At 59.7% G+C, this 115,343-nt stretch carries 100 protein-coding genes and 3 pseudogenes (2 of these 103 only partly in view); 52 read left to right on the top strand and 51 right to left on the bottom strand.

Annotation, left to right across the window (positions count from 1 at the left end; genetic code table 11):
* Nucleotides 1-721, bottom strand: partial view of a transcriptional regulator GcvA gene (gene gcvA / locus ACSQ36_RS34325; RefSeq protein ID WP_436185501.1) — the 5' portion only. It extends 233 nt beyond the left edge of the window; the window shows 721 of its 954 coding nt (coding positions 1-721); the start codon lies at nt 719-721; its stop codon lies off the left edge, out of view.
* A 250-nt stretch (nt 722-971) separates the two neighbouring features.
* Between gcvA and ACSQ36_RS34330 the strand changes: the two genes are divergently transcribed.
* Both ACSQ36_RS34330 and ACSQ36_RS34335 read left to right on the top strand, forming a co-directional pair.
* Nucleotides 972-2,084: an MFS transporter gene (locus ACSQ36_RS34330; RefSeq protein WP_436186448.1), complete on the top strand. Its 1,113-nt coding sequence runs from the start codon at nt 972-974 to the stop codon at nt 2,082-2,084.
* 69 nt (nt 2,085-2,153) lie between these two features.
* Complete coding sequence (locus tag ACSQ36_RS34335) at nt 2,154-2,900, top strand: SDR family oxidoreductase (RefSeq protein ID WP_436185502.1); 747 nt, start codon at nt 2,154-2,156, stop codon at nt 2,898-2,900.
* A gap of 210 nt (nt 2,901-3,110) precedes the next feature.
* Here ACSQ36_RS34335 and dppD read toward each other — a convergent pair.
* Nucleotides 3,111-3,393 (bottom strand): annotated as a pseudogene (gene dppD / locus ACSQ36_RS34340) (dipeptide ABC transporter ATP-binding protein DppD); the annotation flags it as partial.
* A gap of 209 nt (nt 3,394-3,602) precedes the next feature.
* Between dppD and ACSQ36_RS34345 the strand changes: the two are divergent.
* The 8 genes from ACSQ36_RS34345 (at nt 3,603) to ACSQ36_RS34380 (ending at nt 10,091) form a co-directional block, all read left to right on the top strand.
* Nucleotides 3,603-3,908, top strand: a complete 306-nt coding sequence (locus ACSQ36_RS34345; RefSeq protein ID WP_436185503.1) for a hypothetical protein — start codon at nt 3,603-3,605, stop codon at nt 3,906-3,908.
* Between the two features lie 360 nt (nt 3,909-4,268).
* Entirely contained in the window at nt 4,269-5,144 is an 876-nt protein-coding gene (locus ACSQ36_RS34350) for a helix-turn-helix domain-containing protein (protein ID WP_436185504.1), read from the top strand.
* Nucleotides 5,145-5,231: 87 nt separating this feature from the next.
* Nucleotides 5,232-6,131, top strand: coding sequence for a PhzF family phenazine biosynthesis protein (locus ACSQ36_RS34355; protein WP_436185505.1), 900 nt, complete (start codon nt 5,232-5,234; stop codon nt 6,129-6,131).
* Nucleotides 6,128-6,646 carry a RidA family protein gene (locus ACSQ36_RS34360; RefSeq protein WP_436185506.1) on the top strand — a complete coding sequence of 173 codons (519 nt, stop codon included), beginning with the start codon at nt 6,128-6,130 and terminating at the stop codon, nt 6,644-6,646. The genes ACSQ36_RS34355 and ACSQ36_RS34360 overlap by 4 nt, the downstream gene beginning before the upstream one ends.
* 82 nt (nt 6,647-6,728) lie before the next feature.
* Nucleotides 6,729-7,481, top strand: a complete 753-nt coding sequence (locus ACSQ36_RS34365; protein ID WP_213765230.1) for a transporter substrate-binding domain-containing protein — start codon at nt 6,729-6,731, stop codon at nt 7,479-7,481.
* The gene (gene glnP, locus ACSQ36_RS34370) at nt 7,478-8,134 is read left to right on the top strand and encodes a glutamine ABC transporter permease GlnP (protein ID WP_436185507.1); all 657 of its coding nucleotides are present in this window, start codon (nt 7,478-7,480) and stop codon (nt 8,132-8,134) included. The genes ACSQ36_RS34365 and glnP overlap by 4 nt, the downstream gene beginning before the upstream one ends.
* A complete protein-coding gene (gene glnQ / locus ACSQ36_RS34375; protein ID WP_436185508.1) occupies nt 8,131-8,859 on the top strand; it encodes a glutamine ABC transporter ATP-binding protein GlnQ in 729 nt (242 codons plus the stop codon). Before glnP ends, glnQ begins: the two co-directional genes overlap by 4 nt.
* A 47-nt stretch (nt 8,860-8,906) precedes the next feature.
* The gene (locus ACSQ36_RS34380; RefSeq protein WP_436185509.1) at nt 8,907-10,091 is read left to right on the top strand and encodes a serine hydrolase domain-containing protein; all 1,185 of its coding nucleotides are present in this window, start codon (nt 8,907-8,909) and stop codon (nt 10,089-10,091) included.
* Between the two features lie 110 nt (nt 10,092-10,201).
* On the opposite strand, the gene ACSQ36_RS34385 is transcribed toward ACSQ36_RS34380, so the two are convergent.
* On the bottom strand, nt 10,202-11,080 hold the full coding sequence (locus ACSQ36_RS34385; RefSeq protein ID WP_436185510.1) for a LysR family transcriptional regulator: 879 nt from the start codon (nt 11,078-11,080) through the stop codon (nt 10,202-10,204).
* Nucleotides 11,081-11,331: 251 nt separating this feature from the next.
* On the opposite strand from ACSQ36_RS34385, the gene ACSQ36_RS34390 reads away from it, so the two are divergent.
* From ACSQ36_RS34390 to ACSQ36_RS34405, 4 genes are all read left to right on the top strand, one after another.
* Nucleotides 11,332-12,273, top strand: a complete 942-nt coding sequence (locus ACSQ36_RS34390; RefSeq protein WP_436185511.1) for an NmrA family NAD(P)-binding protein — start codon at nt 11,332-11,334, stop codon at nt 12,271-12,273.
* A gap of 115 nt (nt 12,274-12,388) precedes the next feature.
* Nucleotides 12,389-13,258: a type 1 glutamine amidotransferase domain-containing protein gene (locus ACSQ36_RS34395; RefSeq protein ID WP_436185512.1), complete on the top strand. Its 870-nt coding sequence runs from the start codon at nt 12,389-12,391 to the stop codon at nt 13,256-13,258.
* Between the two features lie 37 nt (nt 13,259-13,295).
* Nucleotides 13,296-13,574 (top strand): hypothetical protein, encoded by a 279-nt coding sequence (locus ACSQ36_RS34400; protein WP_436185513.1) that lies wholly within the window; start codon nt 13,296-13,298, stop codon nt 13,572-13,574.
* Nucleotides 13,575-13,587: 13 nt separating this feature from the next.
* The gene (locus ACSQ36_RS34405; protein WP_436185514.1) at nt 13,588-14,223 is read left to right on the top strand and encodes an SRPBCC domain-containing protein; all 636 of its coding nucleotides are present in this window, start codon (nt 13,588-13,590) and stop codon (nt 14,221-14,223) included.
* Nucleotides 14,224-14,337: 114 nt separating this feature from the next.
* Here the strand turns inward: ACSQ36_RS34405 and ACSQ36_RS34410 are convergent, their stop codons facing one another.
* Nucleotides 14,338-15,060, bottom strand: coding sequence for a TetR/AcrR family transcriptional regulator (locus tag ACSQ36_RS34410; protein WP_436185515.1), 723 nt, complete (start codon nt 15,058-15,060; stop codon nt 14,338-14,340).
* 104 nt (nt 15,061-15,164) lie between these two features.
* Between ACSQ36_RS34410 and ACSQ36_RS34415 the strand changes: the two genes are divergently transcribed.
* From ACSQ36_RS34415 to ACSQ36_RS34425, 3 genes are all read left to right on the top strand, one after another.
* Entirely contained in the window at nt 15,165-16,571 is a 1,407-nt protein-coding gene (locus ACSQ36_RS34415; RefSeq protein ID WP_436185516.1) for a carotenoid oxygenase family protein, read from the top strand.
* A gap of 21 nt (nt 16,572-16,592) precedes the next feature.
* Nucleotides 16,593-17,138 carry a hypothetical protein gene (locus ACSQ36_RS34420; RefSeq protein WP_436185517.1) on the top strand — a complete coding sequence of 182 codons (546 nt, stop codon included), beginning with the start codon at nt 16,593-16,595 and terminating at the stop codon, nt 17,136-17,138.
* A gap of 458 nt (nt 17,139-17,596) precedes the next feature.
* Nucleotides 17,597-20,374: an ATP-binding protein gene (locus tag ACSQ36_RS34425; protein WP_436185518.1), complete on the top strand. Its 2,778-nt coding sequence runs from the start codon at nt 17,597-17,599 to the stop codon at nt 20,372-20,374.
* 76 nt (nt 20,375-20,450) lie between these two features.
* Here the strand turns inward: ACSQ36_RS34425 and ACSQ36_RS34430 are convergent, their stop codons facing one another.
* The 4 genes from ACSQ36_RS34430 to ACSQ36_RS34445 form a co-directional block, all read right to left on the bottom strand.
* On the bottom strand, nt 20,451-20,738 hold the full coding sequence (locus tag ACSQ36_RS34430; RefSeq protein WP_213765241.1) for a muconolactone Delta-isomerase family protein: 288 nt from the start codon (nt 20,736-20,738) through the stop codon (nt 20,451-20,453).
* A gap of 50 nt (nt 20,739-20,788) precedes the next feature.
* Nucleotides 20,789-21,475, bottom strand: coding sequence for a type 1 glutamine amidotransferase domain-containing protein (locus ACSQ36_RS34435; protein ID WP_436185519.1), 687 nt, complete (start codon nt 21,473-21,475; stop codon nt 20,789-20,791).
* A 131-nt stretch (nt 21,476-21,606) separates the two neighbouring features.
* Complete coding sequence (locus ACSQ36_RS34440) at nt 21,607-21,921, bottom strand: EthD family reductase (protein WP_436185520.1); 315 nt, start codon at nt 21,919-21,921, stop codon at nt 21,607-21,609.
* Nucleotides 21,922-22,115: 194 nt separating this feature from the next.
* Nucleotides 22,116-22,571, bottom strand: a complete 456-nt coding sequence (locus ACSQ36_RS34445; protein ID WP_436185521.1) for a MarR family winged helix-turn-helix transcriptional regulator — start codon at nt 22,569-22,571, stop codon at nt 22,116-22,118.
* Nucleotides 22,572-22,786: 215 nt separating this feature from the next.
* Between ACSQ36_RS34445 and ACSQ36_RS34450 the strand changes: the two genes are divergently transcribed.
* The 4 genes from ACSQ36_RS34450 to ACSQ36_RS34465 all read left to right on the top strand — a co-directional run bounded on the left by ACSQ36_RS34450 (nt 22,787) and on the right by ACSQ36_RS34465 (nt 26,226).
* A complete protein-coding gene (locus ACSQ36_RS34450) occupies nt 22,787-24,418 on the top strand; it encodes an FAD-dependent oxidoreductase (protein ID WP_436185522.1) in 1,632 nt (543 codons plus the stop codon).
* A 130-nt stretch (nt 24,419-24,548) separates the two neighbouring features.
* Complete coding sequence (locus tag ACSQ36_RS34455) at nt 24,549-24,977, top strand: nuclear transport factor 2 family protein (RefSeq protein ID WP_436185523.1); 429 nt, start codon at nt 24,549-24,551, stop codon at nt 24,975-24,977.
* Nucleotides 24,974-25,426 (top strand): GlcG/HbpS family heme-binding protein, encoded by a 453-nt coding sequence (locus ACSQ36_RS34460; protein WP_436185524.1) that lies wholly within the window; start codon nt 24,974-24,976, stop codon nt 25,424-25,426. Before ACSQ36_RS34455 ends, ACSQ36_RS34460 begins: the two co-directional genes overlap by 4 nt.
* Entirely contained in the window at nt 25,420-26,226 is an 807-nt protein-coding gene (locus tag ACSQ36_RS34465; protein WP_436185525.1) for an SDR family oxidoreductase, read from the top strand. Before ACSQ36_RS34460 ends, ACSQ36_RS34465 begins: the two co-directional genes overlap by 7 nt.
* 93 nt (nt 26,227-26,319) lie before the next feature.
* Here ACSQ36_RS34465 and ACSQ36_RS34470 read toward each other — a convergent pair whose 3' ends face one another.
* Nucleotides 26,320-27,021 carry a YrzE family protein gene (locus tag ACSQ36_RS34470; RefSeq protein ID WP_213765248.1) on the bottom strand — a complete coding sequence of 234 codons (702 nt, stop codon included), beginning with the start codon at nt 27,019-27,021 and terminating at the stop codon, nt 26,320-26,322.
* Nucleotides 27,022-27,234: 213 nt separating this feature from the next.
* On the opposite strand from ACSQ36_RS34470, the gene ACSQ36_RS34475 reads away from it, so the two are divergent.
* Nucleotides 27,235-27,585: a response regulator gene (locus ACSQ36_RS34475; protein ID WP_213765249.1), complete on the top strand. Its 351-nt coding sequence runs from the start codon at nt 27,235-27,237 to the stop codon at nt 27,583-27,585.
* A 1-nt stretch (nt 27,586) separates the two neighbouring features.
* Here ACSQ36_RS34475 and ACSQ36_RS34480 read toward each other — a convergent pair whose 3' ends face one another.
* Entirely contained in the window at nt 27,587-28,465 is an 879-nt protein-coding gene (locus ACSQ36_RS34480) for a phytanoyl-CoA dioxygenase family protein (RefSeq protein WP_436185526.1), read from the bottom strand.
* A 299-nt stretch (nt 28,466-28,764) separates the two neighbouring features.
* On the opposite strand from ACSQ36_RS34480, the gene ACSQ36_RS34485 reads away from it, so the two are divergent.
* The 4 genes from ACSQ36_RS34485 to ACSQ36_RS34500 are packed head-to-tail and all read left to right on the top strand — an operon-like array spanning nt 28,765 to nt 32,331.
* Complete coding sequence (locus ACSQ36_RS34485; RefSeq protein ID WP_436185527.1) at nt 28,765-29,838, top strand: fatty acid desaturase family protein; 1,074 nt, start codon at nt 28,765-28,767, stop codon at nt 29,836-29,838.
* A 26-nt stretch (nt 29,839-29,864) separates the two neighbouring features.
* On the top strand, nt 29,865-30,215 hold the full coding sequence (locus ACSQ36_RS34490; protein ID WP_436185528.1) for a non-heme iron oxygenase ferredoxin subunit: 351 nt from the start codon (nt 29,865-29,867) through the stop codon (nt 30,213-30,215).
* Nucleotides 30,212-31,465, top strand: a complete 1,254-nt coding sequence (locus tag ACSQ36_RS34495) for an NAD(P)/FAD-dependent oxidoreductase (protein ID WP_436185529.1) — start codon at nt 30,212-30,214, stop codon at nt 31,463-31,465. Before ACSQ36_RS34490 ends, ACSQ36_RS34495 begins: the two co-directional genes overlap by 4 nt.
* Complete coding sequence (locus tag ACSQ36_RS34500) at nt 31,462-32,331, top strand: sugar phosphate isomerase/epimerase family protein (RefSeq protein WP_436185530.1); 870 nt, start codon at nt 31,462-31,464, stop codon at nt 32,329-32,331. The genes ACSQ36_RS34495 and ACSQ36_RS34500 overlap by 4 nt, the downstream gene beginning before the upstream one ends.
* Here the strand turns inward: ACSQ36_RS34500 and ACSQ36_RS34505 are convergent.
* Both ACSQ36_RS34505 and ACSQ36_RS34510 read right to left on the bottom strand, forming a co-directional pair.
* Nucleotides 32,321-33,328 (bottom strand): LacI family DNA-binding transcriptional regulator, encoded by a 1,008-nt coding sequence (locus tag ACSQ36_RS34505; protein ID WP_436185531.1) that lies wholly within the window; start codon nt 33,326-33,328, stop codon nt 32,321-32,323. The genes ACSQ36_RS34500 and ACSQ36_RS34505 overlap by 11 nt on opposite strands.
* Before the next feature lie 1,173 nt (nt 33,329-34,501).
* Nucleotides 34,502-36,187 (bottom strand): fibronectin type III domain-containing protein, encoded by a 1,686-nt coding sequence (locus ACSQ36_RS34510; RefSeq protein WP_436185532.1) that lies wholly within the window; start codon nt 36,185-36,187, stop codon nt 34,502-34,504.
* Nucleotides 36,188-36,502: 315 nt separating this feature from the next.
* On the opposite strand from ACSQ36_RS34510, the gene ACSQ36_RS34515 reads away from it, so the two are divergent.
* Both ACSQ36_RS34515 and ACSQ36_RS34520 read left to right on the top strand, forming a co-directional pair.
* The gene (locus ACSQ36_RS34515; protein WP_436185533.1) at nt 36,503-39,979 is read left to right on the top strand and encodes a response regulator; all 3,477 of its coding nucleotides are present in this window, start codon (nt 36,503-36,505) and stop codon (nt 39,977-39,979) included.
* Nucleotides 39,980-40,259: 280 nt separating this feature from the next.
* Nucleotides 40,260-40,469, top strand: coding sequence for a hypothetical protein (locus ACSQ36_RS34520; RefSeq protein ID WP_158937921.1), 210 nt, complete (start codon nt 40,260-40,262; stop codon nt 40,467-40,469).
* A 300-nt stretch (nt 40,470-40,769) separates the two neighbouring features.
* Here the strand turns inward: ACSQ36_RS34520 and ACSQ36_RS34525 are convergent, their stop codons facing one another.
* From ACSQ36_RS34525 to ACSQ36_RS34550, 6 genes are all read right to left on the bottom strand, one after another.
* Nucleotides 40,770-42,368 (bottom strand): methyl-accepting chemotaxis protein, encoded by a 1,599-nt coding sequence (locus tag ACSQ36_RS34525; protein ID WP_436185534.1) that lies wholly within the window; start codon nt 42,366-42,368, stop codon nt 40,770-40,772.
* A gap of 213 nt (nt 42,369-42,581) precedes the next feature.
* A complete protein-coding gene (locus tag ACSQ36_RS34530) occupies nt 42,582-43,433 on the bottom strand; it encodes a carbohydrate ABC transporter permease (protein ID WP_213765258.1) in 852 nt (283 codons plus the stop codon).
* Between the two features lie 14 nt (nt 43,434-43,447).
* Nucleotides 43,448-44,356, bottom strand: coding sequence for a carbohydrate ABC transporter permease (locus tag ACSQ36_RS34535; RefSeq protein ID WP_436185535.1), 909 nt, complete (start codon nt 44,354-44,356; stop codon nt 43,448-43,450).
* A gap of 57 nt (nt 44,357-44,413) precedes the next feature.
* The gene (locus tag ACSQ36_RS34540) at nt 44,414-45,658 is read right to left on the bottom strand and encodes an ABC transporter substrate-binding protein (RefSeq protein ID WP_213765260.1); all 1,245 of its coding nucleotides are present in this window, start codon (nt 45,656-45,658) and stop codon (nt 44,414-44,416) included.
* Nucleotides 45,659-45,693: 35 nt separating this feature from the next.
* Entirely contained in the window at nt 45,694-47,646 is a 1,953-nt protein-coding gene (locus ACSQ36_RS34545) for a beta-galactosidase (protein WP_436185536.1), read from the bottom strand.
* An 11-nt stretch (nt 47,647-47,657) separates the two neighbouring features.
* On the bottom strand, nt 47,658-48,800 hold the full coding sequence (locus ACSQ36_RS34550; RefSeq protein ID WP_436185537.1) for an ABC transporter ATP-binding protein: 1,143 nt from the start codon (nt 48,798-48,800) through the stop codon (nt 47,658-47,660).
* Between the two features lie 291 nt (nt 48,801-49,091).
* On the opposite strand from ACSQ36_RS34550, the gene ACSQ36_RS34555 reads away from it, so the two are divergent.
* On the top strand, nt 49,092-50,108 hold the full coding sequence (locus ACSQ36_RS34555; RefSeq protein ID WP_436185538.1) for a LacI family DNA-binding transcriptional regulator: 1,017 nt from the start codon (nt 49,092-49,094) through the stop codon (nt 50,106-50,108).
* A 29-nt stretch (nt 50,109-50,137) separates the two neighbouring features.
* Here ACSQ36_RS34555 and ACSQ36_RS34560 read toward each other — a convergent pair whose 3' ends face one another.
* Entirely contained in the window at nt 50,138-51,523 is a 1,386-nt protein-coding gene (locus ACSQ36_RS34560; RefSeq protein WP_436185539.1) for a dihydrolipoyl dehydrogenase family protein, read from the bottom strand.
* Between the two features lie 327 nt (nt 51,524-51,850).
* Here ACSQ36_RS34560 and ACSQ36_RS34565 point away from each other — a divergent pair, with 327 nt between their 5' ends.
* The gene (locus tag ACSQ36_RS34565) at nt 51,851-52,768 is read left to right on the top strand and encodes an AraC family transcriptional regulator (RefSeq protein WP_436185540.1); all 918 of its coding nucleotides are present in this window, start codon (nt 51,851-51,853) and stop codon (nt 52,766-52,768) included.
* A 26-nt stretch (nt 52,769-52,794) separates the two neighbouring features.
* Here ACSQ36_RS34565 and ACSQ36_RS34570 read toward each other — a convergent pair whose 3' ends face one another.
* The 13 genes and pseudogenes from ACSQ36_RS34570 to ACSQ36_RS34630 form a co-directional block, all read right to left on the bottom strand.
* Nucleotides 52,795-53,148, bottom strand: a complete 354-nt coding sequence (locus ACSQ36_RS34570; protein WP_436185541.1) for a DOPA 4,5-dioxygenase family protein — start codon at nt 53,146-53,148, stop codon at nt 52,795-52,797.
* An 817-nt stretch (nt 53,149-53,965) separates the two neighbouring features.
* Nucleotides 53,966-54,217, bottom strand: coding sequence for a PAAR domain-containing protein (locus tag ACSQ36_RS34575; RefSeq protein ID WP_436185542.1), 252 nt, complete (start codon nt 54,215-54,217; stop codon nt 53,966-53,968).
* Nucleotides 54,218-54,384: 167 nt separating this feature from the next.
* Nucleotides 54,385-55,335: a hypothetical protein gene (locus ACSQ36_RS34580; protein ID WP_436185543.1), complete on the bottom strand. Its 951-nt coding sequence runs from the start codon at nt 55,333-55,335 to the stop codon at nt 54,385-54,387.
* A 574-nt stretch (nt 55,336-55,909) separates the two neighbouring features.
* Entirely contained in the window at nt 55,910-56,503 is a 594-nt protein-coding gene (locus ACSQ36_RS34585) for a hypothetical protein (RefSeq protein WP_436185544.1), read from the bottom strand.
* A complete protein-coding gene (locus tag ACSQ36_RS34590; RefSeq protein ID WP_436185545.1) occupies nt 56,478-57,476 on the bottom strand; it encodes a hypothetical protein in 999 nt (332 codons plus the stop codon). The genes ACSQ36_RS34585 and ACSQ36_RS34590 overlap by 26 nt, the downstream gene beginning before the upstream one ends.
* Nucleotides 57,469-60,156 (bottom strand): type VI secretion system Vgr family protein, encoded by a 2,688-nt coding sequence (locus tag ACSQ36_RS34595; RefSeq protein WP_436185546.1) that lies wholly within the window; start codon nt 60,154-60,156, stop codon nt 57,469-57,471. The genes ACSQ36_RS34590 and ACSQ36_RS34595 overlap by 8 nt, the downstream gene beginning before the upstream one ends.
* A 552-nt stretch (nt 60,157-60,708) precedes the next feature.
* Nucleotides 60,709-60,912 (bottom strand): annotated as a pseudogene (locus tag ACSQ36_RS34600) (hypothetical protein); the annotation flags it as partial.
* A 243-nt stretch (nt 60,913-61,155) separates the two neighbouring features.
* Entirely contained in the window at nt 61,156-62,274 is a 1,119-nt protein-coding gene (locus ACSQ36_RS34605) for an ImpA family type VI secretion system protein (RefSeq protein WP_436185547.1), read from the bottom strand.
* 15 nt (nt 62,275-62,289) lie between these two features.
* Nucleotides 62,290-63,333: a type VI secretion system baseplate subunit TssG gene (gene tssG / locus ACSQ36_RS34610; protein ID WP_436185548.1), complete on the bottom strand. Its 1,044-nt coding sequence runs from the start codon at nt 63,331-63,333 to the stop codon at nt 62,290-62,292.
* Nucleotides 63,333-65,213, bottom strand: a pseudogene (gene tssF / locus ACSQ36_RS34615) (type VI secretion system baseplate subunit TssF). The gene tssG and the pseudogene tssF overlap by 1 nt, the downstream one beginning before the upstream one ends.
* 39 nt (nt 65,214-65,252) lie before the next feature.
* Nucleotides 65,253-65,810 carry a type VI secretion system baseplate subunit TssE gene (gene tssE, locus ACSQ36_RS34620; protein ID WP_436185549.1) on the bottom strand — a complete coding sequence of 186 codons (558 nt, stop codon included), beginning with the start codon at nt 65,808-65,810 and terminating at the stop codon, nt 65,253-65,255.
* Nucleotides 65,797-66,642, bottom strand: coding sequence for a type VI secretion system accessory protein TagJ (locus tag ACSQ36_RS34625; RefSeq protein ID WP_436185550.1), 846 nt, complete (start codon nt 66,640-66,642; stop codon nt 65,797-65,799). Before ACSQ36_RS34625 ends, tssE begins: the two co-directional genes overlap by 14 nt.
* The gene (locus ACSQ36_RS34630) at nt 66,639-67,262 is read right to left on the bottom strand and encodes a TagK domain-containing protein (RefSeq protein WP_436185551.1); all 624 of its coding nucleotides are present in this window, start codon (nt 67,260-67,262) and stop codon (nt 66,639-66,641) included. Before ACSQ36_RS34630 ends, ACSQ36_RS34625 begins: the two co-directional genes overlap by 4 nt.
* A gap of 318 nt (nt 67,263-67,580) precedes the next feature.
* Between ACSQ36_RS34630 and tssH the strand changes: the two genes are divergently transcribed.
* From tssH to tssM, 10 genes are all read left to right on the top strand, one after another.
* Complete coding sequence (tssH, locus tag ACSQ36_RS34635) at nt 67,581-70,274, top strand: type VI secretion system ATPase TssH (protein WP_436185552.1); 2,694 nt, start codon at nt 67,581-67,583, stop codon at nt 70,272-70,274.
* 60 nt (nt 70,275-70,334) lie between these two features.
* Nucleotides 70,335-70,871 (top strand): type VI secretion system contractile sheath small subunit, encoded by a 537-nt coding sequence (tssB, locus tag ACSQ36_RS34640; protein WP_436185553.1) that lies wholly within the window; start codon nt 70,335-70,337, stop codon nt 70,869-70,871.
* Nucleotides 70,872-70,908: 37 nt separating this feature from the next.
* The gene (gene tssC, locus ACSQ36_RS34645) at nt 70,909-72,402 is read left to right on the top strand and encodes a type VI secretion system contractile sheath large subunit (protein ID WP_436185554.1); all 1,494 of its coding nucleotides are present in this window, start codon (nt 70,909-70,911) and stop codon (nt 72,400-72,402) included.
* Between the two features lie 81 nt (nt 72,403-72,483).
* Nucleotides 72,484-72,879: a hypothetical protein gene (locus tag ACSQ36_RS34650; RefSeq protein WP_436185555.1), complete on the top strand. Its 396-nt coding sequence runs from the start codon at nt 72,484-72,486 to the stop codon at nt 72,877-72,879.
* Entirely contained in the window at nt 72,879-73,370 is a 492-nt protein-coding gene (locus ACSQ36_RS34655; protein ID WP_436185556.1) for a DUF3828 domain-containing protein, read from the top strand. The genes ACSQ36_RS34650 and ACSQ36_RS34655 overlap by 1 nt, the downstream gene beginning before the upstream one ends.
* A 381-nt stretch (nt 73,371-73,751) precedes the next feature.
* On the top strand, nt 73,752-74,234 hold the full coding sequence (locus ACSQ36_RS34660) for an Hcp family type VI secretion system effector (protein ID WP_436185557.1): 483 nt from the start codon (nt 73,752-73,754) through the stop codon (nt 74,232-74,234).
* Between the two features lie 80 nt (nt 74,235-74,314).
* The gene (gene tssJ / locus ACSQ36_RS34665; protein WP_436185558.1) at nt 74,315-74,830 is read left to right on the top strand and encodes a type VI secretion system lipoprotein TssJ; all 516 of its coding nucleotides are present in this window, start codon (nt 74,315-74,317) and stop codon (nt 74,828-74,830) included.
* A 13-nt stretch (nt 74,831-74,843) separates the two neighbouring features.
* Complete coding sequence (gene tssK, locus ACSQ36_RS34670) at nt 74,844-76,190, top strand: type VI secretion system baseplate subunit TssK (protein WP_436185559.1); 1,347 nt, start codon at nt 74,844-74,846, stop codon at nt 76,188-76,190.
* 366 nt (nt 76,191-76,556) lie between these two features.
* On the top strand, nt 76,557-77,858 hold the full coding sequence (tssL, locus tag ACSQ36_RS34675; RefSeq protein ID WP_436186449.1) for a type VI secretion system protein TssL, long form: 1,302 nt from the start codon (nt 76,557-76,559) through the stop codon (nt 77,856-77,858).
* 37 nt (nt 77,859-77,895) lie between these two features.
* Nucleotides 77,896-82,101, top strand: coding sequence for a type VI secretion system membrane subunit TssM (gene tssM, locus ACSQ36_RS34680; protein ID WP_436185560.1), 4,206 nt, complete (start codon nt 77,896-77,898; stop codon nt 82,099-82,101).
* Between the two features lie 136 nt (nt 82,102-82,237).
* On the opposite strand, the gene ACSQ36_RS34685 is transcribed toward tssM, so the two are convergent.
* Nucleotides 82,238-83,749, bottom strand: a complete 1,512-nt coding sequence (locus tag ACSQ36_RS34685) for a CoA-acylating methylmalonate-semialdehyde dehydrogenase (RefSeq protein WP_436185561.1) — start codon at nt 83,747-83,749, stop codon at nt 82,238-82,240.
* Between the two features lie 108 nt (nt 83,750-83,857).
* Here ACSQ36_RS34685 and ACSQ36_RS34690 point away from each other — a divergent pair, with 108 nt between their 5' ends.
* Nucleotides 83,858-84,799 (top strand): LysR family transcriptional regulator, encoded by a 942-nt coding sequence (locus tag ACSQ36_RS34690; RefSeq protein ID WP_436185562.1) that lies wholly within the window; start codon nt 83,858-83,860, stop codon nt 84,797-84,799.
* Between the two features lie 45 nt (nt 84,800-84,844).
* Here ACSQ36_RS34690 and ACSQ36_RS34695 read toward each other — a convergent pair whose 3' ends face one another.
* Nucleotides 84,845-85,354 (bottom strand): RrF2 family transcriptional regulator, encoded by a 510-nt coding sequence (locus ACSQ36_RS34695; protein ID WP_436185563.1) that lies wholly within the window; start codon nt 85,352-85,354, stop codon nt 84,845-84,847.
* A gap of 304 nt (nt 85,355-85,658) precedes the next feature.
* Here ACSQ36_RS34695 and ACSQ36_RS34700 point away from each other — a divergent pair, with 304 nt between their 5' ends.
* Nucleotides 85,659-86,879 carry an NAD(P)/FAD-dependent oxidoreductase gene (locus tag ACSQ36_RS34700; protein WP_436185564.1) on the top strand — a complete coding sequence of 407 codons (1,221 nt, stop codon included), beginning with the start codon at nt 85,659-85,661 and terminating at the stop codon, nt 86,877-86,879.
* On the opposite strand, the gene ACSQ36_RS34705 is transcribed toward ACSQ36_RS34700, so the two are convergent.
* Nucleotides 86,876-88,084, bottom strand: coding sequence for a diaminopropionate ammonia-lyase (locus ACSQ36_RS34705; RefSeq protein WP_436185565.1), 1,209 nt, complete (start codon nt 88,082-88,084; stop codon nt 86,876-86,878). The two genes, ACSQ36_RS34700 and ACSQ36_RS34705, sit on opposite strands and share 4 nt — an antisense overlap.
* Nucleotides 88,084-89,292 carry a M20 aminoacylase family protein gene (locus ACSQ36_RS34710; protein ID WP_436185566.1) on the bottom strand — a complete coding sequence of 403 codons (1,209 nt, stop codon included), beginning with the start codon at nt 89,290-89,292 and terminating at the stop codon, nt 88,084-88,086. Before ACSQ36_RS34710 ends, ACSQ36_RS34705 begins: the two co-directional genes overlap by 1 nt.
* A gap of 154 nt (nt 89,293-89,446) precedes the next feature.
* On the opposite strand from ACSQ36_RS34710, the gene ACSQ36_RS34715 reads away from it, so the two are divergent.
* A complete protein-coding gene (locus ACSQ36_RS34715) occupies nt 89,447-89,938 on the top strand; it encodes an Lrp/AsnC family transcriptional regulator (RefSeq protein WP_436185567.1) in 492 nt (163 codons plus the stop codon).
* A 65-nt stretch (nt 89,939-90,003) separates the two neighbouring features.
* Here the strand turns inward: ACSQ36_RS34715 and ACSQ36_RS34720 are convergent, their stop codons facing one another.
* Both ACSQ36_RS34720 and ACSQ36_RS34725 read right to left on the bottom strand, forming a co-directional pair.
* Nucleotides 90,004-91,182 carry a pyridoxal phosphate-dependent aminotransferase gene (locus ACSQ36_RS34720; protein ID WP_436185568.1) on the bottom strand — a complete coding sequence of 393 codons (1,179 nt, stop codon included), beginning with the start codon at nt 91,180-91,182 and terminating at the stop codon, nt 90,004-90,006.
* 90 nt (nt 91,183-91,272) lie between these two features.
* Complete coding sequence (locus ACSQ36_RS34725) at nt 91,273-92,229, bottom strand: LysR family transcriptional regulator (RefSeq protein WP_436185569.1); 957 nt, start codon at nt 92,227-92,229, stop codon at nt 91,273-91,275.
* Nucleotides 92,230-92,306: 77 nt separating this feature from the next.
* Between ACSQ36_RS34725 and ACSQ36_RS34730 the strand changes: the two genes are divergently transcribed.
* The 3 genes from ACSQ36_RS34730 (at nt 92,307) to tnpC (ending at nt 95,808) form a co-directional block, all read left to right on the top strand.
* Nucleotides 92,307-92,978, top strand: coding sequence for an HAD-IA family hydrolase (locus tag ACSQ36_RS34730; protein ID WP_436185570.1), 672 nt, complete (start codon nt 92,307-92,309; stop codon nt 92,976-92,978).
* Nucleotides 92,975-94,117: an alanine racemase gene (locus tag ACSQ36_RS34735; protein WP_436185571.1), complete on the top strand. Its 1,143-nt coding sequence runs from the start codon at nt 92,975-92,977 to the stop codon at nt 94,115-94,117. Before ACSQ36_RS34730 ends, ACSQ36_RS34735 begins: the two co-directional genes overlap by 4 nt.
* A gap of 278 nt (nt 94,118-94,395) precedes the next feature.
* Nucleotides 94,396-95,808 carry an IS66 family transposase gene (tnpC, locus tag ACSQ36_RS34740; protein ID WP_436183543.1) on the top strand — a complete coding sequence of 471 codons (1,413 nt, stop codon included), beginning with the start codon at nt 94,396-94,398 and terminating at the stop codon, nt 95,806-95,808.
* An 858-nt stretch (nt 95,809-96,666) separates the two neighbouring features.
* Here the strand turns inward: tnpC and ACSQ36_RS34745 are convergent.
* The 4 genes from ACSQ36_RS34745 to ACSQ36_RS34760 all read right to left on the bottom strand — a co-directional run bounded on the left by ACSQ36_RS34745 (nt 96,667) and on the right by ACSQ36_RS34760 (nt 100,119).
* Entirely contained in the window at nt 96,667-97,314 is a 648-nt protein-coding gene (locus tag ACSQ36_RS34745) for a YceI family protein (protein WP_213769094.1), read from the bottom strand.
* A gap of 55 nt (nt 97,315-97,369) precedes the next feature.
* Nucleotides 97,370-97,873 (bottom strand): DUF3455 domain-containing protein, encoded by a 504-nt coding sequence (locus ACSQ36_RS34750; protein WP_255631852.1) that lies wholly within the window; start codon nt 97,871-97,873, stop codon nt 97,370-97,372.
* A 95-nt stretch (nt 97,874-97,968) separates the two neighbouring features.
* Nucleotides 97,969-98,574, bottom strand: coding sequence for a superoxide dismutase (locus ACSQ36_RS34755; RefSeq protein ID WP_255631858.1), 606 nt, complete (start codon nt 98,572-98,574; stop codon nt 97,969-97,971).
* Nucleotides 98,575-99,102: 528 nt separating this feature from the next.
* Nucleotides 99,103-100,119 carry a 1-aminocyclopropane-1-carboxylate deaminase gene (locus ACSQ36_RS34760; protein WP_436185572.1) on the bottom strand — a complete coding sequence of 339 codons (1,017 nt, stop codon included), beginning with the start codon at nt 100,117-100,119 and terminating at the stop codon, nt 99,103-99,105.
* 160 nt (nt 100,120-100,279) lie between these two features.
* Between ACSQ36_RS34760 and ACSQ36_RS34765 the strand changes: the two genes are divergently transcribed.
* Nucleotides 100,280-100,789: an Lrp/AsnC family transcriptional regulator gene (locus tag ACSQ36_RS34765; protein WP_436185573.1), complete on the top strand. Its 510-nt coding sequence runs from the start codon at nt 100,280-100,282 to the stop codon at nt 100,787-100,789.
* A gap of 214 nt (nt 100,790-101,003) precedes the next feature.
* On the top strand, nt 101,004-101,324 hold the full coding sequence (locus tag ACSQ36_RS34770; RefSeq protein WP_031359973.1) for a pyrimidine/purine nucleoside phosphorylase: 321 nt from the start codon (nt 101,004-101,006) through the stop codon (nt 101,322-101,324).
* A gap of 127 nt (nt 101,325-101,451) precedes the next feature.
* Here ACSQ36_RS34770 and ACSQ36_RS34775 read toward each other — a convergent pair whose 3' ends face one another.
* The 3 genes from ACSQ36_RS34775 to ACSQ36_RS34785 form a co-directional block, all read right to left on the bottom strand.
* A complete protein-coding gene (locus ACSQ36_RS34775; RefSeq protein ID WP_436185574.1) occupies nt 101,452-101,808 on the bottom strand; it encodes a hypothetical protein in 357 nt (118 codons plus the stop codon).
* A gap of 250 nt (nt 101,809-102,058) precedes the next feature.
* Nucleotides 102,059-102,949, bottom strand: coding sequence for an alpha/beta hydrolase (locus ACSQ36_RS34780; protein ID WP_436185575.1), 891 nt, complete (start codon nt 102,947-102,949; stop codon nt 102,059-102,061).
* Nucleotide 102,950: 1 nt separating this feature from the next.
* Nucleotides 102,951-103,682: a DUF4118 domain-containing protein gene (locus tag ACSQ36_RS34785; RefSeq protein WP_213769088.1), complete on the bottom strand. Its 732-nt coding sequence runs from the start codon at nt 103,680-103,682 to the stop codon at nt 102,951-102,953.
* A 300-nt stretch (nt 103,683-103,982) separates the two neighbouring features.
* Between ACSQ36_RS34785 and ACSQ36_RS34790 the strand changes: the two genes are divergently transcribed.
* The gene (locus ACSQ36_RS34790) at nt 103,983-104,645 is read left to right on the top strand and encodes a response regulator (RefSeq protein ID WP_436185576.1); all 663 of its coding nucleotides are present in this window, start codon (nt 103,983-103,985) and stop codon (nt 104,643-104,645) included.
* On the top strand, nt 104,642-105,985 hold the full coding sequence (locus ACSQ36_RS34795) for an ATP-binding protein (protein ID WP_436185577.1): 1,344 nt from the start codon (nt 104,642-104,644) through the stop codon (nt 105,983-105,985). Before ACSQ36_RS34790 ends, ACSQ36_RS34795 begins: the two co-directional genes overlap by 4 nt.
* 4 nt (nt 105,986-105,989) lie before the next feature.
* On the opposite strand, the gene ACSQ36_RS34800 is transcribed toward ACSQ36_RS34795, so the two are convergent.
* The 6 genes from ACSQ36_RS34800 to ACSQ36_RS34825 are packed head-to-tail and all read right to left on the bottom strand — an operon-like array spanning nt 105,990 to nt 111,746.
* Nucleotides 105,990-106,823, bottom strand: coding sequence for a phosphodiesterase (locus tag ACSQ36_RS34800; protein ID WP_436185578.1), 834 nt, complete (start codon nt 106,821-106,823; stop codon nt 105,990-105,992).
* Nucleotides 106,824-106,855: 32 nt separating this feature from the next.
* The gene (locus ACSQ36_RS34805; RefSeq protein ID WP_213769084.1) at nt 106,856-107,926 is read right to left on the bottom strand and encodes an ABC transporter ATP-binding protein; all 1,071 of its coding nucleotides are present in this window, start codon (nt 107,924-107,926) and stop codon (nt 106,856-106,858) included.
* Entirely contained in the window at nt 107,923-108,837 is a 915-nt protein-coding gene (locus ACSQ36_RS34810) for an ABC transporter permease (RefSeq protein WP_436185579.1), read from the bottom strand. The genes ACSQ36_RS34805 and ACSQ36_RS34810 overlap by 4 nt, the downstream gene beginning before the upstream one ends.
* Nucleotides 108,834-109,658 (bottom strand): ABC transporter permease, encoded by an 825-nt coding sequence (locus ACSQ36_RS34815; RefSeq protein ID WP_436185580.1) that lies wholly within the window; start codon nt 109,656-109,658, stop codon nt 108,834-108,836. Before ACSQ36_RS34815 ends, ACSQ36_RS34810 begins: the two co-directional genes overlap by 4 nt.
* Before the next feature lie 10 nt (nt 109,659-109,668).
* The gene (locus tag ACSQ36_RS34820; RefSeq protein WP_436185581.1) at nt 109,669-110,694 is read right to left on the bottom strand and encodes an ABC transporter substrate-binding protein; all 1,026 of its coding nucleotides are present in this window, start codon (nt 110,692-110,694) and stop codon (nt 109,669-109,671) included.
* On the bottom strand, nt 110,691-111,746 hold the full coding sequence (locus tag ACSQ36_RS34825; RefSeq protein WP_436185582.1) for a substrate-binding domain-containing protein: 1,056 nt from the start codon (nt 111,744-111,746) through the stop codon (nt 110,691-110,693). The genes ACSQ36_RS34820 and ACSQ36_RS34825 overlap by 4 nt, the downstream gene beginning before the upstream one ends.
* Nucleotides 111,747-112,134: 388 nt before the next feature.
* Here ACSQ36_RS34825 and ACSQ36_RS34830 point away from each other — a divergent pair, with 388 nt between their 5' ends.
* Together ACSQ36_RS34830 and ACSQ36_RS34835 are read left to right on the top strand one after the other, a co-directional pair.
* Nucleotides 112,135-113,817 (top strand): phospholipase C, encoded by a 1,683-nt coding sequence (locus ACSQ36_RS34830; protein ID WP_213769079.1) that lies wholly within the window; start codon nt 112,135-112,137, stop codon nt 113,815-113,817.
* A 117-nt stretch (nt 113,818-113,934) separates the two neighbouring features.
* On the top strand, nt 113,935-115,343 hold the 5' portion of the coding sequence (locus ACSQ36_RS34835) for a cytochrome-c peroxidase (protein ID WP_436185583.1). It continues 22 nt past the right edge of the window; only the first 1,409 of its 1,431 coding nucleotides appear in the window; the start codon lies at nt 113,935-113,937; its stop codon lies off the right edge, out of view.

Genomic DNA, 115,343 nt, shown 5'->3' on the forward strand with positions numbered 1-115,343 from the left:
CAAGCTGGAGGTTCACGTGGTCGAACTCGGCATGACGGGCAGCCCGCAGGTCGGGCGCGCCGGCTTCCTGAAGCCAGTGCGCCCAGGCTGTGCGCGTACTGGCGGAATGCAGCAGGGTGTGATGGCGAAGATCTGTCACTTCCTGTATCGGATGCTGGCGCAGCAGTGCAGGGCTGCAGGCGGGCAGACGCAAGTCGGCCATCAGCGTGCGCGACACGACGCCAGCACCTTGTTCGGGTCCGGAGCGAACCCCGATGTCGAAGGCGTCGCCGACATAGCGCAACTTGCGCGATGTGGTCGACACCCGCACGTCGATGTCGGGGTAACGCGCCTGAAAGTCGGCCAGACGCGGCAGTAGCCAGCACAGCGCGAAACTCGCCGGCACGTTCACACGCACGATGCCCGATACCCGGCGCGTAAATTCATCGTGGCGCAGCCGCGCCGCCGCGGCGCCCAGGCGCTCGAACGCGTTGCTCACGTCGTTCAGCAGCGCAGCGCCTTCATCGGTAAGCACAACGCCGCGCGGGCGGCGCTCGAACAACGGCAAGCCGAACCAGTCTTCCAGCAACCTGATCTGCTTTCCGACGGCCCAGTGGGTGACATGCAAATCGGTTGCGGCGCCGGCGAAGCTGCCGTGACGGGCTACCGCTTCGAAATTGCGCAACGCGTTAAGTGGCGGCAGCTTGTCGCGATCCTTTTCAGTGCCTTTGTCTCTATTCATGGCGTGACTTTTTTTCTCCGTTGACGCGATATTAGCTCAATTGAACTGCATCGTTGTCCGGTCATAAAATTGCCACATGGAGCCTGAACGCGCCACGGCGACTTGCCTTTCCGGGTTGCCTCGTGAGAAGAGAATTTATATGCCCTTGCCACTTCTTTCCCTATTGCCCGCACAGCAGGTCGATTCCGCCGGCCTGCCGGTCGCCCCGTCACGCGCTCGCGTGCTGTGGCTTTCATGCGTCGCGCACGCGATGCACGATGGCTACACAGACATGATCTACGCGTTGTTACCCGTTTGGCAGGCCGACTTCGGTCTTGATTTTGCCGCCCTGGCTATCCTGCGCGGTATCTACGCCGGCACGATGGCCACGCTCCAACTGCCTGCCGGGCGCCTCGCGCAATGGCTGGGGAGCCGGGCCACGCTGGCCCTCGGTACTTTGCTGGCTGCGCTCGGCTATGCGGTCGCGGGGATGTCAGGGGGCCTGCTCGGCCTGTGCGTGGCCTTGGCTATTTCGGGCAGCGGTTCGAGCACGCAACACCCGATCGCATCGGGCGCCGTCTCTCGTATCTACGGGCGCAATTCAAGAGGACCTCTAAGCATCTACAATTTTTCCGGAGACCTCGGTAAATCCGCACTGCCGGCTGCCATTTCGCTGCTGGTGACCATGATGCCGTGGCGTCATGCGTTGTGGATTGTGTCTGCATTGGGCTGCGTAATTGCCGCGGTCATCGCGTTATTTTTCCCATCAATACCGCGCGACGCACCGATGGACGTAAATGCGCCCGGCCACGGTCGCAGCACCGTGGAAACAGGTTTTTCCCTTCTGTTCGCGATTGGTGTGCTCGACACAGCCGTGCGTATGGGGCTGCTCACCTTCTTGCCGTTCTTGCTCAAGGCAAAAGGCGTCTCGCTGCCGATGGTGGGGACCGCGCTGGCGCTGGTCTTTATCGGTGGCGCGGCCGGCAAGTTCGCTTGCGGCTGGCTTGGCGCACGCATGGGAGTGATAGGCACGGTGCTGGTCACCGAGGGCGGCACAGCGGCCTGCATCGTCGCCGTGATGTTTCTACCACTGGCGCTCACCATGGTGCTGCTGCCGCTCCTGGGCATGATGCTCAACGGCACCTCCTCCGTGCTTTATGGAACAGTTCCGGAAATGGCGGCCCCCGAGCGTACTGAGCGCGCATTCGCGTTGTTTTACACGGGGACGATAGCGTCGGGTGCGATCTCACCGGTCATCTATGGCTTTCTTGGCGACCGGATCGGCGTACACGGCGCTACTTTTGCCACGGCTCTGACCGCGTTGGCGATCTTTCCGCTGGCGATCGCACTGCGCTCGCATCTGGCACCCGAGGAAAGACCGTGAGCACAGGCCGCGATAATTATCAGGTACATCCTCAGCATGACAACCATTCAACAAGGAAATACTCCACCCATGGCAAATACATTGGTTATCACCGGAGCGAGCCGCGGGATCGGCGCAGCGACCGCGAAGCTTGCAGCCAAGCACGGCTTTGCGGTGTGCGTCGGTTATCGAGCCGACGTGGAGGCTGCTGAGCGCGTGGTAGCCGACATCACGGCTGCGGGGGGCAGCGCGATCGCCGTCCACGTGGATGTCTCAAATGAGGAGGACGTGATCGCACTCTTCGAAACAGCGGAGCGCAACTTGGGCCCCATCGTTGGGCTGGTCAACAATGCGGCCATGAACGAGCGCCACAGCCGGGTAGAGGATTACTCATACGCCCGGTTGCAACGCATATTCGCGGTGAACGCAATAGGTCCATTCCTGTGTTCGCGAGAGGCGGTTCGCCGGATGGCAACGAGCCACGGAGGGGCGGGCGGCACCATCGTCAATGTATCTTCCTCCTCAGCCCAGATGGGCTCCCCCAACGAATACGTCGATTACGCCGCGACCAAGGGCGCACTGGAAACAATGACGATCGGCTTGTCAAAGGAGGTCGCGCGCGACGGCATTCGTGTGAATGGCGTGCGTCCCGGCCATATCTACACCGACATACATGCCAGCGGCGGCGAGCCGGGGCGGGTCGATCGCCTGAAGAGCACCATCCCGATGGGCCGCGGCGGCCAGCCGGAGGAAGTGGCCGAAGCCATCGTCTGGTTGTTAAGTGACAAAGCGTCGTTCGTGACAGGCGGCTTTGTTAATGTTAATGGAGGAAAATGAACAAGGCATCATTGCTGCAGAAGCATCGCCATGTGCTGATGCCGTGGCCGGTCCAGGCGAACCACGGCTCGAACTTGATCTGGGGACCAGCAAGCATCCGTTTCGAAACAGAACGCTACTCATCGTCTGGCTCCCGACTGAAGCTGATGTTTGAATTCATTCGATATCCTCGGCGCGATGACACGAGAGCTCGCGGCCATCCACCACCCGCAGCTTTGGTTCTTCGGCTCGGCAGCGGCCGATGGCATACGGACAGCGCTGATGAAACGCGCAGCCTGACGGCCGCGCCTGCGTTGTGCTCGGGAATTTCCGCTAGCAACGCTTCGGTGTACGGATGATATGGCGCAGCGAAGATATCGGGCACGCGATTGGTTTCAATGACCTCGCCCGCATACATCACCGCGACACGTCGAGCGACTTCCGACACGATGGCCAAATCGTGCGAAATCAGTACAAGCGCCATGCCCCGCTCCGTCTGCAAACTGACGAGCAGTGCATTGCCTGCAAGAGATAAATCCTCGCTGAAACAGCGGTCAAGACGTCCATCCGGGCCACCGTCGAAATGGCTATTCGAGCGCGGCTCCAATCCCAATCACCTCGGAACGACGAGCTTTGCCGGCAGAAGGCGCTGGTGTCAGCCTCGAAACGCTCGAAGATGACGCTCCCGCTATACACTGACACCCTTTCAATGCCGCCAACACCATGTCTGCAGAACAACCAACTGACGAGCAGCACAAGAACGCGACCCCATTTAAACGCGAGCCGGTGCCTGATTTACCTCGAAAACTGCCGACCGGGTCTAACGGCATCGAACCGGCGGTCGCCACCGGCTTTTGCGGGTTGATGCTTGATGCCGGTGCCTGGGCTTTCACGCGTGACAAAAGCGGAGACTTCTTCCCCGCGCTCACGCCCATTTGCATGGTTGCGGGCGCTATCCTTACCGCGATCAGTGTCGCATTGTTCGGTCTTGTCTGGCTCAAGCGCCAACGCGCTTTGCGCTCAAAATGATCGTACTTGGCTGGTGTGGCGGGCTCACCTTGTCTGGAATAAATCGATCGTGCCGGTTCATGACACGTCCAGCGCGGTGCCGCGACATCGATATTCGGTAGTTGTGCAGGTTTGTCCCCAGCGGCTTGCCGCAAGCGCGCTTCGTCACGAAGCTGCCAAGCGAGGTTCGCGGTGCCGGCCGCCGTGTTCGAATCCGGAAGATGACAAACGGCAATACCCCGCAGTATTTTGCGCTGCTATCCTTCGCCGCATCCTCTTCATGCCGGGCCGGCGCGTTCCCGACCGCGTTCCACGACGCGCATCAATCTCAAAGCCGGCGAGAGGTATGACACCCGTTTCATATCTCGTGGGAGTACCGCCATGCTGCGATCGTTCGACCAACTCTGTCAGCCGGCCGACAAGGACCTGCTGGTCGCGGCCGACGACGGGCACGCGACGCTCACCGGCGGCGGCACCTACTCGATGCCGTGGCACTGGCACGATTGTCTGATGTTCATCCTGCCGAGTCACGGCGCCGTCGAGCTTCGGCATGAAGACCAGCGCGCGGGCACCTGGCTGTCGCAGGATCGCTTCGCAGTCGTGCCCCCGGGGCGGGCGCATCAGACCCGGGCGGGATGCGCGACACACACGCACGTCGCTGTCTACGTGACCGAGGACGCGCTGCGTAAGCTCGATGCCGGGGTCGGCTCACTCGGTGAATTCCGCCGTCGCACGCGTATCCCTCTCCTCATGCGCCGAACCTCCTCGATCCGTGCGCTACAGGAACTATCGCTGCGCAACGACATGGGGACCTATGGCGGCCCAACCATGCGCCAGGCACTGTCGTCGGCCTTGCTGATGCAGTGCATCGGCGAGGTCATTGCCGGCAAGACGGTGCCGGGGGCTTCGCCGGGAGAGCACGGCATGGCGCTGGTTGCCGACCTCGAAGCCTTCGTGACCCGCCATGCCGATCAGGACATTCCGCTCGACGCCCTGGAAGAACGCTTCGGCATCTCCCGCCGTCACATTACGCGTCTGTTCCGCGAAGGCACCGGCCTCTCGATCGGCGAGTTCCAGCAGCGCATGCGTTACGAGAATGCCTGCCGGCTGCTCGCCGAAACGGACCTGCCGGTCGGCGAGGTGGCGTTCCGAGTCGGCTTCGAAAGCGGCGCGGCCCTTGCGCGCGCAATGCGCCGCATCGGCGGCCATTCGCCCTCTGACGTGCGCACGAGGATGGCCCGTTCGGTCAAAAGCTAGGGCCCGCTCGAGCGCGCGGCGCGCCGCCAATCCCCGTAATCTGACCGGATGGAAACACACTCCCCGGTCGGCGGGGTTCATACCGTCATGCCCCAGCGCCACACAGTCGAACTCGTCAGCGTGTTCGCCACCGGTCCCGGAGGCGGAAACCCGGCGCCCATCGTGGTCGATGCCGCCGGCATGTCCGACGCGCAAATGCAGGAGGTGGCCCGGCACTACGGCCACGAAAGCGGCTTCGTCTTCCCGGCGCCGCCCGGCTCCGAGTGCGATTTCGAGTTTCGTTTCTGGGTTCCTAACCACGAGATGTCGATGTGCGGACACGCCACGGTCGGCGCGGTCTGGCTGCTCCATCAAAGTGGGCGATTGCAGCGCGACCGGCTGACCATCCAGACCCTCAGCGGCCAGGTCGGGATCCGCATCACCGGACACACGGCCGAGGGCGCCGCGGTCGAGATTTCCCAGCCCGTGGGCCGTATCGAGCCATTGGAGGAGGCGCAACTCAGCCGGGACGAGATCCTCGACGTGCTCGGCCTCAACGGCGCGCAGCTGGCGCCCCTGCCGATCCAGAACGCCTGCACAAGCCGGGTCAAGACGCTGATTCCGCTCGCCAGCACCACCGATCTCGACGCCCTTCAGCCGCGCTTCGAGAAAATCGAGGCACTGTGCGAGCGGATCGGCTCTACTGGGCTCTACCCCTATGCCACCTTCGACGCGGGCCGGCAAATCTTCGACGCTCGGCAGTTTCCGCGCGCCTCGGGTTATCCGGAAGACGCGGCCACCGGGATCGCGGCCTCCGCGCTGTCTTTCGGTCTCCTCGCCAACGGCATGGTGGAAGCGTCCGCACGGACCATCACGATCCGCCAGGGACGCGCGATGAAACGCCCGTCGCAGATCTCGATACGCTTCAGTCTCGACCACGGCCGCCCGGATGGCTGCTGGCTGGGCGGTCCGGTTCGCTTCGAAGCGCACGGCGGAGCCCCGTCATGACGATCGATATCGCCAGCCGGCTGGCGCAACTGGGCATGACGCTGCCGCCTGCGCCGTCGCCGCGAGGCGCCTACGTCGGTGCGGTGATCCACGACAGCATCGCTTACATCAGCGGCCAGGTCAGCCGCGTCGGCGAGGAGGTCATCGCCGGACCGGTCGATCGCGATACGCCGCCCGAGCTCATCCGGCGCGCGGCACGGGTCTGCGTGCTGCGCGCCCTGAGCGTGCTCGTCGCGACGCTGCCTGCCACGGCGGCGGCCGACCGCATCCTGTTCCTGCGCGGCTTCGTCAATGCCGTGCCCGGCTTCGTGAACCACAGCCAGGTCATGGATGAAGCCTCGACCCTGCTCCACGAAATCTTCGGCGAAAACGGCCGGCATGCGAGATCGGCACTCGGCGTTGCCAGCCTGCCGGGCAACGGCCTGCTCGAAATCGAACTCACTGTCGCGTTGACGCCTGTGTCTGGTCCAGGTGACGCGGGAACGCTCCGGCATCCGCATCAACGCCGGTCATAACGAAACGCCAGGCCATAACAAACACCGGACCGCCGTGGAAACGCCAGGCCCGGCACGATTCCCTTACCGTGGAGGAAGAACCATGAATCGCCGTCAACTGCTGCAACTCAGCCTGGCAGCCGCGCCTGCCATCCTGCTGTCCCGTTCCGTCCGGGCTGCCGACGCCGAACTGGTCGTCGGCTCCAACGTAGGCGCGCCGCCGTTCGCGTTCAAGCAGGGCGACACCTATACCGGCTTCGACGTCGAAGTCTGGAACGAGATCGCGAAGGGGCTGAACCGCCGATGGCGCCTGCAACCGATGGAGTTCGGCGCGCTGATCCCGGCGCTTCAGACTCGCAACATCGACGTAATCGTGTCTCAGCTATTCATCAAGCCGGAGCGCCAGCAAGTTATCGATTTTTCCGATCCGTACTATAAAAGCGGCCTGATCGCGCTGACCCGCATCGACAATGACACCATCCACACGCCGGCCGATCTTGCCGGCAAACACATCGGCACCGAAACGGGCACGCTCGCGGTCGGCTACGTCAAGGAGCACATCAAGGACGCGACGCTCGAGCAGTTGCCCAGCATCAACAACGCGCTGCTTGCGCTGGAGGCCGGCCGCACCGATGCAGTCATCTACGACAAACCCCTGTTGCTCTACTACGCCAACAACGCCGGCAAGAACAAGGTAAGGGTCGTGCTGCCGGCTCTGGAGGGCCTCGACGTCGGCATCGGCTTCCAGAAAGGCAGCCCGCTAGTCGCCGCGGCCAACCTTCAGCTCGCCGCCATGAAGGCCGACGGACGGCTCCAGGCGCTCAACCGGAAATGGTTCGGCGAGGCGTCGTCATGAGCTTTGACTGGGCGGCGGTCATTGCCGCGCTGCCGGACCTGCTGCAAGGCCTTCGGCTCACCCTCCTGATCGCGCTGGCCGGGCTGGCCGGGGGCGTCGTGCTCGGCATGCTCGCGGGCGTGGCGCTGACCTACGGCGGCCGGCTAGCCGTCGTCCCGGCCCAGATCTACGTTGCCTTGATTCGCGGCACGCCGATCGTGGTCCAGGTGATGTTCGTCTACTTCGCACTGCCGATCATGATGGATATCCGTATCAGTGCAACCAGCGCCGCCATCATCACCCTGATCGTCAACGCGGGCGCGTACAACGCGGAGATCATCCGCGGCGCGCTCGACGGCGTGCCGGCCGGACTGCGCGAGGCCGGTCTCGCGATGGGGCTTCCGTTTCACAGCGTGCTGGCTCACGTCATCACCCCCATCGCCTTTCGGCGCGCGCTGCCGGCGATGGGCAACCAGTTCGTCAACCTGGTCAAGGACACGTCGATCTTTCTCGTCATCGGTGTCGGCGAACTGACCCGGCGAGGGCAGGAAATCATGGCCGAGAATTTTCGGGCGGTCGAGATCTGGACCGCGGTGGCGGTCATCTACCTGCTCGTGATCAGCATGCTCGCGCTGGGTCTGCGAGTGCTCGAACGGAGAGTACGCCTGCCATGAGCATGATCGAATTTAAGCAAGCCTCGAAGCGCTTCGGCTCCCACGTCGTTCTGCATCCGCTCGACCTCGCGATTGAACGGGGAGAAGTCGCGGTTATCGTCGGGCCGTCCGGGTCTGGCAAGTCGACGATGCTCCGGTGCATCAACGGACTCGAAAAAATCAGCGACGGCGACCTGCGCGTCGACGACATCAGCGTGCTGGGTTCCGCGCGCGACGTCAGGCGCATCAGGCTCGAAGCGGGTATGGTGTTCCAGCAGTTCAATCTCTTTCCGAACCTGACGGCAATGCAGAACGTCATGTTCGGACCGATCCGGGCGCGCGGCCAAACGCGGATGGAAGCGCGCGAGATCGCCACCGCGCTTCTGCAGAAAGTCGGTCTGTCCGAGCGGATGCATCACTATCCGTCGCAGCTTTCCGGCGGTCAGCAGCAACGCGTCGCAATTGCGCGGGCACTCGCCGTCCAGCCCAAGCTGATGCTGTTCGACGAGCCGACTTCGGCGCTCGATCCGGAATTGCGCCAGGAAGTCCTCAAGGTCATGCAGACGCTCGCCAGCGAGGGCATGACGATGGTCGTCGTCACTCACGAAATGGGCTTTGCGCAACGCGTCGGTTCCCGCCTGCTGTTCATGGAAGCCGGCCGCGTGGTGCACGACGGCAATCCGGTCGAGATGCTGTCGGCGCCGCCGGGAGAACGCTTCCGCGAGTTCCTGCAGCACGTTCATTGATCCCCTCGTTTTTTCATGATCGCCTGCCATAGGAGTCTGCAGCCAAGATGATCTCTTCACATTTCGAAAGCGACTACGGCTTTCGCAGGGACAGCGTCCGGCACGGCAACTGGCGCGAGGCGCCCTGGAATGTGTGGGCCTTTCGCCATGTCCACGAGTTGATCCCGACGGCGCGAATCCCGGCCACGCCCGGTCTTCCCGAAGAACCCAAGGTCGATGCCGGCGCGCTGACCGAACATGAATTCGTGCTCGACGGCGAACGCCGCACGGTAGCGGCGATTCTGCGGCAGACCTCGACCGATGCCATCACGGTAACGCGAGCCGGGCGTTTCGTCGCTGATTTTCACGCGCCGCACTTTACCCTGCAGAGCCGCCACATTCTGTTTTCGGCCAGCAAGTCAGTCGCGGGCCTGCTCGCCGGTGTGCTCGTCGGCGACGGTCTTCTGGACCCTGAAGCCCCGGTCGCGCATTACGTGCCGGAGCTCGCGCATTCAGCGTTTGGCGACGCCCGCGTCAGGCACGTGCTGGATATGCGCACGAGCCTCGCGTTCAACGAAGACTATCTCGATCCAACCGGCGTTTATGCCCGCTACCGCCGGGCAGGCCTGCTGGATCCACGGCGAGACGGTGAGCAACCGGAGACCGTGATCGGCTTCCTCGCTTCGCTGCCCAAAGGTGCGGGGGAGCACGGCGGTCCTTTCCATTATTGCTCCCCCAACTCGGACGTGCTCGGCCTTGTGATCGAGCGTGCCTCGGGCGAACGCTACGCGGACTTCGCGTCCAAGCGTCTGTGGCAGCCACTGGGGTTACGGCAGGACGGCTGCGTGACGGTGGACCTCGCCGGCACCGCGCGCTCGGGCGGCGGCCTGTGCATGACGGTGCGCGATCTGGCGAGAATCGGCGAGTTGGTACGCCTCGGCGGTACCGTCGGCAAGCGCAGGCTGATACCCGCGGACTGGATGAAAGATACGCTCTCGGGCGGGAGCACCGAGGCATGGCGACAAGGGACCTTCTCAGCCTGGCTGCCGAACGGCAAGTACTGCAACAAGTGGTATCAGGTTGGCAACGCCAGCGGAGCCTGCTTCGCGATCGGCATCCATGGCCAGTGGCTATACGTCGACCCGTCACGGGAGACGGTGATCGCCAAGTTCTCGTCACAACCGGAACCGGCCAATAACGATGTCAAGCTGCTGAACCTCGCGTTGTTCGAAGCGATCGCGGCGATGAAGTGAGGCCGCGGCACAGGCTGTCGTATCGGCGCGCGAGCAAGTAAGCAAAGGCATCGACGCGATGATCGACGTCTTACCGACCCAGCGCCTCGGCTCGCCCAACCCGGGTCCACTCAAGCAAGGTGTTCCACGACAAAGTCGACGAAGCTTCGCAGCTTGGGTGTCATGTAACGATCCGGAAGATAAACCAGTTGCAGTGGCGCTCGCGAAAAGTCCTCTTCCGGGAACAGCTGGACTAGTCGGCCTGACGCTATGTCGTTCGCCACCAGGAAGTCCGGCAGCATGACAATGCCAATGCCGCCCAGCGCGGCCATCAGGAGCGCCGGACCGTTATTTACCGTCAGTTGCCCCGACACCGAGATAGTGCAGCTCTTGGGCTTGTCGAAGCGCCATTCACGCTCTGGCTGAATGTAGTGGAAGCAGAGACAATTGTGCGAGGCTAATTCCTCGGGACTGCGTGGCGTGCCCTGTTCCGCGAGATAGGCTGGGGACGCGCAAACGATCCGGCCGAGGCCCCGCAGTGGTCGCGCAACCAATCCTACATCGCCAAGTTTGCCGAAGCGAAACACGGCATCGAATCCTTCATCCGCCAGATCGACAAGCCTGTCGTTCAGCATCAGTTCGACTTCCACCCGTGGATACGCCTTGAAGTAGTCCGCGAGCAAAGGCAAAAGCAGATGAGATCCCAGGGACACAGGTGCGCTTACACGCAAGCGACCTCGCGGCTCTGAGCGCATTTCACGAGCTTCCGTTTCCGCACCATCGATTCTAGTAAGGATATCTATGCATTGGTCATAAAACGCCTTGCCTATCTCGGTCAAGCTGTGACGCCGTGTCGTACGATTCAGCAGCCGTGCGCCGAGCCGTCGCTCCAGTTCCTGGATGTGGTTGCTGACCATCGTCGTTGACATGCCACTTGCTTCGGCCGCTGCGGTAAATCCCCCCTTATCAACGACCCGCACAAAGACTTCCATACCCGTCAGACGATCCATTAACAACCTCTGCTTGATAAGCCTTAATCCATAGTGCCATTTTACCCAGTCTGGAAGTTAAATTAAGCGTCAATAGTCGCCGTGTTCGTTCCTGTACTAGATTGCGCACCCGGCCCTCTCGCATTCAACGGCTGCTCCCGGCCAGACACGGTGGTGACACTCTGGAACGGCCAACCTTAAGCGATTATCAAGCGAGGGCGGATAGTCCTTGAACCAGAGCCCTCTTTATCTCAAGCCGTCAAAGTCATTAAATGCAATCCATCAAGCGCCGCCACATCGGCGGCGGCTGGTTAACGACAAAGGATGGATTCATGGCCGTTTACACAATCATGGGAATTACCGGGAATGTCGGCGCAACGGCAGCGACCAAGCTGCTCGCCGATGGAAGCGAAGTTCGAGCCATCGTTCGCCGCGAGGAAAAAGCGGCAGCGTGGCGCGCGCGAGAAGCGCGGGTCGTCGTAGGAAACCCCTACGACGGCGATGCGTTGAAAACCGCTTTTGACGGCGTGGACGGCATCTTCATCATGACGCCGACCTGGTTCGAGTCCGAAGACATGTTCGCAGAAAACACCGTTGCACTGAAGGCATTGAACGAAGCCCTGCGGGCGGTACCGCCCACGAAGGTCGTGCTGCTTTCGTCGATTGGGGCTCAGCATTCCCACGGTACCGGCGCAATTTTAAAGCTGCATCACATGGAGCGCGCCTTCGCCGACTTGCCGGCTGTCACCTCGATCCGGGCGGGATGGTTCATGGAGAACTACGCTGGATTGATCACCTCTGTGCAGGAGACCGGCGTGCTGCCGAGCATGCTCAACCCGCTCGACCGCGAGGTGCCGATGATTGCCACCGCCGATATCGGTACAACTGTCGCCGCTGTTCTGCAGGCCGACTGGCGCGGGCAACGCATCGTCGAACTCGAGGGCCCGCGACGATATTCTCCTCACGATATCGCTGCCGCTTTGGCGACGGTCCTTGGAAAACCGGTAACAGCCCAGGTACAGCCCGAGACGCAATGGCTTTCGACCTATCGCTCGTGGGGACTCACTTCCCGATCGGCCGACGCGATGGCCGAGATGCTAAATGGTTTCAACACCGGCTGGATTGCCTTTGAACGCCCTGCTACCGAAACCACGCGCGGGGGCACCTCGCTCGAAACTGCGCTCACCGGAATGATCAGTAAGTCCAGCGCATGAACACGATACGCAACGTCGGCCGTATGCCTGTACGCCACGCCTGCTGCGCCATGCGGATTCCGTCCCGGTTCCTTTCGCGCGGGTGTCGCGACATCGATTTACACAAGGATTTCAGATGACAATCGGCAAACGCTTGATTAGTGCTGCCCTTGCAGCCCTGATAGCTTCATTCGTGTCCTCTCCGCTGCTCGCCCAGCAGTCGAAGGGGAAGATTCTTATCGTACTTTCAAGCGAGCATGTACTGCCGCTGAAAGATGGCAAGACGTTCGAGACCGGGTATTACCTCAACGAACTTACCGTACCGGCTCAAAAGTTCGCTGAGGCCGGATATGAACTTGTTTTCGCCAATCCCAAAGGTAACGTCCCCGCAGTGGACCAGTCGTCCGTCACCACAGATTACTTTGGTGGAAGCAAGGACGCGCTCGAATCGGCCCAGCGATTCCAGGGCACGCTGACCGGGCTCGCCCATCCGCTCACCTTGAACGAGGTCGCTCATCAGGACCTGAGCCAGTACAAGGCGATCTTCGTCCCGGGCGGTCCCGCCCCGATGATCGATCTCATGGCAAACAACGATCTAGGTTCCATTCTCCGGTATTTTCATGCGCATCACCGCACGACGGTGCTCCTTTGCCACGGTCCGGTCGCGCTACTGTCCGCGACCCGCGACCCCGCTTCGAACCAGGCAGCGTTGCAGGCTGGCAATGTCGACCAAGCTCGCAGCCTGGCCGCAAAATGGCCGTATCGAGGTTACAGGATGACGGTTTTCAGCGACGAAGAAGAATCCATCGCGGCGAAGAACGTCTTTCATGCAGATCCTCTATTCACGCCGCAGCAAGGACTGGAAACCGCGGGAGGCAAGGTGTCGGCCGTGGCGGGATGGAAATCGAATGTCGTGCAAGACCGGGAACTGATCACCGGACAGAATCCGGCATCCGATGCTGCCTTGGCGGATCTCACTCTGCAAACCCTGTCGGCTTGGAAGTAGCGGTCGACACAGGCGCGTCTGCCCCCCTCGATACAAGTTGTTCGACCTCGAACGCGGCCGGGTAACGACGAGATCACAGCTATTTCTCATGCTGCGGATCGTGGCGGCAAAGCATCTGCGCAGGACTTCCCGGCGTGAGAACCAAGCAGCTCCTCAGTCGCTTCTGACTGCCGGGCACTGCGCCCCCGGCCCAGCGTTTGGTTCGAATGAAATGCCCATTCGCCTGACGATCAAGCCAAGCTTTAAACACTTGCCAGCCTATGGTCAATTATCTACGGGCCGGTTTGATACCTTCCTGGTGGATATGGAGTATTAAAATTCAATCCTTAATGAATTTTTCAGCATGTCGCGAAGGCGGTTCCGCGAACAATTACAACGGCTGGCGCCACCCTCGCATACTTGCGGTTATCCTGGCAGCTTTTCTGTGCCTGGACGTCATGGCACTGGCAACATCCCAGTCCGCGTTCGCCGACCAGGTCGATACTGATCTGGCCAGCCGCTCGAATAAAATCCACTGGCCCACTTCGTTGGGCCCCGAACAAGCTGACCTTTTCTCGCACAACGAGATCATGATCGACGCGCCGTGTCAGACGGTATGGAATCACATCGTCCATGCCCGACGTTGGCCGCAGTGGTATCCGAATTCTCATGACGTACGAATCTCCGGTGGCGGGTCAGTCCTGCGAGCCGGCGCGCAATTCGGCTGGAAAACATTCGGGGTACATATCGATAGTACGGTTGCCGAATATTCTCCTGAAACACGCCTCGGATGGTTCGGTAAAGGCCCGGACGTCACCGCATACCACACGTGGCTGCTCACCCCCTCGCACGGGTCTTGCCACGTCGTAACGGAAGAGGCAACCAAAGGACCCGCAGCGGCGGCCGGACGCAAGTCGGACCCTGCCGTGCTCCACCGGGGCCATGAGTTGTGGATCACGCAGCTGAAAAAACTATCGGAAGGCTGAGGGGTATTGTCGTGACGCCTGCGCATCGACGAACTCGGTCAGCGCAGGGCCCACCTATGCTCTGGCGACCGGCTGACTCGAGCGCGCATCGATGGTCGCAAGTCAGCCGTAGTCTTATGTGTTGCGAGCCGGGTCGGCACTATCAGGGACAATCTGCAAGCGCTCGATCGCGGCATCGACGAGTTGTTCGGCGTCACTGATTCCTTCGGCCGCCTTGGCGAGGCCCGAGAGGCGTCCGTCAATCAGCAACAACGCAAGTCCATGGACATAAGCCCATGCGGCGGTCATTGCGACAGCCTGCGCCGCGTCCGGCCGCACCGTCACCTTTGCTTCGCCCTGCGTTTGCTCCGGATCGTCGCCGAAGACGCCGGCAAGGCCACGCATCGAAACCTGCCGCCCCTCGATCAGCGACGGCCGCGCCTGATCGAGCAGTTCGTTGCGCGACATGAGCCGGAACAGATCAGGGTCATTCACCGCGAAGCTCACGTAGCCGCGCGCGATCGCCTTGCGTCGCGCCTTGCCGCGTTCAATACCCTTTGCGTGCTGGGCCATCGTCGCGGCCAGCCGCCGGTGACCGGTCGCAGCCAGTTCGCTCAGCACGCCCGCTATGTCGCCGAAGTGGTGTTGCGGCGCAGTGTGTGACACCCCGGCCTCGCGCGCGATCGCCCTCAGTGTCAGACCGCGCAGCCCGTCTCGCCGCAACACCGACTCCGCGGCCTGCAACAGCGCTTCGGGCAGCGCGCCGTGGTGATAGGGCTTGTCGCGCCCCGGGCTGATCGGCGGTGTTTCCGCCGGCGTTGGCGCCGACGTCTTGCGGTGTGCTGACGCTTCACTCATAACGATGAATCTGCTCCGATAGATTTTTACAATGAAAAGATATCTTGACCTTGCGGGACGATGAAGTCAAAATCTTTCCACTGGAAACATACGGAGCCGACGACATGAACCAGCTTGCCCAACCGCTTTCATACCGCTCGAATCATCCGCCGATCGACTTCGAAGCGGACTGTGGACCATTGTTCATACGCGGCGCTTTACCGGCCGGGCTGGAAGGCGCGCTGGTGCGCAATGGCCCGAATCCGCACCATCCGGATGCCGCGCAACACTGGTTTGCGGGGCACGGGATGGTGCACCGTTTCGAATTCTCGAATGGCGATGTTACGTACCGGAACCGCTGGGTTCGCACGCAGAGATGGTGCGCGGAGCGGGCAGGCGCCGCCGCGGACGTCCGCGGTCTGGGCGCCGCGGCCCCGCAAGGCCTGGCATTCGACGACGGTGTCGCCAACACGAATGTGCTGATGCATGGCGGCCGGTTGCTCGCGCTGGAAGAAGCACATCCTCCGGTTGAACTCGACGTGGCGACGCTGGGTACGCGCGGTCAGGTCGATTTCGGCGGCGTATTGCGGGGGGCGTTCACCGCGCATCCAAAGCGCGATCCGCGTACCGGCGAATTGCTGTTTTTCAGCTATGGCGGACCTGACGGACTGGGCGCGGAAATGACCGCAGGCAGCATCGATGCGAATGGCCGCGTGACGCGCGTGTGCCGGTTCGATGCACCTTACGCGAGCATGGTCCACGATTTCGCGTTCACGTCGCGTCATCTGCTGTTTCCGGTGACGCCGCTGACCGCGAGCGCGGAGCGCGTGAAGGCCGGCGGTCCCGCCTACGCGTGGGAACCGGAATTCGGCACGTTCGTCGGTCTGATGCGTCGCGACGGAAGCGGCGAGATTGACTGGTGGCAGGGTCCTGTGTGCTTCGTCTTTCACGTAATGAACGCATGGGAGCGTGACGATTGCATTCACATGGACGTGATGCAATTCGATGCGCCGCCGAATTTCCCCTGGCCGGATGGCCGCGCAATCGGAGATGTCGGCCATGCACGTCTGTGCCGCTGGACGTTCGATCTGCGTCGCCCTGAGCGCATTGCAACCAGTGAGGTTATCGCCGATGCGACGGGAGAGTTTCCCCGCGTCGACGAGCGCTTTGCCGGCGCGCAGTATCGTCACGGCTGGCTTGCGGGGCACGCAGAACAAGGCGGCGGTCTCTTTACGCGGATCGTGCATATCGACCACGACCACGGATCGCGAAAGGACGTCTACGCGCTGGACGATGACGACGCGACATCGGAGCCGGTGTTCGTGCCGCGGGAGGCAGGGTCGGAAGAAGGCGACGGCTGGATTCTCGCGGTGGTGTTTCGTGGTGCGCAGATGCGCAGCGATCTGCTGGTGTTCGATGCGCGGCATGTTTCGGCAGGGCCGCTCGCAACGGTCGAGATTCCTCACCGTGTGCCGAACGGTTTTCATGGTAACTGGATCGCGGCGCGCGACCTTGCGCTCGCGCGTGGATAACTGAACACTCTGGAGTTCGAGATGAATCTTCTTTTAGCGTTTGCCCCTTTTATCGCCTTCGCAGTGATTGAGCGCCTGGCCGGTGTGCCGGCGGGACTCGCGGCCGGCACGATCATCGCCGCCGTCCTGCTGGTGCGCGATCTCGCGACGGGCCGCCGCGTCAAGCTGCTGGAGGTCGGTACGGTCTTGCTGTTCGGCGCGCTTACGGCTTATGCGCTCACGAATAATGTGCAATGGTCGATCGCCGCGGTTCGGCTGCGTGTCGATGCGGGGTTGATGTTGATCGTGCTGGCGTCGATCGCTTTGCGGCAGCCGTTCACGCTGCAGTACGCACGCGAGACCGTTGGTCGCGAGCACTGGGACAGCCCGGATTTCGCGCGCATCAACTACGTGATCAGCGCGGCGTGGGCCGTTGCATTCGGCGTGCTCGCGATGGCTGATATCGTGATGGCTTACGTGCCGGCGCTGCCACATTCGACGGGCGTCATCGCGACGGTAGTGGCACTTGTCGCGGCGATGAAGTTTACGTCATGGTATCCCGAACAGCAGGCGGCGAAGCAAGCGTGAACTGAGGAGCTGCGCCGGCGCGTTGGGCGTCGCCAGCCTCTGTAGGCAATTGACCGCGGCAACCAATTAACTCCAATATCTTTAAGCGCAAAGCAGCGCGAACTCACCGCTGGCGCGCCAGCACGGTAGCGATCACCGCTACCCCTTCAGACTGAAACGCGCAAAATATTGATTTCACGGCTTTCGGTGAACTATTATGGGTATGTACCCGTATTTCCCGAACGCCACGAAAGCCGTTCGTAATTTGTATATCGGCGCGTCCGATCGTCCGCGATGCAGCACGATTGCCTGTCCGCTGTTAGGCCCACTCACGGGAAATAACGGCAGATCGAAAACTGCTTTCGACATACGAATACACATGCTCCGATTACCGCCGCGCTGCTGACAGTCTTCGTGCAACAAACGCGCGTCGCCGCGCTCGCTGCACTGTGCATCGAACAATGACATCGAGAGCTTGCGTGGATAAAACCGCTTACACGTTTGGCCCATTCCGACTGAGTCCCGCAGAAGGCTCGCTTGTCCGCGATGGGCAGCGGGTCTCCCTTGGGCAGCGTGCGTTCGAAGTGCTGGTGTTACTGGTTGAGCGCGCCGGTGAGGTCGTCAGCAATGCGGAGATCGTGACGCGCGTCTGGCCGACGACGATCGTCGATGAGAACAATCTCCGCGTCCACATCACGTCGCTGCGCAAGGCTCTCGACGAGAGCCAGAATCGGGGACGATACATCCTCAATGTGCCAGGCCGAGGATACCGCTTTGCAACGCAGGTCGAACGCCACAAGCCGGTACCCGATCAGCGCACCCTTCCTGCTGAATTACCTCTGCCACTGACGCGGCTGGTCGGGCGCGATCCCTTCGTCAACGAGATCAAGAAACTGGTCAGCGGGAATCGGTTCGTGACCATTGTGGGCGCGGGCGGTATCGGCAAGACCAGTGTGGCGCTCGCAGTCGCCAATGCACTCAAGGGCTGCTACAGGGACGGCTGTTTCTTCATCGACCTTGCCATGCTGAGTGATCCCGAACTGGTGTCGACCGTGGTCGCCGAAGCGTTGCGCGTACCGGTTGCGTCGGAGACCTCGCTCGCGGCGATCGTCAATCACCTTCAACACCGCCACGTCGCGCTGGTCTTCGACAACTGCGAGCACGTCATCGACCGGGCGGCGGAAGTGGTCGAGGCCGTGCTGCGAACCGCGCCCGACGTCCATGTTCTGGCCACCAGCCGGGAACCGCTGCGTGCGGAAGGCGAATCCGTCCGTCAGCTTTCGGCGCTCGAGGTGCCGCCCGAACTTGACACGCCGATGACCGCCGAAGCCCTGATCCGGTTTTCCGCCGCCGAACTCTTCGTGGAGCGGGCGGCGGCGGTCGTAAGCGATTTCACCCTCACCGATGCGCAGGCCCCGCTGCTCGCGGACCTGTGCCGCAAGCTCGAAGGTATTCCGCTCGCGATCGAGCTTGCAGCCGCGCGCATCGACACGTTCGGACTCGCCGGTCTCGTCGAGGAACTTAGCGACAGTTTGGCGCTCCTGACCAAGGGCCGCCGAACCGCGCAGCCGCGACACCGCACGTTACGCGCGACGCTCGACTGGAGTTTCGGATTGCTAAACGATGCCGAGAAAGCCGTATTCGGCCGGCTTGGCGTTTTCAAGGCGACATTCACGCGCGAATCGGTCGTAGCGGTCCTTCCAGATGACATATTCGATGCAGAAAGGGTCAAGGAATCGCTGAACAATCTCGTCGCAAAGTCGCTGGTCGTGCTGCAGTTTTCGAATGGCAGGGTATGTTTTCGCCTGCTCGACATGACGCGTGCGTACGCGCTGGAGAAACTGCATGACGACCCTGAGGCCAACCTCCTTCGTCAACGGCACGCGAGGCACTTTTATGAACGGGTGAGCGAGCCGGCATTCGAGCAAAGCATGAACGACGTGAACTGGCTGACCAGTTTCCGGCAGGTCGCCGCTGAGATCCGCATCGCGCTCGAATGGTGTTTTAGCGAAAGTGGCGACAGGAACCTGGGACTACTGCTGACCGCAGCGTCGTGGTTCGTTTGGGACAATCTGTCGCTGGTCGACGAATACATGTCGTATGGCCGACGAGCGCTCACCTTCATCGGTGCCCCGTCGAAACAGACGCTACGGGCCGAAGCCAAGATTCTCATTGCGATCGGCAAGGCGCTTTATAACACCCAGGGCAGCGCGCCGGAATTGCCCATACTCTATGCTCGCGTGGACGAAATCGCAGAACAGCTGGGTGACGTGGAAACGCGAACCATGGCCGCTCTTGGCACCTGGCGGTATCACCAGGGTCTCGGGCAACACGACGCGGCGCTGGTCGAAGCCGAGACGTACGCCAATCTGCATCCGGACACGCTGGGGCAAAGCATCTATATGACGATGCGAGGCATTACCCACGTTTATCAAGGCGATCTGCCGGCGTCGAGGGAATGGCTTTCGTCTGCATTGTCGGCTTCGGCCTCGGTGCCGGACAGCCAGCGAACACAGTTTCTGTATGTACCGCAGGTGATCCATCACGCAATGCTCGCACGGGTGTTCTGGCTGGAGGGCAATTCGACACGGGCGGTTGAATTGGCAGACGAAAGTGTATCGGTGGCGATAGCCAGCAAGCACACGCTGTCCATTTGCTTTGCCACGGCGATGGGGGCGTGTCCCGTTGCGCTATGGGCAGGTGAACTGGCAATGGCCAGCCGCAACCTTGTGCTTCTGGAGGAGCATTCCGCCGCGTTGGCCGTGTCGTTCTGGCATCGGTTTGCTGAGGCCTATCGACGCTTTCTGACCACCACGTTTGCCGCGCTCGCCATGCCCATCTCGCGCCGGCGCTGCGATGACACGCAATGGGGCTATCGGCATTTCGAGGAATACAGCGTGCTCGCGGAAGGATTCGCATCGCCGCAGTTGATTGAGCGCGCCTGGTCCACGAACCCGATCTGGTGTTCGGCGGAAATCCTGCGCCTCGAAGCCTGCAAGCTACTTCGCGAGCGCGACACGACCGCTGTCAGCAGCGTGATCGAGATGCTGGCCCGCTCACTTGCAATCGCGCGCAAACAAGGCGCACTCGCCTGGGAGTTGCGCAGCGCGACGACGCTTGGCGGGATACTGCGCGATCAACTCAGGTTCGACGAGGCGCGAGCTTCGCTTGAGTCTGTGCTCGAACGGTTTCCCGACAAGTCTGCAACGCCGGACTATCAGGCTGCGTTGCAGCTGCTCGACAACTGCGCGCCGTAGTTCGCGGGCCCGTGAGTCGACGCCATCCGAAGAGTGGCAGCGCAGGCGTCCAGACATGCGACGCCAGCCATCACGCTCAGTTCACCACAAGCGCCGACGGATGCTGCGCAAGCGGCGTGACGTGGACGGAAGTCATGAACCGGTAGAGCGGCAACGCGGTGAGCAACGTGTGCAGTTCATCGTGCGATTCGACATCGAACACACTGTAATTCGCGAACTCCCCGGTCACGCGCCACAGGTGTCGCCACTTGCCCTCTGTCTGCAATCGCTGCGAGAAAGTTTTTTCCGCCGCTTGCAAACGCTCAAGCTCGGCCGGGTTCGTGCCTGCGGGAATGACAACCTGCATATGGACGAGATATAACATGGACACCTCCAACAGCGAGCCCGCCAACAATCTGATGCTATGCCGAAGCGTTATGCACTCACTACAGGGGAGTGACCCGACATCAAGTGATACAGGACAATGCCGTACTCCGAAGCGGATTGCTGGTTCTGACCGGTCAGCAATTTACCGTCGATGACAACGCACGGCGCATCGGTGCCCGCCTCCTGATAGCGCGCTCCCGTTTCTTCGAGCACCTTCTGCGGATAACTCGGAATGAAACCCGCGCCGAAGAGACGCTCCAGTTCGCGATCGCCGGCAGCCGGATACCCCGTGACGCGCCGGCCGCGAATCAGTTCGGGAATATTGCCGAGTGCGATCGCTCCGTGACAGATCGCGGCGACGATCTTTTCACGCATCCAGAAATGCTCCAGCACTTTCGCGAGGTCCTTGTTCGGATAGAGGTCGAAGGTCGCGCCTTGTCCGCCGGCCACGTGAACGGCGTCGTACTGATCCAGTTCGACATCCTGCAGGGCGAGGGTCGTCGCAAGCCTCGCCATCAGCGAGGGATCGGACAGAAATCCCTTGCTGACCAGGTCGTGAGGTTCCGTCGTACCCTCCGCATAGGGATCGCTATAGGGAGACCAGCCGACCTTGCCACCCTTCGGACTGGCAAAATCCACCTCGACATCACGTTCGATGAGGTGCCAGTAAGGATGGGTGATTTCCGACAACCAGGCCCCGTTCTCGAAACTGGAAATAACAAAAAGGGCTTTCATGGCGTGCTCCTTGAATGATGATGTCGAGGGTATCCCGCTACGCAACGTGTCGCAATGATCGACTCCGGCGCAACAGGTCAATGACAGCTATAGATTTTATTAGTATGACTACTCTTTCGTGGTGGATATTGCTACCCGACCACGACTTCGCTCAGTTGAACCACCGGAACGAGATCAGTAAAATTGACGATGTCACCAAAGATCGCATTGCCATGAAGCGCCATGCCGCCCTGGAACACATCCACCGATTCACAGAAAACGTGGCACATCGCGACATAGGGCGCCGGCATTTCGGGTGTTCCGCCGGCGAGACCCTTGTCAATCGTGTAGTACGCGCAAGCTTCCGCCAGCTTGGCCTTGACCATCGGCATATGGCGGTCCCGGTAATACTCATGATCGAACCGGGCTGCGGCCATGTTCGGGTACATCACGCTAACCTTGATCATGACGCGCTCCTTCAGCGGGAATGGCAGGGACCCATTGGGCAGAAATGTGACGGACGCCACATCACAAGGTCACGATGAGCCAATTCTCGTGCAGCCGGAACACTAGCAGCAACTAAAGCGTTGCTAAAGGTTGCTAACGCCCTTCAATGCATGCCACCCGCCGCCGGCATGTGAATAATGAGCGCGCCATTTCATCAGGCTTGGTCCACGCCGTCCTCGTTCTGCGACGACAACTCGCGGCCAACCTTGATGACGACGTTAAGCGCATGCCGAAGCCGAACCGCCTCCGCTGCGCCAAAGCTGTCTTCGAAGCGCTGATGGACCTCTTCCCACAGCGGCATCGCTTTGGCCAGCATGCGCCGGCCAGCCGCGGTGAGGTCGACAACCCGTTCACGCCGGTCTTCGCCAATATCGAGCCGCACGAATTTATCGCGCTGGAGGGGCCGCAGATTTCGTCCCAAGGTAGAACGGTCCATAGCAAGCACGTTGGCAAACTGATTTTGCGTAATCGGACCAACGGCCGCGAGGCGCGCAAGAATGGAAAACTGGGTCATCTTCAAGCCTGTGGGACGGAGCGCTTCGTCGTACGCGGCGCTGAGTACTCGCGCCGCGCTGCGAAGGGTCGAGCAATTGCACTGCAAAGCTTTCATATCGATTTCCTGAGCACGATCGTTCGAGTATAGATAAATCCGTGCATATGCTCCATTCCTGTTATGTCGCGCCCGCAACCCTGCGTTAGCAGCAATTTATATCGATTTATTCGCGAATTCCGCTGGAGCGACCCATCATCAAGTTGTGGGCGAGGGTGCGAGCCGGACGCTCCTCGCGGGTTTTGAAGGTCGCGCTGCCGGAACAGGAGGCTGTCATGTCTTACGCGCCGATACTCACCGAATCGCAGCTTGAACGGGTTCGCGTCTTCACGAAACCGCGACAGGCCGCAGCCAGTGAAGTGCTTTATGACCCTGACGACGACACGCCGCCGGTGTACGTCGTGATCGACGGCAATATCCGGATCATCTCGTTCGCGGGTGGCATCGAGCAAACGGTGACGACCTACTCAGCAGGCCAGTTTTCCGGGGAATTGCTGATGATTGCCGGCAGGCGATCGATCTACCGATGCCAGGCCGTCACGTCATCGAGCCTGCTCGAACTGAGCGCAGAAAATCTGCGTACGTTGATCAGCAAGGATGCTGAGTTAAGCGACATATTCATGAAGGCGTTTCTCGCACGTCGTCTCAAGTTGTCCAGCGATGGTCATAGCAACGTGCTCATTCTGGGCTCACGTTATTCAGCGGGGACGCTCGCGCTTAGAGAATTCCTGACGCGAGACGGCCATCCTTTCGCCTACGTCGATCTCGACACCGATCGCACGGCTCAGGAAATGCTCGACCGCTTCGGCGTATGCAGCGACGATGTCCCTGTCGTGATCTGCAACAACGGAAAAGTGCTGAGAAATCCAACGCCACGCGAAGTCGCCGAAGCGCTGGGTTTCAACAGGAATATCGACGATTCCCAAGTGCGCGACATCGTGGTCGTAGGCGCCGGTCCCGCAGGACTAGCGGCCGCGGTGTATGCCGCATCAGAGGGGCTCGATGTGCTCGTGATCGAGCGTGCTGCGCCCGGTGGACAAGCTGGCTCCAGCTCGAGGATCGAAAACTACCTCGGTTTTCCAACCGGGCTGTCCGGTCAGGAACTGGCGACAAGCGCGATCGCCCAGTCGGAAAAATTCGGTGCAAAGATCATGGTGGCACGCAACGTCGCACGCCTGAACTGCAATGAACGCCCCTACCGGCTCTCACTCGATGACGGCCAACAGATCCTCACCCACGCCATCGTGCTTGCCACCGGCGCCACGTACAACCAGCCCGCGCTGCCAAACATCGATCGCTTTACGGGTCGCGGCATTTACTACAACGCCACCTTCATGGAAGCCCAACTGTGCAAGGACGAGCCCGTGGTCGTCATCGGCGGCGGCAATTCCGCCGGACAGGCCGCCGTGTTTCTCGCGCAGAACACTGCGGGCGTACAGATGCTGATCAGGTCGCATGGTCTGGCGGACACGATGTCGCGCTATCTGATCCAGCGCATTGAAGAAAATCCGCTCATTCACATGCACTTCAACAGCGAGCTCGCCGGCATGAGCGGCGACGACCACCTTGAAGAGGTGTCGTGGCTCGACAAGACGACGGGCGAAGTGACCACGCAGCCGGTCCGGCATGTCTTCGTCATGACAGGCGCTTCACCGAAAACCGGATGGCTTGCTGGCTGCCTGTCGCTCGACCGACAAGGGTTCGTGCTGACAGGCCGGGATCTGGAACATGCCACGCCGCCGCAGCCGTGGACGCTCACGCGACGTCCCTACATGCTCGAAACCAGTCTGCCAGGCGTGTTCGCCGTGGGCGACGCGCGGGCGGGAAACGTGAAACGCGTTGCATCGGCGGTGGGAGAAGGTTCCATCGTCGTGCACATGGTGCATCAGGTGCTGGCGGGAATTTAACCATGCCCGCTCGCATGAGCCGTTCATTGATCTCTCTTGTTTCGATAACACGCCTGAATCGCGAGGCCGGTAAACGCCCCGCGTTTCTGCGACCCAGGCAATTGCTCAACCCGCCGAGGAGGCTTGAATCATGAAAACCGCAAAGGAACTGCTGCAAGCGTATATCGATGGAAGCGCGCGCGAATCCGCTGCGCTCTTTGCCGAGAATGGCGCACTTGAGTTGCCCTATCTGTCCGATCTGGGGGTCGAGCCACGTTATGAAGGGCCAGCGAACATTGATGCATTCCTAACCTTTCTGCATGAACGGATGTACCCGGGTTTTCGCTTCGTTGATGTGCAGATTTATATCGACACGCCCGAGCAGGCTTTTGGCGAATACACGATTCATCACCAATCGGGCATTTCCGGTAAAACGGTCCACCAGCGCTTCTTTGGCCACTGCACCGCCGCGAACGGCAAGATCGTCCTGCTGCGCGAAGCACTCAACGTATTTGCCGCAGCGGACGCGATGTTCCCCGGCGGCCTGGCAGACGTTGTCGACAGGACGAGCGAACGATGAACCTCTCCTCTTCTCAAACGGATCATGTGATTCAGGCCGCGCAAGCACATGCAGGAAAGCTTGGCGTAGCCGCGTGCATTGCCGTACTCGACGTGGGCGGCCATCTCAAGGGCTTTGTGCGGATGGACCGCGCGTGGCTGGGAACAATCGATGTTGCAATCAAGAAGGCCAGAACGTCGATCCTGTTCGAAACCGATACCGAGCAGATCTGGGAGGTTTGCAAACCCGATGCTCAGGCGCATGGTCTTGAACTGACCAACGACGGTCTGGTCACCTTCGCGGGCGGCATGCCGCTGCTCGACGCACACGGTGAACTGTGCGGTGCAATTGGCGTATCGGGCGGCCAGGTGACCGAGGATCGGACAATCGCCAAGGCCGGTCAGTCGGCATGGCTCGAACAACTGTCGCTGCTTGCGGGCGAACGCGTGGATGGAGAACGGTCATGTTGAAGACGATACTGATAACCGGCGCGGGATCAGGTCTGGGCGAAGGCACAGCGCTTGGCCTCGGACAAAATGGCCACCGTGTCATCGCTGCGGCACATAGCTGGACACAGGTGACGCAATTGCGTGAAAAAGTCGCTGAATTGGGCCTCGATAATGTTCGCGTCGAAAAGCTCGATCTGCTCGACACATACGACGTCGCGAATGCGTTGACCTGGGACTTCGACGTTCTCCTAAACAACGCAGGTATCGGAGAAGGCGGTCCGATCGCGGAAATTCCGCTCGACCTGGTGCGCCGCAACTTCGAGATCAATGTATTCGCGCCTTTGCACCTGACCCAGCAAGTTGTGAAGCGCTGGATCGATGCTGGGAAAGCAGGAAAAGTCGTTTTCGTCTCGTCGATGGGCGGCCTCTTCAGCCCGCCGGGTTTTTCCGCCTACGCGGCAACCAAGCACGCAATCGAAGCGATGGCGGAGGCGATGCAGCAGGAAATGAAGCCTTTTGGCATTCAGGTTCAGACAATCAATCCAGGCGCGTTCCTGACCGGTTTTAACGAAGCGATGGCGGAGAACGCGTTCCGATGGCTGAACGACGACGTTCATTTCACAGGGCGCCAAGCGTTGCGTGACACCTATGCGGCCTTGATCGGCAACCCCGAGGGCCGTCTCGACCCGTCCGACATGATTGCGCGCATGGTCGAGATCGTGCCCGATAACCAGGGAAAATTTCGCAACGTCGTACCGCAGTTCGTGGAAGAGCTTCTCAGGAAACACCAGGCCGCGATGTGGGATAGACGCATCGAATAGCGGCGCTTGTCAGTACTCGGTCGACGGGTGCCAGTCAGATCCCGGAAACGGGCCGGTCGAACCCGACCGGCCTGCAGTCCGCGCAGGTTCAGGTCAGGAAACCCTTCGCCGTCCCATTGCATCGGTCACTACTGCATCATCGCGTGCTGAACCGCCGCCTTCTTCAAACGGCGGCTGATGGCGAAAACCCGCGCTGCCGGACACCACCGCGATGATGGCGCCGACCACCAGCGCCGCAAACGAATACCACGTCGCGCGGGCAATGCCACGCGCGGCCGTCTGCGCCGTTTGCATCGCGTCCTGCTGCGCATCGGCGCCGGCCGCCGCCGACGCTGCTCCCTCCACCGCTGCCTGCGCCTGCTGCCTGGCGGAATCGGCGAGCGATCCAGGCGGTTGATTACCCGCCGCCGCCCCGACGGTCGCAGTCGTCGCCGCGACGTTACCCGCCACGCTGACCGCCCCGCCAATAATCGATGTCATGCCATAGAGAAGCAGCAAGGTCATCACAGCCCACGCAAGCAAACCGTGAAGCCATCCGAGCACCGGCGCGCAACGCCCCGCAAAGTACGAACCGATAAACACGGCAAGAACGGTTGTAACAATCACCCACACGCCCGAGCCGAATCCAAAGACGCGCCCGGGATTTGGCTGCGACATGGGCGCGAGAAGAGACGCGCCTATCGCGGTCCCCAGCACGCTCATGATCAAATAAACGATCAACGACAGGATCACGCCGGCTATGACCGCGCCCCACGCGATACGGGGCAAGCCATCTTGAGTAGTCAGGAGTCGCATAGGTGTCCCCTCTGAACGGGAAGTCGATTGTTGAATGGATTGCCGACGACATTGCGCCGGGCAACCGCTCTCTGCAATCGCCGTTCCCACACTTCAGGGTCGGCTCAAGCTGGCATCTTCGTTGCAAGGTGTTAAACACGAACCACGAACGCGCGATCTCGTTCGGTTCATCTGCTTGCAAAGCAGCAACATCCGCTTAATACCGAGGGAATCGTGCACATCCTGTTTATTGACGACCATAAGGATTCAGCCGACGCGTTTGGCGCGATAGCGTCCGGCCTGGGGCACAAGGTTCAAGTTGCGTACGATGGCCACACCGCGATGGAGTTGATCCAGGCGCAGAGTTTCGATGTCGTTTTCTTCGACATCGAATTACCCGATGCCGATGGCCGGGAGCTATGCCGGCGCGTACGCAACGAAGGTGCGTCCCGCGACGCGTGTGTAATCGCGGTCACCGGCAGGACCGATCTTGGGGACAAGGACCTTGAACCGTTCGACGGTTATCTGCACAAGCCGATCAGCGCGGGCGCTTTGGAGCATGCGCTGAAATTCTCCGAAGGCTGAATCAGCGCATGGCGTTTTTTCGACCCTCGGCGTTCGTCGCAACGGCGATTGCATCGAGATTCTGCGGATACGGGAAGTTCAATCCGAGCAACTGCCGCATCGTCGGGCTAGCGTTCTTGACGAACGTTTCGCCGACCATCGCGCGCAAATCTTCCATCGGCTTGACGAATTTCGGCAGGTATTGAATCAGCACCGCGCTGCGATCCTGCGTGCTGTGGTTTGGCATCGCGCAATGCCAGGTCGCACCGAAGAAAACAATCGCGTCGCCGGGCTCCGCTTCCATGCGCTCGCAGCGCTCGAAGAAGGCATCGCCCTCGCCGGGATAACGCAATTCATGCTGCGTGTGCGGCACAAAAGCCGTCGCACCGGTTTGCGCCGTGAACGGATCGAGCGGAATGGTCACTTGCGCGTTGAGCGGAAAACTCGTGTTGATGCCAACGGGAAATGTCGTTGGCGCATGAAAATCCCAGTACGGGTAATCGATATGTGGCTCCTGTCCGGGACCGTCCGGCAAGATCCGGTTCGCTGCGATCGACCCCATGATGAAGTCGTCACCGAGAAAGAGCCGCATGGCCGCGACAATAGCCGGCTGCTCGGCCATCTCCGAAAACACGTCGCCTTTGGCAAGCAGATTCCACACGCGCCGCTGTAAATGCAACCGCTGATCTTCGGCCGCCTGTCCCTGGAAATGCGTGACCGTCTGGGCGCGGTCCTGCGAATGCGCCATCACCACGCGGCGCGCTTCTGCCACCTGCGCTGCGCTGAACACACCACGAATACGCACCGCGCCCGGTCCCCGCAGCAGCGCTTCAACTACTCCTTCAGGCGTCACCGCGCCGGCTTCCATGCTGTCCACAGCAGTCTCCCTGGACGAGTTCACGCAGCACTCCGGCTGCTAATGCACACAAGCATAGAAGACCGCTTTCACCAATGCAACGAAAATTTCACACGTTAATTCGGTGGAATTTAATTTCTATTTTAGAAAACCATAGCCGATGCGGCCCGCAGACGTACTTGATGGAAATCCATCATTTTTTTGAGTGAGCAGCAAGCGGTGGTCATCTATCGTTGTCTCAACAAGAAGGCCGTCCGGCGGTTGGACCTGACGGGAAGTGCTCAGACATCGCTTAAACATTGCTTGAAACATCGCTTGAAACATTAATAAGCAGGAGACAACCCATGTCCTCGACTCCCGGCGTCAGCGGCGGCGATGCGGCCAAGCCCGGCCTCACCGACCCAAAGCTCGATGAGCGTATCGGCCAGCAGTGGTACCAGCCGCGCATTCCCCGCGCCGTTCTGAAAGAGTTGATGAAACGCAGCGACGCCCAAGGCCTCCGCAACTTCGTGCCATGGCTGTTGCTGCTGGTCGCGTCGGGTTGGGTGGCGGCGTTCTGTTGGGGAACGTGGTGGGCGGTGCCGGCCTTCCTGGTCTACGGCACGATCTATTCATCCAGCGACGCCCGTTGGCACGAACTCGCCCATGGCACGCCGTTCAAGACCCGCTGGCTCAACGACGCTTTCTATCACTTGTCTTCGTTCATGACGATCCGCGAAGGCTACTGGTGGCGCTGGAGTCACGCGCGGCATCACACGCACACGTACTTCCAGGAGCGTGATCCGGAAATCCAGGTCGCACGGCCGACGCAGGTCCTGCCGATCATCGTCGATTTCTTCGGACTGCTGGGTAGTTCGCTAGAGATCCGAAAGATCATCCGGCATGCGCTCGGCCACGTGGATGCCACCACCGACGCATTCCTCCCCGCCACCGAAAAGCCGAAGATGATCTGGTCATGCCGCATCTATCTGCTTGTGGTCATCGGCACGATCGGACTTGCCATCGCACTCCGTAGTTTCCTGCCGCTGATGTTCGTGTGGACGCCCCGTTTTTACGGCGGCTGGCTGCATCAGTTGCTCGGCCTGACGCAGCATGCGGGCCTCGCGGTCAACGTGAAGGACCATCGGTTGAATACACGCACGGTGTACATCAATCCGGTCTTCCGCTTTCTGTACCTGAACATGAACTACCACCTCGAACATCATCTCTTGCCGATGGTGCCGTTCCACGCGCTGCCGCGTTTGCATGAAGTCATCAAGGATCAGCTTCCGCCCGCTTATCCGAGCCTTTACGCGGTGTATCGCGAGATGGTGCCCGCGTTATGGAAACAGCGCTCCGAGCCAGACCATGTGATTGAACGCAAGGTGCCGGTTGAAAGCGGTCCGCACGGAACATTTGCGACCCAGTCGGGCATCTGAACAACTTTAACCACCCGGAGGCTTTTGTGGCCGTTGAAACGAATGACATCGAATGGGTCGTCGCCTGCGCTGCCAGCGAGATCGCCGAAGAAGACGTAATCCGCTTCGATCACGCAGGCGCGAGTTACGCGGTGTATCGGATCGCTGAAGGGTTTTTTGCATCGGATGGCTGGTGCACCCACGAACGCGCCCACCTCGCCGACGGCTTCGTGCTCAATCGGGAGATCGAATGCCCTCTGCATCAGGGACGTTTCGATATTCCCACAGGCAAGCCCAAAAGCCCGCCCGTCTGCGTGCATTTGAAGACTTACCCGGTGCGTATTGAAGGCGGCAAAGTGCTGCTCGGCGTACCGCCGCAAGCGACGGCCGCGTCATGAAAAACCGGGCCGCCATGGTGATTATCGGCGCCGGGCAAAGCGGAGCGCGCGCCGCCCATGCGTTGCGCGATAACGGCTGGGACGGCGCGATCACGCTGCTCGGTAACGAAGGGGTTGCGCCTTATGACAGGCCACCGCTCTCCAAGGCCGTGTTGCTCGGTCAGAAAACCACCGCGCAGTGTGCGCTGTATGACGATACGTTTTACTCCGGGCAACGCATCGACCTGCGTGTCGATGCAAGCGTTCAAGAGATCGACCGCGCAGCGCGCAAGGTGATTTTGAAGGATGGGCATACCGTCGCCTATCAGCGGCTGCTGATCGCGACCGGCGCGGCGCCGCGTCGCTTGAGCGTGCCCGGTGCAACGCTCGATGGCGTACATGTCTTGCGCACGGCAGCAGACGCCACGAGCATCGTCGGCGAGTTGTTGCCGGGACGGAAGATCGCGATCGTGGGAGCAGGATTTATCGGGCTGGAGATCGCAGCAACGGCCATTGCAAGAGGCTGTGAGGTGATCGTGATTGAAGCGGCAGCCCATGCACTCATGCGCGCCGTGCCGGAGATAGTCGCGGCGTATCTGGTGGAACGGCACAGGCAGATGGGCGTGGACGTGCGTTTCGCCGTGCAGGTCGACCGGATCATCGGATCGAGTATGAAATGCGTCACGGGCGTGAAGCTCTCGGACGGCACGACCACCGCGTGCGATTGTGTGATCGTCGGCATTGGCGTGAAGCCGCGCACCGAGTTGGCGGAAGCGGCGGGTATCGACGTCGCGGACGGTATCGCCGTGGACGATACGTTGCGCACCAACGATCCGCATATCTTCGCAGCCGGCGATGTCTGCTCGTTCCCGCACCGGCTGTTCCGCCGGCGCATGCGACTCGAATGCTGGAAGAACGCCGAGGACCATGCGCGCATTGTTGCGCGCAACATGCTGGACCGAGGCGAGACTTACTCCGAAGTCCCGTGGTTCTGGTCCGATCAATACGACATGACCATCCAGATTGCTGGCATGCCCGCGTTCGGCGTGACGACCGTCGTACGCGAGACGAGCGCCGCATCGCGGGTCTTCTTTGCGCTGGATCGCGATGGCGTGCTGGTCGGCGCGAGCGGCGTGGGACAGGCAAGCGAGATCGCGCGTGACGTGCGCGTAGCGCAGGAGTTGATTGCGCGGCGTGCGTGCGTTGAACCTTCGTTGCTCTCGGATCGCAGCGTCAAGCTCAAACCTCTCCTTGCCGTGGAGGCACTATGACGCAACGGCTCGACATCTATCAGTCGCTATGGGCAATGGAGCGCCGTCATACCGACGGTCATGAACGTTCACTTGAAGACAACATAGCGATGATCGCGCAAGCGGGTTTCAACGGCGTCAGCGCTTCTTACGCATCGCGCGATGATGTGCGTCGGCTTAGCGGTTTGTTAAGACCGCTCGGCCTGCAAGCAGAAGCACAATGTTTTCCGCGTACGGTAGATGACCTGCAACCGATCCTTGAAATAGCCACCGAGTTCGGCGTGCATCACATCGACTTGCAGCCCGATGTACGCCCACGTCGCCTCGATGACGCGCTCAAGTTAATCGATGGATGGACGCGACTCGCCGAGCAGGTGGATTTTCCGGTGTATATCGAAACGCATCGGGACCGCATGACAACTGACCTGCATTTCACGCTCGATCTGCTCGATGCCCGGCCGGATCTGAAACTGCTCGGCGACATCTCGCACTATCTCGTCGGACGTGAATTTGCGCTGCCCGTGTCCGATGAAAACCACGCGAACATGCACCGGATTCTCGACCACTCGTGGGCATTTCACGGCCGCGTCGCGAGCCGTGAACAGGTGCAGATAGAGATCTCATTCGAGCCTCACCGGATCTGGGTTGACCTGTTTCTCGACTGGTGGCGTTACGGCTTTGCGTCGTGGCAACGGCGCGCTGGTCCTGACGATACGCTGGTCTTCACGTGCGAACTCGGACCCAGGCCTTATGCAATCATCGGCCGCGATGGCAACGACACGACCGACCGCTGGGCCGAATCGCAGTTGATGCGCGACTGGATTCGGGAACTCTGGAATGGCCTGAGCCGCCAGGAAAAACCCGCACAGTTAGCGCTTAGTCGCTGAGCGGAAGGTTTTCGCGTAACAACACCGTGACCGGAATTTGCTGCGGCAACGCCACGCCGGGATCGCGATGATAGTGCCGCAAGATGATTTCGATGGAACGCATTGCTTCGGCGGCCGGGTTCTGGTCGAGCACCGCGTCAAGCGTTCCTTCAATGAGCAAGCGCCGCGAAATGTCGTTGAGTTCGTGGCCGACGAACACTGTCGAGCGAACCCGGTCGAGCGCCTGGAGCGCCGCGCCGACGCCTTCATCGCCGACTGAAATGTTGTAGATCCCGCGCAGGTCGGGATAACGCAGGAAGGCGTCGCGAGTGAGGCTTTCGGTGACCGCCGATTGCTCGCGGCTCTCGACGGTCTCCACGATGTCGCAGTTAGGGAAACGCCGCCGCAGTACCGAACGGAAACCGCTTTCGCGTTCTTCGTGGCCGAGGAAATCATGCATGCCCGTCATCACGAGCACCTTGCCTCCCGCATCGCCGAGAAAGCGGCCCATCAGCTCGCCCGCGACGCGTCCGGCACCGCGATTGTCGATACCCACGTACGCAAGCCTTCCGGTTCCCGGCAGGTCGCTGGCGAGCGTGACGACCGGCATCGCGCGGCTGACCAGACGCAGTGCCGCCGTGATGTCGGGATGCTCATACGCGACGATGATCAGCGCGTCGGCCTTCTGCGTCGCGCGGCTGATGGTCTCGACCACGCGCGCCGGTTCGAGGTTATCGAAGTAGGTCACTGCGCAGATCACGCGCTGCGCTTCGAAGGCCTTCTGGGCAATTTCGAAACCCTGCTTGAGATAGACGTAATACGGAGCAACGGGTTGTTGCAAAAGGATTGCTATGCGCAGCCATCGCACCGATACCGCGTCGAGCGCCCGATCGATTTTGAGCTTGCGGGCCCATTCGAGGACGCGCCGTTCCTTCTCGCGCGAGACGCCGCCGCGGCCGTTGAGCACGCGATCGACGGTTGCTTCGCTGACGTCGGCGGCCGTGGCGATGTCGGCCATGCTCGTTTTGCGGCGGTTGGTCGGGTCGGGCATGAGCCTTATACGGTTTAGGGGATGAACCACGGGGCTGGCCTGATGATCGCACTCGCCAATGGTGTTAGTGGTCGGGGTTTATGCCGGGGTGGTCGGTTCTGGGTTAGTGGTCGGGGTCTATGCTGGGTTGGTCGGTTCTGGGGTTAGCGGTCGGAGTCAGTGCCGGGTTGGTGCTTTCAGTGTTAGTGGTCTGCGTGAGTCGGATTTTCTCTTTATCACTATTAGCCACTGTGCGTGGCGGCACGTCATTTCTTTGTCCAAAGCGACAAAGAAACGAAGCAAAGAAAACGCTTTTAAACCACGCTACCCTAAGTGTCCACAGCGTGCAGTTTTCATTCATAGGTGCCCCAAAAGCACGGTGCTCGCCAGAGCGGAGGATGTGTGAAACCCTCCTTCTCCGAACACCGATACCCACACGCTTCGCCACCAGTGATTGAACCTGCCCAAGGAGCACCCCGCGCTATCCGCGGACAACCTCCCTCCAATTTGTACGCGCCTCGAACCACGTCGCCAACCTACCAAATAATAAAGCCCCAAAGTATGTAAGGCCGTAACCGACGAACATAACTGTGCGGGCCACGCGGATAACTCACCAAAACTGAAGCAGCAATACCCGTGATGCCGTGACCTATGGGCATAGCCGTCAGATCAGACCACGTAGCTAACACTCAAAGAACCGCAGAAGCAAATACGCGTGAGGCCGTGCTGGTTCGTGGGCAAATCGTGCTTGCCCGAGAGCGTACGGGGCGAAGCGTGTTCGTGTCAGGATTCGCGAGAAGGAGGGTTTCACACATCCGTCGCTCTGGCGAGCACCGTGCTTTTGGGGCACCTATGAATCAAAACTGCACGCTGTGGACACTTAGGGTAGCGTGTTTTAAAAGCGCTTTCTTTGCTTCGTTTCTTTGTCGCTTTGGACAAAGAAATGACGTGCCGCCACGCACAGTGGCTAACAGTGATAAAGAGAAAATCCGACTCTCGCAGACCACTAACGCCGAAAGCACCAACCCGGCATTGACCCCGACCACTAACACCGAAACCACCACCCCGGCACTGACCCCCGACCACCCCAGCATAAACCCCAACCACTAACCCTTAGACCTTAACAACCCGCACAAACCCCAAACCCGAGTGCGAACGAAATCACCTCGGCCGTGTCTTCGAAAACGTGATCGTTTCGAACAATTCGTAAGTCGCAGTCGGCGTCTGGTCGGCGCCGGGCGCGTGATAGTAGTTCATCGTAATGGACGTCTTGCCACCCGGCTTCCCCGGATCATGATCAAACACGGCAATGCCGTAACCCGTACCGGTATCACGCTGCGCCGACCAGATCGCGTCCTCCAGCGCATCGGCGGGCTGACGCACGAACGTATTCGCCGCGGTCCCCGCTACTGGCCGGTTAGGCTTGGTAAACACCTTTGCCTGCACTTTGCCCGTTCCAGCGTCCAGCCCATAGACATCCAACGGCGCACTCGTGCCGCCACCGCCCAGGATCAGGTGGATCGTGCCCTGACTCGTATCGAAGGCGCCATCAGCGGGATTCGACGTAACGACCGGCCGAGGCTGCAACGTATCCACCGGTTCGCCCGTCAAGGCGTCCATGCCCGCATGGTGATTGCATCCACGCACAGGGAAGCTGCGTTCGTAGTCATGGTCATGGCCGCAGAGAACGAGATCGACGCCATAGCGGTCGAACAAGGGCAGCCACGCCTCCCGGATACCCTTGTCGGAGCCATTGCCAGTCTTCGATGAAGTCAGCGCGTCCTGGTGCATCTGGACGACGATCCAGTCGATATCCTTATCCGCGGCCGCCCGGCGCAATGTCTCCCCTAGCCAGCGCGTCTGCTCGCCGCCGCTGTAGCCACGAATGTAGAGCGATGTCCCCGGGGCGATCGGCGGCTTGCCCGTACTTGCCGCCGGCACCAGCGGGCTCGGACCCGCGACGAAAGCAGCCGCGTCCTGGTAGATCACATCGTCGGCATCGAGCGAGACGAACAGCACGGAACTCACACGAAAGCTGTACCAGCGACCGGGAAAACGCGTGCCGTTCTCCGGCAGCGTATAGCGCGCCAGATACGATTCGAGGCCCTGCTCGCCGTTGTTGAATTCCACTTCATGGTTGCCCGGGCAAGGCATCCAGGGGCGATTGGCAGCCGAAGCCTGCGCATTGTTGCCGAAGTCGCGCCATACCTCGGGCTGATGTGCCGGGTTCAGGTTGGCATAACAGAGGTCGCCGTTGAGCAAGTGAAACAGCGGCTGAAACCGCTCCACTGCCTGCACGGCAAAGCGGCTCTGCGGCGACGAGAGCACCCAGCCGGTATTCGGCGTGGCGAGGTCGCCATAGCTGGTCCAGCGAAACGGGGCACGGCCGTGCGGGGCAGTCCGGAAACTCGCCGTGAAGGGGTGAGCCGCGTTGCTGTCGTTGTCGGCGGTGACTTCGTACTGGTAGTTGACCGCGGGTTTCAGTCCATGAAGGCGCGCGTGATACGTGCAGACAATCTCGCCGTTGAGTCCATCGGTATAAGTGCGCTGAATGCCATGCACCGTCATCCTCGTCTCGCCGGCACGGCCAAAGCGTACTCTCGGATTGACCGCCGGGGCCAGCGAGGCCCACGAGATCACCACCTCGGCCGACGGCTCCTTGCCCCACGTCAAGTGGATTTGCTCGGGCGTGCCGTCCGGGCTCGCCGCAGCGGCCCGGCTAGCTGAAGCCAGACCGCCTGCAGCCGTTGCCAGTCCGGATGCACCGGCAAGCTTGAGAAAACCACGCCGCGAAACACTCGCGCCCTGCTCGGCCGACGGAAGATCGTCAATGTTCTTGTTGGACATGTCTGGTGTTCCAGTCCTTGAGAGGATAAGCCAGCGAAAGGCATCCACGGCGGCGCAGAGAGCAGACCGGCCCGAAGCACTCCATTATTGCCAGATGTGTTTACCAGGCCATGACATGGTCGCGGTAATTCGTTTTCGGCGTGAAATCTGTATTATCCCGCCAGCGGCTGATGTGGCATTGATGTGGCATTGACGTGCCATTGGCGCGGCATTTTCCGCTGGCTGGACACCACCGAACGTGGTGCCGGGATATCCCGCTCACGCTAACCATTCGGTCGAACCGCGCTTTTTGCGCATTAAATAACAGGGACAAAAATGCCCGAGCATACTGCCGTCGACCAGCGTGGCTTTCGCCGCATAATTCGTCGCAACATTGCGTTGCCGATCGGCGCAGGCTTGACCACTGCCGCGGTATTCGTCGCCCTTCTGTTCTATCTGCTGTCGGCCATGGACTGGCTCGACCATTCAGAACGCGTGGTCGCGGATAGCAACGATCTGATCAAGATCGCCGTCGATCGCGAGTCCGGCATGCGGGGCTACCTGATCACCGGCGACGAGTCTTATCTCGCGCCTTATGAACTCGGTCGAGCCAGTTTCGCCGCGAAGCTGGCCACGTTGACCGATCTCGTCAGCGACAACCCGCCGCAAATCGAACGTCTGAAACGTATCGGCGCGCTGGAGGCGCAATGGGACGGGATTGCCGGACAGCTCATTACCCTGCGTCGTTCGAACCAGGATTTCCAGGGCATCATGCGCACCGGCAAAGGGAAGCTTGAGTTCGATGAAATGCGCCGTGAGTTCAACGCCTTCATGGATGTCGAGTTGAACTTGCGCTGGGAACGTACGGCGACGGTCAGGCGCGTCACCATCACCGCCGTGGCCGCTTTTCTCGGCATCAGCCTTTCGCTCAGCTTGCTACTCGCCGTGCTCGGACGGCGCGAGCTAACGAACCTGTCGACCACCTACGACCGTGCACTGCGGGCGCAGACTGAACACACCGAAACCCTGCAACAGCAGGCATGGATGCGCACCGGCCAGAGTCTGCTGGCTGAAAGCGCCGCCGGGCGGCAGGCGCTGCCGCAGCTCAGTCGCGCAATGCTTGAATTTCTCGCCCGGTACCTCGGCGTTGCGGTAGCGGCACTTTATGTCCGCGATGAAACCGGCACGTTGCGGCGGACCGCCGCCTACGGTTTCAGCCGCGAAAACGAAGAGCACGCGCAAGCCTTCGAGGGCACGCAGACGCTGGTCGGCCAAGCTGCCACGGACGGACGGCTGATCAAAGTCGACAACATCCCTGACAACTATCTCAAGGTCACATCGGGACTGGGAACCAGTGCACCGAAGAGCGTAGTCATAGCGCCGATCGAGAACGGCGGCGCGGTCAATGGCGTCGTGGAACTCGGGTTCATGAAGCCGGTATCGGCGCGGGACATCGAGTTATTGAAGCTGATAGCAGGAAACATGGGGGCGTCGGTTGAAGCGGCAATGTATCGCGAACGGCTGCAGGACACGCTCGAGGAAACGCAACGCCTCAACGAGGAAATGCAGCTTCAGCAGGAAGAACTGCGCACCGCGAACGAGGAGCTGGAAGAGCAAACTGCCGCGCTCGAAGAGTCGCAATCGAATCTGGGCAATCAGAAAACGGAGCTCGAATCGATCAACGAGCAGCTCACCTTCCAGGCCCTTGCACTCGATCAAAAGAACGAGGAACTCAGCCATGCTCAAGCAGAACTGGAGCAGCGCGCCGACGACCTGCAGCGTGCCAGCCAGTACAAGTCAGAATTCCTGGCAAACATGTCGCACGAGTTGCGCACGCCGCTCAACAGTTCGCTGATCCTCGCCAAACTGCTGTCGGAAAACCCGGGGGGAAATTTAAGCGCCGAGCAAGTCAAGTTTGCCAATACGATCCATTCAGCCGGCAACGATCTGCTCAACCTCATCAACGACATCCTCGATATCTCCAAGGTCGAGGCCGGCAAGCTCGAACTCGCGCCGGAAGATGTATCGATGCCCCGTCTGGTTGAATCGTTGAAGCGCACCTTCGAGCCGCTCGCAGCTCAAAAGCAATTGAAATTCGCCGTCGATATAGCGGCAGATATGCCGCCGTCCATATTCACCGACTCGCGGCGGCTGGAACAGATTCTCAAGAACCTGCTGTCGAATGCGTTGAAGTTCACCGACGCCGGAACCATCAAGCTCGCCTTGGGTCTGGACAGCGGCAATCGAGTACGCTTTACCGTAACAGACTCGGGTATCGGCATTGCGCCGGAACACCAGCAGACGATTTTCGAAGCGTTCCGTCAAGCCGATGGAACCACCAGCCGACGCTATGGCGGCACCGGCCTGGGCCTGTCCATCTCGCGCGATCTCGCAACGCTGCTAGGCGGCGCAATCCGCGTCAACAGCGCGCTCGGCGCAGGAAGCACGTTCGAGCTGACGCTACCCACGCACTGGACCGGCGCCAGCGAGCCGATGGAAAGCGTCCGTGCATTTACGGCACCGACTCCAGCGCCCGTCGTCGTCGCACCGGCTCAGCCGCCGGCCTCCGGGATGCAAGACGTGGCAGCCTATGACGACGATCGCGCGAACTGGACGCCTGGCCGCCGATCAGTGCTGGTGATCGAAGACGACCTTTCATTTGCAGCCATTCTATTCGAGCTTGCCCATGAAATGCAGTACGGCTGCCTGGTCGCACAGACTGCCGTTGAAGCGCTGCAACTCGCCGCGCAGTACCTGCCTGATGCCATTCTTCTCGACATCGGCTTGCCGGACCGGTCGGGCCTCGCGCTGCTGCAGCAGTTGAAAGACGGCCCGCTCACGCGTCACATTCCTGTGCATGTAGTGTCGGCGGTTGATCGCAGCGAGGCCGCGCTACATCTTGGCGCAATCGGCTATGCAATCAAGCCGACCACGCGTGAGCAACTGAAGGACATCTTCCACAAGCTGGAGGAAAAGTTCACGCAGAAGGTCAAGCGCGTGCTGCTGGTTGAAGACGATGCACGCCAGCGCGAAAGCATCGTGCAACTCATTGCAGACGACGATATCGACATCACCGCCGTCGAGTTTGGCGAACAGGCACTGGCGCTGCTGCGAACGACTATCTTCGACTGCATGATCATCGACCTGAAGCTGCCCGACATGCAGGGTGGCGAGTTGCTGCGGAAGATGTCGAGCGAAAGCATGTGCTCTTTCCCGCCGGTGATCGTTTATACCGGACGCAACCTGACGCATGCGGAAGAAGCCGACCTGCTGAAATATTCGCGCTCGATCATCATCAAGGGCGCGCGCTCGCCGGAACGGTTGCTGGATGAAGTAACCCTGTTCCTGCACAAGGTCGAGGCGGACCTGTCGTATGAACGACAAACCATGTTGAAGGCGGTGCGCAGCCGGGATCGGGCCTTCGAGGGGCGGCGCATCCTGCTGGTCGACGACGATATCCGCAACATCTTCTCATTGAGCAGCGCGCTCGAACATAAGGGCATGACGGTGGAGATCGCACGCAACGGGTTCGAAGCGATCACCAAGCTGAACGAAACGCCGGACATCGACCTTGTGCTGATGGATGTCATGATGCCCGGCATGGACGGACTCGAAGCCACGCGCCGCATTCGTACCGACTCTCGCTTCGCCAGCCTGCCGATCATCGCGATCACCGCGAAAGCGATGAAGGACGATCAGGAACAGACTCGTGTAGCGGGGATGACGGACTATCTCGCCAAGCCGATCGATCTGGACCGACTCTATTCGCTGCTGCGCGTGTGGCTGCCAAGTCTCGAACGGATGCGTAGCTAAGCTGAGTTGAAGAATGACCGCGAAGGCCCATGACAAGAATTTACAGTGTTGCGGTTCGCGCGGTGATATTGTCATTGACGATGGCGGTTAGACGCCCGTCATCAACGTAAGATATACCCTCGTTGTCGTGCACTCGAAATGGGCGTATTCGTCGACGAGGCTGAAAGAGGAAGAAGTGTCGCCGGTGGAAGATGCCGCTGAAGATTCCAACCGCGACGTCCTTTAATATGCGTGAACGTGAAATAGTGCGCGTTCATGTTCAATATATACGGTGATTGATATGGGCTTTCTGGATGAAGTAGGTAAGGTCGCGGGTGCAATCGCGGCAGTGGAAGCGACGGACAAGGTCGATCCGGATGCTTCAATTCTGACGAAAGGGATTGCGGCCGTCGCCGGCTTTAAAGGCGCCGGCGCTCTGGAGTCGCTGGTAGAAAAGAAAGAGGACGAAGCCAGTCCGGATGACGCGGACAGTGCCGGAACACAGGCCTGATTTCCTGTCGCACCAGGCCAGTCGCTGTGCAAGGGGCTGGCCTGGTGCATAGCGTTCACTCGTCGCGCTGCATCATGCGGCGCTCGCCGTCATGCTGACTAATTCCTTACTCGCGCAGACGGTTTCCCGCTGAAATATTCTCACCGCAACCGGCCGCCACGCGCCGAAAATATTCCTCTCATCTATTCCGTATTCGTCGTACGTTCCCGAATTTCGACTCAGTGCGCCGATTCATTTCCTGCAACGTCTGGATCACGGTTTCTTATGACGCGGTTCAACAGCCGAACGAACGTACGCGCCTTAAAGCCGAAACACCTCGACCGCCTCACTTAACGTTCTCGCCTGACTCTGCAGGGATTGTGCCGCGGCGGCGGCTTCCTCGACGAGCGCCGCGTTTTGCTGCGTGCTCTGGTCCATGGTCGCGACCGCCAGATTGACCTGCTCGATTCCCTTGCTTTGTTCGCCCGCCGCCGCGGATATCTCCGTCACGATCTGGCAAACGCGTTCGACCGCGCTCACCACGCTGCCGATAGTCGTCCCTGCGCTTTCCACCAGCGTCGATCCGGCGTCGATATGCGCGCTCGAGTCCTGAATGAGCATCTTGATCTCCTGGGCCGCCGCCGCACTGCGCTGCGCGAGACTGCGTACCTCACCGGCCACGACAGCAAAACCCCGACCCTGTTCGCCGGCACGCGCCGCTTCGACGGCCGCGTTCAGCGCCAGGATGTTCGTCTGAAAAGCGATGCCATCGATCACGCTCGTGATCTCCGAGATTTTCTTCGAATGAGCGGCAATGCCTTGCATAGTCGTCACTACATTGCTGACGACGGCGCCTCCTTTGACCGCCATTGCCGATGCTTGTGTCGCCATTTCTCTCGCTTGCCGGGCGCTCTCGAAGCTCGCTTTCGCCGTTGCCGTGATCTGCTCCATGCTGCTTGCCGTGGTTTCCAGCGACGCCGCCTGTCGCTCTGTTCGAACCGAAAGATCGTTGTTGCCGCTTGCGATCTCCGTCGCGCCGACGTTGATCGATTCCGTGCTGGCGCGCACGGTCGTCACCGTCTCAACCAGCGATTGCTGCATCTGTTCGAGCGCACGCAATAGCGCGCCCATCTCGTTGTCGCGGCCAGTATCGACGGGATTCGTCAGGTCGCCCGCAGCGATCCGCTGAAACTGGCGAATCGCTTGCCCCACCGGTTTGACGATTGCGTTAAGCAATGCATGACGAGCAAATGTGCCGATGACCACCGACGCGAACGCCGCTGCGGCAAGCAGCCAGAGCATCATGTGGAAACGGTCTTGAGCGCTGGTATAGCGTGCCTTCTGACGCTCGGTGAGAACACCTTCCAGTGCGGCCACTTGCGCGCCGAAGTTGTTGGCCAGCGCTTCTGTTTCAGCGCCTTGCAGGGATTTGTAGGTCGAGAAATCGCTTTTACCCAGCGCGTCGAAAGAGGCTTCCAGACCGTCATGCAAGTACTTCTGACGTGCAGCGACAAAGCGCGTGCGCAGCGCCGTTTCGGTATCGTCAGCCGATGCGGTCGCGAGATACGCCCGCACCTCCTCGTCCGATTGACGCAGGTCGCCATGCGCGCCCTCAAGCAGCGCCGGCTGAACATCGCCTAGTCCGTAAAGCGCCGCAAAGCTGCCCAGCGCGAGACGCGCATGCATGACATGTTCATAGCTGCTTTTGATTTGAAGAAGCGAGCGCGTGTCTTCCGTGTACATCTTTTCAATGGCTGCATTACTGGTTTGAAGCGCGACGCCAGCCAATGCGCTAACCGCAATCAACAGCGCGGCAAAAACCGTCAATACAAGCGTGATGCTGGTACGCAAGCTGATGTGACTAAAGAGGCTTGAATATCCCGAAAGATGGGATGCGGTGGGTGTTTTTGATATTTTCATCCGATTGTCTCCGACTCTTCGTGTACCTTCTATCGAAGGTATATCGGCGGCGCGGAGGCAAGACTGGAGGGGTCATCGATGAATAAATCAAAGCGGCCCAATTAGCGGGATTTAGCTCGGTTATAAGCGCTTTTTTCCGCTAGCGAATGGACACCAAGGACAGACTATGTCGTTGTCCGGATAGAAAATGGCTTGCGCGAACAGGTCATCGCCCTAGCCCTTCGTGGCCCCGAACGTCAGCCCGGCAACAAAGTGCCGCTGCATCGCGAAGAACATCATGACCGACGGCAACGCCGCTAATATGGATCCCGCCGAGACCAGGTTCCACGCCGTCACCCACTGCCCCTTGAGCGCGGCGACGCCCACGGTAATGGGCGCCGCCTCATCGCCCGTAGTGAGGCACAGCGCCCAGAAATAGTCGTTCCACACGAACGTGAAGACCAGGATTGCCAGTGCGGCCAGTGCTGGACGAATCAACGGCAGGACGATACGAAAGAACACCGTCCACTCATTCGCGCCTTCAATCCTCGCGGCTTCGACCAGCTCGAACGGCAACTGCTTGATGAAATTTCGCAGGAACAATGCGCAAAAACCGGTCTGAAACGCGACATGAAACAGGATCAGCGCGCCGACGGTATTGAAGATGCCCAACTGCAAGGACAAGTCCCGCACCGGGATCATCAGGATCTGGATAGGCACGAAATTCCCCGCGACAAACGCTGCGAATAACGTGGTGTTGCCGCGAAACGAATAGATCGCCAACGCAAAACCGGCCATGGAAGCCAGCACGATCGAGCCGATTACAGCAGGCACCGTGATGAGCACGCTGTTCCACAAATAGTGGAGCATCGGTGACGTCGTCAGCGCGTCGCTGTAGTTGGCGATCAGCGAGAAGTGCCGCGGCCAGCCCCAATAATTGCCTTCGACGAGTTCATCGGAGGAACGAATGGACGTCACCATGACTGCTATCAGCGGCAACAACCAGATCACCAGCGCGACCGGTAACGATAACTTGTAAAGCGCCCGGTTCACGGGCTTCCACTTGGCGACGGGCATTGGAAACATGGCGCGCTCCTGGCTTATTGCTCGGTGCGCAACATTCTGCGCAAGTGATAAACGATGTACACCATCATGATCGCGAACAGCACCACGGCGATCGCGGCGGAATAGCCGATGCGGTAATACTTGATCGCCTGGTCGTACATGTAATAGGCCAGCACGGTGGAGCTTTCGAACGGGCCGCCGCCGCTCATGACGGCGATCAGGTCGAAGCTTCGCAAGGCGCCGATAATCGTGACCACGATCGCCATGAAGGTAGTTGGACGGAGCTGCGGCAGGACAACGTGCCACAGCATGGTCCAGCCCTTCGCGCCTTCCATGCGGGCGGCTTCTATCTGCTCGGAATTCAGCGATGTCAGTCCGGTCAGGTACAGGATCATGCAGTAGGCAGTCTGCGGCCAAAGCGCGGCGAAGATAATGCCGAAGGTCACGTAATGCGGATCGCCGAGCACCGGCACGCCGTGTCCGAGAATCAGCTTCAGCAAGCCGAAGGTCGGGTCGTAGAACCAGCTGAACATCAAGCCGACCACCACGCCTGACAACACGAACGGTGCGAAGAACAGCGACTTCACCATGCGAATGCCACGCACGGCCTGGTTCAGGTACAACGCGACGGCGAGACCCATCGGCGGCGCCAGCAAGAACAGGATCAGCCACAAGACATTGTTCTTCAGCGCGGTATAAAACGTGGGCGCGTGGAACAGTTCGACGTAGTTATCGAAGCCGACAAAGGTCTTCTCCGTCATCCCGTCCCAGTTGTAAAAACTGAGCCGAAGGCTGGAGAAAATCGGCCAGATCACGTAGATCGCGACCATGATGCAGGCCGGTGCTAGGAACAGGAACGCGGCCAGCCGCTGCTGGCGTGCCGCGGCCGACATCCTTCTGCGGCGCTTCGTTTTAATCCCCGGAATGCTGAGGGTTTCGGACATGAGGTTCTCTCCTGATCGCCTGGGCGGCCCGTGATGATCGCGAGCCGCCGTCTCACCCTACTTCTTGTAGATACGCTTACGCGTGGCTTCGAGCTGCGCCAGGATCGCGTCAAGTTGGGTCGGGTCGGACACGAACTGCTGCATGCCCTTCATGCCTTCGTCGGCCATCTCCTTGGTCATGTCGCGGTCGTAGAACTGAGCGATACCACCCTTCGTCTGCGAGAGAATCTGGAAGCCGATCTTCGAGATGGGATCATCCGGTTCCGGCGACTTGCTGTTGGCCGGCAACGACCCCAGTCCCTTCGCCAGTTGCGCGCTGATTTCCGGTGTTTCCACGAATGCCAGGAACGTATGCGCGTCCGCCTTGTTCTTCGCCTTCGACGGAATATGCAGCGACTCCACCGGACCATCTTCAGCGGTCGGCACCTTACTGTCGATAATCGGGAACTGGAAGAAGCCCATCTGCGGCTTGATGTTCTCCGGGAATCCGCCGGTAATGAACGTGCCCATCAGCATCATGGCCGCCTTGCCCTGGAACAGGAACGGCTGCACCGCGTCAAGGTCGTAGGACAGCGAGTTGTCGATGAATATCTTGTCGTCGATCAAGCCCTTCCACGCGGTGTAAACCTTCTTCACGCGCGGGTCCGTGTAGGCTACATCGCCTGCCATCAGCTTCTGATGAAACGCGTTGCCGTTGATGCGCAGGTCGAGGTAATCGAACCATCCGGCGAGTGTCCACGCATCGCGCCCCGCCACCGCAACCGGTGCAATGCCCGCAGCTTTCAGCTTCTTGCAGGCGTCGAGGAATTCGGGCCACGTCTTGGGCTCTGCGGTGATGCCGACCTTCTGGAAGAGGTCCTTCCGGTAGAACATGCCCCAGGCGTAATACACGGTCGGCGCCGAATATTGCTTGCCGTTGTACGTGGACGATTCTTTCGTCGACGCGTACATCGCGTTCCAACCGTTCTTGTTCCAGTCAGGCGTCAGGTCTTCGAACAGGCCACGCTTCGCGTAATACGCCATGCGCTCACCGTTGTGCCAGTTGACAATATCGGGGGCGACGGTTGTGAGCCAGCCGGGCAGTTGCACCTTGTAGGCTTCTTCATCGACGAAGGTCGCCTTCACGTCAATATCCGGATGCGCTTTCTTGAAAGCATCGAAGGTCTGCTGCCAGACCGCGCGCTGGCTTGCCCCTTTAAACGCAATGTTCGCAGTCAAGGTCCCCGCTTGCGCGATGCTGGTCGTAGCCATTGCGACGGCCAGCGCCACACCGGTCAGTCCGTGACGAATCAAGGTTCTCATGCGTGTCTCCTCATTGATGAGTGTTGTTTGCTTAGCTATGCTCTATAAATCGCGACGCCCTGCGGTTCTACTTCCTCCTGCCCGACTATGAAACTGGCGGCCGCCGGAATCCTCGCCGGGATCCTGTACGGCGTCGTGTTGTAGTTGAAGACGTAGGTCAAGCCACCACGCCGGCTGATCCGGATACCCTCGGGCAGCGGTGCGGCATCGAGTCCGGCTGCTTTCGCCACATTCAGGAAGATGTCCTGCGTGAGCGTTTCATCGAAGAGACTGGCGAGGTAAAGGACCGAACCATTACGTACGATAGCGGGGTGCCCATCGGCGAACGTCGCTTCAATCTGCACGCCATTGTTCGTCTCGATGAAGTCACGCCAGTGACGCGCCTCGCCGCGTTGGTCCACTCTTTCGGTTACGTTCGGCCGCATCGATTCAACGCGCCACACTCGGATAGGGATGAGCTTCGCGACGCCCTCACCCGGCGGCAACGCGGCGGGAATCGTCAGATTGACCGTCTTCGATCCCGTCCTAGGACCAAGCACTACCTGCGCACCGCTTGCCGCAAGCCTGTCGGCAAACTCCTCGGACACCACCGGCAGCGGCGGCACGACGATCATCTTGTAGCCGTCCAGTGGCGCATCTACCGGAATCACATCAACGTCGAGTCCAAGGCTACGCAACGCGCTGTAGTACTCGAACGCAAAGCGCGGATAGTGAAAGTCAGCGCCTTGTGGATGAATTTCGAATAACCATTTTGCTTCGTAATCCCAAACGAGTGCAACTTTGGTGGAAACCTTTGATTTACCATCCGCCTCCCGCACGTGCTCGATTTCCTTAGCCACCACGGACGCCTCCGCGCCGCCCCTATCGAGCCGGTTATCCGGCGTGTTCAGACCCGCGTGCATCTGTTCCTGCGCAAACGGCGCTTGCCGCCAGCGAAAATACGATACACACCCAGCGCCATGCGCGAACGCTTCCCAGCTCCAGAGACGCACCATGCCCGGCAGCGGCGCGGGATTCCAGTGCGCCCAGTTCACCGGCCCCGGTTGCTGCTCCATCACCCAGAACGGTAGCTTCGACATGCCGCGATACACATCGTGATTAAACGATGCGAAGTCGGGATGACCCGTGCGCAGCCACTTCGCCTTGATCGACGGATCGAACCACTGCTCCTCCAGCGCGCCGAGCGGATAACTGTCCCAGGTTGCTATATCCAGGTCCGCAGCCACCTTGTAGTGATCGAACTCGGTGAACAACTGCATGAAGTTGTGCGCGACTGGCCGTTGGGGTGAATGCGCGCGAATGATGTCGGCCTGCATGCGGTTGTAGCGCACGACCTCGTCCGAAGCGAAACGCCGGTAGTCGAGCCGATGTGTCGGATGCGCTTCCGTCACAGTCCCAACGGGCAGATCGATTTCGTCGAAGCTGCGGAACTCCATGCTCCAGAAAACCGTGCCCCATGCCGCATTGAGCGCGTCGATGGTGTCGTAGCGATGCTTCAGCCATCCTCTGAAACGCTGCAACGCGGCAGGCGAATAACTCACGACGGTGTTATGGCAACCGAACTCATTGTCGGTTTGCCAGAACGCCACGGCGGGATGCTTGCCGTAACGCTCGGCCACTGCCGTGCAAATCTTCTGCGACGCTTCGAAGTACGACGGCGATGAAAAATCGTAATGCCGACGCGAGCCGAATGCGCGCGCACGGCCATCGGCGCCAATGGGCAGGATGTCCGGATGACGATCGATCAGCCACTTCGGCGGCGTCGCGGTCGGCGTGCACATGACGACCTTCAGGCCCGCGTCGGCGAGCACATCGATTGCGCGATCCAGCCAGTCCCAGTTGTATTCACCTGGCGCAGGTTCGATACGGCTCCATGCAAACTCCGCAATCCTGACGCGATCGATACCCAGCGCTTTCATGCGCGCCGCATCGTCTTTCCACATCGATTCGGGCCAGTGTTCCGGGTAATAGCAGACTCCAAGATGCATACGGTGCGCTCCTACGCAAAGTGTTCAATGGCAGCCGATGTGACGGCGAAGCCGTCCTCGGTGAAGAGATGACAGGACGCGGGCGGCACGTTAAAGACGACGTTCTCGCCTTGCCGTGGGGTCTTGTCGCCGGGTGCTTTGGCGATCAGCACCGCACCGCCCGGTTGATCGAGATGCAGATAGCTGTGCTCGCCGAGTTGTTCGACCAGCGACACGGTGCGGGCGATTTGTTGAATCGAACCATCGTTTGCGGCTGGTTCGAGATGCTCGGGACGAATGCCGAGCGTGACCGCTTGGTCCGGTCGCAAGGCCTCGCCGTTGGCGTGAACCTGCAGTCGCTCGTTCGTTTCGTCGAGGACAATCGATACGCTTTCCGCGCCGCCCAATACCACTCGCGCGGGGAGGAAGTTCATTCGCGGCGAGCCGATAAACCCCGCGACAAAGCGGCTTCTCGGCCGGTGATACAACTCGAGCGGCGCACCCACCTGCGCGATGCTGCCGTACTTCGCCGTGTCCGCACCTGCGTGCAGCAGGACGATCTTGTCGGCGAGCGTCATGGCTTCTATCTGATCGTGAGTGACGTAGACAACGCTGGCGGTATTGAACTGTTTGTGCAGGCGCGCAATCTCGACCCGCGTTTGACCGCGCAAGGTAGCGTCGAGGTTGGAGAGCGGTTCGTCGAAGAGAAATACACTCGGACTCCGAACGATTGCCCGGCCAATCGCCACGCGTTGCCGTTGGCCGCCGGACAACTCTTTCGGCCTGCGTTCAAGCAACGCTTCGAGTTGCAGCACGCGCGCGGCCTCCTTCACTTTCTGGTCGATCACGTCCTTCGGCGTCTTCGCGAGCATCAAGCCGAACGCCATATTCTGGTAGACGGTCATGTGCGGAAAGAGCGCATAGCTCTGGAAGACCATCGCCACGCCGCGCTGTGCAGCAGGCACTTCGTTGACGAGTTTTCCGTCGATATACAGGTCACCGTCCGTGATGTCTTCCAGACCCGCGATCATGCGCAGCAAGGTGGATTTGCCACATCCCGAAGGGCCGAGGAATACGCAGAATTCGTGCTCGCCGATCTCCAGATCGACATCGCGAATCACGAGTGCGTGATCGCCATACGCTTTTTGAACCGATCGTAACGAGATGCTCGCCATGCCGACGTCTCCGTGTTTTACCGGGGAGACAACGGAAGGTTAAGCGCTTAACCTTCTGCCTGTGAAAAAACGATCCGTGTTCGGGATCGCTTTGACCGGCTGTCTCCGTCTATGTTTTTTAACTGCATTGGGTCTCAAATCTAGCGGCGTCAGCTGATTTATACAAATGCCGGGAAGCCATCCCAAAATATGGACAGCGAGATGGATATTTGGACGAAGCGGCCAAGCGCCCGATAGTTCACCGGACTTGGCCGATGTTGTGCCTGCGTTAACCCTTGCCTCGAGATTTCGATGACTACGTTGGCCGAAGTCGCTGTACGCGCCGGCGTCACCCCGGCAACCGTCTCCAATGTGCTGCGCAAGCGCGGCAAGGTGGGCGCCGCAACGCGTCAGCGAGTGCTCGACGCGGTGGAGGCGCTGGGGTACCGGCCGCACCTGACCGCACGGGCGCTGGCTGAAGGGAGCGCACCTACTCTTGCGTTGATGGTGACCAGTATCGCGAACCCGTTTTATCCGGAGTTCGCGCTGGCGGCAGAACGGGCTGCGCGCAAGAACGGACGTTTTCTGATCGTATGTAATACGAACGAAGATCCCGTGATCAGCCGTGCGTATCTGGATCAGATTGCGGGGACCTTGTCGGAAGGCGTGCTCGTGATGAACTCGCGAATCGCTTTCGACGATCTTCACACCACGCGCGCACGCGGCACACCGGTCGTGCTGTGCATGTGGGAACGTCCGGAGGTATCGCCGGGATTGCCGTGCGTCGCCGTCGATTTTTTCGCTGCCGGCGCACTGGCCGCGCAGCATCTGCTGGACCTCGGGCATACCCGGATTGGGGCGATCATCGGGAGTCAGCCGGATGGTGTTCAGGCAGCGCGATACGCCGGCTTTTGTCACACGCTGAAGGCTGCGGGCGTGGCGCATCCGGCGCAAGAAGCGCGTTTTACTCGCGACGCCGTCCAGGGCGGCTACGAGGCCGCGTGCGAATTGCTGACGGAGCATGAGGACCTGACCGCGATCTTCGCGACCAACGACTTGCCTGCGTTAGGCGCGATGCACGCCGCTGCAGATCGGGGCATGCGCATTCCCGACGACCTGTCGGTGATTGGGATTACTGACATTCAACTGGCACGCGAATCACGACCGGGGTTATCGACGGTTGCGGTCCCTACCGATGCCGCCGCTGCCATGGCCGTTGAGTTGCTGGAGGCGTTGATCGAAAGCGGTGGTCACTGCGAGACACCCATGCGCGTAGCGCCCCCGCCCGTGCTGGTTCAAAGGGCATCGACGGGACCGGTGCGTGGTTGAAGCATTATTGAAGACCTATTGCGGCCCAATCACGCTCTCTCAGGGATCGTCGCGAACAGCATGTTCAGGCCTTCCGCGATGGTCGGATGCGAGAGGATCGCGTCCCGGACAGCGGTGTACGGGAGATTACCGAGCATAGCCATCTGCACTACCGCAACCACTTCGCCGGCGTTCGAACCAAGCATCGTGAAACCGAGGATGCGATCCGATTGCGTATCCACAATCGCTTTCATGAAGCCGTGCGTATCACCGGTCGTACGGGCGCGGGGGATAGACGCCATCAGGAGTTTCGCCACACGCACGGCGATGCCTTGTCGTTGCGCATCGCTTTCGTTGATACCAATACGTGCAAGCTCCGGCTCGATGAACATCGCGTACGGAATGACGCGATCACGCGTGGTCAGATTGCCGCCGGCGAGTTGCGACTTGAGTACGCGATAGTCATCGAATGAAGCATGCGTGAACATCGGAGTGCCCGCCACTTCACCGATTGCCCACGTGTTCGCCGCGGACGTCGCCAGACGCTCATCGACTTTGATAAATCCGCGTTCATCTAGCGCTACACCCGCCAAGTCCAGTCCAATGCCTGCCGTGCGCGGCACCCTGCCCGTCGCGACCAGCAGATGCGTGCCCGTTATGCGGCTGCCGTCGTTGAGCTCGACAGTGACGGATTGCCCTGAGCGCCCGCTCACTTGCAAGGGCTTGACCGACACCCTAAGGTTGATTCCTTCGTTGGTAAGGACCGATTCAATCGCATCCGTGACATCGGCGTCCTCACGCATGGCAACACGCGGCGCCTCTTGCACGACGGTTACTTTGCTGCCCAAGCGCCGAAACGCTTGCGCCATCTCCAGACCGACATACCCACCGCCAATCACGATCAGACGCTCCGGCAGCGAGTCGAGTTCGAGTGCTTCAACGTGCGTCATGGGTGCCGCGTCGCGCAGGCCGGGAATATCCGGGACAGCGGCGTACGTCCCTGTGTTGATGAACACATTAACGCCCTCGACCACGCGTTCCCGCCCGTCGTTCATCGCGACGTGAATGCGGCGCGGGCCCACGAAATGTCCGGTGCCGAGGATCAGGTCAAAGCCCGATGCTTCGAACGCTTTTGCGTTGATATCGACCATGCCGTCCACTACTTCACGCACGCGGCGATGAACCTGCGTCATATCGACCGTGGCGTCGCGAGCGGCGCCCTTCAATATGTCTGCGGATTGCACCGCGTGCATGATGCGCGCGGTTTGAATCAGCGCCTTGCTCGGAATACATGCCACGTTGATACAGGAGCCGCCAATCATTCCCTCTTCGACTACGGCCACGCGCTCGCCTTCTTTGGCGAGTTCCATCGCGAGCGTCTTGCCGCCCTTTCCGCCGCCCAAAAACACATATTCGAATTGCTCGACCGTCGACATTTTCAGCTCCCTTTCAAAGGTTTGCGCATAGCTGAACCGAGCCGGTATGGGAGGAATCGCACTATGCCGAGAGAGCGGGTTCGTTTCGATCCAATCCTGCCCCCGCCATGACGTAAATGTAGACCTCGGAGCGCTGAATCTCCATGCCGGACCGGCTCGAATAGATGCTCGTTCGTCTCATTGCCCGGGTTTCATTGCAGACGAATTGCGTAAAGGAAGCGGTGTGCCCACAAACTTCAGCCGATCATCGCGGGCTCTTTTCTCCGGTAAGCTCGCTAAGCCGCTGCCGCTGTTGATGCCTTGCTACTTGCCCCTCTCCGCTCAACCATGGACGCACTCGACCGACTGATCCAGTTATCCCGCCTGCAAGGCGCGCTCGACCTGCGCTGCCTTCTAAGCGGGCAGTGGGAGCGGGATCATCCGCCCGCTCCACCGAGCGAAGCGGTGTACCACGTGGTACTGGAAGGAAGTTGCCTCCTCAAATTCCGCGGGAAAGCGGACGTGCTGCTGGAAACTGGCGATATTGTCATGTTGCCGCGCGGCGATGCCCACGTGCTCCAGGGAGTGGAACTAGCTAACGGCCGCGAGCATGGTGAGATGGAGAGCCGCCATAACGGCGCGGTGACCGTCCGCTCGAATTGCGGGCCCAATGCCGCGAGCCTCGATTTGTTATGCGGCCGCTTTAACTACGCGGCGAATGCATTACTTATCGACGTGCTGCCGGATCTCGTGAAAATGTCCTTCGCCCGCGCCGATGTCCGCGACCTCACGCGCATGGTCGGCATGATGCGCAAGGAGGCGAGCGAGGCGGCGCCCGGGGCATATTCCATCGTGTCAGCGCTCTCTACCGCGCTGTTCACCCTGTTGCTGCGGGCGCATCTTGAACAGCAGCCATCCACCACCGATGTACTCGCGCTGCTCGCACATCCGCGGCTTGGGACATCGGTGATTGCCATGCTGGAACGGCCCGCTGAACGATGGACGATCGACATGCTGGCGCAGCAATCGGCAATGTCACGCGCCACCTACATGCGGACGTTCAGCGCACTCACCGAAGACTCGCCGATGACCCTGCTCACCCGCATCCGCATGCAGCTTGCGCGGACTTTGCTGACGCGTACATCGAAGAGCATCGCCGAGATTGCAGACAATGTTGGTTACCAGTCGGAATCGGCGTTCAGCAAGAAGTTTAAAGACACGTATGGGGTTGGGCCGGGTGGGTTCAGGCAAGGGCGTGGGTCGTGAGTCGGACGGACGGGTTTACGCTTTAGTCACGCCATGAAGTTGTCGAGCACCAGCTTGTGCGAATGGCCGATCCACACCGCCGCGTCGCGATGGTCCCACAACGAATCACCGGTATTTGGATGGAGGAAAACGTCTAGCGCACCGTGGTTCAGCGTCAGCCACTCCACGATATCGGCAAATTGCGTGCGCTCGAAAGCGAGCTGGTAGGACCATTTTGGATGCGGGCCGACGGGCTTCTCGTGGAACCGGCCGAGTTGCAGTGCATCGCCGAAACGGGTCGCGATCTCCTCGCGGAATTGCCAGGCGGCATCGCGGGTGGCGGCGTCGAAGTAGATGTGGGCATGCCAGGTTTGAATGGACGAGGTGGTGAGGAGGGTCATGGAGGGGTGGGTTTGCTCGCGCCGGTGGAGGGGCTCGGGTTTGCTGGCGGGCACGGTAGACCTCATTAGCTGAATATTCTATTGAGTTTTATCGGTTGCTGTTCGGGAAATCTTAAACTAAGTTTTCCGTGTGCACCGGCATAATCGCTCATTGGCTCAAAGTTGCCGCCGCATTAGTCGACCAATAGGGTCATCAACGCGCTAAGCTTTCCGCAATCTGGATCGTTGGGATTCGATTGTAGTTCGACTCGAAATGGCTCACCTGCAAAACCCGACAAGCGTCACTGACTGATACGGCCTCGTGTTGCAAATGAATTACCACGCGGTAACTCACTTCGGTTCCCGTGCAAAGAAGGCCGAAACTTTTTTAGCAGCGTTTTAACCTCTCGCAATTGCCGGTGCTCCGCTTCGAGTTGCCGGATGCGCTGCTGCTCCACCGTCAGCGGCCGGCCCACTCCAGGGGCGCCGGCGCGCTCCGCGTCGTGCTGGGCCACCCAGCGACAGCTGGCGTTAAATTGTCGGCGCCGTCATGTCATTTACTGTTTTTCCTCATCGATTCGGCATAGTCTGCCTATCGACCTGTCCGAGGATAGCAGACCACTACAGGGCCTGCAGCTCGGGCGCAGCAGCCCTGTCCAGACTGACCTACCCACGCGAGATGCAGAACCGCCATTAGCAGGCCCTGTACCCTCAGAAAATAGCCCTCGTGCGAAGCCCACGCCTCGGTGACGTGATACCGCATGCCGGGTCTCGCCCGCAGCAAGCCTTCGATATATGCGTCAATCGGTGACAGGAAACATAGCAGCGCCATCGCAGGTCACACCAGGCTCGAAATCAAGCGGCAACCGCACGTAGCCCGGTGTCCGTGGCGCGCGATGGGGATTCCTTCATCACACAGGGACTCATCGCCTTCGATGATGAGATTTGGCTTGATCTCAGGATGCAGCGGACACGATACCTCGTCACCCTTGCGGGCAACGAACAGATCATCAAAACACACCGTTGTTGAAGCGGTAATGACATTGCCACCGTGGTCGGTCGTATCACTCAAGCGGATTAAGTCAATCATAAAGCTACTCTGCCTATATCAACGACAATTGTTTTCGGACACACGACGTGTCCGCCTGACTTAGCTGATTAAAATCTTTCTCATTTTAGATATCGTTTCATGCTACGGCTGCATCTTAGTCACGACGCATTGGCCGAGACGTTTTGCGAGCTTCTCCGCCGTGCTATTTAAAACTGAACCAAGCATTTATTGTTGGAGGTGGCGATCATTTTAACCGGTATTTGAGCACCCGCCCCGCAATAAAAAGACTGATCGATGTTGTCGAACGTAGTCGTAAACCCCCTATTTATCTCATCTACCGTGATAATCGATTTCCTATCATCGCCAAACGTAACAATTGTACTATTGCCGGATTTTGAAAATTTCACGTTTTTATCGGATTTAAAAATCTTTAGGTCGCAGAAATAAGCGCCGCCTTCAAGGCCAGATATACTTGAACCGCTATAAACGATGGAGAATATCCCCTCGCTGCTCTTTCCGAGAGTGATCTTGTAAGAATTTTTCGTTCCATCTTTCGTCTTTTCGTTTTTCTCGCACTCTGTTGGCGGTGCATTCCGATCCGCATCTATTTCATTCTTTCGCCTCGCGTGTAGGTTACCGGCGGAGTCGATCGAGAATTCAACATTATCTAACTTTGTCGTGGCATAGACTACATCACCGTTTTGTTTTACGCTCAATCCGGTCTCGTCATCCGATCTGTAATCGAACTTTTGAGACGCCATAGTTCTTTTACCGCTTACAGGATGAATAAAAAAAGCCGTCCCGCCACGTTCGCTCTGCAAGTCAACTACGAGCGTTAATGGTGCCACCAGACTGTAATTTATATTGCTGATTCCATCGGCATCGGGCTGCACGATATGCATTTCCTTAGTTCCAGTTCTTCCGTCGTCAAACCTTACCCAAAAGGTCTCGTTGTCGCTAGCATTCCAGGACTGACCGGTTCGTTCGCAAGTGCTGACAACCCAGGTTGTATTTCCAGTTTTCTTCCGGAATACCTCTTTATAGCAAGAATTGTTCGATGCCGAAACTATGGTTTCAATCGCATAGACTCGGGTAAAAGGTGCCGACATGAAAAGAAAAGCCACGCAGGAGAAAATAATATTTCTAACACTTTTCATGAATTTACCTTTAACAAAAATACCTAACACAGACATGATCGGTGCGGTCGAGTCAGAGACTAATTTGGTTTACTGGCTTACCAATGGAAGTGCGGGTCTTCCATCGGTAGTTGCTGATCCATATTTCGCGCCTCGACACTATCGATTAGTGCAGTTCTTTATAAAAGGCAGCGGATCAACCCGGTTAGTCAATCCCGTACATTTGAATGTAGCTCGCTGCCGGACCTCAAAATGGAGGTGAGCGCCTTCTATGATGGTATCCATTCCTTTGGCATTGCCAGTACATCCTGTTTCCCCAATGATGTCGCCCGCATGGACGGTAACAGGAAGAACGTGCCCTTTGGCGTCCCGAGTGAGTGGATAACGAGTCATGTAAAGAGGAAATTACGATGCAATCAGGAAGCGATGCGTCGTTGAGGATGAAATCCGGGCCATCCCCAAAGAGCTTACCGCCGTGGTCGCTCGCCTCGCGAGCCATTCCACGGGTGTGTTCACTTTCATTTTTATGTACCTCCCTGCCATCAAAAACCAGCCATTGGAACACGCAACTCAGCGCGGGCACTTATCCAATACGCTATTTTGCGACGGGGATTTCATTAAACTGACCATGATTTAATTGATACAACCGGGTAATAGTTCGCCCGAATGAATCGCTCATCCACGCGATGCTTATCCCTACAGGTGTTTTATTCCACGCCACCGAACGATATGGCGACGTCGTTCCATCGGAAGAAAGTTCGATGTTTTTTAGGCAACTCTGCACGAGCTTAGAAAATTTCACTTTAGCCAATGTGCCTGTAATTTGAAGTGCGTATAGCTCACCTTCATTCCCTGCCCCGCAATACCCCTCTGGTGGCTGCCCGGATGAATGATCTACAATAAATAGAATATATTCGTTCCCATCAACCAACAATGAGTGAGATTCTGGAAAAGCAACTCCCGACGCGCTGGCGAGTTCATGCCGCAGGGTGTTTGGCAATTGAATAGTGTACGAAATTCGTGCGTCCTGCTCCTGAACGTACAGATGATTCTCTCGCACAGTAACAATCCGACCATCAGAGATTTCGACAGACACGGGCAATGGCTGCATGGCTATCAAAGGACTACAGGCGCCCCCAAGCACGCCGGCCAGGAATATTCGCTTAATCGTTCGCAACATGGTCTGCATAGCAAACTCCACTGTATTTCCAAGGGTGATCGGAACCTTGCCCTGCTTTCATTTTGGGGTATTGATGGACGTCACGATCATGGAGTTGATCGGCTGATTTTTCGGAGTTTGCTGGGTCACTAATATCCCAGCCGATATTTCCGGTCTTAGGGTCGCAAAGCATGGTGGGATTTCTTTCCCACGACTGAGATTGCGGATTCCAGGTATGGTATCCGCCACCATTCCATCGGCTGATAGTTTCCATCGCTAGCTGATCATCCGTGTAATGCCTGCCACTTTGGCTCAAGTATTTTTTTGCTGACGCCTGCTTTTGCTGAAATAAATGAGCGCCTGCGCGGACATTTTCTTTCCAACTCCATATCTGTTGGTAATTCGGCGATGGTGTCGTTAATTGCGTCATGCCATAACCAGCATCGCCAGCGACAACAGGCTCCTCATCTGCATTAATAAAATTCTTGAACTTACTTTCCTGCCCAATCAATTTGTCAAAGCCAGTAGTGTTGGGTATTGTAGAAAGAAATGCCGTCACGTCCTCTTCGGCAGGATTTTTTCCAAGAATGACGACCGTTCGCCTAAAGTCAACGTCGCCGGCTTTCACGGTTACAGTTAATTTTCCACCAATAGTCTTTTGATTTAAATCCGCCTCCCACAGTTTGCTATTGCTCGAAAACGCTCCTGATCGCTCTGAAAATGTTTCCAACTTTCGACCGGTTCGGATTCGTTCCTTCAATCCACTTACATGGGCATTCCATTCGATTTTCCACTGCCATTCGTACGGTGGCGCGACGTCCGTCTGAATTTCAAATATTATCGATGGAAATGTGGCATGTTCGTCAATGTAAAATTTGTCTCCAGAATTCGGTTTTACCCAGGTGCCAGCATCATTAGTCACCGTAACCTTGACTAGCGAATCTTGTTGGCTATTTGTTTGCGCAGCATGTTTGACGTGATGATGGTGCTTCTTTTTAGGCATCTTGCTCAGTCTCTCTATGAAACGTTATCGATAATTTTTCTGGCTTGTCCGTATAAACGCGCTCGGTACGCCCCTGCGCGTCCGTGTGCCCGGTCCATTTTTGCCCAGACTCGCCCTCGATAACGTAGTAATGGTTCGCCAGCGGGGTCGATTGATCTTCATCTACCAGTCTGAACTGTTCGTGATATTGGCTGATGCCGCTGGTGGGCAAGAGAGGTATCGGCATACTCATAGATGCCGGACCGGGTTTGTTCCACGAAGCGCATTTCTCGAGGATGCTGCCTGGCGTGCCGTTCTCGATTCCCTCGGCGTTGATTTTGATGTACGAGCCACCGGAACCGATCCAGATCTCCTTTGCGGCGGTGATGATGACCTTGCCGTCCGTGCTCGTAATGGTCACGTCCTTGAGCGCGGTCAGTTCCATGGCGTCACTCTGGGCCTGCACCTCGAGCTTGCCCTGCGCGGCAATGAGCTTCACGCCGAGCTTGTAGGCGAAGATCGACACCGCACCCCTGACCGACGCAAGGAAGGAGCGGCCCGACGAAATACTCACATCGCGGCCGGTCGTGATCGCTAAATCCTGTTGGCTCGCCAAGTGCGTGCTTTGCGCTGCAGTGAATCCGAACCCGGCGGCGCTGGCGAACACCATGTCGGGCCTTGCGAGTTGCGGAAACAGGTTGTCGTCCGTGCCGGCGCCGCCCTTAATTGCATCGTTTTGCGTCTTGATGGCCTGGGTGGCATCGTTCTGGTCCGCTCCGCTCTGCTGGGCCTTGTGCTGCTGCGCAAGCTTCGCCAAGTCTTCATGCTGCTCGCGAGCTTGCGTCAGACGTTGCGCCGTCTCGCCCATGTCCTTGACCGGTGCATCTGCGCCATGGCGCGCCTCGGTGGTGATCAGCATGCCTCCTCCCGCACGCATGACCGCCTCCGCATCGGTCGCGAGTTCCACGCCTTCGCCACGCGCTTCCTTGCGCCCCGAGTTGCCCACAATGCGCGTGTTGTAGCCCAGCACCAGCCGCGAGTTCGCGTAGTCGCTCGTCACCTGCACCTGAGGCTTGCCGGTCGTGTCGTCCGCTACCACGCTGTTGGACATCGCGCCCGCGATTTCTTGAGTGCGTGTCCCCGACAGCGCCTGGTTACCCGGCAGCACCCACGGCGGCTGGTTGAACTGGTTCACCATCCGGTCGGACACATAGGGCCTGTCCGGATCGTCATCCTGATAGCTGACGGCAATCTCCTGGCCGATTCTGGGCAGGTAGATCGTGCCGTACCCGTTGCCCTGCCACGGTGAGGACACCCGCACCCAGCAACTGGAGTTCTGGTCGTTGTTGCCCAAGCGGTCCCAGACGAATTGAATTTTCACTCGGGCATAGCCGTCAACCCACATGGGCTGATCCTTGGGGCCCACCACCATCGCCGTCTCACCTGCGCACCGAGGCCGCTTTTTCAGCCGGTTCTTGAAGAACGTGTTGGCCGGTTGCAGCACGAACTGCGTTTCGCACAGGTATTTCGCAGTGGGTCCGGACGCGCGGCTGGTCTCATCAACATTGCGGATATCGAGCGTGGTGGAGACCACCAGATATTCGGCGTTCGCCTGTTTGACCGGATGGTTCTCAAGGTGGAACGTGCACCCCGTCACAAGTCCCCGCAGGTTGCCCTTGCCGCGTGCGCGCAGGCGACGGCAACGCTCGGCATCCAGGCGCACGCTCGCGAGGTGTTCGGCTTCACGCTGGACATTGTTCGGCTCGCCCGAGAGGCCCATCGTGCCCGTGCGCGGTTGCGAGTAATCCCCCCAGCCATAGTGTTCTATGTTGTCAAACGACATGTCGCTGGCGTCGTTCACGCTTGCGGCAAGATTCGCACGCGAGCGCGTGTAGTCATAGTCGGTGAGGGTGACGGCGCCGGCGGTCAACTCGCGCGAGACGGCCAGCGTGTGGATGTGTTCCTCATCAATGCGCTTGGCATCGGGCGCGTAGTACGAAATCGTTTCGTAGGCCGGGCCGTGGCGCCTGTGTGAGCCGGACGAGTCGCACAGCACGAGCGTGGCGCCATCCATGAAGAACGTCAGTCCCCACTCACGCCACAACCGGCTCAAGAACTGGAAATCAGATTCCTGGCACTGACGGATATAGTCCCGCTTCGGATACGTCCCCTTGAAGCCGGGGGCAGCCAGGCGCAGTTCGTAGAGGAACGGATAGCCTTTTTCTTTCAGGATCGATTCGCTGACCTCCACCACATTCTGATTCTGGAAGATACGGTTTTCGAGGTTAAGCGAGGCGAGCCAGAGCCAAGGGCGCACGGTGAACTGGTAATACACGTGGCGGTCGTCCGCCCCCGTACAGCGCACCTCGGTAATGAGCCCGTTGATCTCGCGTGTGCCCGCGCCGATATTGCCTAGCCCCGTATTGCCTGGCAAGCCAGGAATGAACGTTCCCTTGCCTTCATATTCGATGGAAATGGCGAGTTCCTTGCCCACCAGCGCCTCGGGGGACACGAGCTCCTTTGCCTGCCACACGCGAAAGGTGAGGCTTTCAACCGTCATCACCTCGACCGTGTATTCGTAGAGCTTGCCGAGCTTTTCCGTGCCTGAGAGTCGCGTGGGGCTCAGTACCGGGCCACCGCCCCAGGTGGGCAGTGCTGCGCCAGAAATACTCAGCGTGCGCGATTGAAGTGGATTGAACATGGAGGATGAGGAGTTACGTAAGGAGGGAAATTCCGGCCATCCCAAAGGGGCTTGCCGGCGAGGTCTGTAGGCTCGCGCAGGTGTGCCATGTCGCGATCGTCGTGTTCGCTTTCATTTATGCGTCTTCTTGCCATCAGAAAGCGGTCGATGGAACCTGCGACTCAGCGCAGGCAACTATCCGGCTACTGTCAAGCAGCCCGAACAATCATCTTACAATTCACAATCATACGAGTTTGAAAAATGAGGCGCAAATGATTCGGAGTATTTAACTCTCACAAAATTCGATATTCGACAAAATATGACTAATATGACCGAAAAACGGACGCGGTTGCTGTCCAGACGGAGAGTTCTCCGCACAGTGCCAGCCCCCGCGCAACATTTCGCCATCTCATCGTTACTTTCGATCGATCGGACTCCCATCGATTGTCCCCATGGCTGGGCAACCGATCCGAACCGCCGTGCACGATGGACCGGTACGCACTATGGTGTGGGAGTCGTTCGCTTTAGGTACTCTGCGACATTCAACTCCAGTCGATCACAGAACCAAGCCTCTTTAGCTGGCGAAATCTCAGAAATCGCTTCGAACAACGCATCAAGGTCATCCACGGAAAATTTCGCTGTGCTGTTTGTTCCTTCTGACGGGATGCTATCTGTCAGCGTCGCATTTTTCTCCTGCAGGGCGAGGATCTTTTCCTCGATGCTCCCGGCCGCAATCTGCTTGTAGACGAACACGGGCTTGTCCTGAGTGAGGCGATACAGCTGAGACCTTCCTCAGAGCACTGAGCATTTGTTGCGCGTAGGCGAGCGGGAGTTCGGGCGTGAGTTTCGAACTCGGACGCGGCGCCGTGAAGGTGCCAACGCGTCTTCTCCGTAATGTGCGGGGAGTGGACCTCGAAGTACCGTGGGCTCTTGGGCTTGAAATCCGTTTTCATCTGTCGATCACACTATCTTTCCCGCGCGCGGCAGAGCCGCCAGCGGACCACGTCTCAAATGTCGCCGTCACGCTTCGGTATCCCATTGCGCGAGCAAGTCTGGTGGAATCGCCTGCAAGATGTCCGCGTATCGCGCACCCACGAGTCGTTCCGCCTGCTTGAGCAGCACCGGAATTGGACTACTGGGTTCATGAGTATCAAACCACAACCGTGCTTGCCGCATCTTTTCCAGTGCCGCCTTCCGATCGGGCAGAGGTGCGCGGGGACTTCGTACGGATTGAACGGACTCGATGGGTTCCGCAAGTTCGTCAGGCAGCGTTGGCCCCTCAGGATGTTCCTTGACGGCCTCCGTCTGGGGTTCGCTTGCGTCGATTTTCGCCGTCTCATCATACGCGTCGTCCTGGAGCGCATTATCGACAAGAGGGCTGTCTAACCTGTCTATTGGCCGCGCAAGCAGCCCTAGCAACTTGGCTAGCGCGGACAAGTCCGGTGCAAAGGAACCCAGGTGCAACTCGCACCATGTCGTAATGGTCCCGAGACTTGCCAGCGCCTGATCGAACCCCGCGAGCGACGCGGGATTCTGTTCGCGTAACGCGTCCAGTTGCTGCGTGACCGAGTCCGGCGCCAGCGCATCGGCCGGTCGAGGCCTAGCAAACGCGCGCTCGACATCCCGAACCTGCAACCGCACCGCAGTCGATTTGGCGAGTGGCACCTCTCGCAGATCCGACAGCAATCCTTCGGTGTCCGTGAGTGCCTGCAGCGTGTTGGCGCGAATCTCGAGCGCCGCATCGCGATCACTATCCACGGCCAGTTGCGGATGAATGGCATCGGGATACATGTCGAGCAAGCGCGCAAGGAGGACGATCCCTTCGCCAAGGCCGGCCGCCCCGCCAAGGCGTGTACGACAACGCGTGAACAGCACCGCGATACGGATATCCTTGGTGCGCAGCATCAGCCTGCGGCAATCGCGGTCGATATCGCTCCAGTTGACTGGATCGGCCGATCCCACAAAGTTGCCATACTGCGCATCGGGCTGTGCAGTGGACCGAGCGGACATGACCACATACTCCGGGTCGTATTCTAGGTCGATACCGCAGGGCGCATCGGCCGAGACGGGGGCGCACCAGTCATGGCTCACTACTTCTTGCGGCCGCGATTTTGCGGCCGTTTGTTTTTTCGGGGTCATGGTGTCATCAATCCGCTAGTGTGTGATCAGCGCGTGCTGCTCGGGCTCGAAGCGCATTCCGGTGATTGGCTCGCCAGTCGGGGACTGACCGAGCCATGCGGACCAGCCTAGCCGTTCAGGTCCGCCAATCACTGCGGGTGGCGCACTCTGCGCCTTGAGGCGTAGAACGAGTTCCCAGACGAATTCGTAGCCGACGAAGGCTCGTACCCATTCCACCAGCAATGGAAGATCAGCGCCCTGGGGCGTAAAGCGTAAGTACTCGTCGATATCGAGCGGACCGATAACGATATGAAACTTGTGCTGCCGATCCGGCACCTGCTCGCCCAGCATCGCACCAACAGACAGCACGGACGGTGAGCCGGGTTTGCCCAGTCTGCTGTGTTCAGCCGGGTCAACCTCGATCCAGTGCCATATATATTCATCAATGGACACCGGCACACCAAAAAACTGTGCAAGCGTGGCGCGCAGACCGTCGGGGTTGCGAGCCTCGCGCACCAAGTGAGCCGAGGCCGAGATACGCGCGTGAGCCGGTAACCTACGCTCCTGTATCTCTTGGGTATCCTGTCCAAATAGGCTCGTGACGTAAAAGGAGAAGCGCTCGTCATTTGAACGATCGAGTCCTGCGGCCGCCTGCGAGGACGACCATGCGCGGTAGAAGAACGTCAGGTACCTGTGATGGAACATATCAAGGAAATCGACGAGCGTGCTGTCTAAGCGATTCTCCTTGCGATCCCGTGCGATTTCCGTGACGTGAATCGGTAAGGGACCGTTGGGCCCGAGCATGCCAAGTCCGAAGAGCCGCACCCTGAGACGCCCGTCGAGCTCGCCCACTTCGGCGATTTCACGAGGCGCAAAGGCCAGGCTCGGCTGCTGCCCCAACCGAAAGGGTTCGGCCTGGGGACGTCGCGCCCACCCGATCGCCGGAATCCTTGAGTCGGCACCCAGCCGCCTCAGCAAACTCAGGAAGCCGTAACGCCAGGGTTGAGTGCGCAGATTGTCAAGCAGCTCAGGCGAAAGCACTGTATCGCGCACCAGCGCCGTGAATGAGGCCCGATCCATTACGCCGCACCTCTCGTGCCCATGCGCACCGGCCAGCGCGCAACACGTCCGCGCTGCATGGAGTGCAGTTCGGTCTGCGTGAATGAGTTGATCGATACGTGACGGGCCAGATAATGTTCGAGGACCAGACCGAACAAATACGGACTGGTACCGGAGAAGCCGCTCTCGTCGACGGTCAGTGAACACTCGATGCCTCGTCCGTAGACGAGCGGGCCGCCACCGGGCAGCCGACGCGTCACCGGCTTGGTCTTCACACCGACAAGACTTTGGACCTGTCGCTACTGCGACTCGTCTTCTCCGGTCAGAAACAGGCGCAACAGGTCGCGCAGCCCTTGCCCGCCCGCGCGATGATCCAGATCCCCCAGAGGCAGATAGTTGAAGTTGAGCTGCCGGATCAAGCGCCAGGCCATGTCACGTTCGGCGTACGGCGCCTTGGGCGCACTCGGCGCTCTTATCAATCGGATGCCATCAAGCGGCGCTGACACTGACACCGTCAGATCGGACATGCCATTGCGAGGTACAAGGCTTGGCAAATCACGATTCGTGAGCCAAGCGACAACGGAGAGATAGCGGATCGCTTCGGCGTAGGGTGCTTCATTCTGATCGACCAGGGACACGAACGTCTCCGTGCCGACATAGGGCGTACGCGTGCCATAACGGCGCGCCGAGTCGGATGTCAGCCGGCGTTCTCGACGGAGCGAAAAATACCTCCCATAGTTGCCCTCGTCGTTGTTGAGCGTCTGGTACAGCGGTCGGAATGGCAGTGTAGCGCTGGTCAAGGCTACTTGCCCCACCATATCGTCGATGGCAAAGACTTCATAGTCGAGCGGGTGCAGGCGGGACGGAACCACGTGAAACTCAGTCTCGGCCGCCGACAGCTCGATACGATCGGTTGGCCGCCGGAATAGATTGACGACGGGTGTGCAAAAGAGTGCGAACTTCGACGCGTCGACAAGATTGGCGAATTTGTCGGGCGCCCTGTCCAGCAGGATGACGATCTCGGCCTCCCTAGCGGAAATACGCCGCAAGCCCGCTTCCAGCCCCGTCAACGCAAAGAAATAGAACCGGCTTGGGCACGCGAAATACTCGTGTAGCAAGTTGTGCCCATGAAAGCTCGACCAGGTGAGCGGCAGCAGTCCTTGGTCTGTCCCGAGCCCTTCGTGAACCACCGCGTTCGACGTCACCGCATGCAAAACGCGCCCGAGTTCCCCAGGCGCCCCGGTGAGTGATGCAATACCGGCCGTATGCACCAGTTCAAACAGGTGAGACGCAACTTGTTCGTCGCCAGCGAGATAAATCGGCAACCGGTCAAGCCCTTTCAGGTCGGCTATGTTTGCGTCGCCGGTCATGCGCAGACGAAGACGCAGCGCACCACGCACCTGGACATCGGCTGGCACGTAGCGGTCAAGCGATGGAATGTCCGGCGGAATACCGGTCAGGCGTGCATCGACGATTTCCAGCGGATAAAGCGTCACGTCCTGACCGCTTCGGAACTGGCACGCAGTTCGTTCGCCGTCGGGCACCCGAGCGGTGAACGCGGACCCGCGTTCAATCCGAAAACCCTCCACCAGATTGCCTTCGCTCGGGCTCGGAAAGAGTCGGGCAACGGCCATCGACGGGGTAGGCGCGACGTAGTTTGGATAGATGACTTCGAGAAGCCGCTCGGTAAAGCGCGGAAATTCGGCATCCAGCTTGATCTGCATGCGTGCCGACATGAAGCAGAACGATTCAATGATCCGCTCAACATACGGGTCTGCGACCTCGCCTGCCTGCATGCCCAGACGTCGGGCAATCTTCGGGTGAAATTGCGCGAATTCGCCTGCCATTTCGCGCATGTAAATCAGTTCTTGATTGTAGTAATCGAGCAGTCGCGGGTCCATGCGTAGGTCTTATTGTGATGTGTTACGGGGTCTGACGGATCACGTCGCGCGAGCGTTAGCGACGTTCATGCGGCTTGTTTCGAGATCGATCGAGCTTTGTACGAGAAACTCAAGCGGATAGGGATCCATGTGGATCATCCCGCGCACTTCGAACATGAGCACGTTGTAGTGGTTCTCGGCGTCTTGCTTGAAGAGCGGCACGACGGCAAGCGAGTCCGGCATCAGCCGTGGTTCGAACTCGTTGATGGCGCGCTTGATCACCGTCTCGAGATCGTCCCACTTACGTGAGGCCAGGTACTGCCCAGCGAGCGGTGGCACACCAAAATTCACCGTCGATGCAGCCACTTCCGGATACCGAACCCGGTCGATTTGATCCTCGATGCTGGTCGTATTCAGGAGAAAGGCGAGGTCCCGTTGCAAGATATCGCGCATCTGCGCTCGGGTGACCGCAAACTCGCCGAGCGCTTCCGTCTCTCGTTGTGGAGCGTCGTCCCTTAACCGGTCCAGTAGTGTCGGTAGCAGGTAAGTATTGGCACGACGTGGTGCGCTGACTGAGGTCCCGCCACTGGCTAAGCGGCCATCCTTAACTGAGCGCATGGGCTTCATCCTTTGGTGATTCGCTCCACCCGCTCATGGTGAATTCGCAAGAGGCCAGTTCGAACACGCTGAAGTCGCCGGCGCTGGTGGCCCACGTCTTCTGACCCATGCCGATCACCGCGGTGCGTCCAACTTCGCGCCACGCGGTACGCCGACCGAGGCGCAGTGCGTCGTCATCGTCCTCAGACATGGGATAGCGCGCTGGCAGGAAACCACGCACTGTGCTGCCGTCAAGAAGCGTCAGCGTGCAAGGCGCCCATATGAGTCCCAGCAGAGTCGCCGGTCGCTCAACGTGCCATTTAGCGATGTCCGCTAGGGGCAGCCATCGATACTCCCTTGCCGTAATGACTTCACACACAGGGCCGAGCCGCGAATCGCTGTCGCTGATCCACTCGGCCTCGCCGTGAGGGAAACGCACTCGGACCGTCTTCGCATTGTCAAGTGCAGCTTCGCGCACGTGATCCGCGGCTTCGATCTCGCCATGAGCCGAAAGCCGTATTGACTCGACGAGCCCCTGCATCCAGGGTAATGGCTCGAACACAAAACCCGGCGGTTGTTCGCCCGCAAAAACTCGGCTACGCGAGCGTTCTGCACGAATCAAGTCCCGGCAAGCGTGCGCCATTGCAATCTGGTCCGGTTGCTGCGTAGCGCAAACCTGTAATTGCTGGATCGCACGCGCCCATTGTCCGAGGACGCAGAGCAACTGAAACAGTTCCCATCTATGCTGAACCTGGGCGGGATAGGCGCGCACCTTTGCCTCGGTATCCGCAAGCCGCGTCGCGAGCGGAGTATCGCGATTCACGTTTCCAGTTTGCCGAGTAGGGTCAGTCATATGACGGCCTTCGATTCGGAGAGAACGTGGGGCGCGAGAAGCGGGCTGTCGATTCCGGAGGCATGATGCTCGCGGCGCACCAGTGCCGAAGGAAGCCGGGGACCCCGGGCCTTGAATTCGGGTGGCGCAAAAAGCTGGAGGATTTCCGGCACGGGCTCCACGATTGCTGCCGGGGGCGAATTCTCTTTTTCAAGCTTCCCGAACACCATTTCGATACCGCGCATCCCGCACAAGATGGTCTCGATCGATTCGGTACGCTCGCGCGATAAAGGCTTCGGGTCGCTCAATGACGCGTGCTCGATCGCAGCGGGAGCGCTCCAGTCACCCGAGAATACGGCCTGTGGGTCGTCGAGCGCCCGGCAATACTGGTCGTAAAGCGAGCCGATCACATCGTTGGCGCCGACCTTGGCCGGTTCCCTATGGCTCGCGTTACCGACCGTCCCAATGAGGTCAAAGATCGCATTTGAGCTGGCTTCGTGGTCCGGGCACGATGATGAACGTGCGTCAATAGGCGAACGCTGAGCAATTCGCGCGGCCTGGATAATCTTCGGTTCAGTTTTTCGGGTTGTCTTGATTATCTCATTAATGCGTTTTCTCTCTGGAGAAAGCCAATCAGACATTATCTTTCCCGCTGTTCGTCTCATTTTCTTTTATCCCAAAATAAGCAATAAGTCCGTGCTTCATCGCATTCGTCAAGACATGTCGCGATTACACCCTCACTGCCTTCTACAATGGCTCAACGCTTCGCGCCACAAGGATTTATCACGACGCACCGGCTATTGAAATCAGATAGTTCCTATTATTGATCGAGGGTTTCCTCGAAAAACCTTTACGGCTAAAAATAAAGCGTAACGCTTTACAAAAAGACGATCGTACAGATATATTTGAAAAGAGAGGCAATCATTACGATTATTCCGGCGAACGAAATTAGAAGAAATATGACAATCACGCGGCACGCCTTATTCGGGAAACTCGGGAGCAGTCTTTTTAAGAGCGTTGAATCGGCGACCGCGTTCTGCAAGCTGCGAGGCAACCCGTACGTCGAGCTGGTGCACTGGATACACCAGCTTGCTCAGCTGCCCGATAGCGACCTCCATCGCATCCTGCACCATTGCGACATCGATATGGCTGTGCTGCAACGCGACTTGGCCCGCTCGCTTGCTACGTTACCGGCGGGTGCCAGTTCGATCAGCGACTTCTCGCATCACATTGAAATGGCGATCGAGCGTGCCTGGGTGTTCGCCACGCTCAGCTTTGAAGACAATCGCGTTCGTGGTGCATGGCTTCTAGCCGCCCTCGTGAAGACGCCCGAATTGCGGCGCATCTTGCTCGGGATCTCGCCAGCCTTCCAAGAGATCCCAGTTGACGGTCTGGACCAAGCTTTGCCCGCTTGGATCGACGGCTCGCCGGAATCATCGGATGCGCCTTACGATGGCACCGATTTTTCTCCAGCTGTCCCAGGCGAAGCATCTGGCGCGCTGTCATCAGCGGCCAAGGGGTCGCCGCTGGCGCAGTTCTGTACCGATCTCACATCACGTGCCCGCGATGGCAGCATTGACCCTGTTGTTGGTCGTGAGCTTGAAATCCGAACAATGATCGACGTCCTACTGCGCCGTCGGCAAAACAATCCGTTGCTGACGGGCGAAGCCGGCGTTGGCAAAACCGCTGTCGTCGAAGGCTTAGCGCTCGCGATCGCGAGCGGCTCCGTGCCCCCAAAGCTCACCAACGTGCGTTTGATGAGCCTGGATGTGGGCGCACTGCTGGCCGGCGCCAGCATGAAAGGTGAATTCGAATCGCGGCTGAAAGGCTTGCTTGAAGCTGCGGCTAAGTCGCCCACGCCGGTCATCCTCTTTGTGGACGAGATCCATACGTTGATCGGCGCAGGCGGCCAAGCCGGTACCGGCGATGCGGCGAACCTGCTGAAGCCTGCGCTGGCTCGCGGTACGATCCGAATGATCGGCGCCACGACGTGGTCCGAATTCAAGCGCCACATAGAGAAGGATCCGGCATTGACCCGCCGCTTCCAGGTGCTGCAAGTCATGGAGCCGGAGGAAGCCGCCGCAATCGATATGGTACGTGGCCTCGCTCCAACGTTTGCGAAGCATCATGGCGTCGAGATTCTCGACGAGGCTATTCGCGCGGCTGTCACGCTGTCTCATCGCTACATTCCCTCCCGGCAATTGCCCGACAAGGCGATCAGTCTGCTGGATACGGCATGTGCTCGAGTCGCGCTATCGCAACATGCACCGCCGGGTGAATTGCAGCAGGTTCAGCAGCGACTGCAGGCCGTACAGGTCGAGCGCGACCTGCTTAAACGTGAGTCGCGCATTGGCGTGGAGGTAACAACGTCGCTTGAGCTGGCGCAAGCGAGGATTGAGGCGTTGACTGTCGAGGCCAGTGAGATAGAGGCGCGCTGGCGTACACAGGTTACAGCTGCGCAATCGTTGCTGCATGCCCGCAGTCCTGCATCTGAGCATGAAGTGGCCGAGGCGGAAGTCTCGGTCGAGACCTTACGCGAACTCAAAAATGCGCTGAGCGAACTCCAGGCCGACACGCCACTCGTCTTTCCCGACGTTGACGCGACAATCGTGGCCAGCATTGTGTCTGACTGGACCGGTATTCCCGCCGGTCGGATGATGACTGATGAAGTAGCCGCCGTGATGACGCTGCCAGCTACGTTGGCAAATCGCGTCATTGGGCAGGGCGATGCCTTGCGTTTGATCTGCGAGCGCGTCCAGACCGCCCGTACGGGGCTGACGGATCCCGAAAAACCCGTTGGTGTGTTCCTGTTAGCCGGGCCGTCCGGCGTCGGCAAGACGGAAACCGCGCTGGCGCTCGCGGAAGCGCTCTATGGCGGTGAGCAGAACCTGATCACAATCAACATGAGTGAGTATCAGGAAGCGCATACCGTATCGGGTCTCAAGGGCGCGCCTCCGGGCTACGTCGGATACGGCGAAGGGGGTGTACTAACCGAAGCAGTGCGTCGCCGTCCATATTCGGTGGTGCTCCTCGACGAAATCGAGAAAGCGCACGCGGACGTACTGGAAATGTTCTTCCAGGCGTTCGATAAGGGCCGAATGGAAGACGCAGACGGACGGCTCATCGACTTTCGAAACACAACGATCTTGCTCACTAGCAACGTTGGTGCCGAATTGACATCGGCCCTGTGTGCCGATCCTGCTTTGATGCCCGATATCGAAGGCCTGCGTAGTGCGCTTGCACCGGAACTTCTAAAGGTATTTCCCGCCGCGTTTCTCGGGCGCTTGGCCGTCGTGCCGTATCTGCCGCTTGCTCACGATACCCTCGCCAGCATCGTGCGACTGCACCTGAACCGTGTAGTCAAGCGCATGGCCGATACGCACGGAATCGCACTTACTTTCGCTGACAGTGTGGTCGATCACATCGTAGAGCGATGCCTGGTCCAAGAGACCGGAGCGCGCGTGCTGATTGGCTTCATCGAGCAGCACGTTCTGCCCAGGCTCTCGGCACTGTGGTTCGACGCGTTTTCTACAAAAAATCCTCTGACGCGTATAGAGATCACTGTCGCTACCGCCGGGCCCGAAGAAGGAGGCAGCCTGGTCTTCCACAGCGTCACCAAGTCGGCGTCCCTTCACGCCGTGCCGATCGACTAATCGATCACGGCTGGCTATTTCCTCTATTGCAGTCTCATTCGCCCCGCTCAGGAGTCAAGCATGTCCGTTGCCAACAGTTCACAGAAATTTATCGGCCGCAATCGCGCGCCTCGCGTACAGATCGAATACGACGTCGAAGTCTATGGGTCTGAAAAGAAGGTCGAGCTGCCATTTGTCATGGGCGTGCTTGCCGATCTGTCAGGCAAGCCGACTGAAGCGCTACCGGCCGTAGCCGATCGAAAGTTCCTGGACATTGACATCGACAATTTCGACGAACGCATGAAGGCCATCAAGCCGCGCGTTTCATTTGGCGTGCCCAACACGTTGACGGGCGAAGGTCATTTGATGGTCGACATGACGTTCGAGAGTATCGAGGACTTTTCGCCTGCTGCTGTGGCGCGCAAAGTGGATTCGCTCGCCCAAATGCTCGAAGCGCGTACCCAACTCGCGAACCTCCAGACTTATATGGATGGAAAGTCCGGCGCCGAAGGCCTGGTGAACAAGCTACTCCAGGATCCGACGTTGCTGAAAGCGCTCGCGGCTTCGGCCAAGCCACAAGCAACAAACGGCACTCACGATACAGCCGAATCGATCTAATCGAACTCTCCGACAACACGCGTAACCAGGAATCAATATGGCAAAGCAAGCAGCACAGGTTGAAGCCACCGGCACACAGACCTACAGTGACTTCACGCACCTGCTCGCGCAGGAATTCAAGCCGAAGACGGAACAGGCGCGAGAAGCCGTCGAGTTCGCGGTCAGGACGTTGGCCGAGCAAGCTCTGCAGCAATCGATCACGATCAGTGACGATGCCTACAAAAGTATCGAGGCAATCATTGCCGAGATCGATCACAAGTTGTCGCAGCAGATCAACCTGATCGTGCATCACGGGGACTTCCAAAAGTTGGAATCCGCCTGGCGCGGCCTGCACCATCTCGTGTCGAATTCCGAGACCGACGAGAAGCTGAAGATTCGCTTCATGGATGTGTCGAAGGAAGAATTGCGGCGCACAATGAAACGCTACAAGGGTGCGGCATGGGATCAGAGTCCGCTCTTCAAGCAAATTTATGAAGAAGAATACGGCCAGTTGGGCGGGGAGCCCTACGGTTGCCTGGTCGCCGATTATTACTTCGACCACACACCGCCTGACGTCGATTTGCTCGCTTCGATCGCGAAGGTATCCGCAGCCTCGCATACGCCGTTTATTTCTGGCGCATCGCCTTCAGTACTGCAAATGGAATCGTGGCAGGAACTCGCCAATCCGCGCGACCTGACCAAGATCTTCGCGCAGAACCTCGAATATGCTCCGTGGAATTCGCTGCGCAGCACCGAAGACGCACGTTATATCGGCTTAGCGATGCCGCGGTTTCTGTCGCGCCTTCCGTATGGCGCTAAGACCAACCCGGTGGATGAGTTCGACTTCGAGGAAGATACGAACGGCTCCGATCATCGTCATTACGCGTGGGCAAACGCGGCTTATGCGATGGGCGTCAACATCAACCGCTCATTCAAGCTGTATGGTTGGTGCACATTGATTCGTGGTGTGGAGTCAGGCGGCACGGTTGAAAACCTGCCTTGCCATAGCTTTCCGACCGACGACGGTGGCATAGATATGAAGTGTCCGACCGAGATCGCTATCTCGGACAGGCGCGAAGCCGAACTTGCCCGCAACGGTTTCATCCCGTTGATTCACCGCAAGAACACGGACCACGCGACGTTTATCGGCGCGCAGTCCATGCAAAAGCCGGCCGAGTATCACGACGCCGATGCGACAGCGAATGCGAATCTATCCGCGCGTCTGCCGTACCTCTTTGCGTGTTCGCGTTTTGCCCATTACCTCAAGTGCATCGTGCGCGACAAGATCGGCGCGTTCAAAGAGCGCGAGGACATGCAGCGTTGGCTCAACGAATGGATCATGAATTACGTCGACGCCGATCCGGCGAACTCGTCGCAAGAGACCAAGGCGCGTCGTCCGCTCGCGGCAGCCGAAGTGCTGGTCGAGGATGTTGAAGGGAACCCCGGCTACTACCAGGCAAAGTTCTTTCTGCGTCCGCACTTCCAGCTGGAAGGCCTGACGGTTTCGTTGCGTCTTGTCGCGAAGCTGCCGTCGATCAAGGTTGCGGCCTGATTGTTAAAAAAGGCGCCCGTTTCGTTAAGCGGCGGGCACGTTTAGCTAACTGCGTGTTGGCTTCGACCTGAAGGAGATGACATGTCTGATGGAAGTTTTGACATTAATGCGGCAGTAGCTCACCTGAACAATCACAGCTCTTCGCACCCAAACCACTATTGTGCCCGGGCAATACGGCACGCGCTTGCCGCGGGCGGTGTCGCATTGAGTCGGTATCCAGCCGACGCGAAGGATTATGGGCAAACGCTCCTCTCAAACGGTTTTGTACGTGTCACAAGCAACGACATGTATCTGCCACGCAAGGGCGATATCGCGGTGATCCAACCGTATTCGGGAGGTAGTTCGGCTGGCCATATAACGATGTACAACGGCAACCAATGGGTGTCAGATTTCAAACAGGCGGATATGTGGAGCGGACCCGGTTACCGCAAACATAAGCCCGCTTTCCAAGTATTCCGGTCACAGTCGGAACAGTGATGCGTGCGAACATTTTCAGAGCCATCCTGGTCGCATGGGCTGTGCTCGGCGCGCAGTCTGCGTTCGCACAAAGTGTCGATTCAGCGAGGCAATTCCTCACCGGTATATACGCAACCTATACGAAAGACGGTACCCCCCCACGATTTTCTGGCGTTGGGAGCAACGCGATCGTGTCCCCGTCATTAGTCAAGCTGATTAAACGGGACCAACGCGTACTGCGTGGCGAGGCCGGGGTACTCGACATGGACCCACTTTGCCGATGCCAGGATTTCGATCTCAAGACGACCGGAGTTGCAGTCACGATGCTCGCGCGTCTTAAGGCGGCTGGCACTGTGTCATTTGAGAACCTCGGCTCCAGGCACGAGGTGACATTCAGCCTTGTGTGGTCAGGCGGAGGATGGCGCATCGACGATATTCGGGAGGGAAACCAGCCCAGTCTTCGGCGTGCTTTGAGAGCGGAGATTCAGGAGTACGCGGATAAAACCCAATGAGGAGACGGTCTCTAGCGGACATCAGACGAACCGTGCACGAAGCGTACAGCTTATGCGCCAGGTAAACGTCGCGGTTGCGATAGTCGTCAAGTCACCACGAAAGACTTCCACACGTGGAGAAGCGCATGCCTTGCGCGTGCACAAGCAACGGGCGTCAGGCGTGAACGGCAAGGAGAGATCGTTGTCATCGGTAACTCGGAATCAGGAAAGAAAGCAATTCGTTCGAGTGCGCCGGATGCCTAGGCGCGCTGGATCAAGTAGGAGAGAGTTCACCGACGCATGAATGACATGCAGGTTGTTGGCGATGAATTAGAGCCAAGTTTGATTGTCAAGGCGACTTGGACATTCGTTGTACCCGTCTTAACCACGAAGGAGCTTTAAATGGCACAAGATATTTTTCTGAAAATCAATGGCATCGACGGCGAGTCGCAGGATTCGGCGCATAAGAATGAAATCGAGGTCATGAACTGGGGCTGGCGCATTTCCCAGGAATCGAACATGCACGCTGGTTCGGGCGGTGGTGCTGGCAAGGCGACTGTGGATGATCTGGCGTTCGAACACTACGTCGATCGGGCGAGCCCTAACCTGATGAAGTATTGCCTGACGGGCAAGCACATCAATGAGGCGACGCTTGTTGCCCGCAAAGCGGGCGGAAATCCGCTCGAATATCTCAAGATCACGATGAGCGATGTGATCGTGACGAAGGTTCAACCTTCGGGCAGCAGCGGCGACGAGCGGATGCGCGAGCAAGTTCATATTTCCTTTTCGAAAGTGAAGCAGGAATACGTCGTTCAGAACGCTCAAGGTGGTAGCGGCGGCGCAGTGACGGCGAGCTACGACATCAAGGGCAACAAGGAAGCGTAAGCACTTCATGCACGCGGTGCGAACCGCGTGCAGTGGGCGCAGTTCACTGCGCCCATTTTCAATTCAAGTTTCAAGGTCTTATGCGTCTTTCCAAAGTCGTTATTGCATCGATTGCATGGGCACTCGTCGTCATGCTGGGTGCGTGCGCGAGCAGCGATCCCGACCCCAAGACGCCGAAGGAGCCGTTGCGCCTCGAGTTGTCCGTCAGGGCGGGAAGAGATGTCAATCCCGACGACAAGGGCCGCTCTGCGCCAATCGTCGTGCGCATTTATGAACTCAAGAACGACGGCACGTTCAAGTCAGAAGATTTTCTCTCGCTGCAGGAGAAGGACAAGCCACTCCTGGCGGACGACCTCAACGTACGCGACGAATTTTTGCTGCGTCCCGGTGACCTCAAGACCATCCGACGCAAGCCTGACGCCACCACGCGAGTGATTGGCGTGCTTGCGGCTTATCGCGACCTGCCCAATACGGTATGGCGCTCAACCTATGAACTGCCTGAGGCCCGCGATGCAGCGTGGTATCGGCGGGGCAACAAGCTTCATTTGAACATCGACCTTGGCGCAAAAGCGATCAAGGTGACCGAGATCAAGTAGTGGAAATCAATCAATGAGCTGGCATAACAAGGTTGTCTGGAGCGAAGGGCTATTTCTGCGCCCGCAGTTATTTCAGCAGCAGGAACGCTACCTGGAGAGTTTTGCGCACAAACGCGCGGCGCCGTTGTCGCCGTTCTTTTTTGGCTTCAGCCACTTCAGCATAGACAGCGAAGCGCTTGCGCTCGGCAAGGTGATCGTCAAGTCCGCCGCGGGGGTGTTCGCCGACGGCACGCCGTTCGATACGCCAGGCAGCATGCCGCCGCCAGCGCCGCTCACGATTCGCCACGAACATCTCGAACAACTGATTTATCTGGCCGTCCCGATTCGCGTGCCGAATGGTGAGGAAACCACCTTCGACGAAAAATCCGATTCACTGGCCCGTTACGCCGCCTTCGATACCGACTTGCGCGACACCAATTCGGTTGCTCAGGGGCCGAAGACCGTGCAACTGTCGAATCTGCGTTTGCGGCTCGTCCCGGAAAAAGAGCTCACCGATGCATGGATCGGCCTCGCGCTTACACGCGTGAAGACCATTCGCGCGGATGGCAGTATCGAACTGGATGAAGCACTGATCCCTCCCGTAAGCGGTTACGGTGCGAGTGAATTGCTGACGAGCTGGCTCGGGAAGATTCATGAGCTGACGCGCTTGCGAGCCAATGCGCTGGCACATCGGCTGACTGGCGGTGACGGGCAAGCAGGTATGGCCGCCGAGGTATCCGACTATTTGCTGCTCCAGACGCTCAATCGATACGAGCCGTTGCTCCAGCACTTGCGGCGAGTTCCGACTACGTCACCGGCCGACCTGTATGCGCTGCTGCTGAGCATGGCTGGAGAGTTATCGACGTACGTTCGCACGGAAACGCGACGGCCGCTCGATTCGCACCCGCCTTATCAGCACAACGCACCGCATGTTTGTCTGAAGCCGCTGATCGACGATACGCATCGACTGCTCAACGCCGTGCTCGTGCGGAGTGCGCAGAGTATTCCGCTTGATGAACACTCGCACGGTATGCGCAACGCCGTGGTCGATCCAAGTGAAATGCAACGCTTCACCGCCCTCGTGCTGGCGGTCCATGCCCAGATGCCGCCTGATGTCCTGCAGCAGCAGTTCGCGGCACAGGCTAAGGCCGGTCCGTCGGAACGATTGCCCGACCTCATTCGCTCGCATCTTCCTGGCATCACGCTGCAAGCGTTGTCGGTGCCACCACGGCAGATTCCGTTCAACGCAGGGTACGTCTATTACGAGTTCACGCGCAGTGGACCCTTATGGGACGAGGTCGCAAAGCACGGTGGCATAGCGCTGCATGTGGCAGGTGACTTCCCGTCGTTGAAGCTGGAGCTTTGGGGTGTGCGGGGGTGACGGATGCCATTCGCGGTGTGACGACCCTGACGGGACAGTTTCTTTTTTATGGCGAGCCTGATATTGGCGATCTCCATGGGAGCAGTCACTTACCCACGCATCTCCAACATGGATAGTGATCCTCCGGCGGTGTTGAGACTTCCTCGCTTGGCCGTGGTCCTTCCGATGCCTGCCGTGTCGGTTGGAACAACACTCGCGAAATGGTGGACGCGGCACAGTCATTTGTCGCTGGGAAACGCGTCCGACCCTCACCGTCGGTAGCCAGCGCGTAGCGCTGAGCGGGCACCGCACGGAGTGCGGCTGCGTGCCAATAGACAGTACATCCACGAACATTGGAGAGTAGGTATGGCGATCTCGCCGGATTGGATGAGTACAGAGCCTCGGGAACCGAAAGACGCTCGATCGATTGAGACCACGAAAGCCAGCGGGAATAATGCGCCTGGTGCCGCTGCGCCTGAAGCCGACGATCCGCCCTTGGACCTGCCAGCACCGGAAAATCCTGCGCATCGCCTCGTTGCCATACGTGCGGCTCAAAATCCTCTGCTGGAGGCATCGCGCGTGTTGCTGCGGGCACTTGCCGACATGCCACAGAGGCTGGATTCGAAAAGTGCTGTCGACGCGCTGCGCATGGCGCTTGAGCAGGAAGTCCGTATCTTCGAGAGTCTGTGCGAACAAGCGAACATTCGGCGCGATCACGTACTGGGTGCGCGCTATTGTTTGTGTACCGCGCTTGACGAGGCAGCCGTGCAGACCGCTTGGGCAAGTGACGGAGCAGGCAGTCTCGGCCAGTGGAACAAGGATGGGCTCACGACCACCTTCCACGAGGACCGCTTAGGCGGCGACAAGGTGTATTACCTGATCGGCCGGCTGATGACCGAGCCGAAGGAACACCTCAACCTGATCGAGGTGATCTACCGCATCCTGAGCCTCGGATTCGAAGGTCGGTACCGCCACGTGACCGGCGGCCGCCGCCTGCACGACGCAGTGCGCCAGCGCCTCTACACGGAAATCATGTCGCAGCGCGGCCCGGTTCCCGTTGCGCTCTCGCCGCACTGGGAGGGCGACACAAGCGGGCGCAGCCGCCCCTTTTACGATTTCCCGGTGTGGATCACGGTTGCCGTGCTGTCGTTGATCCTGCTTGCGTTTTATGGATATGCGCAATATGAATTGATGACGCGCAGCGCCGGCATAGAGACTCAGATCGCGGACATCGGGCGGATGAGGCCTCCGCCTGCACCACCCATGGTGCACTTGAAGGAACTGCTCAAGGATCAGATAGCCGCGGGCAAGGTCAGTGTCGACGAGGACGAACACCACAGCGACGTGACGTTCCGTGGGGACGATATGTTTGTCGCCGGCAACGCTGCGATCAATCCATCGATGCAACCACTTCTCGAAAAGATTGCTGCTGAAATCGTCAAGGTTCCCGGCAAGGTGACCGTGACCGGTCATACCGACAGCACACCGATTCGCAGCCGTGCGTTCCCGTCCAACCAAGCGCTTTCAGAAGAGCGCGCCACCCAGGTCATGCAGATGCTGCAGGCAGCGGGCGTGCCGTCGAGCCGGCTGGAGGCAGTGGGCAAAGGCGACACCGCCCCCGTCGCGGATGACAAGACCTTTCAAGGGCGTGCGCTGAACCGGCGCGTCGAGATCAACGTCGCAGAGTGAGCGTCTCGGCGAAAACGCGGCATTTTTGGATTTGAGAATGAAGAAGTTTCAATCGTTTCTAGTTCTGCGACAGTTCGTGGCCTTGATGGTGCTGGTCGTCGTTGGTCTGATCATCTGGTTCGTCGGGCCGCTTGTCGCCTTCGGTGGGCTGACGCCGCTTGCCAGCGTCGGCATGCGAATTCTGGCGATCGCCATGCTGCTGGCCGGCTTGCTTTTGTGGCTCGCCGGCTGGTCAATCAGCATCATCCTGGTGGCTTTACTATGTCTGCTGATCTGGTTCGCCGCGCCAATGCTCTCCTTTGGACACACACAGCCTTTCGAGACGGCGTCCGCACGCGCAATCACCATTGTGGCGGTCCTGACCGTCTTCGCGGTCTACGGACTGTTTCGGCTCAAAGACAAGCTCCGCAATAACGAGTCGTTAGTAACGCAGATACTGGAGTTCGGTACCAAGCAGGAGGCTTCGCCGGCGGCAGTGCAACTCCAGGAGGTCACTGGCATAGTGAACGCCGCGCTGGCGCGCCTGAAAGCGATGCGTACCGGCGCACGCGGTCTGAGCCGCTTGTTCCAGGGCAAGCGCTATCTGTACGAACTGCCGTGGTATGTCACGCTCGGCTCAAAAGGTGCTGGCAAAACCACGGCGATGCTCAACGCCGGACTAGCGTTTCCCGTGGCCGAGCAAATGCAACAGGCCGTGGAGGAACTGACTGCGGGCGTTGGCACCGCGAATGTGGACTGGTGGCTGACCAATGAAGCCGTGCTGATCGACACAGCCGGGCGTTACACCCGGCATGCCCTGTCGAGTACCGCCAACGAGGTTGAGAACCTGCCCTCGGGGAAACCAGCGATTGCTGCGAACAGCAAGCAACGAAGCACGATCAAGGCTGAACCGAAAGCACAACAGCCAAAGTCTGGCGAGACAGCATCGCCCCAAGAACCGACAACTACGTCGGATGAGCCAAAGCCGCAGAGCGACGCTGGAGAGGGCAAAACAAGCGTCGACGCGGCTGAATGGCTGGGTTTTCTCGCACTGCTGCGCAAACACCGTCCGCGTGCGCCCATCAACGGCGCCATTTTGACGGTCGATCTCGCCTCACTTACAAGCGATGATGCGCACGCTCGCCTCGGTGAAGCAGCGGTGCTGCGCAACCGTCTGGCTGAACTGCGCACGGAGCTAGGGATTCGGTTCCCGGTCTATCTGGTGATCACCAAGATGGATCGCTTGAGCGGATTCGACGAGTACTTCGGCTCCCTCACCGCCGAAGGCCGGTCGCAGACCTGGGGATTCACGTTACCGCCTAGGCGTGAGAGCGTGGCAAGGGAAGATCTGCGTGCGCGCTGTCGCTCGGAGCTCGCGCTTCTTTCAAAGCGTTTGGCTGAAGGGGTGAACACGCGCCTTCAGGACGAGTACGAAGCGGGAAACCGTAGAAAGCTTTCTGCGTTAGACCAGGAATTCTCGGCGCTCATCGGGCCGTTAGCGTCCTTGATCGAAAGCGTGTTCATCGGCTCACGATATGACGCAACGCAACGCGACGAGACACTCAGGGGGGTGTATTTCGTTAGCGCCGCGCAGGTAGGCGCCACGCTCGTGGCAGAGCGTCAGACGATCGTGCAGCGCTTGATGAGCGGGCTCAAGGGCGGGTCTGATAATCAGATTTCAGCGCCGCCCCGTCACCTGAGCTATTTCCTTCAGGATCTGCTGACCAAGGTCATTTTCCCCGAAGCGCATCTTGTCCGTCCTAACTTACGCTGGGAGTTTCGCTTCCGGCTGCTGCGACTGGTCGGCCACGCACTGGCGCTGTTGCTGTTCGCATGGCTTGCCAGCAGCGTGTGGATCAGCCTCGGGAACAACCGAGCCTATCTCGACGCAATCGAACGCAAGACCCAGGCGCTGCTGGCGAAAGTCACGCAGCTCTACAAGGCTCCAAAACCGGAAGCCGTGCCGGACACGCTCGCCGACGCCCGTTATCTGGCAACCTACCCCGGACTGGATTTGTCGTCACCGGACATCGCGTACCGCTTTGGCCTGTACGTTGCTCCCGGCATAGCCACCGAAAGCCGCCACACCTACGACGCACTCGAAGACAACCTGCTGTTGCCGCAGATCGTGCGCCGTATGGAAGCGGTACTCTCCGACGCCATCGCCAGAAAGGATTCGGAAACCGCATACGCGGCTTTGCGCGCCTATCTGATGCTGCAAGACAAGGCCAAATACAACGCTGACGATGTCAAGGGGTGGGTGTTATCCGACTGGGCTAACACGGACAGCGCAGCCGTATTCGGTGGCCGCGCCTCGATGATCGAGCACGTCAACGCCCTGTTCTCAGGCGACCGGATCGTGCAATCTCCGTTCGTGAGAAACGACGCGCTGATCCTGCAGGCTCGCTCATTTCTCGATGCAAACAACGCGACCCTGCGGCTCTATGAACGCGCGAAGATTGCGATGCAAAAGGAAGCGCCAGAGGACTTCACCCTCCTGCGTGCGGTGGGTCCACAGGCCGGCACCGTGTTCACACGCGCGAGTGGCGAACCGCTTGCGCGCGGCGTCCCGGGCTTATTCACGTACGACGGCTATCGCAACCTCTTCGACAAGCGTCTTCCCGAGTTCGTCCAACTTGCTCGCGACGACGATGCATGGGTAATGGGTCACAGTCTCCTGGGCGATGCTCAAAAAAAAACGGCTGAGATTGCGAGCGCCGCTGGTGTAGCTACCGATCCGCTGACCGAAGAAATCCGTCGCCAATACCTGATGGAATATGCGCAACGCTGGGACACGTTCCTGGGCGATATCCGTACGGTCAGCGGCACGAGCCTCGCGTTCAACCTGCAGATATTGCGCCGGTTCGCGGCTCCTGACTCACCGCTCTCAAGGCTTGCGCAGGCCGCGGTTAGTGAAACCACGCTCACCCGCGTGGCTATCAGTGACGACAAATCTTTCCTGCAGAAAACGGCTGGGCAACTCGGCTCAAAATCCGATCAGGCGCTCGGTATTCGCGCAGAGGAACGCCTGGAGCGAGAACTGGTAGACAGTCACTTCGCCGCGTTACGTGAAGTGGTGACCGGAACGGGGGAAACTCAAACAACGACAAAATCCGCAGCTCCAACCGGCTCGCCACAACTCGATGGCCTGACGAGCCAACTGAACGATTACTACACCGTCTTGACCGTGGCAGACAACGCGCTGACCAACAACAGCATGCCACCCGCAAACGATGCCGCAGTGAAGCTCAAGCTAACGGCCGACACGCTTCCCGCGCCGTTTCGCGAGGTGTTGCGTAATCTGGCGATCCAGGGCTCGCAAGAGGTCAATCAGGGAATTGGTCAGTTGCTGTCCCGCCAGATGGTCGTCACGATCGGCGATGCTTGCCGAGTGGCGGTCGAAGGAAATTATCCGTTTGCGCCAGACAGTAAGCAGGACGTGAGCATCGATGATTTCACGCGAGTGTTTGCGCAGGGTGGCGTGATTGACGACTTTTTCACCAAGACGCTTGCGCCGTTTGTCGACACAGCAGCGAGACCCTGGCGCTATAAGATTTTGCCGGGTGCAACTGAACCCGTTCAGGGGCCGAATCTGGGACCCTTCGAACGGGCGAAGGCTATCCGCGACGTCTTCTTTACTGATTCAGGACAGAAGAAGCTGGCTTGGAAGGCTGAGATCAAGATCCCCGAACTCGACCCGACCATCACAGGTCTCGTGCTCGATATCGACGGCCAGAGCGAGCAATATCAACACGGTCCCGATCGGCCGTTCGCGGTGACCTGGCCGGGGCCACGAGGCGGCGCTCATGCGGAAATCACGGCGAATCCCCGCATCCGACCGGAGACGTCGACGCTTTCGACCGATGGTCCGTGGGCTTTCATGCGCTTATTGAAGAAAGGCCGGCTGATCGAGACGGCAACGCCAGGACGCACGCGCGCCGAGTTCGACTTTGATGGACGAAAAGCCGTGCTTGATATAGCAGGCGCGGGCAGCGTGGCGAATCCGATCACCAGCAACGTGTTGAGCTCGTTTCAATGTCCGAGTTCGATGCCGACCTTCAATTTGCCCGACAGTGGACCCCCAGTCGGGTTGCCATCCGCGCTGCCGGGAATGCGAGCGCAAGCGGAGCCGGCTCGGCAAGCTCCGCACGTCGATGCTGAGCCTGCACTTATCGAGGATGCCCCGCTGCAGAGCGCGCCGCAGCCGGCTCGGCCGAAAGTAAAGGAAACACCGTCCCACGATGATTGGACGCGTGCTGGTTAGACGGCGCGATTCATTTGAACCGCATACGCGCAAGAGGTCTACCGAGCAAGCATCGACTTGCATCGTGTAGACCTCAGCCTGAAGATTGATTCTTGTGCGCAGCTAACGCCTCAAATTGCCAGGAGGCGCGACCCCCTCACTTCGCCGTAGGCATCGCAAACTCCGCCCCCTTCTCCGTACTTTCCGGCCACCGCTGCATGATCGACTTTTGCCGCGTATAAAACCGCACGCCTTCTTCGCCATACGCGTGCATATCGCCGAACAGGCTACGCTTCCAGCCGCCGAACCCGTGCCATGCCATCGGCACAGGAATGGGCACATTGATCCCGACCATCCCCACTTCAATCCGCCGGCCGAACTCACGCGCAATGTGCCCGTCGCGTGTGTAGCAGGCCACACCGTTACCAAACTCATGCGCGTTGATCAAATCAACCGCTTCGGTAAAGTCCTTCACCCGCACACACGCCAGCACCGGCCCGAAAATCTCTTCTTTATAGATCCGCATCTCAGGCGTCACGTGATCGAACAACGTACCGCCCGTGAAGAAACCTTCTTCATGCCCCGGCACCTTCAAACCACGTCCATCGACGACCAGCGAAGCACCCTCTTCCACGCCCAGCGCGATGTAACCTTCAATGCGTTCCAATGCCTGACGCGTGACGATCGGGCCCATTTCGGCATCGGCCTCCATGCCATTCTTGACGATCAGCGTACGCGCCCGCTCCGCCAGCCGCGGAATCAGTTTGTCGGCCACATCACCCACCAGCACAGCCACCGAAATCGCCATGCAACGCTCGCCCGCCGAGCCATAACCCGCACCAACCAGTGCATCGATCGCCTGATCGATATCCGCATCCGGCATCACGACCATATGATTCTTCGCGCCGCCAAGCGCCTGCACGCGCTTGCCATGCTGCGCGCCGGTCTGATAAATGTAATTCGCAATCGGCGTTGAACCCACAAAGCTAATGGCCTTCACATCGGGATGCACGAGCAGCGCATCGACCACGACCTTGTCGCCTTGCACCACGCTGAACACGCCATCGGGCAGCCCAGCTTCCTGCAACAACCCCGCCATGAACAACGCAGCCGACGGATCGCGCTCACTCGGCTTCAGCACAAATGAATTCCCCGCAGCGATAGCGACCGGGAACATCCAGCACGGCACCATGCACGGGAAGTTGAACGGCGTAATGCCTGCCACCACGCCAAGCGCCTGACGCGTCGTCCAGTTGTCGATACCCGTCGATACCTGCTCGGTATAGTCACCCTTCAAAAGCTGCGGAATGCCGCAAGCGAATTCGATGACATCGATACCCCGCGACACTTCGCCCTGCGCGTCGCTGAACACCTTGCCGTGCTCGGCGGTGATGATCGCGGCGAGCTCGTCGCGATGCTTGTTCATCAGTTCCAGAAAACGCAGCATGACGCGCGCGCGCCGGATGGGCGGCGTCTCGCTCCAGGCCACAAACGCTTTCTTCGCGCCGGCGACGGCGGCGTCCACATCGGCAACATCGCCCAGACGCAGCGTGCGTGCTTCCTTACCGGTCGCGGGATTGAAAATCGGCTGGGTACGCGTGCCCGTGCCGGGAACACGGCGGCCCTGGATGAAGTGGCCGACGTCCGCGCGATCGTTGAAGCTCTGCATGATGTGACACCTGAATAAGATGGGAGTCTTCAGAGTGTAAGAACGTCAGACGCGTCTGCAAAGGCGCTATGATTGAAATGATTGTTTTCTATGGTGAACAATGAAGATATGGAAACGCAACGCGTCGAGGCGCTCTGGACTCATCTCTATTGGCTGACCATTCTCGCGCAGCAAGGCAGCTATACGCGCGCCGCCACGCGGCTGGGCGTGAGCAAGGCGGCAATGAGCCAGCGGATTGCCGAGCTGGAGCGCGCAGCGGGCGTTTCACTGGTGCAGCGCACAACGCGCAGCGTTCGGCTGACGGAGGCGGGGCAACGTCTGGTCGATCAAACCCGCGATCAATATGAGGGGATTGCGCAAAGTTTCGCGGGCGTGCGCGATTCGGCGGGTATCGCTCGCGGCGAGTTGCGCATCACCGCTCCGGTGGCGTTCGCGCGGCAGCAACTCGTGCCGCATCTATCGACCTTTCTTCGGGCGAATCCGGAAGTACGCGTGCAGCTCGAAGTGTCGGACCGCATCAGTTCGCTTGCCAGCGAGGGTTTCGATCTCGCGATCCGCCATAGCGCCGCCGCGCCGGAAACGCATGTTGCCTGGACACTGTGCGCAACCCGCTCGGTGATCGTGGCGACACGTGCGTACCTGCGCCGGCGCGGCACACCCGCCTCGCCGCAAGATCTGGCCGCGCATGACTGCCTGTTCTATCCGCGCGCGCAAGAGGCGCCTGCCTGGACATTCGAACGCGCGACGGGACGCAAGACCGCGGCCGAGCGCGTGACCGTGCCTATCAACGGGCCGTTTTCCGCGAACAATAGCGAGACCCTGCGCGACGCCGCACTCGATGATCTCGGCATTGCGCTGCTACCGGATTTCAGCGCGCAAGCCGCGCTGCGCGCCGGGCAGTTAATCAAGGTGCTGCCGGAGTGGCAGCCCAAGGGGGGGTTCGCTGAACAGCTTTATGTGGTCCGGCCGTACGCGTCGCACGTGCCGCGTGCAGTGACCGCGTTTGTCTCCTATCTGCGCAAGACCTTCGAAAACGGTTTCTCCGATTAGCGTCCACGCCCGAAAAGTCGTCGCGCTCACTCATTGCGCAGCGAGCTAACGGCTGGTCGCCCGATTGTCGATCCAGTTGACGATATCGGTGTGGTAAGTGCGCGGCGCTTTTGCAACCGTGCGCACCGCCAGACTCGCCAGCGTCTGTGCTTCAAGCACCTCGTTCATGCGCTTCTCGGCGTCCAGCATCACAGCGTGAATAGAGCACGTGCCGCTTGTCGCCCATTTGGGCGCGGTATCTCCGAAGATTGCACAGCGTGCGCGAATTTCGCGGCAATCGAAAAGCGGCTTTGGGCCGTCGACAGCCTGCACAACGTCAAGCACGGTGATCCGTTCAGCAGGTCGCGCGAGCGTAAATCCTCCACGCGCACCCTCCGTAGCGACGGTCAATCCCGCCTTATGAAGTTTGGTGAAAAGCTTGGCGACGTAATCAACCGACAACCCTTGCAGCTCGGCCAGGTCACGTACGCTCGCCTCGCCCACGCCGGCGGGCGCGTCGGTCAAATACAAAAGACAGTGCAGCGCATATTCGACGCCCGAACTGATGTGGCTCATCTTATCTCCGACTCGATAAATCCTAGTTTCGACATTCTATGCAATCAGTCGGTGACGAGCAACGTCAATCTCGAAACTTCGTCACATTTATATTCTATGCGCTGTTAAAAGCGCAATTTCGTGGATATCCAATCCGTCGCACCACGATCATCTGAAAAAATATCGACGAAGTATGCGCTTGCCAAACATAACTACGACATCTATAGTCGTAGTTATGCGAATAACAGGCCTCAGATCTCGAGCCTGAAAATCACAACGCATGGCATCGAAGTGAAATGACCTGATCAATGAATGGAACTGAAAAATGACTGATAGCGGCAAGAGAATATTGGTAGTCGGGGCCGGTTTCGCCGGCATGTGGAGCGCGCTGGGTGCGGCTCGCCTACTGGACATCGCAAACAAGTCGGGAGAGCGAATCGAAGTGGCCTTGATTGCGCCCGAGCCAATTCTGCACGTCCGGCCGCGTCTTCACGAATCCAATCCACTAGGCATGAAAGCGCCTTTGCTGCCGCTCTTCGAGGCAACCGGGATTCGCTTTATCCAGGGCAGCGTGAGCGACATTCGTGCGGCGGCCCACGAAGTCGAGGCTGTCGGCGCGGACGGAAACACATTCACGGTCCGGTATGACAAGCTTGTGCTGGCCAGCGGAAGTTCGCTCTTTCGTCCTCCGGTTCCCGGCCTCGCTACGGCCGCGTTCAGCATCGACCAGATCGGGGACGCCGCGCTTCTCGAAGCGCATCTCGGCAAGCTCGCCGATCAACCTGATACGCCGGCACGCAATACGGTGGTCGTGGTGGGCGGCGGATTTACGGGCATCGAGATAGCGACTGAACTTCCGGAGCGCTTGCGGTCCGTGCTGGGGAGCACCGCGTCCGTGAATGTGATCGTGATAGAACAAGCCGATGCAATCGGCCCGGATCTCGGCCTCGGTCCCCGGCCTGTGATTGAGCAGGCGTTGACCGAACTCGGCATAACGCTGCGTCTAGGCACAGCAGTGAGCGCCATCGATACCGATGGGATCGTCACATCGACCGGCGAACGCATCGATACAAAGACGGTGATCTGGACAGCGGGCATGCGGGCCAACGCGCTCACGAAAAAGCTTGACGCCGAGCGCGATCGGCTCGGTCGCTTGCATGTGGATGCGGACCTGCGTGTGTTGGGTACAGAAGACATCTTCGCCGCCGGCGATGTCGCCTTCGCCGCCACCGACGACGTGGGAAATCACGCGCTCATGTCATGCCAGCACGCGATGAACATGGGCCGGTTCGCGGGCCACAACGTGGCGGCTGATCTGGTCGGCGCGGAGCTTTTGCCTTACCGGCAGCCGGTATATGTGACGTGCCTCGATCTCGGATCGTGGGGGGCGGTTTATACCGAAGGCTGGGATCGTCAGATCAAGCTCGTCGGTGCGGAAGCGAAAGCGCTCAAGCGGCAGATTTGCACGGAGTGGATCTATCCGCCTGCTGCCGACCGCGAAGCAGCATTCGCCGCGGCCGATCCCGCGGTCTCGGTAGTCGCTTAGGCTCGCAGCCGGCGTCGCTGCGCCTTCAGCACTTCATCGGCGCGCAATCCCGTCAACTGCTCATATAACGCCGGCGCAGTAGCGCCCTCTGTGTTCAGCAGCAGCACGCTCGACCGTTCATCGAGCCCGAGCGCAGCGCGATCTTCCGCGCTGCTGCTCGCCTGGATAAGCCCCGCAAGACCCGCCGCGCCCGACTCCCCCGCCACGACAGGCACATCGCGCTCAGCACCCTGGGCGAAAATCCGCATGGCATCGACGGCGGCATCGTCGGAAATGGTCATGAAGACATCGGCGAGAACGGCCAGGAAACGCCACGCAAGCGGCGATGCCTCTCCGCAAGCAAGGCCAGCCATGATCGAGTCGACAGAGCCGGTAGCGAGCGCTGCCCGTCCTCTGACCGCGCTTTGAAACAGACAATCCGCCTGGCCCGGCTCGACAATCACGCAAAGCGGCCGCCGCTCGCCGAAGCGTTCGGCGAAATAACTGACGAGGCCAGCCGCAAGTCCGCCCACGCCACCCTGAATGAACACGTGCGTATAAGGATCTTCGCCACCTTGCTCGATTGCCTCGGCGGCGATCGTCCCGTATCCCTGCATCACATCGCGCGGGATAGTTTCATATCCGTCGTATGAGGTATCAGAAACGACGTGCCAGCCGTGCTCTTCTGCCAGGCGCGCGGCCTCCTTCACCGACTCGTCATAGTTGCCGTCGATCTGCACGATCTGCGCACCCAACTGTTCTATGGCGATACGCCGTTCATCGTTCACGTGGCGATGCAGCACGATCACGCACCGGCAACCAATACTGCGCGCAGCCGCGGCCAATGCACGGCCGTGATTGCCATCGGTCGCGCTGATGACCGTGAAGTCCTGCATCAACGCCTTGTAATGCCCAGCGGTTAACTTCGCCGGAACGAAGTCCTTCTCAGGCCAAAGGCGTCGAATCAAACGGATCAGCGCAATGGGTGCACCCAGCGCCTTGAAGCTGCCAAGCGGAGAACGATGGCCTTCGTCCTTCACCCTGATCGATCCAACACGCAGTCGGGCAGCAAGATTCGGCAGAGCCCACAACGGTGTCGGACCGGCGTTCAATCCATCCCATGTCGATAACCACGCGCGGCTTTCATCGGCGGCTTGAATGTTCAGGATGTCGCGAAGCGATTCGTCGTAACGCCCACGGCGCGCGCTGGTGTTATGTTGCAGCATCAAACTTTCCTCTGGATCGGGTTCTGGTCAGGGACAACCGGCAGTTTCGTGCGCACGATCTCAGCCAGATAACGCGCGCCAATGGGCAAGACAGCGTCGTTGAAATCGTAGCGGGCGTTGTGAAGCGGCGTTGCACCCGGCTCGCCCTCGGCGCCATTGCCGATGAACGCAAAATTTCCAGGCACCACCTGAAGGAACGCGCCGAAGTCTTCCGAGATCATCATCGGGGCAACGTTGCCGTCTACATTCGCCGCGCCCACGATCGCCGTTGCGGCCGTGATCGCTGTCGGAACGCATTCCGGCGTATTCACCGTGGGAACAAACTCATGCGCGTATTCGAACGAACATTCGGCGCCGTGCGCCGCGCAAATACCCTCGCTGATGCTGCGCATCCGGCTCTCGAGCAAGCGCTGCACGTCAGGCGTGTAGCTGCGTGTATCGCCCTTGATGATCACGTGTCCCGGAATCGCGTTGCGAATGCCATCGGTGAACAACTCCGTGCAGGAGATCACCGCAGGCACACCGGGATCGACACTCCTCGATACAACCGTCTGCAAAGCCAGCACAATCTCTGCGGCAATCACAATTGGATCGATGGTCATATGCGGCCGCGCAGCATGGCCGCCGAGTCCATTAATACGGATAACGAAATTATCCTCACTCGCCATGATGCCGCCGGCCCGCGTTGCGATGGCTCCCGCCCGCAAGCCTGGAATGTTGTGAACACCATAGATTTCATCTACAGGAAAGCGCTCGAACAGTTTGTCGGCGATCATCGCCTTCGCGCCCTTGCCATGTTCTTCGGCGGGCTGAAAGATGAAACGCACGGTCCCGTTGAAATCGCGTCGCTCGCATAAAAGCTTCGCCGTGCCGAGCACCATGCTCATGTGACCATCGTGTCCGCAAGCGTGGGACTTGCCGGCGCGAACGGACGCATGGCTGCGCTCCGGTGCTTGCTCATGAATGTTGAGCGCATCCATCTCCGCGCGTAGACCAATCACACCACGACCGTCGCCGCAAGACAGGCTCGCGACAAATCCCGTTCCGCCGATCCCCCGTGTTACCTCAAGCCCGAAGCCCTCAAGCACCTCCGCCGCGAAGGCGCTCGTCTCGTGTTCCTCGAAACCCGTCTCGGGCGCGCGATGAAAGCGGTGTCGCCACTGCGTCAATTGACGATCGAAGTCCAAGGTCGCGCTGCTTGTTTTCATGGTGTTTCTCTCCGTGTCCGCTCGATTCCTGCTGTGCTCCAGTATAGGAACCGTCTGCTGAGAAAAAATCTCATTTAGATGCCGATGACCGATAATTCGATTCTATTTCTGGCCGTTAAACTCGACAAACGCTGCGTTCATCCCAGGACACCCCATGGCGCTCGACCGGCTGGACGTTCGAATCCTCAACCTGCTGCAAGAGAACGCGGCTACGCCGCTACGCGTGCTTGCCACCGAGGCCAATGCGTCGGTCGCAACCTGTCAGCGCCGGATCGCGCAGTTGCGCTCGGACGGCGTGTTGCTGAAGGAGGTCGCTATTGTTGATCGCATGCGGGTCGGCAGGCCGCTGACCGTGTTTGTATCGGTGGAACTGGACAAGCAGAACGACTCGCTATTGCGCGCGTTCGAGCGCCGCATGATGGCGGAAGGCGATGTGATGGCCTGCTACGAAGTGTCGGGTGAGTTCGACTTTCTGCTGATCGTGAACTCGGCGTCCATGGAGCGGTATCACGCGTTCACGCGGCGGTTGTTTTCGTCGAACAACAACGTGCGCAACTTCAAGAGCAACTTCGCGATGAACTGCTCCAAGTTCGAGACGAAGATTCAGATCGACGACCCGGAAGAGGCTGATAGCGGATCGGCTTGAGCGTTGCTTCGCCGACTCCGCCGGTCGTCAAGGCTTGAGCGTAGTTCAACCCTTTGCCGTTCGCGTCAAGCCCGCCTCAATCCCCCGACGAACGCCGCTATACGATCGCAAGCCTGCGCGAGCCGGGTTTCATCGACGACAAAACCCAGCCTCACGTAACCGTTCGCCGTCTCGCCGAACGCGCTGGCATCGAGTAGCGAAACGCCTTGCGCGCGGAATAACTGCCAACTGAATTCATAAGCATTCAGGCCCGTGCCGGTCACATCGACCATCATGAACATCCCAGCCTCGGGCAACAAACAATGCAGGCCGGGCACATCGCGAAGACGATTGAACACGACGTCGCGCCGCCGCCGGTAAATCTCGCGCATGTCCGCCACGATCTGCGCACGGTTCTCGAGCGCGGTCAACGCCGCTTCCTGGATAAAACCCGGCAGGCCGTAGAGCATGCAGAGCGCAAGCCGTCCGAGATGTTCGATGAGCGTCTTCGGTCCGATCACCCAGCCCACGCGCCAACCCGGCATGGCGTGCGACTTGGACAAACTGCCAAGCGTCACGGTGCGCTCGGCCATCCCCGCAAGCGATGCAATACTCACGTGCTCGCGCTCAAAGGTCAGGTCTGCATAGACCTCGTCGGAGACGATCCAGAGATCATGCTTGCGAGCCAGTTCGGCGATACGTTCAAGATCTTCACGCGGCATCACCACGCCCGTCGGATTGCAGGGCGTGGCGAAGAAAATTGCTTTCGTGCGAGGGGTGATCGCTGCCTCGAGCGCCGTGCAGTCCAGATGAAATGCTCTCGCAGGATCAACGGCCACGGGTACCAGCGTGGCGCCCGATGCCCGGACGCTGGCCTCGTAGGTCAGGTACATCGGCTCGGGTACGATGATCTCATCGCCTGCTTCGCACAGGCACAAGGACGTAGCGAAGAGCCCGTTCTGCGCGCCCGCGACCACGATCACATTGCTCGCATCCACGCTCGTCCCGGTCTGACGCGCGTGATCCCGCGCAATGGCCGCACGCAGCGGCTCGCGTCCGATCACTTCCGCGTAATGCGTGTCGCCAGCCCGGAGCGCTGCCACCGCGCGATCGACGATCACTTCGGGCGTAGCAAAGTCTGGATCACCAACGCTCAGGATGATGACGTCCTCGCCGTTCTGCAAAGCCTGCTGCGCGGCGTGGTGGATTTCCCATGCAGCCGTGCGCTTGCCTTGCAGGCGCTCGACGAGGTTCGAATACTTCATGCGCTCACTCCCTGAAGCGTGCCGAATGATCCGGCACGCGATGATTTCAATTCGATCGAATCAATTATAAAGTCCGCCGGAACGCAAACGTCAAGCGCCTGCGTCAGCGCCCCTTCGGGCTTTCGTTCTCTCACCGGCAGTCTCCGCGCCCAGGTTCGCCGCAAGATAACTCAACAACGCCTGGATGCGCAGCGAACGCCCCTTGCGCGTAGGCACCAGTGCGATGACCGGCGCGCTGCCGAAATCCCATTCGCTCAGGAGCCTCACCAGCTTGCCCGCCGCGACGGCGTCCGCCACATCCCATTGCGAGCGCAGCACGAGCCCAAGGCCCTCTTCCGCCCAACGGCGCGCCACGCTGCCATCGTTCGTGGTGAACGCCGGCGTGACGCGCAGCGTGGTTGGCGACGACAGTTTCCTGCCCGCGTCCGACTTGCGCCGACGCACCCGCCAAAGCGTCACGTCCTCATCGTTCTCGCGAATACAGATGCAGTCGTGTTCGAGAATCTCGCGCGGCTCGCGTGGATAACCACGTGCCGCGATATAACCCGGGCTCGCGCACAACCAACGCTCGTTCGCGAGCAATGGCCGCGCGCTCCAGGAGGAGTCGCGGACAGTGCCGATCTGGATCACGATATCGGCGGCATGGCTTTGGGGCCACGGCGTTTCGAGCAGGTCGAGTTGCAGGCGAATCCCCGGGTTCGCGCGGGCGAACCGCGCCAGCAGCGGCGCAATATGCACGCGTCCAAAACCGAACGGCGCGGCAATCCGAATATGCCCGGCGAGTTGCGCGGTCTGATCGCGGAAGGTGTCAGGAAGCGCCTCGATGGCGCTCAGCAACCCTTGCGCTTCGCGTGCCAGTCTTGCGCCGTCCGCAGTCAGCGACATATGCCGTGCATCGCGGGTAGCGAGCGTCACGCCCAGCGCTTTCTCCAGCTTCTTGAGCCGCATGGAGAGCGCCGATGGCGTCACGTTCAGGACGCGCGCCGCCGCGCTCAGGGATTCCGAGCGCGCGAGCATGGTGACGAGCCTGAGGTCAGCGAGTTCCATCGTTCAATTTTGCTTAAGGATAGATGTGGCTGATTTTAAACACAGCTTAGGGTTTCATTAGTAAAGTTGCTTCCATCATGCCAAATCAATCTACCCCAACTTATCCGAAAGCGGTGCTGTTCGACCTGCTGACCGCCCTGCTCGATTCATGGAGCCTGTGGAATCGTGCAGCCGGCAGTGAAACCGCGGGCCGCGCGTGGCGCGCGGAATACTTGGCGCTGACCTACGGCTGCGGCGCCTACGTTCCCTATGAAGAACTCGTACGCCAGGCCGCGTTGCAGGTCGGCTTGCGTGAATCGGCCGCCCGCGTGCTGGAAGCGCAATGGCTGCAACTCGCGCCCTGGAGCGGCGCGAAAGAAGTACTGCGCAAGCTCGCGCCGCATTGCCCGCTGGCGATCGTGACCAACTGCTCAAAGCGTCTCGGCGAGCAGGCTGCGGGTCTGTTCGATATCGACTGGGACGTGATCGTGACCGCCGAAAGCGCGGGCTTCTACAAACCCGACCCGCGGCCGTATCAGATGGCGCTAGACCGGCTAAAGGTCGATGCGAAAGATGCGGCATTCGTCGCCGGTTCGAGCTACGACATGTTCGGCACGGCCGTGACCGGCTTGCGCACGTACTGGCATAACCGCGTGGGTCTGGAGCGCGTGCCAGGCGCGCAGGCGCCCGAGATCGAAGCACCTACGCTTGACGCGCTGCTACCTTGGCTACGCGGATTCAACTTATCGAAGGGAGCGTCCACGTCATGACTCTGGATCAGATCGAAACCCCTGCCGCGTTGATCGACCGGCCGCGCATGGAGCGCAACATCGCCCGTATGCAAAGCCGGATGGACACGCTCGGTGTTGCGTTCCGCCCGCATGTGAAGACGACGAAGTGCGTGGAAGTCGCGCAGGCTCAGCGCGATGCGGGCGCCCGTGGCATCACGGTGTCGACGCTCAAGGAAGCCGAGCAATTTTTCGCGGCAGGCTTCGGTGACATCCTGTACGCGGTGGGTATCGTTGCATCGAAGCTACGTCGCGCGCTGGCGTTACGGCGCGCGGGATGCGATCTCAAACTGATCGTCGATAACCTGGAGGCTGCGCGAGCTGTAGCCGAGTTCGGCCGCGCTCATGGCCAAACCTTTGAGGTGTGGATCGAAATAGATACCGACGGTCATCGTTCCGGCGTCCAGCCTGATGAACCTCGCTTGCTCGATATCGGGCGGATGCTGCATGGCAATGGTGAGCCTCATGGGGCGCGTCTTGGTGGCGTGATGACCCATGCAGGGTCGAGCTACGATCTCAACACACCCGACGCGCTGGCGGCGCTTGCGGAACAAGAACGTGCGGGTTGCGTGCGTGCTGCCGGGCGCTTGCGCGACGCGGGTTTGCCGTGTGATGTGGTGAGTGTTGGTTCCACGCCAACCGCGCTTGCGGCGCGGCATCTTGAAGGCGTCACGGAGGTGCGGGCGGGCGTGTATGTATTCTTCGATCTCGTCATGCGCAACGTTGGTGTCTGTGCGACGGATGATCTGGCGCTCAGCGTGTTGACGACGGTCATTGGTCATCAGGTTGACAAGGGCTGGGCTATCGTCGATGCCGGCTGGATGGCGATGAGCCGTGATCGCGGCACGGCGAAGCAAACGCACGACTACGGTTACGGGCAGGCTTGCATGCTCGATGGCGCACCGCTTGATGGATATATGCTCACGGGCGCGAACCAGGAGCATGGCATTCTTGCGAACGTGGATCATCGTGGCGGGGATGTTTCCGTACATCTGCCGGTTGGTACGCGGCTGTTGATTTTGCCGAATCATGCATGCGCTACCGGGGCGCAGTTTCCCGTTTATTACGCGCGCTCGGAGGAGGGTGAGGTGGTCGTGTGGGGGAGATTTTATGGTTGGTAGGGCGGGGCCCGCTGGGAGCGGGGTTGGGGGGTTAGGAGGTTGGTCAGTGCTGTGGGGGTGCGGTGTTAGTGGTCAGGGTTGGCGTGGCAGGTTCCAGGGTTAGCGGTCGGAGTTGATGCCGGGTTGGTGCTTTCGGCCGTGGTGGTCTGCGAGAGTCGGATATTCTCTTTATCACTATTAGCCACTGTGCGTGGCGGCACGTCATTTCTTTGTCCAAAGGTAACTAGTCAGCACTTGTAAACTGCTGCGAAGCTCGGCATGATTCGGAGATGACATTAGTGCCCAACCTTAAAAATCTAACGGACGAGCAGAAAGACGCGCTCATCATTGAGTTGGTGAGGCGTCTGAATGAGATTGAAGCGAAGCTGGAGAAGGACAGCCACAACTCAAGCAAGCCACCGTCCTCGGATGGCTTGAAGCGCAAACCCAAACCCAAGTCGCAGCGCACGGCGAGCGGCGCCATGCCAGGCGCTCAGCCAGGTCATGAGGGCAAGACACTCAAACGCGTGGCGCAGCCAGATCACGTTGAGATTCATCGCGTGAGTCGGGTATGTGATAACTGCGGGAAAGAAATCATGCCCGATCGCATTTCAGTGCTGGCCGAAGAGCGCCAGGTCATCGATTTGCCGGTGATCCGGTTTGAGGTGACAGCCCATCGCGTGGAGCGGGCGCAATGCGGCTGCGGCCAATTACATCGGGCCGAGTTTCCCAAAGGCGTAAGCCAGGCGGTGCAGTACGGCAGCCAGATCCAGGCGGCGGCGGTCTATCTGACGCAATATCAGCAGTTGCCCCTGGAGCGTACCTCGCAGGCGTTGCGCGACCTGTTTGGCCTGAGCATGAGTTCGGGCACGGTGCAAAACTGCATCACGCAAGCGGCACGGATGTTGAGTCCGGCCGTTGAACTCATTGGGCAAGCGCTGCAAAGCGCGCCGGTCGTGCATTTCGATGAAACCGGCATGCGCGTGGGACGTACCCTGCACTGGCTGCACACGGCCTCGACCCAGGCGCTGACGTGGTATGGCTCGCACCGCACGCGTGGGCGCGAAGCACTGGACAGTTTCGGTATCCTGCCCTCATTTACCGGGATCGCAGTGCACGATGGCTGGGTGCCTTACTCCTACTACGAGTGCGAGCATGCGTTATGCAACGCGCATCATCTGCGCGAGTTGATCGGGGTGTGGGAATCCACCCAGCAGCCCTGGGCCGAACACATGCTCAAGCTGCTGCGCCAGGCCAAGCGCGAGGTCGATGACAGCATTGCCTGCGGCCGCACGGGCTTGAGCCGCACGCGCACCAACTACTATCGGCGACGCAGCCGCGCCCTGATCAGAGAAGGCCGCAAGCTCAACCCGCAACAAGCGCGCGACCCCACGCGTGAAGATGTGCGCGGCAGAATCAAACAAAGCGAAGCCTACAATCTGCTGGGGCGCCTGGAGCGTCATACCGCGCAAGTGTGGCGTTTCGTGGCCGACCATCGCGTGCCGTTCGACAATAACCAGGCCGAACGCGATATCCGCATGCCCAAGCTCAAACAAAAAGTCTCGGGATGCTTCCGCACAGCGAGCGGACTTCAGGCGTTTTGCACCATCCGATCGTATCTGGCTACCCTGCGCAAACAACGCCGCCCACTCATGGCCGCGCTCGCTCTTAGCTTCGCTGGCCACGTCCCTTCGCCTTTAGCGGCTGACTAGTTACGTCCAAAGCGACAAAGAAACGAAGCAAAGAAAGCGCTTTCAACCACGCTACCCTAAGTGTCCACAGCGTGCAGTTTTGATTCATAGGTGCCCCAAAAGCACGGTGCTCGCCAGAGCCACGGATGTGTGAACCCCTCCTTCTCCGAACACCGATACCCACACGCTTCGCCACCAGTGATTGAACCTGCCCAAGGAGCACCCCGCGCTATCCGCGGACGACCTCCCTCCAAATGTGTACTCACCTCGAACCACGTCGCCAACCCTGATGGAAACGAGGTCGCGAAGATGCGGGTGGCCGTAACCGACGAAAATAGCGGTACAGAACGCGCAGCCAATTCACAAAAAACTGAAGCAGTAACCACAAACACGCATGAAGCTGTGGCCTATGAATACGGTCGCACAGACCAGGTAGCTAACCCGCGAAGAACCGCAGCCGTAAATACCCGTGAGGCCGTGCGGGTTCCTTAGCAATTGTGCTTGCCCGAGAGCGTACGGGGCGAAGCGTGTTCGTGTCAGGATTCGCGAGAAGGAGGGGTTCAAACATCCGTGGCTCTGGCGAGCACCGTGCTTTTGGGGCACCTATGAATCAAAACTGCACGCTGTGGACACTTAGGGTAGAGCGGTTAAAGCGCTTTCTTTGCTTCGTTTCTTTGTCGCTTTGGACAAAGAAATGACGTGCCGCCACGCACAGTGGCTAATAGTGATAAAGAGAAAATCCGACTCATGCAGACCACCACGGCCGAAAGCACCAACCCGGCATAGACCCCGACCACTAACCCCAGAACCGACCACCCTAACACTGCCCCCGACCACCTCGCCAAAACCCCAAACCCCGTCCACCGGCGCGAGCGAAAATCAACTGGCGTCAAATTCAGCCTGAATCGCCACATGCACGTCATCCCCCACAGCCGGATACCACGTCGACAAACCGAACTGCGCGCGACTGAAATGTCCATCGGCGGAAAAGCCCAGCGTCTGTTGCTTGGTCAGCGGATCCTTTGCATGCCCGTTAAACGTGACTGCAAGCGTAACCGGCCGAGTCGTGCCCCGAATGGTCAGGTCGCCGGTGAGTTCACCCTTGTTGTCCGCCGTGCGCTTGAACGCCGTACTCACGAAATGAATGGTCGGAGAATGCTCGACGTCCAGCATATCCGGACCCTTGACCATCTTGTCAAGAATAGGCACGTTGGTGTCGAGACTCGTTGCATCAATATCCACCGTCACCGTACTGTGATCCATGCCAGCCGCATCCCAGTTCAACTGCGCGGTAGTCTTGTCAAACCGCATGACGAAGCGCGAATACTTGAAGTGATCGACATCAAAACTGACGTTCCAGTGATGCGCGTCAAGCTGATAACGCCCCGCAGGAACGCTCGCTTCATCAGGCGACACTGAATGCGTCACCACGCTCAGCGCCGTACAGGCCGACATCGACAACACTAACGCAATGAGCAAACCCGCGCGAAGCGTGTGAATGCGGGACAGCAATCTGAAGTCGTACATGATTGTCCTTTGAAGAGGTCGACACCTGTGACGCAAGTCATCGCAGCCGCCTACACTACTTGTAGAAAATGTAGTTGGCGATGTAAGGCGAGCTACCAATCTCATGTTCGGTCGAACACGGCGAGGCCGGCATCACGCCGCCCACGGTATTCACACGCTGAACATAACGAATAGCAGACAGCATGCCGCTCGCCGCGGTGCTACGCGTTTCGAGCAATAACTGCGGCACGCTCGCGGCGGTTTCGCTCGGCGTTTGCGCGATCACGTGACCCACGATCCGGCTACCATCGTCTGCCTCCCACGACGGCCCCGCGGAGTGCCGGATCAATGCCTGGCCGCTGGTATCGTAGAGCGTTGCCTGCGGGTTCTTGAACACCCAACCCAGATGATGCTGCGCATCGTATTCGCACGAATACACCTGCACGCCGGAAGCGGTCGTCGTCACGACGCGTTCCGCCTGAGGAGGATCAATAGAGGACGCAGCGGACGCGGCAGTGCTTGCAACGCAGACGGCCATCACAGCCGCCACCCGGCTCACGCGGTCAAGATGAATGAACATGAAACTCCTGCTTCAAGGAAATGGCTGACACATAGATTGTGCGCCCGGATTGTGCGCCCGCGGCCACGCTGCGGGCATATCGCCCCCGGTCCACCTCAGACCCGGTCCAGATTAGCCGACGCAAACGCCCAGTTCAAATGCTGCGACACGGTAGCAACAAGATAGTCGGGACGGCGGTTCTGATAGTCCAGGTAATACGCATGTTCCCACACGTCCACCGTCAACAACGGCGCGAGTCCGCGCGTGAACGGCGTTTCCGCGTTGCTCGTCTTGATGACCGCTAGCTCGCCCTGATCGAGTACCAGCCAGCCCCAGCCGCTGCCGAACTGCGATGCCGACGTCGTCACCAATGCCTTCGTCAACGCCTCGGTCGAACCAAACTTGCGCACAATTGCCGCCTGGAGTTTGTCGCTCGGCTGAGTGGTAACCGGGCTCAGCGAATTCCAGTAAAAGTTGTGATTCCAGGCTTGCGCGGCGTTGTTGAAGACATCGGCGAGAGCGGGTTGATCGTGCGATCGCATGATCACTTGTTCGAGCGATGCCTGCGCCAGCGGCGTACCGGCCAGCAGCTTATGCAGGTTATCGAAGTACGCGCGATGGTGCTTGCCGTAATGGAACCCGATGGTGCGCGCCGAGATCACCGGCTCAAGCGCGTTTTCCGCGTAGGGCAACGGCGGCAGCGTTTGCGGCGATGAACCCAGGTAAGCGGGCACAACGCTGAGCGTCGCTTTTGCATCGGCGGGAGATTGGGCCGACGTATCTTGCATGGAAGCGCTGAACGCAAACTTCGAGAGCGCGACGCTAGCCGACGCCAACGTTCCGCTTGCAATCAGGCGACGACGGGAAATAAGCGAATTAAGCATGTTGAAACCCGTAAGTGTGGAGTGATTGCAGCCATTACCGGTTCTCCGGTCTGTCCTGGCCGCACTTTCACAACACCTCGCGTTCGGCGTCTATTCCATCGACTGCTCACATTATTGACCCCAGGCCGGAACAGGCAGAAGAGTTCAGGCACTGCGGTCATCGCCAGAAATTTGCCGGCCACGAGCGGGCTAAGCACCAGGCCGACGCACCCACCGCTAACGATGCACCCACGCGCGTTGCCAAGGCGCTCATGATCTCATTGGCCGACCGCTCGTTCCGCGAATCGGGCGTTCGACGCAAAGCCGCGTGCGTCGAGAACGGACAGGGTCGTCAACTGCGAGACCCAGCCCTGAACGCTCACACGATCAACCTTCGCGAAAGAGGAAGCTATAAGCGTTCAACGCCGGCACGCCGCCAAGATGCGCATACAGCACCTTCGAGCCATCCGGGAACTCGCCGCGTTTCACCTTATCAATCATGCCGTGCATGGACTTGCCTTCGTACACGGGGTCGGTCAACACGCCCTCCAGCTTCGCGCACAGGCGGATGGCCTCAAGCGTGCCTTCGTTCGGCAAACCGTATTCGGGTCCGCCATACCGTTCATCCAGCACGATATCGTTCAACGTGATGTCACGTCCCAGCTCCACTTGCTCAGCCGTTTGCCGCGCGATCCGGTGGATCTGCTCACGGGTCTTTTCAGGCTTGGCCGATGCGTCGATACCGATCACCCTATCCGCGCGTCCGTCCGCCGCAAAACCCACGACCATGCCGGCCTGCGTGCTGCCCGTGACCGAACAGACCACGATGTAGTCGAACTTGAAACCAAGCTCCGCTTCCTGCTGGCGCACTTCTTCCGCAAAACCCACGAAGCCCAGGCCGCCTAGCGGATGGTCCGAACAACCCGCCGGAATCGCGTAAGGCTTGCCGCCCGCCTTCCGTACACTTTCCAAAGCGTCTTCCCAGCTCTTGCGAAAGCCGATGTCGAAACCGTCCGCGACCAGGCGCACATCCGCGCCCATGATCCGCGACATCTGGATATTGCCAACGCGGTCATACACCGCGTCCGAGTAGTTCACCCAGTTTTCCTGCACCAGCACGCACTTCATGCCGAGGTGAGCAGCAACGGCCGCGACCTGACGCGTCTGGTTCGACTGAATCCCACCGATGGAGACGAGCGTGTCGCAGCCTTGCGCGATCGCTTCGGGGATCAGGTATTCGAGCTTGCGGGTTTTATTGCCGCCGAATGCGAGGCCGCTGTTGCAGTCTTCGCGCTTCGCATAGAGCTCGACCTTGCCGCCGAGATGTTCTGACAGCCGTGCGAGCGGCTGGATCGGCGTCGGCCCGAAAGTGAGCGTGTGACGGGGAAATTTCTTGAGGTTCATGTGTCGCTCCGATAGACAGCCAAGTCGCCGCATTAATTTGCGTCGATGAGAAGTATGGTAAAAAACTTTGGCTGAAGCAGGGTTGCGATTAAATTGTCATTTGTTTAATTCTCACTGAATGAATGTCTAGTCAGCGTAATTAATGTGTGAAGGAATAACTATGAGCGCAACAAAAGTTCGTGCTGTCTCACGTGTAAGCGGTCAATCGGGCGCCGAGCTGGACCGCGTCGACCGCGCGATCCTCAGGCTGCTTCAGCGCGACGCCTCTATTTCCAATGTTGCGCTCGCGGCCAAGGTGAACCTGAGTGCGCCCGCTTGTTTACGCCGCGTAGAACGGCTTAAACAAGCGGGTCTGATTCGGGGAATCGTAGCGTTGCTGGAACCAAAGAAGCTCAACGCGGGCATGTTGATGATCATCGGCGTGGTGCTTGACCGTTCGACGCCGGAGTCCTTCGCCGCGTTCGAAAAAGCTGCGCAAAAGGTCTCGGGATGCATGGAGTGCCACATTGTGACGGGTGAGTTCGACTGCTTCATGCTGGTACGCACGCGCGACAGCGAGAGCTTTAACCGCCTGCATGCCGAACAGTTGTTGTACTTGCCCGGTGTGCGCCAGGTCAGGACCTTCATGGTCCTGAAGGAAATCCTGTCGACAACCAGTTTCCCTATCTAGCATGTCCGCGCGTGGCCGGCCGGGCGCATGGCGCGTGCACGGAGCCATTGCCAAGCTGAAGAATAATGACTATGTTTTGCGGGGCAGCAAACCACGCGTCAAGGTTCGGCCATGCCGATCCCGAGCCTGGCGATACGATTAAGACAGATCACCGTGCCGGCGGCTTAAGCCCCATACCGTCGGCCAACAAACCGGACCATAGGAATTTCCACGCATGACAACGACCGCACAATTCGACAACGTCTCGATCATCAAGCACGCCAACATCTACTTCGATGGCAAATGTGTCTCGCATACCATCCTGCTCGCCGATGGCACTCGCAAAACGCTAGGCGTCATTTTCCCGGCGCTGCTGACGTTCTCGACGCAAGCGCCGGAACAGATCGATGTCAACGCCGGACGATGCCGCGTGCGCAATCCGGGAGAGGAAGCGTGGCGTGAATATGGCGCCGGCGAGTCCATCACCGTGCCCGGCAACACGAGCTTCGAGATTGAAGTGATTGAAACTGTCGACTACGTCTGCCATTACTTTTGAGCGCAGGCTGGACCGTTTATTTCAGGTGCGTACCCCGCGCCTGATTTAAACAAAAAGACGGTGGATTGGCGAAGGGTTTGTAACGCCGTCGGTCCACCGTCTTCGAGCAACGCACGTCGCATGTGCATTACCTGGACGCGATTTGCCGACGCGCCGCCGCCGGATAGAGTTCCGCGTACATCTGAACAAGCCACGCGTGCGGGCAGTCGTCGCTGATGGAAATACCGTTCGCGTTGACGTCGCTCAAGCCGATCTGACGCGCCTGCAAGGCTGCGCTAAACGCGCAGCTTGCCCTATGCCGCACATAAAGCGCGCCGAGCACCGCGATAACGAATATCGTCGCCCTGAGTCCAAATGTGCCGGGATGGCCCAACGGCACGTGCAGCAGCAAGACGATGCAAAGGCATGCCGCCGTTAGCACCGTCACCGACGCCGACAAGAGCACCGCATGGGCGCGCAATGTGATCGACAGGGTGGTTTGCATGACAGTCTCTTCTGGCTCGCGCCAAGCGGAATTTTCTTTCAATCTCGAACAAACCCGGTTCCATCCGATGCGGCGTTCATGTCGGCCGGCAACGCGGAATGCGGCACTGCGTCAGGCGAGAGAAAACCGCGCCACGTTGACCATAGAATGCGCGAGACATGCTTAAGCGACGCTTATCCGCGCGCGGAGCGTTCAGTTACGAAAAATTGTTTTGAAAGCTTCGGCGCCGCTCTGGGCTGCCGCCCAGGCTTTATTTGCTGATGGATGCCATCTGCCGGAGGCGTCGGGCCAGCGCCTTCGATACCACCGGCTTCGCGCCACCTTCGGCACTGCTGGCAGCCTCGCTTTCCTTGAGAAACACGGCTGTCTCGCGGGCGACGATTTCCCGCTCGTTGTCGGAGGTGATCATGTGGTACGAATCGTCGAGATAGATGGTGCGCAGAACCGTCGAACCCACGTTCGCAGCAACGAACTGCGCGTTGCGCGGGCTGGATGTTTCGTCGTCGATCGCATGGATCAGCAGGCAATCGTTCTTGAGCGCCGCCAGCGATTTTTTCACGCTCGCTGCAAGGCGGCTGGCTTCATGCAGCGCGGGAAGCGAGATGCTCGACGGACCGACTTCGCTCAAGTCGTTACGCTGCATTGCCCGGCCGATCTTCGCGCGCAATGCCTCGTTGCGCAGTCCGAACGGCGCTTCCTCGCGATACCGCCAGCGATTGCGCATCGGCGTGTAATAGGCCCAGCCGAGCAGGAAGCGATACCACGGTATCGCCCAGCCGTCGTAGTCAAGCGTGACGGACAGCAGCACGATAGCCTGCGCGCTGGGCCGCTCACGCACAAGCGCCAGTGCGAGCGTAGCGCCCATGGAAAGGCCGCACACGGATACACGCGGGTAACGCTCGCTCAGTGCATCGAATTCCCTGACCGCGGCCGCAACCCATGCTTCCATGCGTAATTCCGGCGTGCCCGCGCTGTAACCGTGGAGGTTGGGGGCGCACGTAGTGAGCCCTTCGCTGTTCAGGTATCGCGCGAGATGGCGCATTTCGAGCGGCGAACTGGACAGGCCATGCAGCATCAGGACCGCATGGTCGCTGCCGGAGTAGAAGGTCGAAGCGTTCAACGCGGGCGTTTCCTTGGTCACGCTAGTCAATCCTGCGCAAGACCAGAAACTCACCGGCGTGCGTGGTAAAACGCTCGCAGATGCATTCCACGAGTTTATGCATGCCGTCGCCCGAACCAATGCGCACGCGATGCCGCCCCGGTTGCAAACCACGCTGAAGCCGTTCGATATCATCAGGATGAGCATTGGCAAAAAGCCGCCCGGGCGCCATTTCCTTCGCGCCTTGCGCCGCATTGCGATCGACCGCCTGCAGCAAGATAATGGCGTCGTGGTAATGCGGAAGATGCCGCACCAGCCGATGCGTTTCGTCCACCGCCCGGCGCGACAGCGCACGGTCGTTATCGGCGCGCAGCAGCATTTCATAGCGTGAAAGCGCCACTGCCGCGATCAGTTCGGCGCTGAATTGCGCGCGCCGCAGCCGTTCAATAAGGGTAATGGTCGACAGCGTCACGAGCGGGTAAGAAATCGCCAGCATGACGTCGGCGCGATCGATGACTGCAATCTGGCCGTAAGGTGGCACGAACAGGTAATCCGCAATGCCTAGTCCCAACAGCATGACCGTCAGCGAGGGGATGAGACCAAAAAAATATTCGACCATTGCCGCCGCTATACAGAAGGCGACACCCGGCATGACGGGACCCAGGACCGGGTGCAAGGCGAGTCTTACCCCGCTCGCGACACAAAGCGCCAGCGCGCTCAGTAACCACACTCGCTTGCCTCGTGGCGCCCAGCGGCGGGCGTTTTGAATATTCATTAATGCAGCTTTGTGTCAGCGAAATAATCAGGACGGGGACAAATTATTACACACAGTTACACGCAGTGTGGAATGCATGGGCTTAAGCGATGCTTAAGGACATTCCAGCGCTGGTCGTGTCGCTAACGCTGCCCGTTTCCAGATAAGGAGATGTTAAGGATCACTGTTCATTGGCAAGGTTCATCGAAGGAGTGGTGGATTCCAGGAAGCCCGTGCTTAAAGGACGCTTAAGGAACGCTTAAGCACCTGCCACAGACAATTCATGCTCGACACTTATAGGCAAGACCAGGAGACTTCACAATGCGGCTATTACTGGTGGAAGACGACGAGATGATTGCCGAGACCGTGCTCGACTCCATGCGCCGGCTGGGTTATGCGATCGATTGGGCGGCGGACGGCCGCGCCGCCGAGCTGTCGCTTGCCAATGGTGTGTACGACCTCGTACTGCTCGACCTCGGCTTGCCGAAACGCGATGGCATCCAGGTGTTGAACACGTACCGCAAGGCAGGCGGTGCGGCGTCCGTCATCATCCTGACCGCGCGCGATGCCGTGGATGACCGCGTTCGCGGGCTCGATGCAGGCGCCGACGACTACCTCATGAAACCCTTCGATCTCGACGAACTCGCCGCACGCGTGCGCGCGGCGCTGCGACGTCGTACCGGCCAGAAGCAGCCCATCTATACACATGGCCAACTTGCTCTCGATCCCGCCTCGCACGAGGCGAGCAAGGGCGGTGTGCCGTTGCCGCTGGTGCCGCGCGAGTTCGCGTTGCTTCAGGTGCTGATCGAAGAACCAACACGCGTATTCAGGCGCGCGGAACTGGAAGAGAAGCTGTACGGATGGGGTGAGGAAGTGGGCAGCAATACCATTGAGGTGCATGTCCACAGTCTCAGGCGCAAGATTGGCGCTGAGCAGATATTGACGATCCGGGGCGTAGGCTACCGGCTCAAGGGAATCGAATGACATCCATCCGCCGCTGGCTGCTCGGCTGGCTGATCTTCGGACTGGCCGCCACGTCGCTAGTGGCAGCCTACGGCATCTTTCACACCGCGCGCCGCGAAGCGGGCGAGTTATTCGACTACGAGCTGCGCACCGTCGCGCTGTCGTTGCCCGCGAATATTGCCACTGCCGACGCTGCTGAGCAGCGCAGCCACGAGTTCGACGGCATAGCCGACGACCTGATTGCGATCGATATCTGGGACAAGCAAGGCCAGCTTGTTTACCACTCGCTCAAGGAGCCGGCGTTACCGCGTATCGCTGAAGGATTCCAGTCGATTGAACGCGGTGAATATCGATGGCGCGTGTTTGGCCTGCAGCAGCCGGATCGGTACATCCAGGTGGCGCAACCGTTCTCCGTTCGCGAAGATCTTGCGCTGCGGCTCGCCTGGCGCACGTTGTGGCCGCTGGCCCTGGTGGTGCCGGTGACAATCGCGCTGGTGTTGTTTGTCGTGGCCCGGGGACTTGCGCCGATCGGTGGGTTATCGCGTGCGTTATCGCGGCGCTCGCTTGACTCGCTTGAACCGTTGCAGGCTGGCGCCCGTGTGCCGGTCGAGATCCGTCCACTGGTCGATGCGTTGAATGACTTGCTGCTGCGTTTGAACGACGCGTCGCAGGCGCAGCGAATCTTTGTTGCCGACGCGGCGCACGAATTGCGCACGCCGCTGACCGCGTTGAAGCTGCAGCTTCAGGCGGCCCGGCGTGACGGCACATTGCAAGACGATGGCCAAACGCTCGAGCGTCTTGAGGGACGCCTCAACCGGATCATTCATCTGGCACATCAGTTATTGGCGATGGCGCGTGAGGACGCGAACCGGACGGCGTCGGTGGCGCCCATGAGTCTGCGCCGTCTTGCGGAGCGGTCCGTGAGTGATCTGTCGTTGCTGGCGGAGGCCAAGCGCATTGATCTCGGACTGGAAGAGCGGGCGGGCAATGCATCGGACGACTATGTGGTAATGGGCGATGAACATGCGCTGGGTATCCTGTTGAACAATCTGGTCGATAACGCGATTCGCCATACGCCCGAAGGTGGCAAAGTCGACGTGATACTCACGCGCGATGCACAAGGCCTGGGCGTTGAAGTGGTCGATACAGGTACAGGCATTGCGCTCGATGAACTGGACCGGGTGTTCGACCGGTTCTATCGCGGTGCCGGTGCGCAGGGGGCGGGCAGCGGGCTTGGACTCGCGATTGTATCGAGCATTGCAGGGCGACATGGAGCTACGCTCGCGGTGCGCAATCGCGAGGACGGGGGTGGGTTGATCGTGAGAGTGGGGTCGCTGGCGCCGGGAAAAGTAACCGGCTAAACCCTCAATCAACCAACGCCCCATCGTCATCAAAAAATGGATACGGCCCATCGAACTGCTCGACGTATTCGTGATGCGACACGAGCCCCACACCATCCGTCCAATAGTGCAAGGCAAACGCACCCGGCTCGAGCACGAACGCCGACGGTGCATCCACATGCAGATCAAGCACCACCTGATGCGCGGTCGACGGTGCAATAGAAGCGATCGTTCCCGCGAAGCGCTTATGCACCGGCCGATGCACATGTCCGCACAGAACGCGCTCCACATTCGGATACCGCGAAATCAGCGCCTCCAGCTTCGACGCGGCCTGCGCGTCAAGCGCCATGTCGTCCATATGCCCGATACCGGTAGCAAACGGCGGATGATGCAACGCGACAATCATCGGGCGGCCGTCAGCGGCTTCCAACTCATGCTCAAGCCACGCAAGACGCGCATCGCATAGCGTACCCGGGCTCTCCCCCGGCTTCTGTGAATCCAGCGCGATAACCCGCACACCTCGCAGATCGAACGCGTATTGCACGAAGTCGTTACCGGTACCGCTTTCGTGCAAATAACGTGCATCGAAAACCTCGCGCAACGCCGCGCGATCGTCGTGATTGCCGACCATCAGATACACCGGCATTTCCAACGGTTTCAGACACGCCGCCAGATGGCGGTATTCATCGGCGGTTCCGAAATCCGTCAGATCCCCCGTCACCAGCACGGCATCCGGACGCGGACTCAGTGCGTTGAGACGTTCGACACAAGCGCGCAGACAGGCTGCCGTATCGACTTTTTTATACGCGAGCACACCAGGAAGCTTGATATGTAAATCGGTGATTTGAGCGAGCAGCATGGCATCTCCTTGTTAGAACTGAAGCGATGGGATCAGTGCAGCGCGACCCAGCCCTCGTCGCGCACCGATATCCCCACGGCGGTTCCCTGCGCCAGTTCAACGCGGCCGGGCACATCGACAATCAATGCATCCGGCGCCGCGTCCCTGATTTTCAAGCGGGTGCGTTCACCCAAAAACAGCGCCGACTCCACCGCGCCGCGCAACTGCGCCGACTGCGGATCGACAAGCACGGCATCTTCCGGCCGGAAGAAAATTTCTGAGCGTGCGCCGTCTCGTGCCCCATCCCGCGCGCGCAATTGCGCGACCAGTCCCGTCACGCTAATCGTACCGCCAAGCGTGACGAATGCATCATCGCGGCACTCGCCCGCCACCCGGTTCAATGTGCCGATGAATTGCGCCACCGCACGGCTCGCCGGCTGGTAGTAAATCTCGCGCGGCGTCCCGCATTGCTCAATGCGCCCGGCGCTCATCACCACGATCCGGTCAGCGAGCGCCATCGCTTCGGACTGGTCGTGCGTGACATAGATGCTGGTCACGCGAAGTTCGCGCAGCAACGCGTTCATCTCGGCGCGCAAGGTTTCACGCAGGCGGGCGTCGAGTGCGGTCAGCGGTTCATCAAGCAACAATACTCGCGGCCTCGGCGCGAGCGCCCGAGCCAGCGCGACACGCTGGCGCTGGCCGCCGGACAACTCGGTAATCGGCTTGTCCGCGTGCGCGGTCAGCTCGGTCATCTCCAACAATTCATCCACGCGGCGACGCGCCGCCGAGACCTCGACCTTCTGGATCCGCAAGCCATAACCCACGTTGCCGCGCACGGTGAGATTGGGAAACAGCGCGTAGTTCTGGAACACCATGCCAACCTGACGGCGTTCGATAGGCAACGCCGTGACATCATCGGCACCGAAACTCACGCGGCCCCCGGCGTCGGGTTTTTCCAGCCCCGCGATCAGCCGCAGCGTAGTCGTCTTGCCGCAGCCTGACGGTCCGAGCAGCACCAGCGTCTCGCCCGGTTCGATGCTGAGATCGACGGGTTCGAGCACACGCTGCCCGCGAAACGTTTTTGCGCAACGGCTGAGGGTGACGGGAACAGCTTCGAGTCTCATCGTGCAGTCTCTACAGGTTGGGACGGTTGAATAAGGGACTGCCCGGTCGAGCCGCTTTGCGACAACGCGCGCTTGCGTTTGGCCGCGGCGCGAGCACTTTGCGCACCAGCCGGATCGACACCCAGCCACTGCATCGCAATCAGCAACGGCAAGGTCATCAGCAAGAACAGAATAGTGTAGGCGCTGCCGACTTCAAGACGCATGGACGCGTACGCATCGGCGAGTCCGACCGGCAGTGTCTTGGTGTCGGGCGTATGCAGCATCCATGTCAGGTTGAATTCGCCTATCGACAAAGTCAGCACCGCGAGCGCGCCGGCAACAATACCGGGACGCACATTCGGCAGCACGATTGTCAGGAACCGCTGCGCGAACGACGCGCCCAGGCTCGCCGCGCCTTCTTCCATTGTCCGCAGGTCGGTTCCCGCGCAGACGGCGGCGACCGAGCGCACCATGAACGGCAGTGTAAAGACCACATGACCGGCAACGATGAACCACATGCTTGAGCGAAACGCGCTCCAGCCGCCATATACGGACAACAATGCCAACGCCGTGGCGAGCCCCGGCAACGCGATAGGCAGGACAAGCAACTCTTCGACGAAGCGCGCCCAGCGCGTATTGCTCCGTGCCAGCGCATACGCTGCGGGCACGCCAATAGCGAGCGTGATGGCAAGTGTCGCGAGCGCGATCTCTATCGATAACCAGACCGAACCCTGATACATCGACCACACCTGATCGAGCCATTTGAGCGTCAGCCCACTCGACACGCCGCGAAAATAGTTGACGGTCAATCCAGCCATCACCGACATCACCACCGGCACGACCATGAACGCAACCAGCGCGAGCGTCAGCAGCAGTTGCCCGGCAACGAGCAGACGACGCGGTTTCAGGAACTCAGGCATCGGCGTCCTCATGCGGTAGCGGCGACAGTCGCGCCGGTGAGGCTGCGAGCGACCGCCAGCACGGCCCAGGTTACTAAACCGAGCACGATCGACAGCGCCGCTGCTGTCGCAAGATTCGCGTTCAGCGTGAACTCGGTATAGATGGTCATCGGCAACACGTCTAGGTCGGTAGCGAGCGTGAACGCGGTGCCGAATGCACCCATCGCGGTAGCAAAACAGACGGCGCCTGCCGCGATCAATGCAGGCATCAGGGCGGGCATGACCACATCGATAAAGATGCGCCACGGCGATGCCCCCAGCGAGCGCGCCGCCTCTTCAAGCGATGCATCCAGCTTCGTTGCAGCCGCCATGACGGTAACGATCACGCGCGGAATCGAAAAATACAGATAGCCGAGGAACAAGCCACTGAGTGAATAAGCGAACACCCAGCGGTCACCCGTCAGTCGTAAGGAAATGGCGCCGATCAACCCTTGGCGCCCGGCCAGCATGATCACCATGAACCCCACCACCACACCCGGAAACGCGAGCGGAAACGTCAGCAGTGCGACCAGCAAACGCTTGGCCGGCAACTCGCGACGCGCAAGAAATAACCCCGCGATGGTCGACAACACCAGCGTCGCCGCCGTCACCGCCAGCGACAACGCAATCGTCGCGAGCAAGCTATGCAGATAACGCGCGTTGGTCAGTACCTCGCGATACGCGGTGAATGCGTCCGGCACTGCGCTTGCCTGCAGCAACGCGACCAGCGGCAGCAGCCAGAACGCGCAGAACACGGCAAGCGCGGGCGCCAGCAGGATGACCCGCGCGCGGGTGGAGAAGGTGGAATCTTGCATCGTTGGAAGGTCAGTGCATGACGCGCAAATACTCTTCGCCGAACGCGCTCTGCTTGGCGGCCATCTTCGCGAAATCGACATCCTTGGCGCGCGCATACTCCGACGCCGGCAGGAACTTCGCGGCTATGTCAGGTGGCAAAGTCCCGCCACGCACCGGTCGCAAATACGCGTTCGCCCATAGGCGCTGGCCTTCATCGGACAACACGAAATCCAGCACCTTCTCGCCGTTCGCCTGATGCGGTGCGCCCTTCACTAGGCTCATCACATACGGCACCACGATCGTGCCTTCCTTCGGAATCACGAACTCAACGTTCGCGTGATCCTTGTACTTCGCCCGGTAAGCATCAAAGTCATAGTCGAGCAGGATCGGAATCTCGCCCGACATCACGCGTGCATACGCGGTCTGCTTCGGGACGATCGGCGCGTTGGCCTTCATCTTCTCGAACCAGTCGAGACCGGGCTTGAAGTTATCGAGCGTGCCGCCCAGCGCCTGATTCACGGCCACTGCGCCCGCGTATCCCACGAACGCCGACGACGGATCAAGGTAACCCACCATGCCCTTGTATTCCGGCTTCAACAGGTCCGCCCACGAGCGCGGTACCGGCTTGCCGTCGAGTGCGTCCTTGTTGACGAAAAAGCCCAGCGTGCCTGAATGGATCGCGAACCAGGAACCGTCAGGATCCTTCATGCCTGCAGGGATATCGTTCCAATGCGCGGGCTTGTACGGTTGAATCAAACCCTTGTCCTTCGCCTGGAACGCCGATGAAACGCCGAGATACACCACGTCGGCAATCGGGCTCTTTTGCTCAGCCATCATCTGCGCGATAGCCTGGCCGGAGTTCTTGTTATCGAACGGTACGCGGATACCGGTCTGCTTCTGGATGGCAGCAATCTGGCTCGCCCAGTCCGCCCATTCCGGCGGGCAGTTGTAGCAGATCGCGGTGCTGTCGGCGGCGCTGTCTGCATACGCCGCACCGGCCGTGCAGAAAGTAGCCGTTGCTGCAAGCAGCGTAGCCAGGACATGACGGATTTTCATGCAGGATTCTCCGATACGAGGGAGGCCGTTGTGGCCGCAGGATCGATCAATGGCGCGATGGTCGCGCCGGTTCTTACGCTATGAGGCAACTTGAACGGGACGGGGCCGCCGGGGGTGTCGCCGGGCAGACCAAGCTGCCTGGCAAGATGAAGCCATGCGCACCGGCCAATTTCGCGGTTCGGCGTGGCGACGCTGGACAGCGCGGTCGATAACCATTCGCCAAGCGGAATGCCGTCGAACCCGAGCACCGAAATATCGTGCGGCACGGACAAGCCCGCATGCCGCAAACCGCGCATCACGATCATCGCCAGGCGGTCGTTGCTGCAGAAAAGCGCGGTGGGCCGGCGAGCGGGGTCCGAGAGATGGGCGAGCAGCGAAGGCGGCAAATCTTCCGCGTTGAAATCGAGTTCGAGCGGCGCATGCGGAGTGAGACCGGCGTCGAGCATCGCGTCTTCATAACCGCGATATCGCAAACGCGCACGGTCCGATTCCGCGAACGAACCCGCCAGCATCAGGATGCGCCGATGCCCGCGCTGCAACAACGCACACACGCCGTCACGCGCTGCCCGCCGGTTATCCACCGATACCGCCGCGCGATACATCGTGTCGTTATGCGCCAGCACATACGGCAAGCCAATACGATCGAGTTCGTCCAGCAAGGGATTGGATTCGGCATCGGCCACCGTCGCGATCAGGCCATCGACACGTTGCTCGCGCAAGGTCTCGATCGCGCGGCGCTCACGCGCGCTGTCGTACGCGGTGGTCATCAGCATCAGGCGGTAGTCGCTGGCGGAGGCTGCTTCATCAATGCCTTGCAGCGACTCCGCGAAGACGGGATTGGCCAAGGTCGGCACGATCACGCCGACCAGCCGCGTGCGCACGCCGCGAAGCTGGCGGCCTCGTGCACTGGGCATGAAGTCGAGTGCTTCGATCGACTCCCGCACCTTGGCGAGCGTCTCCGCATTCAGCAATTGCGGTGCGTTGAGCGCGCGCGACACAGTGGCGATCGAGACGCCTGAATGCGCGGCAACGTCCTTGATGGTGGAGTGCATGGGCTTTGGCAAGAATGAACTGAAAACGTTTACAGCAGCGATTATCGAAGCACTCTGTGACGTCCGCGTGAAAGCGCGCGACTCATGCCGGGTGAATCGCACGATCCTTCATGCGTCAGAAAAATTGGCCACCAGACACTCGATCCAGCGCTCGCGTCAGCGGCATTGAAGGCCAACCCATACCGCGGTTCAACGCCCCGCCTTATCGACTCTTTCTGCCTGTTATTTGCACGTAACGCCAGCGAAAGCAGACCGTCTTTTAGGGTTCATCCGTAAGTGTTCCAATGCGCTCGGATCGAAAGAAAGGTCTTTGAACAGTCCGCACCCGTCCCCCAAAGGCCACGCGGCCACAACGAGCACTGAAACAACGACATCGGGAGCTTCGCACATGTTTCGTCGAGCCTTAATGGTTGGCGTACCCACCGCGGCAATGGCTATCGGCCTATATGCCTGCGGTGGCAGCAACAGCAACCCTGGTTCGTCACAATCCATCCAGAACCGGATCGCGACGGCTACCCCCATCAAGCATGTAGTCGTGATCTATAACGAGAACGTCTCGTTCGATCACTACTTCGCTACCTATCCGAACGCAGCGAATCCGGCAGGCGAGCCGGCGTTCACGCCGGCCGCAGGTACGCCGGCAATCAATGGCCTTAGCGGCACATTGCTGACGGCCAACCCCAACTTCACGAACCAGGCCAACGGCACGGCCGCAGCCAATCCGTTCCGCCTGGACCGGACGCAAGCCGCGACCGCCGACCAGAACCACTCGTACACGCCTGAACAACACGCCTACGACAACGGCGCAGCCGACCTCTTCCCGAAGTTCACGGGTAGCGGCACGGCAGGCGGCGCAGGCGCGTTCGGTACCGCGGGCCAGGTCATGGGCTACTACGACGGCAACACGGTCGGCGCCCTCTGGAATTACGCGCAGAAGTTCGCGATGAGCGACAACGCTTATACGGCCACGTACGGTCCGTCCACGCCGGGCGCACTTGAAGTCGTATCGGGTCAGACCAACGGCCTGCAGCGCGTCAAGTTCAGCACCGGCCCGGTCAGCGCGACAGCCACGGGTTCGTACTACGTGAACGACGGCCAGGGCGGCTTCACGCTGATCAACGACGTTGATCCGGCCAACGACACCTGCTCGAGCACGACCGACACCGCGTTGATGACCGGCAAGAACATCGGCGACTTGCTGAACGCCCAAAACATCTCGTGGGGCGGCTTCATGGGCGGCTTCAATCTGTCGACGGTGAACAGCAACGGCACGACGAGTTGCAAGCGCAGCACGCTGTCGCCGGTGGTGGGTCAGGCAACCGCCGACTATGTCCCGCACCACAACTGGTTCCAGTATTTCGCATCGACGGCCAACCCGACGCATGCACGCCCGAGCTCGACGGCTGTGATCGGCTTGTCGGTTGAAGCGGACGGCAAGACGCCGGAACCGGCGAATCACCAGTACGACACCGACGACTTCTTCGCCACCGTCAAGGCCGGCAACTATCCGTCCGTCAGCTTCATCAAGGCGCCGGCGTTCCAGGATGGCCACGCAGGCTATTCGGATCCGCTCGACGAGCAGGCTTTCACGGCAAAGATCGTCAACTTCCTCCAGCAGCAGCCGGACTGGGCGAGCACCGCTGTGATCGTGGCGTGGGATGACTCGGACGGCTGGTACGACCATGCTTACGCAGTCCCGAATTCGTCGTCGTTCGACGCAGTTGCCGACCAGGTGAACGGCGCCGGCACGTGCGGCACAGGCACGGCTCCGCTGGGTGTGAACGGCGCGCCGGTGAATGGCCGCTGCGGTCCGGGCACGCGCATTCCGTTCGTCGTGATCTCGCCGTGGGCCAAGGTGAACTACGTGGACCACACGCTGATCAACCAGGCTTCGGTGGTTCGCTTCATTGAAGACAACTGGCTCAACGGTGCGCGTCTCGGTGGCGGTTCGTTCGACGCAACTGCCGGCAGCATCAACGGCATGTTCAACTTCAGCGGCCCGGGTAACAACCCGACGCTGTTCGTCGATCCGAACCTGGGTACGCCAGTCGCATCGGTTCCCACCATCTGATTGTTGCCTGAACGTCCGCGTCGGATGACTGACGCGGACGGTAGTGTTCTTGCTGCGTCGCCGCCGAGCAATCGGCCGGCGGCGTTTTTTCGATGCTGCCTTTGCTTCCTGGTCAACATGTCGCACACCGTCACACCCCCGGTAACGCCTGCCACTGGCGAGAAGCCGCGCTTTCCTCGCCCGAAGAACATCCTGCTCGGATGCCTCGCCGCGGCGGTTCTCGGCGCGGTCGCATTCAGTGGATGGGCCGTCGCTTTCCCTTCGCAAGTACCGGCCCGCGTGGGCGCTATCGTGGAAGACCTGACGGGTGCCAATCCGAATCCTGTCGTACTCTCCCGTCCGCCGGTCGCGCCGTTGAGCGCGGTCGCGCAACTCGGCCAGAAGATTTTCTTCGACGAGTCGCTGTCCGCCTCCGGGAAACAATCGTGTGCGTCCTGCCACAGCCCGGACCACGCCTACGGACCGCCGAACAAACTTTCCGTGCAGTTGGGCGGACCGCACATGACGCTGGAAGGCTACCGTCCGCCGCCTTCCCTGATGTATCTGTATCTGCAGCCTAACTTCAGCATTGGACCCGATGCCGGCGAAGCCGAAGCTCCGCCCGATTTCGCCGCCCTCGCCTCGCAAGCCGCCGGCACCGCCAAGGCGCAAAAGAACGCGGGTGTCGCGCCCGCTGCGCCGGCCATGGTGCCGCAAGGCGGTTTCTTCTGGGATGGCCGCGCCGATACGCTGCAAGCTCAAGCGTCCGGCCCGATGCTCAACCCCGTGGAAATGGCCAACACCAGCGAAGCCGATGTCTCCGCGAAATTGCAGCGCACGGCTTACAAGGACGACTTCACGAAGCTGTTCGGCCCGCATATTTTCCAGAGCATGAACCTCACCGTTTCCGAGGCCATGTTTGCGATTGCGCGCTATCAGGTTGAAGAGCAGTCGTTTCATCCGTACTCGAGCAAGTACGACTACTGGCTCGAGGGCAAGGCGCGCCTGTCGCAAGCAGAGTTGCACGGCTTGCGCCTCTTCAACGATCCCGACAAGGCCAACTGCGCCGGCTGCCATTTGTCCAAGCCCAGTTCCGACGGCGTGCCGCCGATGTTCACCGACTACCAGTACGAAGCGCTCGGCGTTCCGCGCAACACCGCGCTTGCTGTCAACCACGATCCGAAGTTCTACGACATGGGCGTGTGCGGCCCGTTCCGTGACGACATCAAGGACCAGACGCAGTATTGCGGCATGTTCCTCACGCCCACGCTGCGGAACGCCGCGACGCGGCAAGTGTTCTTCCATAACGGCGTCTATCATTCGCTCGACGACGTCATGTCGTTCTACAACGACCGCAATACCGCGCCGCAGAAGTTCTACCCGAAGGGCGCCGACGGCAAGGTCAACAAGTACGACGATCTGCCGGCGCAGTTCCACGCGAACATCGACGTGGCCGACGCGCCGTTCGACCGCAAGTTCGGCGACAAGCCCGCGATGACGGATCAGGAGATGAAGGACATCATCGCGTTCCTCCATACCCTGACCGA

Source organism: Caballeronia sp. LjRoot34 (assembly GCF_964253815.1).
Classification (GTDB): Bacteria; Pseudomonadota; Gammaproteobacteria; order Burkholderiales; family Burkholderiaceae; genus Caballeronia.

Bases quoted from the DNA above. Each gene is read 5' to 3' on its own strand.
- ACSQ36_RS34575 (WP_436185542.1), bottom strand. From the start codon at position 54,217: ATGATTGACTTAATCCGCTTGAGTGATACGACCGACCACGGTGGCAAT.
- ACSQ36_RS34570 (WP_436185541.1), bottom strand. From the start codon at position 53,148: ATGACCCTCCTCACCACCTCGTCCATTCAAACCTGGCATGCCCACATC.
- tssC (WP_436185554.1), top strand. From the start codon at position 70,909: ATGGCAAAGCAAGCAGCACAGGTTGAAGCCACCGGCACACAGACCTAC.
- ACSQ36_RS34555 (WP_436185538.1), top strand. From the start codon at position 49,092: ATGACTACGTTGGCCGAAGTCGCTGTACGCGCCGGCGTCACCCCGGCA.
- ACSQ36_RS34500 (WP_436185530.1), top strand. From the start codon at position 31,462: ATGACGCAACGGCTCGACATCTATCAGTCGCTATGGGCAATGGAGCGC.
- ACSQ36_RS34390 (WP_436185511.1), top strand. From the start codon at position 11,332: ATGCAATCCATCAAGCGCCGCCACATCGGCGGCGGCTGGTTAACGACA.
- ACSQ36_RS34470 (WP_213765248.1), bottom strand. From the start codon at position 27,021: ATGCGACTCCTGACTACTCAAGATGGCTTGCCCCGTATCGCGTGGGGC.
- ACSQ36_RS34585 (WP_436185544.1), bottom strand. From the start codon at position 56,503: ATGCAGACCATGTTGCGAACGATTAAGCGAATATTCCTGGCCGGCGTG.
- ACSQ36_RS34420 (WP_436185517.1), top strand. From the start codon at position 16,593: ATGAATCTTCTTTTAGCGTTTGCCCCTTTTATCGCCTTCGCAGTGATT.
- ACSQ36_RS34765 (WP_436185573.1), top strand. From the start codon at position 100,280: ATGAGCGCAACAAAAGTTCGTGCTGTCTCACGTGTAAGCGGTCAATCG.
- ACSQ36_RS34650 (WP_436185555.1), top strand. From the start codon at position 72,484: ATGTCTGATGGAAGTTTTGACATTAATGCGGCAGTAGCTCACCTGAAC.
- ACSQ36_RS34710 (WP_436185566.1), bottom strand. From the start codon at position 89,292: ATGAAAACAAGCAGCGCGACCTTGGACTTCGATCGTCAATTGACGCAG.
- ACSQ36_RS34705 (WP_436185565.1), bottom strand. From the start codon at position 88,084: ATGCTGCAACATAACACCAGCGCGCGCCGTGGGCGTTACGACGAATCG.
- ACSQ36_RS34580 (WP_436185543.1), bottom strand. From the start codon at position 55,335: ATGAAAAGTGTTAGAAATATTATTTTCTCCTGCGTGGCTTTTCTTTTC.
- ACSQ36_RS34735 (WP_436185571.1), top strand. From the start codon at position 92,975: ATGACTCTGGATCAGATCGAAACCCCTGCCGCGTTGATCGACCGGCCG.
- ACSQ36_RS34405 (WP_436185514.1), top strand. From the start codon at position 13,588: ATGAATTTTTCAGCATGTCGCGAAGGCGGTTCCGCGAACAATTACAAC.
- ACSQ36_RS34590 (WP_436185545.1), bottom strand. From the start codon at position 57,476: ATGCCTAAAAAGAAGCACCATCATCACGTCAAACATGCTGCGCAAACA.
- tssB (WP_436185553.1), top strand. From the start codon at position 70,335: ATGTCCGTTGCCAACAGTTCACAGAAATTTATCGGCCGCAATCGCGCG.
- ACSQ36_RS34435 (WP_436185519.1), bottom strand. From the start codon at position 21,475: ATGAAAGCCCTTTTTGTTATTTCCAGTTTCGAGAACGGGGCCTGGTTG.
- ACSQ36_RS34785 (WP_213769088.1), bottom strand. From the start codon at position 103,682: ATGAATATTCAAAACGCCCGCCGCTGGGCGCCACGAGGCAAGCGAGTG.
- tssG (WP_436185548.1), bottom strand. From the start codon at position 63,333: ATGGATCGGGCCTCATTCACGGCGCTGGTGCGCGATACAGTGCTTTCG.
- ACSQ36_RS34805 (WP_213769084.1), bottom strand. From the start codon at position 107,926: ATGAGACTCGAAGCTGTTCCCGTCACCCTCAGCCGTTGCGCAAAAACG.
- ACSQ36_RS34725 (WP_436185569.1), bottom strand. From the start codon at position 92,229: ATGGAACTCGCTGACCTCAGGCTCGTCACCATGCTCGCGCGCTCGGAA.
- ACSQ36_RS34750 (WP_255631852.1), bottom strand. From the start codon at position 97,873: ATGTTCATTCATCTTGACCGCGTGAGCCGGGTGGCGGCTGTGATGGCC.
- ACSQ36_RS34485 (WP_436185527.1), top strand. From the start codon at position 28,765: ATGTCCTCGACTCCCGGCGTCAGCGGCGGCGATGCGGCCAAGCCCGGC.
- ACSQ36_RS34540 (WP_213765260.1), bottom strand. From the start codon at position 45,658: ATGAGAACCTTGATTCGTCACGGACTGACCGGTGTGGCGCTGGCCGTC.
- ACSQ36_RS34380 (WP_436185509.1), top strand. From the start codon at position 8,907: ATGATCTCTTCACATTTCGAAAGCGACTACGGCTTTCGCAGGGACAGC.
- ACSQ36_RS34410 (WP_436185515.1), bottom strand. From the start codon at position 15,060: ATGAGTGAAGCGTCAGCACACCGCAAGACGTCGGCGCCAACGCCGGCG.
- ACSQ36_RS34690 (WP_436185562.1), top strand. From the start codon at position 83,858: ATGGAAACGCAACGCGTCGAGGCGCTCTGGACTCATCTCTATTGGCTG.
- ACSQ36_RS34355 (WP_436185505.1), top strand. From the start codon at position 5,232: ATGCCCCAGCGCCACACAGTCGAACTCGTCAGCGTGTTCGCCACCGGT.
- ACSQ36_RS34655 (WP_436185556.1), top strand. From the start codon at position 72,879: ATGCGTGCGAACATTTTCAGAGCCATCCTGGTCGCATGGGCTGTGCTC.
- ACSQ36_RS34770 (WP_031359973.1), top strand. From the start codon at position 101,004: ATGACAACGACCGCACAATTCGACAACGTCTCGATCATCAAGCACGCC.
- ACSQ36_RS34810 (WP_436185579.1), bottom strand. From the start codon at position 108,837: ATGAGGACGCCGATGCCTGAGTTCCTGAAACCGCGTCGTCTGCTCGTT.
- ACSQ36_RS34800 (WP_436185578.1), bottom strand. From the start codon at position 106,823: ATGCTGCTCGCTCAAATCACCGATTTACATATCAAGCTTCCTGGTGTG.
- ACSQ36_RS34510 (WP_436185532.1), bottom strand. From the start codon at position 36,187: ATGTCCAACAAGAACATTGACGATCTTCCGTCGGCCGAGCAGGGCGCG.
- ACSQ36_RS34700 (WP_436185564.1), top strand. From the start codon at position 85,659: ATGACTGATAGCGGCAAGAGAATATTGGTAGTCGGGGCCGGTTTCGCC.
- ACSQ36_RS34525 (WP_436185534.1), bottom strand. From the start codon at position 42,368: ATGAAAATATCAAAAACACCCACCGCATCCCATCTTTCGGGATATTCA.
- ACSQ36_RS34505 (WP_436185531.1), bottom strand. From the start codon at position 33,328: ATGGCCGACATCGCCACGGCCGCCGACGTCAGCGAAGCAACCGTCGAT.
- ACSQ36_RS34730 (WP_436185570.1), top strand. From the start codon at position 92,307: ATGCCAAATCAATCTACCCCAACTTATCCGAAAGCGGTGCTGTTCGAC.
- glnP (WP_436185507.1), top strand. From the start codon at position 7,478: ATGAGCTTTGACTGGGCGGCGGTCATTGCCGCGCTGCCGGACCTGCTG.
- ACSQ36_RS34445 (WP_436185521.1), bottom strand. From the start codon at position 22,571: ATGAAAGCTTTGCAGTGCAATTGCTCGACCCTTCGCAGCGCGGCGCGA.
- ACSQ36_RS34535 (WP_436185535.1), bottom strand. From the start codon at position 44,356: ATGTCCGAAACCCTCAGCATTCCGGGGATTAAAACGAAGCGCCGCAGA.
- ACSQ36_RS34745 (WP_213769094.1), bottom strand. From the start codon at position 97,314: ATGTACGACTTCAGATTGCTGTCCCGCATTCACACGCTTCGCGCGGGT.
- ACSQ36_RS34385 (WP_436185510.1), bottom strand. From the start codon at position 11,080: ATGGATCGTCTGACGGGTATGGAAGTCTTTGTGCGGGTCGTTGATAAG.
- ACSQ36_RS34455 (WP_436185523.1), top strand. From the start codon at position 24,549: ATGAAAACCGCAAAGGAACTGCTGCAAGCGTATATCGATGGAAGCGCG.
- ACSQ36_RS34715 (WP_436185567.1), top strand. From the start codon at position 89,447: ATGGCGCTCGACCGGCTGGACGTTCGAATCCTCAACCTGCTGCAAGAG.
- ACSQ36_RS34430 (WP_213765241.1), bottom strand. From the start codon at position 20,738: ATGTTATATCTCGTCCATATGCAGGTTGTCATTCCCGCAGGCACGAAC.
- ACSQ36_RS34415 (WP_436185516.1), top strand. From the start codon at position 15,165: ATGAACCAGCTTGCCCAACCGCTTTCATACCGCTCGAATCATCCGCCG.
- ACSQ36_RS34530 (WP_213765258.1), bottom strand. From the start codon at position 43,433: ATGTTTCCAATGCCCGTCGCCAAGTGGAAGCCCGTGAACCGGGCGCTT.
- glnQ (WP_436185508.1), top strand. From the start codon at position 8,131: ATGAGCATGATCGAATTTAAGCAAGCCTCGAAGCGCTTCGGCTCCCAC.
- ACSQ36_RS34365 (WP_213765230.1), top strand. From the start codon at position 6,729: ATGAATCGCCGTCAACTGCTGCAACTCAGCCTGGCAGCCGCGCCTGCC.
- ACSQ36_RS34695 (WP_436185563.1), bottom strand. From the start codon at position 85,354: ATGAGCCACATCAGTTCGGGCGTCGAATATGCGCTGCACTGTCTTTTG.
- tssK (WP_436185559.1), top strand. From the start codon at position 74,844: ATGAGCTGGCATAACAAGGTTGTCTGGAGCGAAGGGCTATTTCTGCGC.
- ACSQ36_RS34775 (WP_436185574.1), bottom strand. From the start codon at position 101,808: ATGCAAACCACCCTGTCGATCACATTGCGCGCCCATGCGGTGCTCTTG.
- ACSQ36_RS34545 (WP_436185536.1), bottom strand. From the start codon at position 47,646: ATGCATCTTGGAGTCTGCTATTACCCGGAACACTGGCCCGAATCGATG.
- ACSQ36_RS34520 (WP_158937921.1), top strand. From the start codon at position 40,260: ATGGGCTTTCTGGATGAAGTAGGTAAGGTCGCGGGTGCAATCGCGGCA.
- tssJ (WP_436185558.1), top strand. From the start codon at position 74,315: ATGCGTCTTTCCAAAGTCGTTATTGCATCGATTGCATGGGCACTCGTC.
- ACSQ36_RS34440 (WP_436185520.1), bottom strand. From the start codon at position 21,921: ATGATCAAGGTTAGCGTGATGTACCCGAACATGGCCGCAGCCCGGTTC.
- ACSQ36_RS34350 (WP_436185504.1), top strand. From the start codon at position 4,269: ATGCTGCGATCGTTCGACCAACTCTGTCAGCCGGCCGACAAGGACCTG.
- ACSQ36_RS34720 (WP_436185568.1), bottom strand. From the start codon at position 91,182: ATGAAGTATTCGAACCTCGTCGAGCGCCTGCAAGGCAAGCGCACGGCT.
- ACSQ36_RS34790 (WP_436185576.1), top strand. From the start codon at position 103,983: ATGCGGCTATTACTGGTGGAAGACGACGAGATGATTGCCGAGACCGTG.
- tssE (WP_436185549.1), bottom strand. From the start codon at position 65,810: ATGCGCTCAGTTAAGGATGGCCGCTTAGCCAGTGGCGGGACCTCAGTC.
- ACSQ36_RS34595 (WP_436185546.1), bottom strand. From the start codon at position 60,156: ATGTTCAATCCACTTCAATCGCGCACGCTGAGTATTTCTGGCGCAGCA.
- ACSQ36_RS34660 (WP_436185557.1), top strand. From the start codon at position 73,752: ATGGCACAAGATATTTTTCTGAAAATCAATGGCATCGACGGCGAGTCG.
- ACSQ36_RS34560 (WP_436185539.1), bottom strand. From the start codon at position 51,523: ATGTCGACGGTCGAGCAATTCGAATATGTGTTTTTGGGCGGCGGAAAG.
- tssL (WP_436186449.1), top strand. From the start codon at position 76,557: ATGAGTACAGAGCCTCGGGAACCGAAAGACGCTCGATCGATTGAGACC.
- ACSQ36_RS34760 (WP_436185572.1), bottom strand. From the start codon at position 100,119: ATGAACCTCAAGAAATTTCCCCGTCACACGCTCACTTTCGGGCCGACG.
- ACSQ36_RS34495 (WP_436185529.1), top strand. From the start codon at position 30,212: ATGAAAAACCGGGCCGCCATGGTGATTATCGGCGCCGGGCAAAGCGGA.
- ACSQ36_RS34795 (WP_436185577.1), top strand. From the start codon at position 104,642: ATGACATCCATCCGCCGCTGGCTGCTCGGCTGGCTGATCTTCGGACTG.
- ACSQ36_RS34395 (WP_436185512.1), top strand. From the start codon at position 12,389: ATGACAATCGGCAAACGCTTGATTAGTGCTGCCCTTGCAGCCCTGATA.
- ACSQ36_RS34515 (WP_436185533.1), top strand. From the start codon at position 36,503: ATGCCCGAGCATACTGCCGTCGACCAGCGTGGCTTTCGCCGCATAATT.
- ACSQ36_RS34685 (WP_436185561.1), bottom strand. From the start codon at position 83,749: ATGCAGAGCTTCAACGATCGCGCGGACGTCGGCCACTTCATCCAGGGC.
- ACSQ36_RS34625 (WP_436185550.1), bottom strand. From the start codon at position 66,642: ATGACTGACCCTACTCGGCAAACTGGAAACGTGAATCGCGATACTCCG.
- ACSQ36_RS34565 (WP_436185540.1), top strand. From the start codon at position 51,851: ATGGACGCACTCGACCGACTGATCCAGTTATCCCGCCTGCAAGGCGCG.
- ACSQ36_RS34330 (WP_436186448.1), top strand. From the start codon at position 972: ATGCACGATGGCTACACAGACATGATCTACGCGTTGTTACCCGTTTGG.
- ACSQ36_RS34450 (WP_436185522.1), top strand. From the start codon at position 22,787: ATGTCTTACGCGCCGATACTCACCGAATCGCAGCTTGAACGGGTTCGC.
- ACSQ36_RS34465 (WP_436185525.1), top strand. From the start codon at position 25,420: ATGTTGAAGACGATACTGATAACCGGCGCGGGATCAGGTCTGGGCGAA.
- ACSQ36_RS34550 (WP_436185537.1), bottom strand. From the start codon at position 48,800: ATGGCGAGCATCTCGTTACGATCGGTTCAAAAAGCGTATGGCGATCAC.
- ACSQ36_RS34815 (WP_436185580.1), bottom strand. From the start codon at position 109,658: ATGCAAGATTCCACCTTCTCCACCCGCGCGCGGGTCATCCTGCTGGCG.
- ACSQ36_RS34345 (WP_436185503.1), top strand. From the start codon at position 3,603: ATGTCTGCAGAACAACCAACTGACGAGCAGCACAAGAACGCGACCCCA.
- ACSQ36_RS34630 (WP_436185551.1), bottom strand. From the start codon at position 67,262: ATGTCTGATTGGCTTTCTCCAGAGAGAAAACGCATTAATGAGATAATC.
- ACSQ36_RS34830 (WP_213769079.1), top strand. From the start codon at position 112,135: ATGTTTCGTCGAGCCTTAATGGTTGGCGTACCCACCGCGGCAATGGCT.
- ACSQ36_RS34460 (WP_436185524.1), top strand. From the start codon at position 24,974: ATGAACCTCTCCTCTTCTCAAACGGATCATGTGATTCAGGCCGCGCAA.
- ACSQ36_RS34605 (WP_436185547.1), bottom strand. From the start codon at position 62,274: ATGACCCCGAAAAAACAAACGGCCGCAAAATCGCGGCCGCAAGAAGTA.
- tssH (WP_436185552.1), top strand. From the start codon at position 67,581: ATGACAATCACGCGGCACGCCTTATTCGGGAAACTCGGGAGCAGTCTT.
- tssM (WP_436185560.1), top strand. From the start codon at position 77,896: ATGAAGAAGTTTCAATCGTTTCTAGTTCTGCGACAGTTCGTGGCCTTG.
- ACSQ36_RS34335 (WP_436185502.1), top strand. From the start codon at position 2,154: ATGGCAAATACATTGGTTATCACCGGAGCGAGCCGCGGGATCGGCGCA.
- ACSQ36_RS34825 (WP_436185582.1), bottom strand. From the start codon at position 111,746: ATGCACTCCACCATCAAGGACGTTGCCGCGCATTCAGGCGTCTCGATC.
- ACSQ36_RS34360 (WP_436185506.1), top strand. From the start codon at position 6,128: ATGACGATCGATATCGCCAGCCGGCTGGCGCAACTGGGCATGACGCTG.
- ACSQ36_RS34820 (WP_436185581.1), bottom strand. From the start codon at position 110,694: ATGAAAATCCGTCATGTCCTGGCTACGCTGCTTGCAGCAACGGCTACT.